General features: G+C 31.3%; 121 protein-coding genes and 1 other RNA gene (1 of these 122 running past the window's edge). 44 read left to right on the forward strand and 78 right to left on the reverse strand.

Features of this window, described 5'->3' with window-relative positions; genetic code table 11:
• Both GFJ94_RS03525 and GFJ94_RS03530 read right to left on the reverse strand, forming a co-directional pair.
• Positions 1–2,355 (reverse strand): DUF11 domain-containing protein (locus GFJ94_RS03525; RefSeq protein ID WP_153200212.1); only part of this gene is annotated, 2,355 nt, incomplete at its 3' end.
• Positions 2,356–2,365: 10 nt separating this feature from the next.
• A complete protein-coding gene (locus GFJ94_RS03530; protein ID WP_153200213.1) occupies positions 2,366–2,836 on the reverse strand; it encodes a hypothetical protein in 471 nt (156 codons plus the stop codon).
• A gap of 328 nt (positions 2,837–3,164) precedes the next feature.
• On the opposite strand from GFJ94_RS03530, the gene GFJ94_RS03535 reads away from it, so the two are divergent.
• The 5 genes from GFJ94_RS03535 to GFJ94_RS03555 all read left to right on the forward strand — a co-directional run bounded on the left by GFJ94_RS03535 (position 3,165) and on the right by GFJ94_RS03555 (position 7,863).
• Positions 3,165–3,668, forward strand: coding sequence for a histidine phosphatase family protein (locus tag GFJ94_RS03535; RefSeq protein WP_153200214.1), 504 nt, complete (start codon positions 3,165–3,167; stop codon positions 3,666–3,668).
• On the forward strand, positions 3,649–5,736 hold the full coding sequence (gene ppk1, locus GFJ94_RS03540; protein WP_153200215.1) for a polyphosphate kinase 1: 2,088 nt from the start codon (positions 3,649–3,651) through the stop codon (positions 5,734–5,736). Before GFJ94_RS03535 ends, ppk1 begins: the two co-directional genes overlap by 20 nt.
• Positions 5,737–5,746: 10 nt before the next feature.
• Positions 5,747–6,637: a Ppx/GppA phosphatase family protein gene (locus tag GFJ94_RS03545; protein WP_153200216.1), complete on the forward strand. Its 891-nt coding sequence runs from the start codon at positions 5,747–5,749 to the stop codon at positions 6,635–6,637.
• Between the two features lie 162 nt (positions 6,638–6,799).
• Positions 6,800–7,261: an IS200/IS605 family transposase gene (gene tnpA / locus GFJ94_RS03550; protein WP_153200217.1), complete on the forward strand. Its 462-nt coding sequence runs from the start codon at positions 6,800–6,802 to the stop codon at positions 7,259–7,261.
• 80 nt (positions 7,262–7,341) lie between these two features.
• Entirely contained in the window at positions 7,342–7,863 is a 522-nt protein-coding gene (locus tag GFJ94_RS03555; protein ID WP_153200218.1) for an STM3941 family protein, read from the forward strand.
• Between the two features lie 10 nt (positions 7,864–7,873).
• Here the strand turns inward: GFJ94_RS03555 and GFJ94_RS03560 are convergent, their stop codons facing one another.
• Both GFJ94_RS03560 and dnaX read right to left on the reverse strand, forming a co-directional pair.
• A complete protein-coding gene (locus GFJ94_RS03560) occupies positions 7,874–8,440 on the reverse strand; it encodes a DNA polymerase III subunit gamma/tau (RefSeq protein ID WP_238989432.1) in 567 nt (188 codons plus the stop codon).
• Positions 8,441–8,562: 122 nt separating this feature from the next.
• A complete protein-coding gene (gene dnaX / locus GFJ94_RS03565) occupies positions 8,563–9,636 on the reverse strand; it encodes a DNA polymerase III subunit gamma/tau (protein ID WP_111565815.1) in 1,074 nt (357 codons plus the stop codon).
• Positions 9,637–9,744: 108 nt separating this feature from the next.
• On the opposite strand from dnaX, the gene rnpB reads away from it, so the two are divergent.
• Positions 9,745–10,068, forward strand: an RNA gene (gene rnpB, locus GFJ94_RS03570) — RNase P RNA component class A.
• On the opposite strand, the gene GFJ94_RS03575 is transcribed toward rnpB, so the two are convergent.
• The 4 genes from GFJ94_RS03575 to GFJ94_RS03590 are packed head-to-tail and all read right to left on the reverse strand — an operon-like array spanning position 10,068 to position 12,901.
• Positions 10,068–10,757: a DUF4328 domain-containing protein gene (locus tag GFJ94_RS03575; protein WP_153200219.1), complete on the reverse strand. Its 690-nt coding sequence runs from the start codon at positions 10,755–10,757 to the stop codon at positions 10,068–10,070. The genes rnpB and GFJ94_RS03575 overlap by 1 nt on opposite strands.
• Positions 10,758–10,768: 11 nt before the next feature.
• Positions 10,769–11,347 (reverse strand): 16S rRNA (guanine(966)-N(2))-methyltransferase RsmD, encoded by a 579-nt coding sequence (gene rsmD / locus GFJ94_RS03580; RefSeq protein WP_153200220.1) that lies wholly within the window; start codon positions 11,345–11,347, stop codon positions 10,769–10,771.
• Positions 11,344–12,156, reverse strand: coding sequence for a DUF3822 family protein (locus tag GFJ94_RS03585; protein ID WP_153200221.1), 813 nt, complete (start codon positions 12,154–12,156; stop codon positions 11,344–11,346). The genes rsmD and GFJ94_RS03585 overlap by 4 nt, the downstream gene beginning before the upstream one ends.
• Entirely contained in the window at positions 12,140–12,901 is a 762-nt protein-coding gene (locus tag GFJ94_RS03590; protein WP_153200222.1) for a hypothetical protein, read from the reverse strand. Before GFJ94_RS03590 ends, GFJ94_RS03585 begins: the two co-directional genes overlap by 17 nt.
• Before the next feature lie 122 nt (positions 12,902–13,023).
• On the opposite strand from GFJ94_RS03590, the gene GFJ94_RS03595 reads away from it, so the two are divergent.
• Both GFJ94_RS03595 and kdsB read left to right on the forward strand, forming a co-directional pair.
• Positions 13,024–14,448, forward strand: a complete 1,425-nt coding sequence (locus tag GFJ94_RS03595) for an ATP-dependent RecD-like DNA helicase (RefSeq protein ID WP_153200223.1) — start codon at positions 13,024–13,026, stop codon at positions 14,446–14,448.
• A 27-nt stretch (positions 14,449–14,475) separates the two neighbouring features.
• The gene (kdsB, locus tag GFJ94_RS03600) at positions 14,476–15,204 is read left to right on the forward strand and encodes a 3-deoxy-manno-octulosonate cytidylyltransferase (protein WP_153200224.1); all 729 of its coding nucleotides are present in this window, start codon (positions 14,476–14,478) and stop codon (positions 15,202–15,204) included.
• On the opposite strand, the gene GFJ94_RS03605 is transcribed toward kdsB, so the two are convergent.
• Together GFJ94_RS03605 and GFJ94_RS03610 are read right to left on the reverse strand one after the other, a co-directional pair.
• The gene (locus tag GFJ94_RS03605) at positions 15,201–15,905 is read right to left on the reverse strand and encodes a potassium channel family protein (protein WP_153200225.1); all 705 of its coding nucleotides are present in this window, start codon (positions 15,903–15,905) and stop codon (positions 15,201–15,203) included. The genes kdsB and GFJ94_RS03605 overlap by 4 nt on opposite strands.
• Positions 15,905–16,567, reverse strand: a complete 663-nt coding sequence (locus GFJ94_RS03610; RefSeq protein WP_153200226.1) for a spermidine synthase — start codon at positions 16,565–16,567, stop codon at positions 15,905–15,907. The genes GFJ94_RS03605 and GFJ94_RS03610 overlap by 1 nt, the downstream gene beginning before the upstream one ends.
• A gap of 55 nt (positions 16,568–16,622) precedes the next feature.
• Here GFJ94_RS03610 and GFJ94_RS03615 point away from each other — a divergent pair, with 55 nt between their 5' ends.
• Positions 16,623–17,180: a 1-acyl-sn-glycerol-3-phosphate acyltransferase gene (locus tag GFJ94_RS03615; RefSeq protein WP_153200227.1), complete on the forward strand. Its 558-nt coding sequence runs from the start codon at positions 16,623–16,625 to the stop codon at positions 17,178–17,180.
• A gap of 104 nt (positions 17,181–17,284) precedes the next feature.
• The gene (locus GFJ94_RS03620) at positions 17,285–18,322 is read left to right on the forward strand and encodes a hypothetical protein (protein WP_153200228.1); all 1,038 of its coding nucleotides are present in this window, start codon (positions 17,285–17,287) and stop codon (positions 18,320–18,322) included.
• A gap of 49 nt (positions 18,323–18,371) precedes the next feature.
• Here the strand turns inward: GFJ94_RS03620 and GFJ94_RS03625 are convergent, their stop codons facing one another.
• Positions 18,372–18,833 carry a helix-turn-helix transcriptional regulator gene (locus GFJ94_RS03625; RefSeq protein ID WP_153200229.1) on the reverse strand — a complete coding sequence of 154 codons (462 nt, stop codon included), beginning with the start codon at positions 18,831–18,833 and terminating at the stop codon, positions 18,372–18,374.
• 232 nt (positions 18,834–19,065) lie between these two features.
• Here GFJ94_RS03625 and GFJ94_RS03630 point away from each other — a divergent pair, with 232 nt between their 5' ends.
• The 3 genes from GFJ94_RS03630 to GFJ94_RS03640 are packed head-to-tail and all read left to right on the forward strand — an operon-like array spanning position 19,066 to position 21,372.
• Positions 19,066–20,289, forward strand: coding sequence for a M14 metallopeptidase family protein (locus GFJ94_RS03630; RefSeq protein ID WP_370513789.1), 1,224 nt, complete (start codon positions 19,066–19,068; stop codon positions 20,287–20,289).
• 48 nt (positions 20,290–20,337) lie between these two features.
• Positions 20,338–20,817 (forward strand): Lrp/AsnC family transcriptional regulator, encoded by a 480-nt coding sequence (locus GFJ94_RS03635; RefSeq protein WP_026726210.1) that lies wholly within the window; start codon positions 20,338–20,340, stop codon positions 20,815–20,817.
• A 45-nt stretch (positions 20,818–20,862) separates the two neighbouring features.
• Positions 20,863–21,372, forward strand: coding sequence for a DinB family protein (locus GFJ94_RS03640; protein WP_153200230.1), 510 nt, complete (start codon positions 20,863–20,865; stop codon positions 21,370–21,372).
• A gap of 37 nt (positions 21,373–21,409) precedes the next feature.
• Here the strand turns inward: GFJ94_RS03640 and GFJ94_RS03645 are convergent, their stop codons facing one another.
• The 4 genes from GFJ94_RS03645 to aroB all read right to left on the reverse strand — a co-directional run bounded on the left by GFJ94_RS03645 (position 21,410) and on the right by aroB (position 25,627).
• Positions 21,410–21,790, reverse strand: coding sequence for a DNA primase (locus tag GFJ94_RS03645; protein ID WP_153200231.1), 381 nt, complete (start codon positions 21,788–21,790; stop codon positions 21,410–21,412).
• A gap of 87 nt (positions 21,791–21,877) precedes the next feature.
• Positions 21,878–22,852, reverse strand: coding sequence for a deoxyhypusine synthase family protein (locus GFJ94_RS03650; RefSeq protein ID WP_153200232.1), 975 nt, complete (start codon positions 22,850–22,852; stop codon positions 21,878–21,880).
• Between the two features lie 6 nt (positions 22,853–22,858).
• Positions 22,859–24,268, reverse strand: a complete 1,410-nt coding sequence (locus GFJ94_RS03655) for an arginine decarboxylase (protein ID WP_153200233.1) — start codon at positions 24,266–24,268, stop codon at positions 22,859–22,861.
• Between the two features lie 291 nt (positions 24,269–24,559).
• Entirely contained in the window at positions 24,560–25,627 is a 1,068-nt protein-coding gene (gene aroB / locus GFJ94_RS03660) for a 3-dehydroquinate synthase (protein WP_153200234.1), read from the reverse strand.
• Between the two features lie 95 nt (positions 25,628–25,722).
• Between aroB and GFJ94_RS03665 the strand changes: the two genes are divergently transcribed.
• The gene (locus GFJ94_RS03665) at positions 25,723–26,889 is read left to right on the forward strand and encodes a proline dehydrogenase family protein (protein WP_153200235.1); all 1,167 of its coding nucleotides are present in this window, start codon (positions 25,723–25,725) and stop codon (positions 26,887–26,889) included.
• A 193-nt stretch (positions 26,890–27,082) separates the two neighbouring features.
• On the opposite strand, the gene GFJ94_RS03670 is transcribed toward GFJ94_RS03665, so the two are convergent.
• The 6 genes from GFJ94_RS03670 to GFJ94_RS03695 all read right to left on the reverse strand — a co-directional run bounded on the left by GFJ94_RS03670 (position 27,083) and on the right by GFJ94_RS03695 (position 32,683).
• The gene (locus tag GFJ94_RS03670) at positions 27,083–27,646 is read right to left on the reverse strand and encodes a YceI family protein (RefSeq protein WP_153200236.1); all 564 of its coding nucleotides are present in this window, start codon (positions 27,644–27,646) and stop codon (positions 27,083–27,085) included.
• A gap of 32 nt (positions 27,647–27,678) precedes the next feature.
• Positions 27,679–28,311, reverse strand: a complete 633-nt coding sequence (locus GFJ94_RS03675; protein ID WP_153200237.1) for an NAD(P)H-dependent oxidoreductase — start codon at positions 28,309–28,311, stop codon at positions 27,679–27,681.
• Positions 28,312–28,326: 15 nt separating this feature from the next.
• Positions 28,327–28,779, reverse strand: a complete 453-nt coding sequence (locus GFJ94_RS03680; protein ID WP_153200238.1) for a MarR family winged helix-turn-helix transcriptional regulator — start codon at positions 28,777–28,779, stop codon at positions 28,327–28,329.
• 387 nt (positions 28,780–29,166) lie between these two features.
• On the reverse strand, positions 29,167–30,258 hold the full coding sequence (locus tag GFJ94_RS03685; protein ID WP_153200239.1) for an endonuclease: 1,092 nt from the start codon (positions 30,256–30,258) through the stop codon (positions 29,167–29,169).
• A gap of 3 nt (positions 30,259–30,261) precedes the next feature.
• On the reverse strand, positions 30,262–31,479 hold the full coding sequence (locus GFJ94_RS03690; protein ID WP_153200240.1) for an RsmB/NOP family class I SAM-dependent RNA methyltransferase: 1,218 nt from the start codon (positions 31,477–31,479) through the stop codon (positions 30,262–30,264).
• 73 nt (positions 31,480–31,552) lie between these two features.
• Positions 31,553–32,683 carry a hypothetical protein gene (locus GFJ94_RS03695; RefSeq protein WP_153200241.1) on the reverse strand — a complete coding sequence of 377 codons (1,131 nt, stop codon included), beginning with the start codon at positions 32,681–32,683 and terminating at the stop codon, positions 31,553–31,555.
• Between the two features lie 156 nt (positions 32,684–32,839).
• Between GFJ94_RS03695 and GFJ94_RS03700 the strand changes: the two genes are divergently transcribed.
• Positions 32,840–33,862 carry an oxidoreductase gene (locus GFJ94_RS03700; protein ID WP_153200242.1) on the forward strand — a complete coding sequence of 341 codons (1,023 nt, stop codon included), beginning with the start codon at positions 32,840–32,842 and terminating at the stop codon, positions 33,860–33,862.
• A gap of 40 nt (positions 33,863–33,902) precedes the next feature.
• Here the strand turns inward: GFJ94_RS03700 and GFJ94_RS03705 are convergent, their stop codons facing one another.
• Both GFJ94_RS03705 and GFJ94_RS03710 read right to left on the reverse strand, forming a co-directional pair.
• The gene (locus GFJ94_RS03705; RefSeq protein ID WP_153200243.1) at positions 33,903–34,403 is read right to left on the reverse strand and encodes a hypothetical protein; all 501 of its coding nucleotides are present in this window, start codon (positions 34,401–34,403) and stop codon (positions 33,903–33,905) included.
• A 63-nt stretch (positions 34,404–34,466) separates the two neighbouring features.
• On the reverse strand, positions 34,467–35,270 hold the full coding sequence (locus GFJ94_RS03710; RefSeq protein WP_153200244.1) for a hypothetical protein: 804 nt from the start codon (positions 35,268–35,270) through the stop codon (positions 34,467–34,469).
• A gap of 122 nt (positions 35,271–35,392) precedes the next feature.
• On the opposite strand from GFJ94_RS03710, the gene aroC reads away from it, so the two are divergent.
• Positions 35,393–36,454: a chorismate synthase gene (gene aroC / locus GFJ94_RS03715; RefSeq protein ID WP_153200245.1), complete on the forward strand. Its 1,062-nt coding sequence runs from the start codon at positions 35,393–35,395 to the stop codon at positions 36,452–36,454.
• Between the two features lie 17 nt (positions 36,455–36,471).
• Here the strand turns inward: aroC and GFJ94_RS12605 are convergent, their stop codons facing one another.
• The 3 genes from GFJ94_RS12605 to GFJ94_RS03730 form a co-directional block, all read right to left on the reverse strand.
• Entirely contained in the window at positions 36,472–36,615 is a 144-nt protein-coding gene (locus GFJ94_RS12605; protein ID WP_153200246.1) for a hypothetical protein, read from the reverse strand.
• A 73-nt stretch (positions 36,616–36,688) separates the two neighbouring features.
• Positions 36,689–37,111 carry a thiol-disulfide oxidoreductase DCC family protein gene (locus GFJ94_RS03725; protein WP_153200247.1) on the reverse strand — a complete coding sequence of 141 codons (423 nt, stop codon included), beginning with the start codon at positions 37,109–37,111 and terminating at the stop codon, positions 36,689–36,691.
• A 16-nt stretch (positions 37,112–37,127) separates the two neighbouring features.
• The gene (locus tag GFJ94_RS03730) at positions 37,128–39,296 is read right to left on the reverse strand and encodes a DNA mismatch repair protein MutS (protein WP_153200248.1); all 2,169 of its coding nucleotides are present in this window, start codon (positions 39,294–39,296) and stop codon (positions 37,128–37,130) included.
• 83 nt (positions 39,297–39,379) lie between these two features.
• Between GFJ94_RS03730 and ung the strand changes: the two genes are divergently transcribed.
• A complete protein-coding gene (gene ung / locus GFJ94_RS03735) occupies positions 39,380–40,045 on the forward strand; it encodes a uracil-DNA glycosylase (RefSeq protein WP_153200249.1) in 666 nt (221 codons plus the stop codon).
• Positions 40,046–40,082: 37 nt separating this feature from the next.
• Here the strand turns inward: ung and GFJ94_RS03740 are convergent, their stop codons facing one another.
• From GFJ94_RS03740 to GFJ94_RS03780, 9 genes are all read right to left on the reverse strand, one after another.
• Positions 40,083–40,616 (reverse strand): hypothetical protein, encoded by a 534-nt coding sequence (locus GFJ94_RS03740; RefSeq protein WP_153200250.1) that lies wholly within the window; start codon positions 40,614–40,616, stop codon positions 40,083–40,085.
• Between the two features lie 12 nt (positions 40,617–40,628).
• A complete protein-coding gene (locus GFJ94_RS03745) occupies positions 40,629–41,222 on the reverse strand; it encodes a hypothetical protein (protein WP_153200251.1) in 594 nt (197 codons plus the stop codon).
• 37 nt (positions 41,223–41,259) lie between these two features.
• A complete protein-coding gene (locus GFJ94_RS03750) occupies positions 41,260–42,189 on the reverse strand; it encodes a transglutaminase domain-containing protein (RefSeq protein ID WP_153200252.1) in 930 nt (309 codons plus the stop codon).
• A gap of 27 nt (positions 42,190–42,216) precedes the next feature.
• Entirely contained in the window at positions 42,217–43,062 is an 846-nt protein-coding gene (locus GFJ94_RS03755; protein WP_153200253.1) for a substrate-binding domain-containing protein, read from the reverse strand.
• A gap of 55 nt (positions 43,063–43,117) precedes the next feature.
• The gene (locus GFJ94_RS03760; protein WP_153200254.1) at positions 43,118–43,615 is read right to left on the reverse strand and encodes a hypothetical protein; all 498 of its coding nucleotides are present in this window, start codon (positions 43,613–43,615) and stop codon (positions 43,118–43,120) included.
• A 1-nt stretch (position 43,616) separates the two neighbouring features.
• Entirely contained in the window at positions 43,617–44,171 is a 555-nt protein-coding gene (locus GFJ94_RS03765) for a GNAT family N-acetyltransferase (protein ID WP_153200255.1), read from the reverse strand.
• Between the two features lie 91 nt (positions 44,172–44,262).
• The gene (locus GFJ94_RS03770; protein WP_153200256.1) at positions 44,263–45,129 is read right to left on the reverse strand and encodes a nucleoside phosphorylase; all 867 of its coding nucleotides are present in this window, start codon (positions 45,127–45,129) and stop codon (positions 44,263–44,265) included.
• A gap of 65 nt (positions 45,130–45,194) precedes the next feature.
• A complete protein-coding gene (locus tag GFJ94_RS03775) occupies positions 45,195–45,527 on the reverse strand; it encodes a translation initiation factor (RefSeq protein WP_153200257.1) in 333 nt (110 codons plus the stop codon).
• A gap of 118 nt (positions 45,528–45,645) precedes the next feature.
• Positions 45,646–46,599, reverse strand: a complete 954-nt coding sequence (locus GFJ94_RS03780) for an isopenicillin N synthase family oxygenase (RefSeq protein ID WP_153200258.1) — start codon at positions 46,597–46,599, stop codon at positions 45,646–45,648.
• A 260-nt stretch (positions 46,600–46,859) separates the two neighbouring features.
• On the opposite strand from GFJ94_RS03780, the gene GFJ94_RS03785 reads away from it, so the two are divergent.
• Positions 46,860–48,836, forward strand: coding sequence for a thiamine pyrophosphate-dependent enzyme (locus tag GFJ94_RS03785; RefSeq protein ID WP_153200259.1), 1,977 nt, complete (start codon positions 46,860–46,862; stop codon positions 48,834–48,836).
• A gap of 54 nt (positions 48,837–48,890) precedes the next feature.
• Here the strand turns inward: GFJ94_RS03785 and GFJ94_RS03790 are convergent, their stop codons facing one another.
• Complete coding sequence (locus GFJ94_RS03790; RefSeq protein ID WP_153200260.1) at positions 48,891–49,814, reverse strand: LysR family transcriptional regulator; 924 nt, start codon at positions 49,812–49,814, stop codon at positions 48,891–48,893.
• 171 nt (positions 49,815–49,985) lie between these two features.
• Between GFJ94_RS03790 and GFJ94_RS12705 the strand changes: the two genes are divergently transcribed.
• The 6 genes from GFJ94_RS12705 (at position 49,986) to GFJ94_RS03815 (ending at position 53,863) form a co-directional block, all read left to right on the forward strand.
• Positions 49,986–50,114, forward strand: coding sequence for a hypothetical protein (locus GFJ94_RS12705; protein WP_255471467.1), 129 nt, complete (start codon positions 49,986–49,988; stop codon positions 50,112–50,114).
• Complete coding sequence (locus GFJ94_RS03795; RefSeq protein ID WP_203228643.1) at positions 50,092–50,370, forward strand: hypothetical protein; 279 nt, start codon at positions 50,092–50,094, stop codon at positions 50,368–50,370. The genes GFJ94_RS12705 and GFJ94_RS03795 overlap by 23 nt, the downstream gene beginning before the upstream one ends.
• Entirely contained in the window at positions 50,360–51,214 is an 855-nt protein-coding gene (locus GFJ94_RS03800; protein WP_153200262.1) for a DUF6671 family protein, read from the forward strand. Before GFJ94_RS03795 ends, GFJ94_RS03800 begins: the two co-directional genes overlap by 11 nt.
• 5 nt (positions 51,215–51,219) lie before the next feature.
• The gene (locus GFJ94_RS03805; RefSeq protein WP_153200263.1) at positions 51,220–52,194 is read left to right on the forward strand and encodes an L-threonylcarbamoyladenylate synthase; all 975 of its coding nucleotides are present in this window, start codon (positions 51,220–51,222) and stop codon (positions 52,192–52,194) included.
• Between the two features lie 9 nt (positions 52,195–52,203).
• The gene (locus tag GFJ94_RS03810) at positions 52,204–53,166 is read left to right on the forward strand and encodes a sodium-dependent bicarbonate transport family permease (protein ID WP_153200264.1); all 963 of its coding nucleotides are present in this window, start codon (positions 52,204–52,206) and stop codon (positions 53,164–53,166) included.
• A gap of 79 nt (positions 53,167–53,245) precedes the next feature.
• Positions 53,246–53,863 (forward strand): matrixin family metalloprotease, encoded by a 618-nt coding sequence (locus GFJ94_RS03815; protein ID WP_153200265.1) that lies wholly within the window; start codon positions 53,246–53,248, stop codon positions 53,861–53,863.
• On the opposite strand, the gene GFJ94_RS03820 is transcribed toward GFJ94_RS03815, so the two are convergent.
• The 9 genes from GFJ94_RS03820 to GFJ94_RS03860 all read right to left on the reverse strand — a co-directional run bounded on the left by GFJ94_RS03820 (position 53,860) and on the right by GFJ94_RS03860 (position 63,743).
• On the reverse strand, positions 53,860–54,606 hold the full coding sequence (locus GFJ94_RS03820; protein ID WP_305069012.1) for an Asp/Glu racemase: 747 nt from the start codon (positions 54,604–54,606) through the stop codon (positions 53,860–53,862). The two genes, GFJ94_RS03815 and GFJ94_RS03820, sit on opposite strands and share 4 nt — an antisense overlap.
• A gap of 77 nt (positions 54,607–54,683) precedes the next feature.
• Positions 54,684–55,613: a fumarylacetoacetate hydrolase family protein gene (locus GFJ94_RS03825; protein ID WP_153200266.1), complete on the reverse strand. Its 930-nt coding sequence runs from the start codon at positions 55,611–55,613 to the stop codon at positions 54,684–54,686.
• Between the two features lie 58 nt (positions 55,614–55,671).
• Positions 55,672–56,781, reverse strand: coding sequence for a cupin domain-containing protein (locus GFJ94_RS03830; RefSeq protein WP_153200267.1), 1,110 nt, complete (start codon positions 56,779–56,781; stop codon positions 55,672–55,674).
• Between the two features lie 38 nt (positions 56,782–56,819).
• Positions 56,820–57,800: a carbon-nitrogen hydrolase family protein gene (locus tag GFJ94_RS03835; RefSeq protein ID WP_153200268.1), complete on the reverse strand. Its 981-nt coding sequence runs from the start codon at positions 57,798–57,800 to the stop codon at positions 56,820–56,822.
• A 35-nt stretch (positions 57,801–57,835) separates the two neighbouring features.
• Positions 57,836–58,258, reverse strand: coding sequence for a thioesterase family protein (locus tag GFJ94_RS03840; protein WP_153200269.1), 423 nt, complete (start codon positions 58,256–58,258; stop codon positions 57,836–57,838).
• A gap of 38 nt (positions 58,259–58,296) precedes the next feature.
• On the reverse strand, positions 58,297–59,886 hold the full coding sequence (locus GFJ94_RS03845; protein ID WP_153200270.1) for an AMP-binding protein: 1,590 nt from the start codon (positions 59,884–59,886) through the stop codon (positions 58,297–58,299).
• On the reverse strand, positions 59,883–60,785 hold the full coding sequence (locus GFJ94_RS03850; protein ID WP_153200271.1) for an alpha/beta fold hydrolase: 903 nt from the start codon (positions 60,783–60,785) through the stop codon (positions 59,883–59,885). The genes GFJ94_RS03845 and GFJ94_RS03850 overlap by 4 nt, the downstream gene beginning before the upstream one ends.
• 2 nt (positions 60,786–60,787) lie before the next feature.
• Positions 60,788–63,082 carry a bifunctional salicylyl-CoA 5-hydroxylase/oxidoreductase gene (locus GFJ94_RS03855; protein WP_153200272.1) on the reverse strand — a complete coding sequence of 765 codons (2,295 nt, stop codon included), beginning with the start codon at positions 63,080–63,082 and terminating at the stop codon, positions 60,788–60,790.
• Between the two features lie 55 nt (positions 63,083–63,137).
• On the reverse strand, positions 63,138–63,743 hold the full coding sequence (locus tag GFJ94_RS03860; RefSeq protein WP_153200273.1) for a flavin reductase family protein: 606 nt from the start codon (positions 63,741–63,743) through the stop codon (positions 63,138–63,140).
• A 137-nt stretch (positions 63,744–63,880) separates the two neighbouring features.
• On the opposite strand from GFJ94_RS03860, the gene acs reads away from it, so the two are divergent.
• Positions 63,881–65,788 carry an acetate--CoA ligase gene (acs, locus tag GFJ94_RS03865; RefSeq protein ID WP_153200274.1) on the forward strand — a complete coding sequence of 636 codons (1,908 nt, stop codon included), beginning with the start codon at positions 63,881–63,883 and terminating at the stop codon, positions 65,786–65,788.
• A 258-nt stretch (positions 65,789–66,046) separates the two neighbouring features.
• Here the strand turns inward: acs and GFJ94_RS03870 are convergent, their stop codons facing one another.
• The 3 genes from GFJ94_RS03870 to GFJ94_RS03880 form a co-directional block, all read right to left on the reverse strand.
• Positions 66,047–66,706, reverse strand: a complete 660-nt coding sequence (locus GFJ94_RS03870; RefSeq protein ID WP_153200275.1) for a hypothetical protein — start codon at positions 66,704–66,706, stop codon at positions 66,047–66,049.
• A gap of 96 nt (positions 66,707–66,802) precedes the next feature.
• Positions 66,803–67,411: a PolC-type DNA polymerase III gene (locus GFJ94_RS03875; RefSeq protein ID WP_153200276.1), complete on the reverse strand. Its 609-nt coding sequence runs from the start codon at positions 67,409–67,411 to the stop codon at positions 66,803–66,805.
• Between the two features lie 3 nt (positions 67,412–67,414).
• A complete protein-coding gene (locus GFJ94_RS03880; protein WP_153200277.1) occupies positions 67,415–69,334 on the reverse strand; it encodes a DUF294 nucleotidyltransferase-like domain-containing protein in 1,920 nt (639 codons plus the stop codon).
• Between the two features lie 193 nt (positions 69,335–69,527).
• Between GFJ94_RS03880 and GFJ94_RS03885 the strand changes: the two genes are divergently transcribed.
• The 5 genes from GFJ94_RS03885 to GFJ94_RS03905 all read left to right on the forward strand — a co-directional run bounded on the left by GFJ94_RS03885 (position 69,528) and on the right by GFJ94_RS03905 (position 72,613).
• Complete coding sequence (locus GFJ94_RS03885) at positions 69,528–69,896, forward strand: hypothetical protein (RefSeq protein ID WP_153200278.1); 369 nt, start codon at positions 69,528–69,530, stop codon at positions 69,894–69,896.
• Between the two features lie 117 nt (positions 69,897–70,013).
• Positions 70,014–70,622: a YqaA family protein gene (locus GFJ94_RS03890; RefSeq protein ID WP_153200279.1), complete on the forward strand. Its 609-nt coding sequence runs from the start codon at positions 70,014–70,016 to the stop codon at positions 70,620–70,622.
• Positions 70,619–70,897 (forward strand): DUF3817 domain-containing protein, encoded by a 279-nt coding sequence (locus GFJ94_RS03895; protein ID WP_153200280.1) that lies wholly within the window; start codon positions 70,619–70,621, stop codon positions 70,895–70,897. Before GFJ94_RS03890 ends, GFJ94_RS03895 begins: the two co-directional genes overlap by 4 nt.
• Positions 70,897–72,141 carry a mechanosensitive ion channel family protein gene (locus GFJ94_RS03900; protein ID WP_153200281.1) on the forward strand — a complete coding sequence of 415 codons (1,245 nt, stop codon included), beginning with the start codon at positions 70,897–70,899 and terminating at the stop codon, positions 72,139–72,141. The genes GFJ94_RS03895 and GFJ94_RS03900 overlap by 1 nt, the downstream gene beginning before the upstream one ends.
• A gap of 85 nt (positions 72,142–72,226) precedes the next feature.
• On the forward strand, positions 72,227–72,613 hold the full coding sequence (locus GFJ94_RS03905) for a glyoxalase (RefSeq protein WP_153200282.1): 387 nt from the start codon (positions 72,227–72,229) through the stop codon (positions 72,611–72,613).
• Between the two features lie 74 nt (positions 72,614–72,687).
• On the opposite strand, the gene GFJ94_RS03910 is transcribed toward GFJ94_RS03905, so the two are convergent.
• A complete protein-coding gene (locus tag GFJ94_RS03910) occupies positions 72,688–73,356 on the reverse strand; it encodes a DUF2461 domain-containing protein (protein ID WP_153200283.1) in 669 nt (222 codons plus the stop codon).
• 117 nt (positions 73,357–73,473) lie between these two features.
• Positions 73,474–73,863: an acyl-CoA thioesterase gene (locus tag GFJ94_RS03915; protein ID WP_133606912.1), complete on the reverse strand. Its 390-nt coding sequence runs from the start codon at positions 73,861–73,863 to the stop codon at positions 73,474–73,476.
• A gap of 100 nt (positions 73,864–73,963) precedes the next feature.
• Here GFJ94_RS03915 and GFJ94_RS03920 point away from each other — a divergent pair, with 100 nt between their 5' ends.
• Positions 73,964–74,908: a hypothetical protein gene (locus GFJ94_RS03920; RefSeq protein WP_153200284.1), complete on the forward strand. Its 945-nt coding sequence runs from the start codon at positions 73,964–73,966 to the stop codon at positions 74,906–74,908.
• Positions 74,909–74,921: 13 nt separating this feature from the next.
• Here GFJ94_RS03920 and hisIE read toward each other — a convergent pair whose 3' ends face one another.
• From hisIE to fabG, 20 genes are all read right to left on the reverse strand, one after another.
• Positions 74,922–75,521, reverse strand: a complete 600-nt coding sequence (gene hisIE / locus GFJ94_RS03925; RefSeq protein ID WP_153200285.1) for a bifunctional phosphoribosyl-AMP cyclohydrolase/phosphoribosyl-ATP diphosphatase HisIE — start codon at positions 75,519–75,521, stop codon at positions 74,922–74,924.
• Between the two features lie 72 nt (positions 75,522–75,593).
• Positions 75,594–76,349 carry an imidazole glycerol phosphate synthase subunit HisF gene (hisF, locus tag GFJ94_RS03930; protein WP_153200286.1) on the reverse strand — a complete coding sequence of 252 codons (756 nt, stop codon included), beginning with the start codon at positions 76,347–76,349 and terminating at the stop codon, positions 75,594–75,596.
• A gap of 3 nt (positions 76,350–76,352) precedes the next feature.
• Positions 76,353–77,078: a 1-(5-phosphoribosyl)-5-[(5-phosphoribosylamino)methylideneamino]imidazole-4-carboxamide isomerase gene (gene hisA, locus GFJ94_RS03935; protein ID WP_153200287.1), complete on the reverse strand. Its 726-nt coding sequence runs from the start codon at positions 77,076–77,078 to the stop codon at positions 76,353–76,355.
• 36 nt (positions 77,079–77,114) lie between these two features.
• Positions 77,115–77,696 (reverse strand): imidazole glycerol phosphate synthase subunit HisH, encoded by a 582-nt coding sequence (gene hisH / locus GFJ94_RS03940; RefSeq protein WP_153200288.1) that lies wholly within the window; start codon positions 77,694–77,696, stop codon positions 77,115–77,117.
• 78 nt (positions 77,697–77,774) lie between these two features.
• Positions 77,775–78,911, reverse strand: a complete 1,137-nt coding sequence (hisB, locus tag GFJ94_RS03945) for a bifunctional histidinol-phosphatase/imidazoleglycerol-phosphate dehydratase HisB (RefSeq protein WP_153200289.1) — start codon at positions 78,909–78,911, stop codon at positions 77,775–77,777.
• The gene (gene hisC / locus GFJ94_RS03950; protein WP_153200290.1) at positions 78,904–79,944 is read right to left on the reverse strand and encodes a histidinol-phosphate transaminase; all 1,041 of its coding nucleotides are present in this window, start codon (positions 79,942–79,944) and stop codon (positions 78,904–78,906) included. The genes hisB and hisC overlap by 8 nt, the downstream gene beginning before the upstream one ends.
• 52 nt (positions 79,945–79,996) lie before the next feature.
• Complete coding sequence (gene hisD / locus GFJ94_RS03955; RefSeq protein ID WP_153200291.1) at positions 79,997–81,277, reverse strand: histidinol dehydrogenase; 1,281 nt, start codon at positions 81,275–81,277, stop codon at positions 79,997–79,999.
• A gap of 35 nt (positions 81,278–81,312) precedes the next feature.
• The gene (hisG, locus tag GFJ94_RS03960; protein ID WP_153200292.1) at positions 81,313–82,170 is read right to left on the reverse strand and encodes an ATP phosphoribosyltransferase; all 858 of its coding nucleotides are present in this window, start codon (positions 82,168–82,170) and stop codon (positions 81,313–81,315) included.
• Between the two features lie 256 nt (positions 82,171–82,426).
• A complete protein-coding gene (locus GFJ94_RS03965) occupies positions 82,427–82,927 on the reverse strand; it encodes a hypothetical protein (RefSeq protein ID WP_153200293.1) in 501 nt (166 codons plus the stop codon).
• Between the two features lie 11 nt (positions 82,928–82,938).
• Positions 82,939–84,051: an efflux RND transporter periplasmic adaptor subunit gene (locus tag GFJ94_RS03970; RefSeq protein WP_153200294.1), complete on the reverse strand. Its 1,113-nt coding sequence runs from the start codon at positions 84,049–84,051 to the stop codon at positions 82,939–82,941.
• 7 nt (positions 84,052–84,058) lie between these two features.
• Entirely contained in the window at positions 84,059–88,396 is a 4,338-nt protein-coding gene (locus tag GFJ94_RS03975) for a CusA/CzcA family heavy metal efflux RND transporter (protein ID WP_153200295.1), read from the reverse strand.
• A gap of 93 nt (positions 88,397–88,489) precedes the next feature.
• Positions 88,490–88,864, reverse strand: a complete 375-nt coding sequence (locus GFJ94_RS03980; protein WP_153200296.1) for a hypothetical protein — start codon at positions 88,862–88,864, stop codon at positions 88,490–88,492.
• A gap of 96 nt (positions 88,865–88,960) precedes the next feature.
• Positions 88,961–90,346: a HAMP domain-containing sensor histidine kinase gene (locus tag GFJ94_RS03985; RefSeq protein WP_153200297.1), complete on the reverse strand. Its 1,386-nt coding sequence runs from the start codon at positions 90,344–90,346 to the stop codon at positions 88,961–88,963.
• Positions 90,339–91,001: a response regulator transcription factor gene (locus tag GFJ94_RS03990; RefSeq protein WP_153200298.1), complete on the reverse strand. Its 663-nt coding sequence runs from the start codon at positions 90,999–91,001 to the stop codon at positions 90,339–90,341. Before GFJ94_RS03990 ends, GFJ94_RS03985 begins: the two co-directional genes overlap by 8 nt.
• A gap of 9 nt (positions 91,002–91,010) precedes the next feature.
• The gene (locus GFJ94_RS03995; RefSeq protein ID WP_153200299.1) at positions 91,011–92,450 is read right to left on the reverse strand and encodes a DUF3570 domain-containing protein; all 1,440 of its coding nucleotides are present in this window, start codon (positions 92,448–92,450) and stop codon (positions 91,011–91,013) included.
• 12 nt (positions 92,451–92,462) lie between these two features.
• Entirely contained in the window at positions 92,463–92,672 is a 210-nt protein-coding gene (locus tag GFJ94_RS04000; RefSeq protein WP_153200300.1) for a DUF4266 domain-containing protein, read from the reverse strand.
• On the reverse strand, positions 92,673–93,656 hold the full coding sequence (locus GFJ94_RS04005; protein ID WP_153200301.1) for an FAD:protein FMN transferase: 984 nt from the start codon (positions 93,654–93,656) through the stop codon (positions 92,673–92,675).
• Complete coding sequence (locus GFJ94_RS04010; protein ID WP_153200302.1) at positions 93,653–94,090, reverse strand: thioredoxin family protein; 438 nt, start codon at positions 94,088–94,090, stop codon at positions 93,653–93,655. The genes GFJ94_RS04005 and GFJ94_RS04010 overlap by 4 nt, the downstream gene beginning before the upstream one ends.
• Before the next feature lie 80 nt (positions 94,091–94,170).
• Positions 94,171–96,198 carry a hypothetical protein gene (locus tag GFJ94_RS04015; RefSeq protein ID WP_153200303.1) on the reverse strand — a complete coding sequence of 676 codons (2,028 nt, stop codon included), beginning with the start codon at positions 96,196–96,198 and terminating at the stop codon, positions 94,171–94,173.
• A gap of 72 nt (positions 96,199–96,270) precedes the next feature.
• A complete protein-coding gene (gene fabG / locus GFJ94_RS04020) occupies positions 96,271–97,017 on the reverse strand; it encodes a 3-oxoacyl-[acyl-carrier-protein] reductase (RefSeq protein WP_153200304.1) in 747 nt (248 codons plus the stop codon).
• A 130-nt stretch (positions 97,018–97,147) separates the two neighbouring features.
• Here fabG and GFJ94_RS04025 point away from each other — a divergent pair, with 130 nt between their 5' ends.
• From GFJ94_RS04025 to GFJ94_RS04070, 10 genes are all read left to right on the forward strand, one after another.
• The gene (locus GFJ94_RS04025; RefSeq protein WP_153200305.1) at positions 97,148–97,696 is read left to right on the forward strand and encodes an RNA polymerase sigma factor; all 549 of its coding nucleotides are present in this window, start codon (positions 97,148–97,150) and stop codon (positions 97,694–97,696) included.
• Between the two features lie 41 nt (positions 97,697–97,737).
• Positions 97,738–98,007, forward strand: coding sequence for a hypothetical protein (locus GFJ94_RS04030; RefSeq protein WP_153200306.1), 270 nt, complete (start codon positions 97,738–97,740; stop codon positions 98,005–98,007).
• Positions 98,008–98,014: 7 nt separating this feature from the next.
• Complete coding sequence (locus tag GFJ94_RS04035; RefSeq protein ID WP_153200307.1) at positions 98,015–98,482, forward strand: periplasmic heavy metal sensor; 468 nt, start codon at positions 98,015–98,017, stop codon at positions 98,480–98,482.
• A 251-nt stretch (positions 98,483–98,733) separates the two neighbouring features.
• Positions 98,734–99,003 (forward strand): EF-hand domain-containing protein, encoded by a 270-nt coding sequence (locus GFJ94_RS04040; RefSeq protein WP_153200308.1) that lies wholly within the window; start codon positions 98,734–98,736, stop codon positions 99,001–99,003.
• Positions 99,004–99,112: 109 nt separating this feature from the next.
• The gene (locus GFJ94_RS04045; protein WP_153200309.1) at positions 99,113–100,027 is read left to right on the forward strand and encodes a YHYH protein; all 915 of its coding nucleotides are present in this window, start codon (positions 99,113–99,115) and stop codon (positions 100,025–100,027) included.
• A gap of 301 nt (positions 100,028–100,328) precedes the next feature.
• On the forward strand, positions 100,329–102,635 hold the full coding sequence (locus GFJ94_RS04050) for a CotH kinase family protein (RefSeq protein ID WP_153200310.1): 2,307 nt from the start codon (positions 100,329–100,331) through the stop codon (positions 102,633–102,635).
• 5 nt (positions 102,636–102,640) lie between these two features.
• The gene (locus GFJ94_RS04055; protein ID WP_153200311.1) at positions 102,641–103,027 is read left to right on the forward strand and encodes a hypothetical protein; all 387 of its coding nucleotides are present in this window, start codon (positions 102,641–102,643) and stop codon (positions 103,025–103,027) included.
• Positions 103,028–103,033: 6 nt separating this feature from the next.
• The gene (locus GFJ94_RS04060) at positions 103,034–103,783 is read left to right on the forward strand and encodes a polyphosphate polymerase domain-containing protein (protein WP_153200312.1); all 750 of its coding nucleotides are present in this window, start codon (positions 103,034–103,036) and stop codon (positions 103,781–103,783) included.
• Positions 103,783–104,424, forward strand: coding sequence for a DUF4956 domain-containing protein (locus GFJ94_RS04065; protein ID WP_153200313.1), 642 nt, complete (start codon positions 103,783–103,785; stop codon positions 104,422–104,424). Before GFJ94_RS04060 ends, GFJ94_RS04065 begins: the two co-directional genes overlap by 1 nt.
• Positions 104,414–105,160: a DUF2490 domain-containing protein gene (locus tag GFJ94_RS04070; protein WP_153200314.1), complete on the forward strand. Its 747-nt coding sequence runs from the start codon at positions 104,414–104,416 to the stop codon at positions 105,158–105,160. The genes GFJ94_RS04065 and GFJ94_RS04070 overlap by 11 nt, the downstream gene beginning before the upstream one ends.
• Before the next feature lie 48 nt (positions 105,161–105,208).
• Here the strand turns inward: GFJ94_RS04070 and sucD are convergent, their stop codons facing one another.
• The 8 genes from sucD to GFJ94_RS04110 form a co-directional block, all read right to left on the reverse strand.
• A complete protein-coding gene (gene sucD, locus GFJ94_RS04075) occupies positions 105,209–106,081 on the reverse strand; it encodes a succinate--CoA ligase subunit alpha (RefSeq protein ID WP_153200315.1) in 873 nt (290 codons plus the stop codon).
• Positions 106,082–106,165: 84 nt separating this feature from the next.
• Positions 106,166–106,528 carry a nuclear transport factor 2 family protein gene (locus GFJ94_RS04080; RefSeq protein ID WP_153200316.1) on the reverse strand — a complete coding sequence of 121 codons (363 nt, stop codon included), beginning with the start codon at positions 106,526–106,528 and terminating at the stop codon, positions 106,166–106,168.
• Positions 106,518–107,459 (reverse strand): UDP-3-O-(3-hydroxymyristoyl)glucosamine N-acyltransferase, encoded by a 942-nt coding sequence (locus tag GFJ94_RS04085; RefSeq protein WP_153200317.1) that lies wholly within the window; start codon positions 107,457–107,459, stop codon positions 106,518–106,520. Before GFJ94_RS04085 ends, GFJ94_RS04080 begins: the two co-directional genes overlap by 11 nt.
• An 88-nt stretch (positions 107,460–107,547) precedes the next feature.
• Positions 107,548–108,114 carry an elongation factor P gene (gene efp / locus GFJ94_RS04090; protein ID WP_026725820.1) on the reverse strand — a complete coding sequence of 189 codons (567 nt, stop codon included), beginning with the start codon at positions 108,112–108,114 and terminating at the stop codon, positions 107,548–107,550.
• A gap of 47 nt (positions 108,115–108,161) precedes the next feature.
• Positions 108,162–108,947 (reverse strand): acyl-ACP--UDP-N-acetylglucosamine O-acyltransferase, encoded by a 786-nt coding sequence (lpxA, locus tag GFJ94_RS04095; RefSeq protein WP_153200318.1) that lies wholly within the window; start codon positions 108,945–108,947, stop codon positions 108,162–108,164.
• 86 nt (positions 108,948–109,033) lie between these two features.
• A complete protein-coding gene (locus tag GFJ94_RS04100; protein ID WP_153200319.1) occupies positions 109,034–110,422 on the reverse strand; it encodes a bifunctional UDP-3-O-[3-hydroxymyristoyl] N-acetylglucosamine deacetylase/3-hydroxyacyl-ACP dehydratase in 1,389 nt (462 codons plus the stop codon).
• Between the two features lie 21 nt (positions 110,423–110,443).
• Positions 110,444–111,457 carry a UDP-3-O-(3-hydroxymyristoyl)glucosamine N-acyltransferase gene (lpxD, locus tag GFJ94_RS04105; RefSeq protein WP_153200320.1) on the reverse strand — a complete coding sequence of 338 codons (1,014 nt, stop codon included), beginning with the start codon at positions 111,455–111,457 and terminating at the stop codon, positions 110,444–110,446.
• A gap of 122 nt (positions 111,458–111,579) precedes the next feature.
• Complete coding sequence (locus GFJ94_RS04110) at positions 111,580–112,815, reverse strand: HD domain-containing protein (protein ID WP_162523786.1); 1,236 nt, start codon at positions 112,813–112,815, stop codon at positions 111,580–111,582.
• A gap of 133 nt (positions 112,816–112,948) precedes the next feature.
• Between GFJ94_RS04110 and GFJ94_RS04115 the strand changes: the two genes are divergently transcribed.
• The 3 genes from GFJ94_RS04115 to GFJ94_RS04125 form a co-directional block, all read left to right on the forward strand.
• Complete coding sequence (locus GFJ94_RS04115) at positions 112,949–114,502, forward strand: bifunctional response regulator/alkaline phosphatase family protein (protein ID WP_153200321.1); 1,554 nt, start codon at positions 112,949–112,951, stop codon at positions 114,500–114,502.
• Positions 114,503–114,543: 41 nt separating this feature from the next.
• Positions 114,544–114,957 carry a tRNA (adenosine(37)-N6)-threonylcarbamoyltransferase complex ATPase subunit type 1 TsaE gene (gene tsaE / locus GFJ94_RS04120; protein WP_153200322.1) on the forward strand — a complete coding sequence of 138 codons (414 nt, stop codon included), beginning with the start codon at positions 114,544–114,546 and terminating at the stop codon, positions 114,955–114,957.
• A 78-nt stretch (positions 114,958–115,035) separates the two neighbouring features.
• A protein-coding gene (locus GFJ94_RS04125) for an alanine dehydrogenase (RefSeq protein WP_153200323.1) crosses the window boundary here: on the forward strand, positions 115,036–115,343 show its beginning. It continues 889 nt past the right edge of the window; only the first 308 of its 1,197 coding nucleotides appear in the window; its start codon is at positions 115,036–115,038; its stop codon lies beyond the right edge, outside the window.

A 115,343-nucleotide genomic window follows, 5' to 3' on the forward strand; every position in this document is an offset into this window, starting at 1 on the left:
AGTCACATTCGAACAAACATCCGAAGCTACAGCACCACCATTGGAAGCTAACCAAGCGTTAAGTTGAGCGGTATTTCCAGCACCATCACATTGCACTTCTAAATTTGCAGCTTGAGTGGTGATTGTTGGATCAGTATCGTCAATGATAGTAATGGTTTGTATAATTGTTTGAGTGCTACATGCTGTATTTATTGTAAATGTTCTTGTTACAACTTGAGGACAATTGCCATTTGTAGTATCAACATAAGATATGTTATAATTTAATTGATTGTTTGATACGTTACCACCTGCATTAATAAAATCTTGAAGGCTAATATTAACAGGTGTTTCACTATATACTAAAGGATTAAGTGTCGAGGTATTACATCCATTTAAATTAACAGATTGAGGAGATGTAATTGTTGGATTTTCTACAATAATAATTTGTAAAGTATAATAACAACCATTAGCATTTGGTGGTACGGCATAGTAATCGAAACTTCCAAGTGCATTTGGAAATGGATTTGAACTTGTATATTCAATTGTATTTACATTTACAGGATAACTATTATAAAATTGTGTTCCGATAGGATAATTTGATGCAATTGAATTGAATGGAACTTGAGATATTGGACTACAATAATTAAAAACCAGTTCTGTATTCGTGTTTTGACAGTTTTGATTAATAAAGTTTGTTGCATCAATTGTAGTTGTAATTGGATCTAAAATTGGGTCTCCTAAACATAATCCACTGCTAACGTATCCTTGAATAAATGGTTTATTAATAATTTGAATACCGCTTACAGCACCAACACCGTTTATAAAACCATATAATGATGCAGAAGGAACACAATTTGGATTCTTTAAAAGAAAACAGTCTTCGGTAATCCTAACTTTATATATTAGCTCTCCTAAAATGGTTGTTGGAGTGCTAGGAACAGGAAGTGTCCCAATATCCCAAATCAAACTCCCAGAAGGACCATCAGTTGGGTTAAAATAGAGATTGTTTGGAGTAGGTAATGGACTAAAATTTATTATGCCCGATTGACTTCCATTCACAAATGTTGTTGAGTAAGGTAATTGAATTTTAATTTGTGCATTATTTATGTTTTCAGTACCTTCATTTAAAATTTTTATTGAGTATTCAATTTCTTGCCCGGGTGTTACTGTAGTTGTGCTAGTTGCAGGTAGTCCATTTATTGTAACTAAAGACATAACACCTTCTGGATCTGGAATATATGCATCAACAGCCATAGCAGCCATAAAAATAACATAAGTGTCTTGCGTTGAGCCATATCTTAGTGTGGTAGATGTTTGATTATTTGCTATTACTGTATTTCCTGGATTAGGAATATTAAACATTGAAATATCTAATCCAGTATTGTTGACAAGATTGGGACTTCTTGTATTACCACCGGTTTGGATTGAGGAATTGAAAAAATTAGTTGTTGAGTTGTCTGAATGATTTAAGGCTTGCCAATTATTATCACTTGATCTAAGTATATTGAAATAATCTCCACTAATATTTCTATCTCCTTCACCAGCCATTAAACCGATTTTAATATTTACTTGACCAGTTTGAACAGCATTAAATCCAGAAATTGGTAATTGATGACTTACCGTAGTATTTCCCTGCACATAAGCATGACCATCAAAAATGGTAATATCTCGCCACTTCATTTTAGAGTTTTCATAAACAACAATAATTCCCCATCCTCCATAATAACCTGTTCCACCACCATTTCCTTCTACAAGAGCAATGTCTGCAACAGTATATTGTCCTAAACCATTGGTTTTTACGTATTCTGTAATTTCTGCAAATGCAGAATACATAAAACCATCATTGTTCTGTGGATAATAAATATCATTAGTTCCTGCCGTAATTTCAGTATATGTTCCTGCTGATGGACCTTTTAACTGGACTTTTCTTTTATTAAACGTTTTGGTAACAGTATTTTTGGTAACGTTAAAAGTATCTGGGCTATTTGCTCCATCTGATGCTCTTCCTGTCCAATATAAACCTGCAAAAACAATTTTTGAACATTCTGGAATAGCTCCATTTTCTGTAGAAAAAGTCAAATTTGCGCTTGAAGAGTTAAATGTGTTTGAATCATTATCTACATCAACATATATCATATTATTATTACTGTTCAATTCATTTATATCATAACTATTAAGAGTTAAATTTGTGTTTCCTATAATAGTAAAATCCCCTTTAATATTATAAATACTAGTTGATGGACTTACAATTGCTTCTCTGGGAGTAAAATTTACTCTAACCTGAGAATGTATTGTAAAACTTAGTGAAAGTAGAATTATTAAAATTAAAGTCTTTCCACTAAAATTAACATCTTTTGAGTAATTTTTTGTATTCATAACTTGAAATTTATTGTGGAATACTTATTACGTAGGTTATAATTATATTCTGATTAATAAGATTTATAAAAGAAGGATTTTCTAAAAAATCTGTTTCTATTATAATGTGAATTACTTCTAAATTAGTTAAAGTATTTAATTGATTTAAATCTATTGGATTTGGAATGCTTTGAATTCTTAAAATGCAATATTTTAAATTTTGTAACTGTGTGGTATCAACTAAACTTAACTGATTTAAATTATTGTATCTAATATCTATTATTTCAGTATTAGCATACCTGATTCTGGATAAAGAATTTGAATCAACTAAAAATATATTTTTAGAATTTATAATCGACTCAATCTTATTTTTAATGTTTTGATTAGATTGAATACTTATATTTTGATAGTTGTGAACAACTTGTGCATTAAGTTTAAATACGAAGAGAAAAAAAAAGCATAAAAAATGTATTTTATACTTGAGTATTGTAAAACTTTCCATAATAATAATTTTAAAAATTAATAATTACAGTAAGTTGTTTTAAAGGGATATTTAGGGGAGTAAAAAAAACAAATCTTTTTTTAAATAATTTAATTTAACTTTTTTATCACATATCTATTACTTTTATTAAGTAATTAAAGTTCATATTTGGGTAACTTTTGTAGAAGTTTATTGATGCTAATTTACTCAAAAACTTATAGTTAGCTATAGTTAGGCTTGTATTTTCGATAAAGTGTTAAAAAAAATCTATTAACTAACTTAAAATTGGCAAAAGCTTTAACTTATAATTCAAAAAAATTGAGTAATTTAATTTTCTAAACTAATAACTATGAAAAATTTAATACTTATTAGACATTCTAAATCTAGTTGGGATGCTCCAGTTCAAGATATTGATAGATCTATCTCTCAACGAGGTGTTCGTGATGCGCATTTAATCGCTTCTAAAACACCAAAAATTTTACCTCCTTCTTACATTGTTTGGTGCAGTAAAGCAAAACGAACACAAGAAACGGCTTTTATTTTTTCACAATACTTGTCTGTTCCTCTAGAAACGATTTGTTTTTCAGAGGATTTGTACACTTTTGATGCTAAGAGTTTAGAAAAAAACATAAAAAAATGTGAAAATTCATATGATAGCCTAATTCTTTTCGGACATAATGAAGCTATTACAAAATTTGTTAATAAATTTGGTGACCTTTATATAGATAATGTGCCAACATCTGGAGTAGTTGCTTTGCAATTCGATACCGATGATTGGAGTAACATATCTAAAGGACAAACTAAAGCAACATTATTTCCAAGCCAGTTTAAAAATGAACAATCCTACAAATAACTATACCGATAGAGAAAAAAGTTGGTTAACCTTTAACGCAAGAGTACTTCAAGAAGCTAATGATGAGAACGTACCTTTATTAGATAGATTTCGTTTTCTTGGAATTTTCTCCAACAATTTAGATGAATTTTTCAGAGTTCGTTACGCAGCCATTCGCCGTATGAGCCTAGAAACTAATGAAACAGAAAAAATTCTAGGTGTTCCAGCAGAACAATTACTTAAAGAAATTACCGATATCGTTATTGAACAACAATCGGAAAGTTTGCGCATATTAAGCGAAATCGAAAAAAAGCTAGAAAATGAGAATATCTATATTATTAACGAAAAGCAAGTAACTAAAGAGCAAGAAACGTTCATACACGATTATTTTATTCAAAAAGTAAGTCCGGCTGTAGTTACCATCATGTTAAATGACTTAGAAGAATTTCCGCTTTTAAAAGACACTTCAGGTTATTTAGCAATTAAGTTAACAATGCGTTCTGCTGATGCATCAAATAAAGAAATTAGATATGCAGTTATCGAAATTCCTCATACTATAAATCGATTTGTTGTTTTGCCTACAAACACAGAAAAACAGTATATTATTTTATTAGATGATGTCATTCGACTTAACTTAGAAAGTATTTTTAACATATTCGATTGTGATGATATTTCAGCTCATATGATTAAAATTACACGTGATGCTCAGTTAGAATTCGATAGTGATTTGAGTAAAAGTTTAATGGAAAAAATTTCTAATTCGGTTAAAGAACGAAGAGTTGGAGAACCCGTTCGTTTTGTTTATGATCAAGCCATTGGAAAGGATACTTTAGAATTTTTCCTAAAAGGAATGAACATTTTAAGTTCTGACAGTATTATTCCTGGTGGAAGATATCACAATCGTAGAGATTATATGAACTTTCCAAATTTAGGTCGATATGATTTATTATACAGAGAAAATTTACCATTACCTGTTCCTGGATTATCGTTGGAAGGAAGTATTTTAGAGCGAATTAAAAAGAAAGATTATTTGCTTTACGCACCCTATCAGTCTTTTTCTTATATTATAAAATTTTTGCGTGAAGCCGCTTTAGATCCAAAAGTAGCTTCCATAAAAATAACCTTGTATCGTTTGGCAAAGAATTCTCAAATTGTAAGTTCTTTAATAAACGCTGCTAAAAACGGAAAAAAAGTAACCGTTCAAATCGAATTGCAAGCGCGTTTTGATGAAGAAAGTAATATTTCGTATTCCGAACAAATGCAAACCGAAGGAATCGAATTGATTTTTGGTGTTAAAGGTTTAAAAGTTCACAGTAAAATTTGTGTTATTGAACGCATTGAAGATGGAAGAGTTAAGCGTTACGGATTAGTTTCAACAGGTAACTTCAATGAAAATTCAGCAAAAGTGTATACCGATGTTACGCTTTTTACAAGTAATGTTGAAATTTTAAAAGACGCTGCAAAGATTTTCGATTTCTTTGATGTGAATTATCGAGTGCATCGATACAAACATTTTATAGTTTCGCCTCATTATACACGAACTCGTTTTAACAAGTTAATCGATAGAGAAATTATAAATTCTCTTTCAGGAAAAGAAGCCTATATTAAATTGAAAATGAACAGTATATCCGATTTTAAAATGACGGATAAATTGTATGAAGCTAGTAAAGCTGGAGTAAAAGTTCAATTGATCATAAGAGGAATTTGCTGTTTGATTCCCTGTGTAAAAGGATTAAGCGAAAATATTGAAGCGATTAGTATCGTAGATAATTATTTAGAGCATTCCCGAATTTATATTTTCGGAAACTCTGGCGACCCTGAAGTTTTTATTTCATCAGCCGATTTTATGACCCGAAATTTAGATGCAAGGGTAGAAGTAACCTGTCCTATTTACGATCTTGAAATAAAAAAAGAACTAATTGAAACATTCGAAATAGGTTGGAAAGCCAATGTAAAAGCTCGAATTCATTCAGCCGATTTACTAAATCAGTACAGAAAACGAGGCGATGAAAAACCGTTCAGAGCCCAACAAGAAATGTACAATTATTACCAAAACAAACTAGATGTAATTGCTGAAGAGTTGCAATAATAAAAGATAGATGATTACAATAAAAAAATATGCGGCTATCGATATCGGTTCCAATGCCATGAGGTTGTTGGTAACTAATATCGTAGAGCAAGAAGGTTGCGCTCCTCAATTCAATAAAAGTTCCTTAGTTCGTGTTCCCATTCGTTTGGGGCAAGATGCGTTTACGGTTGGTGAAATTTCGTTAGAAAATATCGACCGAATGGTAGATGCCATGAAAGCTTTCAAATTATTAATGAAAGTTCACAAAGTAGAACAATACCGTGCTTGTGCCACTTCAGCTATGCGAGAAGCGTATAATGGAAAAGAAGTTGCCGAAATCATCAAGAAAAAAGCCGATATTAAAATTGATATTATTGATGGCAAAAAAGAAGCAGCTATTATTGCGGCTTCCGATTTAAAACAATTTATAACTTCTGATAAAGCGTATTTATATGTAGATGTTGGTGGTGGAAGCACTGAATTTTCTCTGTTTTTTGAAGGAAAAATTATTGCTGCTAAATCGTTTAAAAACGGAACCGTTCGTTTGTTAAATGAAATGGTAAACGATATCGTTTGGCAAGAAATGGAAAAATGGATTAAAGCCAACGTAGAACCTTTCGAAAATATTACACTAATTGGTTCTGGTGGAAACATCAATAAATTATTTAAATTATCGGAGAAAAACCAAGACAAACCGCTGTCTTATATGTATGTGCAATCCCAATATCAAAAGTTGAACAGCATGACATACGAACAACGTATTGCCGATTTAGGTTTAAACCCAGACCGCGCCGATGTAATTATTCCAGCAACACGTATTTATCTAAACGCCATGAAATGGAGCGGAGCAAGAAATATTTATGTACCAAAAATTGGATTATCCGATGGTATCGTGAAAGCGATGTATTATGGGAAGATATAATTAGTCCCATCGGGACGACATATCGGTAGAAAAAAATATAGAAATCAATACAAGTCCCGTAGGGACGCCATCTCGGTAGAAAAAATAATAATTGGTTAACCGAGTCCCGTAGGGACGACATATTGGTAGATTTTGGACAACAATCGAAAATAATATTGATTTATGGCAAACACATACACACAAATTCACATCCAATTTGTTTTTGCGGTAAAATATCGAAACGGATTAATTCATTTATCATTCAAAGATGAACTATACCAATATATCACAGGAATTATCAAAGCAAATAATCATAAATTATTAGCAATTAACGGAATGTCAGACCATATTCATATTCTAATCGGAATGCGTCCAACACAATCCATTTCCGAATTAATGCAAATCATTAAAGCCAATTCCTCCAAATGGGTTAACGAAAAAAAGTTTTTGAAGGTAAAATTTGAATGGCAAGAAGGTTACGGAGCATTTTCGTATTCCAAATCACATGTTCAAAATGTAATCAATTATATTCAGAATCAAGAAGAACGTCATAAAACGAAATCATTTCAAGAAGAATATTTAGAATTTTTAGAAGCTTTTGAAGTGGAGTATGATGAACGTTATATTTTTAAAGAACCTATTTAATGTCATCCCTACGGGATTTTGAGCATGTGTCAGTGGTTTCGTTACCAATATTTCATCCCTAACGGGATTTATAAAATCTTATGATAAAGAAAATTAAATTTAGAAAAGTAAAAATATTATTAGGAGCTTTTATTACTCTATTATTGTTCTTAAGTTCATTTTATTTCTTATTAAAACCTGAATTTTTTATAAGAAATGTTTTTACTAAAGTGATAATTATTCAAATATTAGGTGTTATTGGAATGATATATTTTTTAGCTTTATTTTATTCCATATTAACTTTATTTTCAAGAAAGTATGCTATAATTATAACAGATGAATTTTTAATAGATAATTCAAAATATGAATCTTTTGGTAAAGTAGAATGGAATACTATTTTAAGAATTGAAAAATTTAAGAGAAAAAGTATTCAAATCTTTGTAGATGAAAATTTTATTAAAAATCGAAAAATGAATATACTTGAAAACTTTCTTGTTCTTATGCACAATTGGAATTATAAGAGAAGTATAATAATTTCAAATGCATTACTTGATTGTAGTATAGAACAACTTTATGAAGAGATTATTTTAGCTCATGAAAAACATAAAGAAAACTATAAGTAATTAAGATAATCTAAACATCCAAATCAAACGTCTTTCTCAACAATTCAATAGTAGGATTAATTTGTTTTAAACGTTCAAATTTTTCTTGTGGTGTAAAGGCATATTTGTTTTCAACGGTTTCATTTACAATTACTTCAATACTAATGTCGTGGTTGTGTAATTTACCACGTAAATAACCCATTAATTCATGACAACCTGATAAAAATTCCTCTTTCGTACTTTGATTTGGAAGTTCTAAAGTAATGGTGGTTCCGTCTAAGGTTGGATCGTTCATTTGCATGTAAGTAGCTAATAAACGTTTTCCGCTATCTGTCATCTTTTGAGCAAATTTATTCCATTGCAATAACATATCGGTTTCGTTAAAAACTTCCGAAGGTAATTCTTCTCTATGTTTTTGAAAGGTTTGTTGCTGCGCTTCTAACTCTTTTTTCGCTTTAATACTAGCTAATGAAAGTGCCGAAACTTTTGTTCCTGTCGGATTTAAATTTGTTAAAACGGGTTTAGGAATTTCTGGAACAATTGGAGCAATTACTTCATTTTGAACTTGAGGAATTTCTGCAACTTCAGGTTCTTTCACAACTGTTTCAGCAACTACAACAGGTTTTGATTCCTCAGTTGGAATTTGCGCTTTAATAGTTGGAACTTCAGTAATAGAGTAGGAGTTGTTCTTGTAATAAGTAGCCGGAATGATATATTTAGCTACTTTTTTTTTTCTCCATCAAAAGTGATAGAGGCTAATTGCATCAAACAAAGTTCAACTAAAAGTCGCTGATTTTGGCTGACTTTAAATTTCAAATCGCATTCGTTTGCCAATTCAATTCCTTTTATCAAGAAATCGTGCATGGCTTTGTGTGATTGAGCTGCATATAATGCTTGGGCTTGTTCGCCTGCTTCCAATAAAGGTAAAGTGGCAGGGTTTTTACAAACTAATAAATCTCTAAAATGTGAAGCCAATCCTGCAATAAAATGATGTCCATCAAAACCTTTTGCTAAAATATCATTGTAAGCAACTAATAAATCTGGAATTTTATTTTCTAAAATTAAATCGGTGATTCTGATGTAATATTCAAAATCTAATACGTTTAAATTTTCGGTAACCGCTTGTCTGGTAAGGTTTTTTCCACAATATGAAACTACTCTGTCAAAAATAGACAAAGCATCACGCATAGCACCATCTGCTTTTTGAGCAATAATATGCAAAGCATCATCTTCGTAAGCAACGCCTTGTTCTTTAGCAATTTCGGCTAAATGTTCTTTCGCATCTTTAACCGTAATTCTTTTGAAATCAAATATTTGACAACGCGATAAAATTGTTGGAATAATTTTATGTTTTTCGGTCGTAGCTAAAATAAAAATAGCATGTTTAGGTGGTTCTTCTAATGTTTTTAGGAAAGCATTAAAAGCCGCTTGCGAAAGCATGTGCACCTCGTCAATAATATAAACCTTATATTTTCCGGTTTGTGGAGGTATTCTCACTTGGTCGATAATACTTCGGATATCATCTACACCATTGTTAGAAGCCGCATCTAATTCAAATACATTAAACGAAAAATCTTCATACGGGTCATCATAACCTTCTTGATTGATTTTTCGAGCTAGAATTCTAGCACAAGTTGTTTTGCCCACACCACGAGGTCCAGTAAATAATAAGGCTTGTGCTAAGTGATTGGTTTCAATGGCATTTAATAAAGTATTCGTAATAGCTTGTTGCCCCACAACATCTTTAAATGTTTGCGGACGATATTTACGAGCCGATACGATAAATTGTTCCATAAATTCTATTGAATCACAAATGTAAGTAAAAGTTTAAAAGTTTAAAACTTTATGTGTTTAAAAGTTGGGATTAATTCGTGTTATTTGATTCCTAATTGATACATTTGCACCGCAGACCGCCTTATCGTCCGTGTTTATTCATGGGAGGAAAGTCCGGACACCAAAGAGTAGCATAGCGGGTAACGCCCGTCCGTTGAAAGGCGAGGACAAGTGCAACAGAAAGTATGTACAGGTAAAGCTGTAGTGAAACCAGGTAAACTCTATGCGGTGAAATGTCAAGTATATCAGCAGTTTCTGAGTAATCAGAATAAGGGCGACTCGTTCGATGTTGAAGGGTAGACAGCTTGAGTTACGTAGTAATGCGTAATCTAGATAAATGATAAGGCTCCGATTTATCGGAGACAGAATCCGGCTTATAGGTCTGCTTTTTTTTATTCTTCAATTAATGTAATAGGTTCACTTGAAACAATTGTACTTTTTGATTTTTCTATTTCAAATATTTCATTTTCTACAATACTATAATCTCTAATTATTTTTATAATTACTAAACAAAGTGGAATAGTAAAGATTTCATTTATTAAGTTTATTGTAGTTGCATTTATAATTTCGTCTAAAGTTTCAGCTTTTAAATTTAATCTCATGCCAATTCTTTCTAGGAAAGAAGCAATTATCCATAATGTCCACCAAAGGCCAACAAAAGTTACATTTAATTTTTTAGTGTAATTTGGTTTAATTTTTAAGATATATTTTTCAGACTCTACATAAAGTTCTCTCATTATTTGATATGGTCTAAAAAAGTTTAGAATAGGAACAAACCATGCACCTGCTGCCCAACCTTCGGTATGTTCAAGATGTTTTACTACTTGGTGTAAATTGTAATAAGCTCTTCTAAACCAAAGGATAAAAAAAAAATAGCAAAACACATATGCACTAAACATTACTATTCCAACAATAGATTGTCTTGAATCATTTGCTTCAGCTTCTTCTATAGTAAAACCCTCTAAGGAATTTAGCATTGAATATTGCATTAAATCAGAAATAATAGCAATGATATTTAAAATAAATATTATTGAAAATATTATGATTAAATTTCTAGCTCTTAATTTATTATTCTTTAACATATTGCAAAATTTTATCCTTCGTCTTCTTCTTCAATATCTTCTTCTTCGTCGCTTTCAAATTCGTAAAAAGAAAATACCGAACCACCATAACTTTTTGAAAAAGAGAAATTTGTTAGGTGTTCTAGTTTAGTATGTTTAGAATGTTCTACAATCAACATACCTTCTTCGTCTAAAATTTCGTTTTCGAAAATAAGCTGAATGATTTTCTCAAAATTTTCCTGACCTAAATCATAAGGCGGATCAGCAAAGATGATATCATAACTTGCTTTACTTTTTTCTAAAAACTTGAAAACATCACTTTTAATAACACTGATATCTAAATCTAAATCGGTTGAAGTTTTTTTAATGAAATTTACACAACCCATATCGCCATCAACACTAGTTATAGGTCCTGCACCACGAGAAGCAAATTCGTAACTGATATTTCCAGTTCCAGCAAACAAGTCGAGTACTTTTAATCCATGAAAATTAAAATAGTTATTCAAAATATTAAATAACGATTCTTTACACATATCGGTTGTAGGGCGAACAGGTAAATTTTTAGGTGCAACTAATCTACGCCCTTTGTGTTTTCCGGAGATAATTCTCATGAATGGTATAATATAAAGTGATTTCTTAAAGTAGTAGGAGTTATGTCTAAAATGTTAGCTTTATTAGAAACATCTAATAAACTACAATTTCTAATGTATTGAAAAGCTATTTTAAAGCAAGCATCATCTTCAGAACAATTTCCTAATATTTGAACCAAAATAGTTTCAGGATTCAGTTGTATTTGCTCGCAAGTGAACAAAATATAGTAAATAAAATCTTCTGGTGTTTTGTATTGAAATGAGTTGAAAAGAATCAATTGTTGATTTTTAACTACAATTAGTTCAAAGTGTTCTCTTTGAACGTGAACAAAGACTTGCTTTTCTTCTTTATTTTTGGATGAATCGAGTAGTTGTTTTACCAAAATAGAATTCGCATTTTGGTATTCAAAAGTTTCATATTGATCTAATAAGAAGTTGTTGATATTAACGAAAGGTACGTGAATGTTATTCATTTCGTAGGGAAAAACAACATCGTAAGTAAAAAAATCGGTTTCAAAAACTTTGGTATTGTATTGCAGATAACTCGCTAAAAAATTAGCATCAAATAATGAAGTAGGTACAAATGCATTCAGATTATTATCATGTACAACCATGACTTCATCATATGATTTTGTAAGGATAGGATAATCAACAAAAGTACGCCACAATTGTTCTTCAACAACTTTGTTCTTTTCAAAAAGAATAGAGGTAGAGTTAAGAACTTTATTTAATATTAAATCAAAGACACAAAAAGAAAGTCCACTCAAGGAAACCTGAATGGACAACTTTTTATATGTTTTTTGAGTAATGTCGTTATTCGTTATTACCATATTTCTTTGGCCAGTTACCAGTAAGGGAAACCTCTTCTAATGAACCTAAAATAATTTGAGGACCATTAATTTCGTCAATAGATTCAACTTTGTTTTCTTGTTTTACCAATTCTTGATCTAAATCTTTTAATAAAGCGTTTTTGTCAATTGTAGCTTGGAAAACAGAAATATTCATATCGTTTCTTGGAACCACATTAGTTTTCATAACTACAGGAACTTCAACAGTACCAACTTTAACAACGTTTAATCTTTTATAACGATCAGAGTTTTTGAATAATGAATCTTTTACTTTAACAGCTCCTAATTTAGTAATAATTACTTCGTCTTTATAGAAACCTCCAACTCCGTCAGCACCAACAGTAATTCCGAAAGCAGCATTTTTTGCAGCATCGATAACAGAAGTATCTTTTCTAGAAACAATTTCAAATTGTCCGTTTTCAACAAATTTAATTAGCTCTTCAAATGTATCAGCATATTTTCCGTTAACCGATTTATAACCTGTTTGAAGTTTTTTAATATCAAGCATTGTTTTTACAGCTACTTCGTAACGAGCTTCTTTTTCTTGTTTAAATTCAATAGGCTTCATAACTGAAGCGTATATTAAATATCCTAAAAACAGAGAAAGACCCCAAAGTAAAACAGTGAATATTAATTTATTTCCAGGTGTAACAAATTTATCAATTAGTTTAACCAATGCAAAGATTAAAACAATCAATACGACTAAATAAATAGCAATTTCTAACATTTGAATAATTTATTTTTAGTTAAATAGGTACGCAAATCTACAATTTTTTTTTCTACACAAAAGAATTTCTTGTAAAAATCATCAGTATATTTGAAAAATTAATATTGGCCAAATCCATTTTTATGACTTATAAGCTGTTTTACAATTTATTACAAAATAATTTTCCGCATCAACCCACACAAAAACAGGATGTTTTTTTTCAGAAAATAGCTGATTTCATTTTGAATTCAACGTCTGATGATATTTTTGTTCTCAAAGGTTATGCCGGAACGGGTAAAACAACCATAATTTCTACGGTTATTAATAATTTGGGCGATGTTAATATGAAAGCAGTGTTGTTAGCTCCAACAGGAAGAGCAGCAAAAGTGATTAGTAATTATTCTGGAAAGCCAGCATTTACAATCCATAAGCGAATTTATTATCCTAAAAAAAATAAAACGGGAGGAGTGAGTTTTACTTTACAACAAAATAAATTTAAGAACACCCTTTTTATAGTAGACGAGTCTTCTATGATTTCAGATACCAATCAGGATTCTAAATTATATGAGAATGGTTCCTTGTTAGATGATTTGTTTTTTTATGTGGAAGCTGGGAAAAATTGTAAGTTACTTTTAATAGGTGATACCGCTCAGTTACCTCCAGTAAATATGACTGTTAGTCCAGCTTTGGATATTGATTCGCTTTCACTTCACTATCAAAAAAATGTACATCATATTGAATTAGATGAAGTAATGCGTCAGGCTGAACATTCTGGAATTTTGTATAATGCCACTGAATTACGTGAATTATTACATTCGCATTTTATCGATACGTTTCAATTTAAGCTAAAAGGATTTAAAGATATTGTGCGCTTGCAAGACGGTTATGATATACAAGATGCCATTCATCAAGCGTATGATAATTATAGTATTGAAGATACCGTTTTTATTTTGCGTTCGAATAAAAGAGCGAATCAATACAACCAACAAATTAGAGCTTCCATTTTATCCAAGGAAAGCGAAATTTCTACTGGAGATTATTTAATGGTAGTGAAAAATAATTATTTCTGGCTGAAGGAAGAGTCAGAAGCTGGTTTTATTGCTAATGGCGATATCATAGAAATTTTAGAAATCAGAAAAATTCAAGAGTTATACGGATTCAAATTCGCCACTGTAAAAGTTAGAATGGTTGATTATCCTAACCAAATTCCATTTGACACGGTTATTATGTTAGATACAATTATGAGCGAATCGCCTTCGTTAACGTATGAAGAATCAAATAAATTGTATCAAGAAGTGTTGTTGGATTATGAAGAAGAACGCCAACAATATAAAAAGCTTCAAAAAGTAAAAGAAAATTTGTATTTCAATGCACTTCAGGTGAAATTTTCGTATGCTATTACCTGTCATAAATCGCAAGGAGGCCAATGGAAAACCGTTTTTGTAGAACAACCTTATTTACCAGATGGAATCGATGTCGATTATGTACGTTGGTTATACACGGCCATCACTCGTGCTGAAGAAAAATTATATTTAATCGGATTTAAGGATGAGTTTTTCGAAAATTAATACTTTTGTAATTAAACAAAATCAAACATGAAAATAATAGCTGTAATTCCCGCTCGATATGCTTCCACACGTTTCCCTGCAAAATTAATGCAAGATTTGGGAGGTAAAACCGTAATTCTTCGTACTTATGAAGCAGCTATTTCGACCGATTTATTTGATGATGTTTTTGTAGTAACGGATTCTGATTTGATTTACAACGAAATTATTTCGAATGGAGGAAAAGCTATCATGTCAATTAAAGAACACGAAAGTGGAAGCGACAGAATTGCAGAAGCTGTTGAAAATATGGATGTTGACGTTGTAATTAACGTACAAGGCGACGAACCATTTATCAATAAAAAGCCTTTAGAAGAATTAATAGAAGTCTTTAAAAAAGACACCGAAAAGAAAGTCGATTTGGGTTCGTTAATGTTTCAAATTACTGATAAAGAGGAAATTATTAATCCGAATAACGTAAAAGTTATTACGGATCAACAAGGTTTTGCGTTATACTTTTCGCGTTCCGTTATTCCGTTTCCTAGGGAAGAAAATGTGGGTGTTCGTTATATGAAACACATCGGAATTTATGCTTTCAGAAAAGAAGCTTTGATGGATTTTTACCGTTTACCAATGCTATCTTTAGAAGCTTCCGAAAAATTAGAACAACTTCGCTACTTAGAATATGGAAAACGTATCAAAATGGTGGAAACTTCGCACGGGAGCATAGGAATTGATACACCAGAAGACTTAGAGAAGGCAAAAAAGTTACTATCTTAAATTTCTTCGTCGTCAAAATAACCTTTGCTTTTTACTTTTGTTGAGAAAAAATTCAAAAACAAGATAACAAAAGATAAAAAGAACATCGCTTGTAAGCTAACTAATACTTTACCAAAAGTTGTTACGGGATAATAGTCTCCGTAACCAATTGAATTTGAACTTATAATACTGAAATAAACAGAGTCAAACCAATGTTCAAAAGGTTTATTCATATTATCTCCAACAGTATACAAAACTGCAAATGAAACGACAATTTCAATATAATTGAAAAACAGTAATAACATAGAGCGCTTATAAGATCTAGGTCTTGAAAACAAGTCAGAAGCAAAGATTAATGTTGGAATGTATAAAACAGTTTCTAAAAGAACATAAATAAGGATATAAATGGCATAGGTTTCATATTGTAAACCATTTTTTAAAATCACAATTGGAAACAAAACTTTTGCCAATACGTAAATATCCATAACTAAATCTTCATATTCAAATCCTTTTTTGGAAGCTAAATATTTGATATAAATACCAGGAAATAATAACTGAGAACACGATAAAAACAAACGCACAATTTTTTCTATCCCATTATCGTCTTGATGGTCATTGTTCCAAATGGATCGTATATTCAAAATTCGTTTTTGAATTGGGTTGAATTTGGGTACGTAATTACGATTTACTTTTCCAACTAATAATTTCTTTAAAAAGTTCATTAGGCTAATTTTTTAATGGTAAATAATTCGTTATGCACTTCAATTTTTGGATATAGTCGAACCGAATAATTGTTATCAAATTTACTTTTGTAGGTAGCATTTCTTCTTCTATCTTGATAATCTAAAACCATGGTATTAAATAAAATAAATCCATTTACATTAAGTAAAAAATTAATACGATTGATAAAGAAATCTTCAAATAAAAAATTCGGCATTGTGGTATCTTGAAAGATATCAATTATGATTAAATCGTATTTTTCTTTGGTTTTTAAAACAAATTCAAAAGCATCGCCAATCACAATTGAAACGTTATCATAATTTTCTAGTCCAAAATATTTCTTTGCTAATTCAACTACAGCTGCATCAATTTCAACGCCTGTAATTTTACCTTGAAATTTTATGTCTTTTTTAAGTGTTTCGATTACACTTCCACCAGCAACACCAAGTACTAAAACTGATTGAAAGCCTTTAATTCGCTCATATCCTATGTATTTCAATCCTTTTTTTAATACGCGCTGCAAACTTCCAAAAGAATAATTGGTATTCTCCGAATCTAAAACTAAATACCCATTATTCCAGGTAACTTCCAGATATTTACTATAAACCGATTTCTTTTGATGAATTTTTACGGGTAATAAAAAACTCAATAAGCGCTTAATCATGTAATTTTGTTTGTAATCGTAAATATAATTTTATTTTTGTCTCAAAATCTATCCCATGAAACAAATTATATACAAATTTATTTTCTACAAAATTTTTGGCTGGAAAGTAGTTGGATCAATAGCTCCAATTGTAAAAAAATGTGTAATAATTGCTGTTCCACACACGAGTTGGTGGGATTTTTTCCTTGGGATTTTTTCACGAGGTATTCTAAATATCGAAATTAATTATGTGGCTAAAAAAGAATTATTCGTGTTTCCGTTTAATTATTTTTTCACTTGGACAGGAGGAACACCTTTAAATCGTCAAAAAAACGAGAATAAAGTGGATACCATTGCCAAAATATTTCAAGAAAAAGAAGTATTCAGATTAGCAATAGCTCCTGAGGGAACTCGAAAAAAAGTTACCGAATGGAAAACGGGGTTTTATTACATGGCTTTAAAAGCAAATGTACCAATTGTTCCAGTAGCTTTTGATTACGGGAGAAAAGAAGTAGTATATCACGAACCTTTTTATCTAACCGGAAATATCGAAGCAGATATTAAATTTTTAGAATCGTATTATAAAGGAGTCATTGGAAAAGTTCCAGAATTGAGTTATGTTCCAAAGGAATAATCTGTTTAAAGTGTTTATAATTAAGAAGATAAAATAAATTTTACTCAAAATAAAACCAAGAAGAATAGTTTTTCGTAGATAGAAGAAATCAAAACTTTTAACAAATGAAAAAACTATTTTTACCTCTAGCTTTAGTAGCCGTTATATTTACTTCTTGTAATGACGACGATTCTTCAATGGTTACTCCAGAACCAGAACCAATTGACCAAACTCCAACTCCGCCTCAGGAATTAAAACTGATAACTACTAGTAATACTTCGGGACAAATTTCATTTACCGATTTATTAGCAACAACACCTACAGCAAAAAGTTTTACTATAAGTTCAACAGATGCAGATGGTGTTTATTATGATACATTTAAAGATCAAGTAGTTTTAGCTTCAAGAACTAATAATAGAGTAGAAGCTTACAATAGATTAAGAAATGCCATCATTTCTTCTGCTACAACATTAGATTTATCTTTTTCTTCTTCAGCTGATTTTACAAATGCTCGTGAAATTGCAGTTTCAGAAGATAAAGTGGTGGTAGCTCAAGATCAAAATGCTGGTAATGGAAATATCAGCAAATTTTATGTATACCAAAGAAATACAACTGGATTTACACTTTTAAATACATACACTGTAGATATCAAACTTTGGGGAATCCATTTAGATGGAACTACCATGTATGCTATTGCTGATAATACTAGCGATTTAGTTGTATATAATAATTTCTTTTCTAATGCTACTGGAGCAATTACAGCTTCAAAAAGAGTGACTATTGAAGGCTTAGTTAGAACACACGGAATTACTTATTCTCCGCAAGATAATGTAATGGTTTTATCTGATGTAGGATTAGCTTCAAGCGCAACCGACGGTGGTTTAGTGGTTATTAATAACTTTACTTCTGTACTAAACATGACGAATAATTTGGGAACAATTGCTATGAACAATCAAATTAGAGTGTACGGACCTAATTCTATGTTAGGAAACCCTGTCGATGTTGCTTATGACCACGTAACAAATGCAATTTATGTAGCAGAACGCTTGAATTCAGGCGGTTTAGTTTTAAAATTTGCTTTCCCAACAATGTCAGCAGATGCAACACCTCAAATGAGTAGAGCAGAAGCAGGAGTAACAGCAGTTTATTTACACCGAAGATAAAGGTTAGTTATTTAATTATTTAAGAACTCTGGAGAAATTCAGAGTTTTTTTATGGTTTATAGTTTTTGAAAGTCCCGTTTTTAAAAAACACTACAATGTGCTCTATTTCTTCAGGAGAATTATTTTCTGTTTTAATCGATTCTACAGGATTACTTTCTGAAAGAGTAGAAGTTGTTCCTTTTTCTGTAGTCGAAAATAAATCAGGTTCAGAAATTGAAGAATCAGGTTTCAATAATGATGGATTATTTTTTTCAGAATCGATTAAAGGAATTAAACTATTTTCTGATTTCGGAAAATTTCCTTTTCCATTTAAAATCCAATACAAATCTACTTCAGGAAAAACCTCAATTACTTTGATAATAAAATCCAAGCTAGGTTTATTTCTACCCGAGAGTAGGTGAGACAAACTAGAACGTTGCACATTGATTTTATCCGCAAATGCAGAAGCCGATAAATTGTAATAATCGAGTATGATTTCTAACCGTTTAATAAAATCATCAATGTTTACCATTGTAAATAGTTGTTTTTGTTCAACACGTTACAAATGTAAACAATCTAGATGGAATACACAAGTTTACAGATGTAAATAGCAGTGTGTTTATTAAATTTAAACTTCATTTAAACACACTTAACTTATTGATTAACAAGTAATAAAACATTAAAAAACTAATCTGTTTAATATTGTGAATTAATACATTAGAAGTTAATGTAAGTAGTAATTAAACGGTTTACAAAAGTAAATTATGTCGTATATTTATATGTTTACAAATGTAAAAAATAAGTTGTTTACATTTGTAAATCAAAAGAAAGCCATGGATTATTTACAATTAGCAACTCAATATTTAGAATCAAAACTCAAAGGAAAGTATATCTATTTAGATTCTATTTTGCCGTTATTAGAATCTTTAAATTCAGATTTTGAAATTACTCAAATTGGAAAATCAGTTCAAGAACGAGCAATTTATCAAGTTAAAATTGGAACAGGAAGAATCAAAATTTTAATGTGGTCGCAAATGCATGGAAACGAATCTACGACTACAAAAGGGTTGTTTGATTTTTTTAATTTTTTACAATCGGATAACAAAATTGCAAAAAGAATCAAATCAGAATATACTTTGCTATGTATTCCTATGTTAAATCCTGATGGAGCTTTCTTTTATACTAGAGAAAATGCTAACAAAGTAGATTTAAACAGAGATGCTTTTAACGCTTCTCAACCTGAAATGCAGGTTTTAAGGAAGGTTTATACTGATTTCCAGCCTGATTATTGTTATAATTTACACGACCAAAGAACTCTTTTTGGTACAGAAGGCTTTAATTTACCTGCAACTATTTCTTTTTTATCGCCAGCTTACAATGCAGAGCGAGAATATAATGATGTTCGTTTAAAAGCAATTCATATAATAAACAAGATGTATAAAGCGTTACAACTTTATATACCAAATCAAATAGGGCGTTTTGATGATAGTTATAATGTTAATTGTACGGGTGACTATTTCACCACTCAAAATACACCAACTATTTTATTTGAAGCCGGACATTATGCAAATGATTACGATAGAGATAAAGTTCGTAAATATATTTTTATTGCATTTTTAAGTTCATTTAATGTGAGTTACGAAAACGTTATAGTTGATAACAATTTGATTAATTATTTGAATATTTCTCAAAATAACGAATGTTTTTATGACTTTATTTATAAAAATGTCAAAATTATTGATAATAATGAAGAAAAAATAATTAACTTTGCTGCTCAATATAATGAAGAAATTCAAGATGGAAAATTAAAATTTATTGCAATTATCACTAAAATTGATGATTTACAGGATTTTAAAGGGCATCAAGAATATAATTGTAATAATGGTTTGTTTTCATCAAATGGGATGAATTTTCCTGTTTTAGGAGAAAAAGCTAATTTTTATATTAATAATTTAACAGAGTTTCTGAACGGTGTTGTAATTAATTAGTATTATATTTGAATAAAAATTAAAAAATTAACAATTATTATAAGACTTATGAGTAAGTTTCGTTTAGATGAAGTAGATCATCAAATTTTGGACATGTTGATTGATAACACGAGAGTTCCTTTTACAGATATTGCAAAAAAATTATTAATTTCTGCAGGAACGGTGCATGTTAGGGTGAAAAAAATGGAAGATGCAGGAATCATTCAAGGTTCTTCGTTGACATTAGATTATGAAAAATTAGGTTATTCTTTCATTGCTTATGTTGGAGTTTTCTTGCACAACACGTCTCAAACTAAATTCGTTTTAGAGCGTATCAATCAGATTCCATTCGTAACAGTTGCTCATGTAACTACAGGAAAATTCAATATTTTCTGTAAAATTAGAGCTAAAGACACTAAACACGCTAAAGAAGTTATCTTCATGATTGATGATATAGAAGGTGTTTACAGAACTGAAACCATGATTTCTTTAGAAGAAAGCATCAACGATAAAAAACGTTTAATGCATACGATTTTTAAAGAATTGTAAAATACGAAGCCTCTTAATGAGGCTTTTTTTATATCTTTTATTGTTATGAAAAATTTACAACCAAACGAATTTGCTCCATATTACGAGAATTATATCAAATTAGTTCCAGAACAAGATATAGTTAAAGGTTTAGTACAACAAAAAGAAGAAATACTACATTTCTTTAACTCGATTCCAGTTTTTAAACATGAATATCGTTATGCAGAAGGGAAGTGGACAGTAAAAGATATTATCCTGCACTTAATTGATGCTGAACGAATATTTGCTTACCGCGCTTTGCGAATTGCAAGAAATGACAAAACAGCTTTGCATGGTTTTGAAGAGAATGACTATGTTATCACTGCTAATGCCAATAATAGAGAATACGAAAGTTTGTTAGCGGAATATGAAAGTGTTCGAAATGCTACAATAAGTCTATTTGAAACTTTTTCTAGTGAAGATTTACTAAGTTTAGGAACAGCTTCAAATGGCAGTGTATCTGTTAGAGCTATTGGATACATAGCGCTAGGTCATGAATTGCATCACAAGAATGTAATTTTAGAACGTTATTTATAAAAAAAGGGATTCAAATTTTGAATCCCTTTTTTATGTATTAATCTTCGTCGTCCTCGTCGTCTGAATCTTCATCAGAATCTACAATATCGTCTGAATCATTTGAAATGTCATCGTCGTCGTCATCTTCTTCAATATCTAAATCTTTAAGACTTCCGATTTTTTCATCTGGTACAACTACCACATCATCTTCAATAATGTCGTCTTCGTCATAGTTTTCAATTCGGTCAGATAGTTTTGTACTAACTTTTACTAAAAAAATAGTGTCTTCAGTTCGTACTTCAACTGCCTCAATTGTTTCATTCTTAGCGTTTTTAAAACGAATAATATCCGAATCATCATATCCGTCAGGAAATTTCTCAACTAGTAAGGTTAAGATTTCATTTGTTAATTTTGCGTAATCAACAATAACTCTTTTCATTGGGTAGGTTTTAATCTTGTATTTTGGTCAAATGTACTATCCTAAAACTATATTTTCAAACAATTTGAACTATTTTTTTAAAAAAAATTACCAGCCTAAAATGTAAGCAAACATTAATGGAGCAACTATCGTAGCGTCAGACTCTACGATGAATTTGGGTGTATGAATATCTAATTTACCCCAAGTAATTTTTTCGTTTGGAACTGCTCCAGAGTACGAACCATAACTTGTTGTTGAGTCAGAAATTTGACAGAAATAGCTCCAAAACGGCACATCATGCATTTCCATATCTTGATATAACATTGGAACAACACAAATTGGGAAATCTCCTGCAATTCCTCCTCCAATTTGGAAGAAACCAATTCCTTTTCCTGCACAATTTTTTGGATACCAATCGGCTAACCACATCATGTATTCAATTCCGCTTTTCATTGTAGTAGCTTTGAATTCACCTTTAATACAGTAAGAAGAGAAAATGTTACCCATTGTACTATCTTCCCATCCTGGAACTACAATTGGTAAATTCTTTTCAGCTGCGGCAACCATCCAAGAATCAGCAGGATCAATTTCATAATATTGTTTTAATACGCCTGAATTAATCATTTGGTACATAAATTCATGTGGAAAATAACGTTCTCCTTTAGAATCTGCATTGTTCCAAATATCAAATAAATGCGATTGTAATCTTCTAAATGCTTCTTCTTCCGGAATACAAGTATCTGTTACACGGTTGTAATGGTTTTCTAATAAATCCCATTCTTCTTGTGGAGATAAATCTCTGTAATTTGGAACTCTTTTGTATGAATTATGAGCTACCAAGTTCATGATATCCTCTTCTAAATTAGCTCCAGTACAAGAAATGATATGTACTTTATCTTGACGAATCATTTCGGCTAATGATTTTCCTAATTCAGCTGTACTCATGGCACCTGCTAAAGTAATCATCATTTTTCCGTTGTCTAATAAATGTTCTTCATACCCTTTTGCTGCATCTACTAAAGCGGCAGAGTTAAAGTGAAGATAATGTTTTTCTATAAACTGACTAACTGGTCCTTTGCTCATTATTTCTTATTTTATTGTTCTTTTCTTGTAACCTAAAATTTCTAAAACGTCTTCTGCTTTTTGTTGTTCCGAAAAAACTTCGGTAGCAATAATTCCGTTTTTATCTTTATCAATTAAAATGTGTTTTGGTTGTGGTAAAATACAGTGACTTAACCCGCCAAAACCACCAATTGTTTCTTGATACGCTCCTGTGTTAAAGAATCCGATATATAAAGGTTTTTCTTTGTTGTATTTTGGTAAATAAACCGCATTCATGTGTTGCTCTGAATTGTAATAATCGTCGCCATCACAAGTCAATCCGCCTAATAACACCCGTTCGTAAGTATCATTCCATCGGTTTACGGCTATCATTACAAAGCGTTTATTGATTGCCCAAGTATCTGGAAGTGTTGTAATGAAAGAAGAATCAATCATGTTCCAGTTTTCACGGTCATTTTGTTTCTTTTGGTATAAAACTTGGTACAACGCACCGCCAGCCTCCCCAACAGTAAACGAACCAAACTCTGTAAAAATATGGGGAACAGGAACTTCGGCTTCGTCACAAGCAATTTTGATTTGATTTAAGATTTCGTCGACCATATATTGGTAATCATAATCAAATGCTAACGAATTTTTAATAGGGAAACCGCCTCCTATATTCAAACTGTCTAAAGTTGGACATTCTTTTTTCAAAGCAATGTACACTTTCATACATTTTAATAATTCGTTCCAATAATACGCAGTATCACGAATACCAGCATTAATAAAAAAGTGAAGCATTTTTAACTCAACTTTCTTATTTTCAGATATTTGCTTACGGTAAAATGGAACAATATCTTTATATCCAATTCCTAAACGAGAAGTATAGAACTCAAATTTTGGTTCTTCTTCCGCAGCAATACGAATTCCGATTTTAAATTTACCGTCAATTTGTTCTTGTAATAAATCTAATTCTTCAAAATTATCAATTACAGGAATGGTATTTTTATGTCCGTTGTTGATTAATCGTGCAATATTAGTTACATATTGATCACGTTTAAAACCATTACAAACTACAAATGTATTTTTATTGATTTTGCCTTCTTCCATTAAAGTTTCTACAATATTAATGTCGAAAGCAGATGAAGTTTCAATGTGAATATTGTTTTTTAAAGCTTCATTTAAAATAAACTCAAAATGAGAACTTTTTGTACAATAGCAATAATAATATTTAGCATCATAATCGTGTTTTTCCATGGCATTTCTAAACCACATTTTCGCACGATTAATATTTTGTGAAATTTTAGGCAAATAAGTAAACTTAAGAGGAGTACCGTATTCTTCAACTAATTTCATTAAATCGATACCATGAAATTGTAAAGTGTCTTTATTTAAAGTAAATTCTTCTTGAGGAAAGTAAAAAGTTTGATTGATTAAGTCGTAATATCTTGTGTTCATTTTGAAAATTTGGATTAAATTAAAAAAGTTACAAATTGATTTTTAATCACAATTTTCAAACCCTAATATTGGCAAAGCGAATTAGTAATTTTTCACTAAAAGCCTTTGATATTTCAAACAAATCAATAATATGAAAACTAAAAATAGAAAAAAAGAATCGCTCAATTATAGAGATGTCAGCATTTCTATTATCGAGTGTTCTGTTGAAATTAGATTGTTTTTTGTTTTCTTTCATTAGGGCAAAGTTAAAAAATAAAATGGCTAAAAAATAAAGAAAAAATAAAAAAATAATTACACGGAATAATCTTCAAAAGCTTTGTAAATCAATTCGTTATCTGATTCTTGATTGATTTTAATTTTCCCAATTCCGTCAAGTAATGCAAATTGCACTTTTCCAAACTCATTTTTCTTGTCAAAAATCAGCAGTTCAATTATTTTTTTGATATCAATTTGTGAGAATTCAATTCGTTCAAAAATATCATTGATGATGTATTTGATTTCTTGATATTCTTCGTTTGTCAATAATTCTTTTTCTCTGGAAATAAAGCTTTCTAATATCATTCCAACCGCTATAGCTTCGCCATGAAGTAAACTTGTTTTGTTGTCATTTTCTAAGAAATAACTTTCGATTGCATGACCTAAAGTATGACCAAAATTTAATGATTTTCTAATTCCATTCTCGGTTAAATCTTCACAAACAATAGTGTTTTTTATTTGAATAGATTGATGAATTAATTCGTTTAAATTATCTGTATTTAAGCTTTTTAAGTCTTTAAATTTATCCCAATATTTTTTATCAAAAATCAATCCGTGTTTTAACATTTCAGCCAAGCCAGAACGCATTTCGTTTTGAGGTAACGTACTTAAAAATTGCGTATCAACAATCACAGCTTTAGGTTCTCGAATGATTCCAATTTGATTTTTTAAATTTCCTAAATCGACACCATTTTTTCCTCCAATTGAAGCATCAACCATGGAAAGTAAAGATGTTGGAATATTAATAAAATCTATTCCTCTTTTAAAAGTACAAGCGACAAATCCGCCTAAATCAGAAATTACGCCACCACCTAAATTAATTAGAATGCTTTTTCTATCGCCACCTAAATCCGACAAGGCTCCCCAAACTTCTGTGCAAGTAGCAATATTTTTATGAATTTCGCCAACCTCTAATTCGATGATTTCAATTTCAATTTCAGTTGCCAAATTGTTTAATAAATGTGGTAAACAATACTTAGAAGTATTTTCGTCAACTAAAATAAAAATCTTAGAATAATGAGATGGTTTTAGCATTTCTACCAAAGTTTCATATCCTTTAGAATCAAAGTAAACACTATAATTGTTGGCTGTAATTGTTTGCATGTAAAAAGCTTGAATTTTATTGCAAAATAAGGCATTTTTTATTTAAAATTCGTAAAAACTGATGTATATTTGTGTCGCTTTTTATCAAAAATATCATGAATATAATATTTGACAATACACAAGTTGCTTTTTCTTTAAAAAGTGATACCGAATTAGAAAGAGCTTATTTTCTTTTCAAACTAATTGCAAGTCAGCCACTTGTTAAAATAGGTACTGCCGTTACAAATTTCGCTCTTAAAGCCCATTTACCTGTTGAAGGATTGATTCGTTCAACCGTTTTTGATCATTTTTGTGGTGGAGTTAATGAAGTAGATTGTCTAAAAGTGGTAGATAATATGTTTACCAAAGGAGTTTCTTCGGTTTTGGATTATTCTGTTGAAGGAAAAGAAGAAGAAGCACAATTTGATGCTGCTTTAGAAATGACTTTAAAAACAATTGAATTTGCAAGAGAACGTGAAGCTATTCCTTTTGCTGTTTTTAAACCAACAGGTTTCGGTCGTTTAGATTTATATGAAAAAGTAGGAGAGAAGGCAGTTTTAACAGAAGCGGAACAACAAGAATGGAATCGTGTAATTGCTCGTTTTGATTTGGCTTGTAAAACTGCACATGAAAAAGATGTTTTATTATTAATTGACGCAGAGGAAAGTTGGATGCAAGATGCTGCAGATGCTATGGTTGCTGATATGATGTGCAAATACAACAAACAAAAAGCTATTGTTTTCAATACGTTACAAATGTACCGTTGGGACAGATTAGATTACTTGAAAAGTTTACACGAACAAGCAAAATCGGAAGGTTTCTACATTGGAATGAAATTAGTTCGTGGCGCTTATATGGAAAAAGAAAATGATAGAGCTGCTGAACGTGGATTGAAATCGCCAATTTGTGTTTCTAAAGAAGCTACAGATATTAATTATGATGCAGCAGTTTTATACATGATTGAAAATATTGATAAAATGGCAATTTTTGCAGGAACTCACAATGAAGAAAGTTCATATAAGTTAATGCAATTAATGGCTGAAAAAGGAATTGATAAAAATGATAAACGTATCTTTTTCGGTCAATTATTAGGAATGAGTGATAACATCAGTTTTAATTTGGCTGAAAATGGATATAATGTTGCTAAATATTTACCTTTTGGTCCAGTAAGAGATGTGATGCCTTATTTAATTAGAAGAGCAGAAGAAAATACTTCAGTTGCTGGACAAACCAGTAGAGAGTTAACATTAATTAAGAAAGAGAAGGAAAGAAGAAAGTTATAAAAAAAAATAATTCTATATTTTTTTAAGATTAGACTTTTGATATTAATATAAACTGTGTAAGTTAATAATGATTTTAAGAATCGTTTTAACTTACACAGTTTTAGGTTGTGATTTATGTATGAAATAGAAAGTTTTAAATTACATATTTAGGATTATTACGTAATAAGTATTATTGTTATTTAAGCTTTCCAAATTAAAATACTAACTTAACAGTTAATTCGAAATCGTCATAAATAGTTTTATCTCCTAAGTCTGAGAAGAAACTTCCTGAACCATATTTTATATCGTATTTAGTTCTATCCACTTTTAATGTAGTTGAAGCAGTATTCCCATCAACGGTTAATTCAAATTTGATTGGGTTAGTGATTCCTTTGATAGTTAAATCAGCAGTTACAGCATAAACTCCATTGCTTTTTTCTCCAATAGTTTTGAATACTAAAGTAGCTGTTGGGAATTTTTCAACTCCAAAGAAATCATCTGATTTTAAGTGCCCATCTAAATTAGCTTTTCCTTTTCCTTCTAAATCAGTAGTATTGATGGTTGTCATATCAACAGTAAAGTTTCCGTTTACTACTTTTTTCCCTTTAAATACTATAGCACCTTCTTTTAAAGCAATTGTACCTTCGTGTGCACCAGTTACTTTTTTACCTACCCAGTTGATTTTACTTTTAGATACATCCACTTTTTTTGATTGTGCATTAGCTGCAAATGATACGAAAGCTACTAGAGCTAAAGCAATTGATTTGAAATTTTTCATGTTTAAAATTGTTTTAAATGTTAATTAATTTATTAAATAATAGTAAATAATTCTTGTTTTGGTTTTCTCACTTTTGCATAGTGTTGTGTTGCATCTTCTTCATGGCGGTATCCAACAGCTGCTACTAACGAAGCGTTTAATCCTAATGCATTGAAACCTAAAATTTCATTGTATTTTTCTGGTTCAAATCCTTCCATCGGCGTAACATCGATTTTTAATTCAGCAGCAGCATTCATTAAGTTAGCTAAAGCTAAATAGGTTTGTTTTGATGTCCAAACTGATTTTTGGTCTACTGGTAAAGAAACAATTTTCGATTTCATAAAATCTGAATATCCTTTTAAATCGTCAACTGACAAACCTCTTGTAATTGCAATGTTTTGTACATATTCATCAATGTGATTTTCTTGTACATCTACAATGTTAGCGAATACCAATAGGTGAGAAGCATCTACAATTTGCGATTGTCCCCAAGAAGCCGGTTGTAACTTGGTTCTAACTTCTGGATTTTCGATGATGAATACTTTGTATAACTGTAAACCATAAGAAGAAGAACTCAATTGGATTGCTTCTTTTAATGTTTCAAAATCAGCAGCAGATATTTTTTTTGCTGCATCAAATTTTTTGGTGGCATAGCGCCATTTTTGGTTTTCTATAAAATGACTCATAATAATTTTTGGGTTTTAATTTCTAAATTTTTCAAGCAATTCGTTTAATAATTCTAATTCTGCAACGGTCAAATTTTGAGAAAAAGATTTCTCGTGAGCTTCCACCATTGGATCTAATTGTAATAAAAGTTCCAAACCTTTCTCGGTAATGGTAATTTCCATTTTACGACGATTGATAGGGCAAACTTCTCTAAGCACTAATTCTTTTAATAACAATTTGTCTACTAAACGTGTGGTGTTACTGGTTTTCGCAATCATGCGTTCTTGTATCATACACATATTAGCAGGCTTTCCTTTCTGACCTCTTAAGATGCGCAAGACATTAAATTGTTCAGGTGAAAGGTCAAATGGTTTTAATATCTCATTAAACTTTTCCGATATGACATTTTGAGTATACATCACGTTAAGTAATGTTTTCTTTTCCATTGCCATTGGAGTATTCGGTTTTATGATTTCTTCTATTCTCATTTGCTGTTGTAAAATTTGTATGCACAAATGTAGTAATAATTTTATTTGTATGTACAAATGTTTAATAAATTTTTGTTAAAGTTTTAAAATTATATTATTTAATTGCAATATTTTAAAAAAAAAGTTAAAAAACTTAGATTAAATACTAGGTAAAGTAGTTTTTAAATATTGAAATTGAGTAAATATGAGATGTTTGTATGTATAATGAATTTAACATATCTTTATAATAAATAAAGAAGATTTTTATATCAATATTATATAATGTGATGGTTTTTAGCTTAAAAGTAAGATATATTATTATGTGTTTAGTATTTAATTGTTATAGAGCTAAATACAAAAAATCCACTAAAGAGCGGATTTTTTGTATTAAATTTATTTAAGGTTTTTTTAATTTACAATAACTTTCTTAGTTGCTACTCCATTTTCAGAAGCCATTTGAACTAAATAAAACCCACTTGATAAATTATTTACTTTGTAAGAATTATCAACTCGTGTAGGGTTTTTAATTTCTTGAATAATTTGTCCGTTGATGTTGTATAAAACAATCGATTTTAATTCGGTTTCAGATGAAATTGTAATTTCGTTATTGATTGCTGGATTTGGATAAATTGAAATTGAATTTTCTAAAACAAAACTTTCTGTTGAAAGTGTAGCACATTGTGTTGGGTATATTTGGCAAACATAATCAGGATTGTCAATAAATGGATTTCTGTTATTTTGTCTTGCATAGATAGCATTATTTCTATCAATTTCTCTCTGACTAACAGGGTCATTTAAATGCCATGTAATTAGAATATTTAAAAAAGTATTATTAAAAACTTGATTAGAAGTACCATTAAACATGACATAAGACCAACCAGCTACTTGATCTTCATATCTTGTTGCAAAATAGAAAAACATTCTAGCAATATCACCTTTGAACTCATTTATAGGTTCAAATACAACACTAGAATATCCAGCAGAATAACCAGAATTTAAATTATTCCCTTTTTTTGAACCATTTGTATAGGTGTTAGAAGCTACATTTACTCTACCAAAAGGATCATTTCCTCTTTGTCCATTTATATATTTATCAGATGGAACAACAAAATGGGCATCTGAATACATTGGTGTAGCTGAACTAAATACAGATTGAGGAATAATATGTTCTCTATTGTACTTTTGACATTCTGATGTTCCTCCAGAACCATCATCTTGGTTTGTACCATAAGTAAAAGCGCATTCTGGTCCAGTAGGATTTTCAGTGTACATATCTAACATGGTTCCATCATTTTCGTAATACGAATCAATATCAGAAGTTGTATAGGTTACATATAAACCAGCATAACCTTGATCAGTATGACCATTTATAATGTTAAATAACTGTGTTTTTAAAGTGTAACCACTTCCAGTTGCAGTACTATAATATCCTACAGGAATTTGTGTAAATCCAATAACTGAACACAATAAAAATGCTAATAAGGTAAAGTTCTTTTTCATAAACTATTTGTTTTTTCTTTCTAATAATGCCATGTAAAATCCGTCGAAACCGCTTTCACTTGCTAATACTTTTTGGTCTTTAACAAAAGTAAACTCTTTTCCAATTTCGGTACTTAAGAAATGCTTAATTTGTTCTTGATTTTCAGATGGTAACACCGAACAAGTTGCATACACTAATTTTCCGCCTGGTTTTACAATTTTTGAGTAATTTTCTAATACTTCTGCCTGAACTTTACGAATGTTATCAATAAATTCAGGTTGTAATTTCCATTTGCTATCCGGGTTTCTTTTTAAAACTCCTAATCCACTACAAGGCGCATCGATTAAAACTCTATCCGCTTTTTCGTGTAATTTTTTTATAGTTTTAGTACTTTCAATTACTCTAGGTTCAATATTGAAAGCGCCATTTCTTTTAGCTCTAATTTTTAATTGCTTTAATTTACTTTCATATAAATCCATAGCAATTAATTGTCCTTTGTTTTCCATTAAAGAAGCCAAATGCAAGGTTTTACCACCAGCACCAGCACAAGTATCCACAACTCGCATTCCTGGCTGAACATCTAAGAAATAGGCCACTAATTGAGAAGAAGCATCTTGTACTTCAAACAAACCGTCTTTAAAAGCGTCTGTTAAAAATACATTAGCTCTTTCGGTTAAAATTAAAGCGTCTGGATACTCTTTATGAAACTCGGTTTCAATATTCAAGTCCATTAAAATGGCTCTTAATTTTTCTTTAGTGGTTTTTAGACGATTTACTCTTAAAATAACCTTTGCTTGTTTATTTTGAGCAGCAATTTCTTTTGACCAAGTTTCTTCACCCAATTCCTTAACACCTAATTCATCCATCCAATCTGGAATAGATTCTTTGAATTTTCTAGTTTTTGTTAATTCGTCAAATTTTCCTTTGATTCTTCTTACAGGAGTTTCTTCAAAATATTTCCAATCGGGTAGGGTGTAACCTCTTAATACAGCCCAAACTGCAAAAATTCTCCAAACATTGTCTCTTTCAAATGGTTCTTTTACTTCTGCAATTTCAACATATAAACGTTTCCATCTTACAATTTCATAAATGGTTTCTGCAACGAATTTTCTATCGCTACTTCCCCAACGCTTGTCTTTTTTAAGTGCTCTAGCAACCACTTTATCAGCGTATTCACCTTCGTTAAAAATCGCCATAAGCGAATCGATTGTTGTGAATACTAAATTTCTGTGTAATCTCATTTTTTATTTTAAATCAGCCTGCAAAGATACGAATAAAAATAAAAAAAGCTGCCAAATTTGACAGCTTTAATATTTATCCTCTTCCACCAGCTCTTGAACCCGAACCTCTAGAGTTTGAATCGCCTCTAGGAGCGCTACTTCTAGATTGAGAGTTTCCTCTTGACATATTTCCTCTTGCTTCAGAATTAGCCCTATTTACATTAGTATTTACAGTTGTATTTCTTTCTCTAGATGAATTGTTTCTGTTCTCAGTATATTGTCTATTTCCGTTTGAACGTGAACCTTCGTTTCTTGTTCTAGTTTCAGTAGCTACTCTTGTTCCTGAGTTACCTCTTAAACCTTCAGACCTTGTTCTTGAGGGAGTTGGAGTAGCTCTTGTTTCTCTATTTCCACGTGTTTCATTAGTAGCAGTTCTAGTGTTGTTTCTGTTTATTTCACTTCTGTTTCTTGGTGTCGTGATATTTCTTCTTGAATCTAATTCATGTCGGTTTGAATATCCTGAGTTTCTATGTGCGAATGAACGATTTGGATGCAATCTTTCGTAACCATTTCCTCTTCTTCCATAATAGTTGTTATAAACTGAAGCACATCTTCTGTGTGAAACATAATGATAACTATGACCAAAATTGATATGAACATGAATGTGATTTCTGTATCTAAAAATTGGGAATGGATTCCAATAGCTATAATAACTAGGATAATAACCCCAATACCAAGATGAATAATACGGACGATAGTTTCCTACCCAAAATGTATTATAAACTATAGGAGTATGAACATAAACTGGTTCGTAAATATAATTCGTACCATACATGTAAACGTCACCAACAACCTGAACTTGAACACGGTTATTACTATCGCGATCTACTTCAATGGTAGCTACATCTTGAAAAACATCTTTTTCTAAAACCGCTTGCACTACAACTAAGTGTACATTTCCTTCAACTGTTTCAATAACTCTTAAATAATCAACATAATTGTCGTTATTCAAATCTAAGTTTGAAATTTGTGTTTTTGGATCGTTCAATCTTCTTTCAAAATCTTCCAAGTCTTTTGCATCACCAAAAACAGTTGCAACCGCTCTTAAATCTAAGTTGTCGCTGATATCCGAATTTTTTGCTGTAACCGTAGTTTTTTCTTGAGCAAAAAGTGAACCTATCGTCAATGAAGCCAGTAAGCTCAGATGTATCAATTTAGTTTTCATAATATTTTCGTTTAAGGGTTCTTATTTTTATATTTCATAATTCAATTACTATGCCAAAGTTTTTCATAACGATTCAAGATGTTGATAATCAATGATTTATAAAATATATTTTTGCTTTGAAACATTTCCATTATATTTGAAAATAAAACCAATCCAATGAAGACAATAATTGCATTTCTGTTTTTTTTAAGTATTTCATCAGTTGCTCAAAGCGGAAAATTTAAATCGGAAGTTATTCTCGAAACTAAATTAAGTTGCAGAGCCATTTTTGTTGACGATGAAAAATTGTGGATGGGAATGGATAAAGGTCGTTACGGATTTTACGATAAGAAAAAAGATACCACAATTTTAAAAGATATACAATCGGTTGACCGAACTACCGAATTTAGAAGCATTGCAGGAACTAAAGAAGCTATTTTTATTTTAGCTGTTGGGAATCCAGCTATGTTGATTCGTATTGATAAAAAAACGTTGGAAGAAACTGTTGTTTATAAAGAGGAACACGAAAAAGTGTTTTATGATAGTATGCAATTTGTGGATGAACTAAACGGATTTGCCATGGGTGATCCAATTAAAAATTGTTTAGCATTTATAAAAACTAATGATGGAGGCAAAACTTGGCAAAAAATAAATTGTGATGTTTTACCAAAAATTTCAGAAGGTGAAGCCGCTTTTGCAACTAGTAATACGAATTTAACTATAAAAGGAAAATCGATTTTTATGGTTTCGGGTGGAAAGAAATCTCGTGTTTTTGTTTCTAAAGATTTTGGTGCAACTTGGAAAGTATATGAAACACCTATTGTTCAAGGTGAGGAAATGACCGGAATTTTTACTGCGGACTTTTACAATGAAAAAATCGGAATTATTGCAGGTGGAAATTACATGAAACAAGACCAAAATTGGGCCAACAAAGCCATTACTAAAAATGGTGGAAAAACTTGGAAATTAATTGCCGAAAATGAAGCTTTTGGTTACGCTTCGTGTGTGCAATTTGTACCAAATAGCAAAGGAAAACAGTTGATTTCTGTTGGTGGAACTGGAATGTTTTATTCGGCTGATTTTGGTAAAAGTTGGACAAAATTCTCTGATGATAAAGATTTTTTTACTTTTAGATTTGAATCAGAAAAAGTGTTTTATGCAACCGGAAGAAATAAGTTGGTTCGATTTGAAATACAATAACTCCAATTTTAAAACAAATAGATTTATTTTATTTAGTCTTTTAAAATTTATACCTAACACCTAATCCTAAATCAGGTCCAAAATTATTTTCTCTAAACTGGTTATCACTGTTATTATTTAAATAAATTTCTGGTCTAAAATCTAAAGATAATTGTAGAGGAATCTCTTTTAAATTATATTCAATTCCAATATCACCTGTAGCTAATATGAATACACCGCTATCACTCACACCATTTTTGTTATAGCTCCAACTTCCTGCACCAGCACCAGCTCCAGCATACCAGTTAAATCCACCTTCAATATTCCAAACCCATTGATACAAACCAACTAATTTAATGGCGTCAACGTACTTACTGTTTCTCCAACCTAAGTCAAATTCTAAACGATTATTATCATCTAAACCTCTTTGATACGAAATTTCTCCTCCAAAGCCATCATTGTCACCAATACGTAATCCTAGTGCATTTTTAGAAATGTCTTGTGCTTGTGAACTAAATGCTAAACTTAGTAGCATAATAGCTGATAAAATAACTTTTTTCATATAAATCTATTTTTTCAAATATTACTACTGTTGAACAAAATTCATGCCAAAAGCTCATATTTATCAGTTTATAAGATATGTGTCTAAAAATTCTTCCTGTGTTTGAGAATCAGAAGTAGGAATTCCAAGTTCACCAGCAATAAAGCTATTTAGATTGTATGAAGTAACTGTATTAGCATACACAACACCAATTCCGTCAGCTAAATATTGTGTTGAAACTAATACATCTTGAGCCGTTAAAGCAGTAATTGTTTGTGGCGATCCTAAAACTGTAATTACGGTTGTTATACTAACATTCAATTTAATTTTAGTTGATTTTACATTTGAATAAGTTATTCCATTAGATGTATAGGATGCAAGGGTTTCACCTCCATAAGATTGTAAAGAATAATTAATTGTAAGTGGATAACCATTGATTGTTTCGTTTAAGGTTCCAGTTTTAGGCGAAGAATTTAACGCCTGATTATTTGAAACATTTTTATTAAAAATTACGAAATCATTCAATGTTAAATCTAAATCAATTGGTAATGTTTCGCCTGCGGAAATAGCTAACTCTCCAGTTAATAATAAAATCCCATTAGATTCTCTTACAGCATTATTTCTGAGTGAAGTGGAATAAAATCCTGTAGCAACATCATCTCTAGTTTTAAAAACTTTATAAGTATTACTACTAATTGTTGTTTCAGAATCTATAAATAAGGAATCTCTACTGCTTCCAGCTTGCCCTTCTACATCATATGTCCAATAACTCCCAACAGTTAATGGAGTAGAAAAATTGTTTGTATTTTCCGAATCTGAATCATCATTAGAACAAGAAAACATAATAAAAATAAATAGTAAACCAAAAACTAATTGTACTTTTTTCATAAAAACCGATTTTAATTATGCTAATATATAAAAACTCTTTAATTGATTTTTAGTTTTTTACAATTTGAAAGAAATTAGTTGCCTAAAAATGCTAAATTTGTAAATCTTAAAAAAATAAAACTATGGCAGGAAATACGTTTGGTAAATTATTGAAATTAACCACTTTTGGTGAATCTCACGGAGAAGCTTTGGGAGGAATAATTGATGGTTGTCCGGCAGGAATTCAATTAGATTTTGCTTTTATTCAAGAAGAAATGCAACGTAGAAAACCGGGTCAATCAAGTATAGTTACCCAAAGAAAAGAAGAAGATGAAGTTCAATTTTTATCTGGAATCTTTAAAGGGAAAACTACAGGAACTCCCATAGGATTTATAATTCCCAATACGAATCAAAAATCGGATGATTATTCGCACATTAAAGATTCATACCGACCAAGCCATGCCGATTATGTATATGAAAAAAAATATGGTATTCGAGATTATCGTGGTGGAGGCAGAAGTTCGGCACGGGAAACAGCAAGTAGAGTAGTAGGTGGTGCGATTGCAAAGCAAATTATTCCTGAAATCAAAATAAACGCTTTTGTTTCTTCTGTTGGAGAAATTTTTATTGATAAACCTTATCAAGATTTAGATTTATCAAAGATTGAAAGTAATGCGGTTCGTTGTCCTGATACAGCTTCTGCTGAACGAATGGAAAACTATATCAAAGAAATCAAGAAACAAGGAGATACTGTTGGTGGAACAATTACTTGTGTAATTCATAATGTACCAATAGGTTTAGGCGAACCAGTTTTTGATAAATTACATGCAGAACTTGGAAAAGCAATGCTTTCTATCAATGCAGTAAAAGGATTTGAATTTGGTAGCGGATTTTGTGGTGCAAAAATGAAAGGTAGCGAGCATAACGATTCATATAATCCAGATGGAACTACAAAAAGTAATCTTTCAGGTGGAATTCAAGGTGGAATTTCAAACGGAATGGATATTTATTTTAGAGTTGCTTTCAAACCAGTGGCGACATTAATTCAAAAACAAGAAGTTTTAACCAATCAAGGCAAAATTATAGACCAACAAGGAAAAGGACGTCATGATCCATGTGTTGTTCCAAGAGCCGTTCCCATTGTTGAGGCAATGGCTGCTTTAGTAATTGCAGATTATTATTTACAGAACAAAATATATTCATAAAGAAAAACGACCAGCAATTACTGGTCGTTTTTTTTCTTTTTATCACTATTCATCATTAACATAATTGCGCCAATCAAGCCAAAGCATACAAGTGCAAAAACGATAATCATAATGAATGTACCATTGCCATGCGAATAAAGGGGTAATAATAAATTTGCCATAGTTACAAAAGTTAGAATTTAAACAAAGATATAATTTAACAATAGTTTATAACCTGATAATTATCATATAAACTTATTCTAAGAACTTAGCTTTTAATTCGGGTGTAGGAATCATACAAGCTTCTTTTTTACCATACCATTTGTATCTGTTTTTTGCTACATAATCATAAACAAAGTCTCTTAAACCCGTTGGCAATATTGTAAAAACAGTTGCCAGAGTAAAAATTCCACTTAATCCTTTAGCAATATGTAAAGCTGCTGTTGATTTGTAATAGTATGAAATTCCAGGTTCATACAAAACAATACTATCGGTATGAATAGGATTAATTCCTATATGCTTTAAAATTTTTTGTCCTAATTCCGATTGAAGTGACACAAATCTAAAAACATCTTTTTTATCATGTTGAATCACATATTGAACTGATGAATCGCATAAATTACATACACCATCAAACAATATGATTTTTTTATCTTGTGGTAAATCTTGTATTTCCATAATTTGCTTGTAAATTCTATGCAGGTTGCACGTATTCTAATTGCTCTAAACTTACTTTTGAAGTAAAAATTCCGTAATTCACTGTTGCTTTTGTTTTTTCGATTACATCAATGGTTCCAATCGCTTTTCCATCTATCATGCGAACTCTGTCGCCCACTTTTAGCGTAACTTTTGGTTTGTTTTCTTCTTCAATTTTGGCTTTAATTTTCTTCTCTTTCTTAACCACACGAATTTCCTCCACAATCACCTTAACTTCTTCTTCTACTTTTTTCTGGATGACTTCTTTAACTTTCTTTTCTTTTACCGAAAGTTTTTTTCGTTTCGAATTTTCGATTTCAACCATTTTCAAAAACTCACCAATTAGCGTTTTTTTGTCTTTATTGTTGAAGTAACTTTCCGAAATATCATCAATTTTTTGCCCAATGTAAATCAAACGCTGATTCGCATCGTACAATTCTTGATAACGTTCTAATTTATCCTGAATTTTGGCATTGATGGTTTCCATTTTCTTACTTTCTTCACGCGCTTTAGTTTCTTCTTCTTTTAAATTTAAAGAGGTTTTTTCCAATTTAGAGCGTTCTTTCTGAAGTGTTGCAATTGTTTTATCAAATCGTACTTTTCCACCTTCAATTTTCTTTTTGGCACGGTTTATCAATCCAAATGGAATGCCATTTTTTTGTGCTACTTCAAATGTAAACGAACTTCCTGCTTGACCCAAAATCAATTTGTACATAGGTTCTAATGATTTCTCATCAAACATCATGTTGGCATTGGAAGCGAAAGGTAATTCGTTTGCTAATATTTTTAAATTGCTGTAATGCGTTGTAATAATTCCGAATGCTTCACGAGCATAAAATTCTTCTAAGAATGTTTCTGCCAAAGCACCTCCTAATTCAGGGTCGGAACCTGTTCCAAACTCATCAATTAAAAATAATGTTTTTTCGTTACATTTCTTTAAAAAATAGTTCATGTTTTTTAATCGGTAGCTGTAGGTACTTAAATGATTTTCAATAGATTGATTATCGCCAATATCTGTTAAAATTCTATCAAAAAGAAAGGTTTCACTTCGTTCATGAACCGGAATTAGCATACCACTTTGCAACATCAATTGCAGTAATCCAACAGTTTTTAATGAAATTGTTTTTCCACCAGCATTAGGTCCAGAAATCACAATAATGCGACTTTCGTTATGTAATTCGATAGTTTGTGGATAGGTAACGGCTTTCTTTTCTTTATTGTTTAAATACAAAATAGGATGAAAGGCTTCTCTAAAAAACAATCGCTTTTCTTCGATAATATTCGGAAGGATTCCATTGATTTTATAGGCGTATTTGGCTTTAGCTGCAATGACATCAATATCACTCAAAAAGTCTTGATAAGCCGCAATCGTTTCAGTAAACGGACGAATTTCATTGGTTAAACGTTTCAAAATTCGCATGATTTCTTCCCGTTCTTCAAACTCTAGATTGTTTAATTCACGCGAATAACGTTGAGCTGCTTCGGGTTCGATATAAGCGATACTTCCTGTTTTGGAATTCCCTAAAATAGAACCTTTTACTTTTCTTCGATACATGGCTAAAACCGCTAAAACTCTACGATTTTCAACAACCGTTTCTTTAATATCATCTAAGTAACCTAGCGAATTATATTGGCTCAAAGCCATGCCAAAACTTTGGTTAATTTTACCTCTAACCATATTTATATTGCGACGAATCTCAATCAAATCAGGAGAAGCGTTGTCTTTGATGATTCCGAATTTATCTACCACTTCATCTATGCGTTGCAAAATCAGTTTTACAATGTCAATTTGGGAAGCTTTTTGATACAGATTTGGATAATAGTCTTCAAATTTCTTTAAAAACTGAATCAAAGTAATTGCGGTTTCCGATAGATTCGAAATCTTTTTAAAACTTCCAACTTCTAAGAAACTATCTTCAATGGCTAAGAATTTTAGTTCGTAGTTAATGTTTTCAAATCCGTGATTCGGTATGGCATTATTGTTAGAAAACGAAGACAAATATTCAGAAGTTTGCTTTAAATTAATAAGCAATTCTTCTTTATTTTTAAACGGAGTTATAGCCATTGCTTTTGCTTCACCAATATCAGTGTTGCAGCGGCTGGCAATCGTTTCTAAAACGGTATTAAATTCTAAATCTTGTAGCGTTTTTTGGGTAATTGAAATCATTTCTCTTTTTCTGTTAGGTCAAAGTTACAAAGTAATAAATCCATATTGCAACAGAAATTTATATTTTTGGTAAAAATTATAAAATGTTTATCAAAAATCAGACTTGGCAAGGCTTATTAGCAACTGAATTTCAGAAGCCGTATTTTGTTGAATTAATGCAACAAGTAGAGCAAGAATATTCTTCAACGACTTGTTTTCCACCAAAAGAATTGATTTTTTCAGCCTTTGAGCAATTTGATTTTCAAGATACGAAAGTGGTGATTATTGGACAAGATCCTTATCATGGAACAGGTGAGGCGAATGGTTTGTGTTTTTCGGTAAATGATGGTGTGACAATTCCTCCATCATTAAAAAATATTTATACGGAAATTAATTCAGAATACGATAGAATTCTTTTTCCAACATCAGGAAATTTAGAACGTTGGGCAAAGCAAGGCGTTTTATTATTAAATGCAGGTTTAACCGTTAGGAAAGACGAAGCCAACAGCCACAAACACTTAAAATGGAACGTTTTTACTGATGCTGTAATTGATTTGATTAACGAACAATCTGAAAATGTGGTTTTTTTACTTTGGGGAAGTTTCGCTCAGAAAAAAGGAAAACTAATCGACAGAAAAAAACATTTGGTTTTAGAAAGTGGACATCCATCACCTTTAAGTGCCAACAGAGGCATGTGGTTTGGAAACAATCATTTTAAATTCACAAATGCCTATTTACGCGAAAAAGGGAAGAGTGAGATTGAGTGGTAGATTTTTTTTAAATCTTTATCAAGAGTTAATGACAATATTAATTAATAGTAAATTCTAAAACGTTTCCAACAGCACCAATAGTTGATGTTTTGATAGCAATACTAACTGCATTTTGAGAGTTTGTTGACACTAGTCTTGGCTCAACTTCAATTCTATATTCACCTGGATCTAATATGAAATCTGTGTCATATTCGTAATGCGCATCTAAAGAATTTAACTCTTGTATTGCTGAAATATAATTTCCATAAACATTATCTCCCTCATTTTCTGAAATGTTTTCTGGAAAAACGTAAGTCCAAGTACCTGATTCATTAAGTTTTTGTAATGAAAAATTAAAGAAAAAATAACGCGATTCAGTTGTTAAATATAAGTCTAAAGGATTTACATTTCCAACATTTAGAATTCTATCAAAATTACAAGAAACAGATAATATATTACTAGAAGTTTCAACTTCAATTAGGTTATTAACAGTTACAGATTTTGTAGCAAAAAATTCATCATCATTTTCAGTACAACTAGAAAATAAAATAGAAATAATTAATGCAAAACTGAAGTAAATAATTTTTTTCATAATTCTTTGTTTTTAGAAACGATACCCTAAATTTAATCCTAAACGAGAAATAGTAGACGGACTATTATTATTAAATAAGTTTTTACCAATTCCAACTGTTAAATCAAGAACAAAACATTCTTTAAAATATAATTTATATCCAATTGAAGCACCTAATGCTAAATCATTATAATCATTTTTTGTTACTAAAATATAATCAATACCTCCTGTATTTAATGTAGTTAGTTCTTTAAATTGTCCTCCATTAATGTTTGCAAACGTTTCGATATAGTATAAGTTTGATGCACTTTTTGACATTGCATATCGAACATAAGGAATTATTTGATATTCAATCATGGTTCGAGTATCATCATTAATAAAATTATCAACTTTACTGGCTTTATTAAAAGTTAAACCAGAAATTCCGATAGAAAAATTGTTATTCAAAAATCGTTCGTATGAAATTCCTAATCTTCCATTACCAATGAAATTCAAAACGTCTATTTTAATTTCATTTTTTTTTGCAAAAATTGGAGAAGAAATACTATCAGATGTAGTCTGTTTATTTTTTTGTGCAAATACACTAAGTGATAAAAAGACAATTAATAAACAAAATATTTTTTTCATAAATTACTTATATATTTATGTAAATATATAAAAATAATTAATTAAAAGTTAAGGCACCCAAAATTTCTTCGCTCATAAATCGTCCGCCAGGATAAGTTGCTGTGTAGTCTAAATTGAGCCAAATCTGATCTCTTTCATCAATGTGATAATGAATTTGTTGGTTTTGGCATTCTTGCTTAAAAAGTTCTTCTTTTATAAGATAAATGGCTGTTTCTAAATCTTTTTTTGTACCAATTAGCATCTCCGGATATAAATGACCACCTGTATGAATAATTCTGGGGGTTCCTCCAATTGCTTTGATACAAGCCGACATCAATATCGCATGGTCATCACAATCACCAGAAAAGTGTTGTAAACTTTCAGAGGCGCTAGCAATATATTCGGTTCCTTTTGGATCGTTAACATAATTCCATCGGTTTCTTATTTCTTTAAAAACGGCAAAACATTGAATCATTCTTCTTTTTTCGCCCGATTCTTTATATTCTTTAAAATGTTTTGTTGTTGCCGAAAGAGCAAAATTTCGAACCTTTGGATTAGAAAAATCTACTGCATCAATAATTTTTGATTTGTTAGGAAACGGAAGTAATTTGGCAATAATTAAATCTTGAGGATTTGGATTTTCGCTCATAGCATACATCATAAAGCGATAGTCGTCAAAAACACGTTTAAAGCCATAGTTTCCAAAAACGGTTCCATATAATAATGCTAATAAATAAATGAAAATTATAAGAATGATAATTGTTTTTACTATACGAAGTAGCAATTGTATGCCAATAATTATAAAAATACCGATTAGAATTCTATCAAAGTGTATTGGCCATTCAAAATCAATTAGGTTTTGATGTGCAATTAAAAATAGAGGAATAGCAATTAAAATATTTAAAATAAAAATGACAGCATTATCCCATGGCTTTGGTAAAGAAAGCTTTTCTTTTAGTTCAGCGATAGTTGGGATTTTAATTGTCATTTCGTTTAAAACGATAAAAATACGGAATTATTTAAGTATCGATTCTTTTGGCAATTTTTTATCGATAATTTGAAGCTTCAAAAGTTGTTCCATTATTTTATCTAATGTTGGAGCACTCATTTGCTTTTGAGACCAACGCGTTAATTTCAGCCATTCTTGAATCGCTTCTACTTTTTGATTGTATTTTGAAGCTAAAGTTCTGTCAATACTTGGAATTAGCTTAAACTCTTCAGTTGTAGTATTAATAATGTCTAAAATTTGTTCGATAACTTCTGGATGGTTTTCCAAAACTTCATTGCGAACCGCAATCACAAAACAAGGCCAAGGAGTAGGGCAATCGGCTATTCTTCTGAAAATTCCTTTATCAACCAAAGGTTGTGTCATAAAACGTTCCCACATAAAATAATCAGATTTTCCTGAAGTAAGACTTTCAACAGCACCATCAATGGTATTTACGATTTCAAATTGTAAGTTTTCGGTATTCCAATTCTGGTTTTGTGCATTCACAATACTCATCAAATGTGAACCGGAGCCCATGCGAGAAATCGCTACTTTTTTATGTTCTAAATCGGAAAGAGTTTTATAATTTGAATTAGCCGCAACGTGAATTCCCCAAATCAAAGGACTTTGTACATAAACTTGCACAATCTTACTCGGATTTCCAACGGCGATATCTTTGATGATTCCTTCGGTAAGAATTACGGCAATATCGGTTTCGCCATCGCGCAACATTTGACACATTTTACCTGTTCCTTCTGGAACATCTGTCCATTGTAAATCGATTCCAACGGCTTCAAATTCGCCATCTTCAATGCACATGTGCCAAGGTAAGTTAAAATGCTCTGGAACGCCTACTATTTTGATTGTTTTCATAGTTATTAATCTAAAAAATCGAAATAATTTAAAAATCTAAAAAATGGATGAAAATTTATTCAGACAATTTTGAAATACATTGCTCTGTAATTTTCCAAATTTCTTCAAAGGTATTATTTTGATTGCTTTCTTTTATCCATTTTTTCAAAAAAGCTTTGTGATATTCCACTTTAAAATCACTTACTTGATTAGGAGTTATTTCGATTTCTTCCATAATATCCTGCTTAATTTTATCATAGAAAGAATCTGAGGTAGTAGCATCAACTGGAATTTGATTAATTTTCAAATAACAATGTGCTTCAGGAATGTAATTGATATTATTTTTTGAGAGTAAATCGCCTAATTTTGGTGTATTTACTTCGTCCATTTTAAAAATTCCAATGTACAACTTTACATTTTCAATCTCATTTTTATCCGCAAAATCCTTTAAGAAAGCGTGTTTAGAACTGCAAGTTCCTTTGTTTTCAGAAAGTACTAAAGAAAAATCGTGCCTATTAGCATTTCTGCCATAGGGAAGGTTTTTTACTTTATTTATTAATTCTTCAAAATTCATTTTAACGTTCTAAATTCTGATTTCTAAATTCTAAATTTTCTATCTGCCACCATTTCCAAGTTACTCCATTTTCATCAGGATAATCCTCGATAAAATTGAAACCTACTTTTTGCAAAACATGATTAGAAGCACCGTTTTCAGCATGTGTGTAAGCATTCATTTCTTGGATTTTCATTTGATTGAAACCATGTTCTAACCAAGCAATTGAAGCTTCCGTAGCGAAACCTTTGTTCCAAAATTTTTCATTTAAACGATAACCGTAATCATAGAAATTGGTATTTCCGTTTTCAACATGGTCGTTTACAAATTTAATCCCTGTCCAACCGATTAGTTCATTCGTGTCTTTAGTAATAGCTACAAAACGCCCGATTCCATTATTGATGTATTGTTGTCTAACCATATCAATGTAAGCATGAACTTCATCAATATGAACAACTGGTTTTTGCCATAGATATTTATGAACATTAGGATTGCAATCCATTTCAAATAACGAATTTGCATCTTCATGACGCATTTCTCTTAGAATTAATCGGGGTGTTTCTAGTATTAAGTTCATTTTATAATTTCATCATTCAATATTCGTTATTCGATATTCAACGTTTAAACTTGGAATAGCCAATTTTGAACAACGAATATTGAAGTTTTGGTTATTCTGACAACTTATTTAAAGTGTATTCAATTAATTCATCTACAGCTTTATATGGGTCTTCACTGAAAGTTCCAGTTGCGCGGTTGGCGATGATAGCATTTAATGATAAACAATTGTGACCTAATAGTTTTCCTAAACCATAAATAGCTCCAGTTTCCATTTCTAAATTAGTCATTCGAGTTCCGTTAAAATTGAAACTATCCATTTTAGAATTTAATTCAGGATCTTGAATTCCTAAACGCACTATACGACCTTGTGGCCCATAAAAACCACCAGCTGTTCCGGTGAATCCTTTGAAAATTTTATCGCTTTCTAATTTTTGCTCTAAAGTTTTACTTCCTGCAATTACGTATGGACGACCTTTTCTCATGTCCCAATTCGTTTGTTTGATAAAAGCTTCTTCCATTTCGGTTTCTGAAATATCGTCAATTAAATAGGAGCGAAGCATGTTATCCAAACCTAAGCCATATTGACTCATTACAAAACTATCACATGGAATATCAGCTTGTAACGAACCTGAAGTTCCGATACGAACAATGTTCAATGAAGTTAATTCTTTTTTAACCGTTCTGGTTTCTAAATCAACGTTTACCAAAGCGTCTAATTCATTCATTACGATGTCGATGTTGTCTGGACCAATTCCAGTTGACATAACCGTAATTCTTTTGCCTTTATAAGTTCCAGTTTGGGTTTTAAATTCACGTTTTTGAGTAGTAAACTCAATAGAATCAAAGTGTTTTGTGATTTTTTCAACACGGTTTTGATCCCCAACGAAGATAATATCGTTAGCGATTTGTCCAGGTTTTAAATTAATGTGATATACACTTCCGTCTGGATTTAATATTAATTCTGATGCTGCTATCATTTATTTTTTAGTTTAAAGTTTCAGGTTTCAGGTTCTTAACTTTGAACTTGAAACTTGAAACAAATTTATCCGCCTACGCGTTTTGTTTTGAATCCTTTGTCTTGTAGAATTTTCATGATTTTATCACGATAATCACCTTGTATGATGATTTCGCCGTCTTTAAAAGTACCACCAACCGCTAATTTGCTTTTGATTTCCTTCGCTAAGATTTTAAAATCTTCATCTTCGCCTTCATATCCTGAAATTATCGTGGTTGGTTTCCCTTTACGTTTCTCATATTTGCAAATCATCGGTTCTTTTTGAACGAATAATTCATGAGGAGTTTCCTCGATAGCTTCTGGTTCGTTAGAAACTTCGTGGTTAGGGAATAGTTTTTTTAATTGTTCGCTTAAATCCATTTTTAATAAGTTAACAAGTTCTACAATAACAAAGTTACTTTGTTTTATGTTAGATTTTATAAAAAACAAAAAAGACATCAAGAAAACTTAATGCCTTTTCTATCTATTATAAAATTATTTATTTCTTAATCAATCCTAATTCTACCAAACGCTCATGCAAGAACTCACCAGCGGTGATATCTTCGTATAATTTGGGATTGTTTTCATCGATACATTCTGGTAAGCAATTTAAACTCATATCGCTTACTGGGTGCATGAAGAAAGGAATTGAATAACGAGAAGAACCCCACAATTCTCTTGGTGGATTTACCACTTGGTGAATCGTTGATTTCAACTTGTTGTTGGTATGTCTTGATAACATATCACCTACGTTAATCATCAATTCGTCTGGTTGTGCCATAGCATCAATCCATTCTCCGTTGTGATTTTGTACTTGTAATCCTTTTCCTTGAGCTCCCATTAATAAGGTAATCAAGTTAATGTCACCATGTGCTGCTGCACGAACGGCACCATCTTGAGGCTCGTCAGTAATTGGTGGGTAGTGGATTGGACGTAAAATACTATTTCCATCTTTGATGTATTTGTCAAAGTAGAATTCGTCTAAACCAATGTAAAGTGCTAACGCTCTTAACACATAAACACCTGTTTTTTCTAACATTTGGTAGGCTTCTTTACCTACTTCATTGAATTTAGGTAATTCCGTTACTTCCACGTTATCTGGATATTCGCCAGCGTACTTTGAGCCTTCGCTAACATATTGTCCAAAATGCCAAAACTCTTTTAAATCTCCAGCAGAGCGACCTTTAGCATGTTCTTTACCGAAAGAAACATAACCACGTTGTCCGCCAATACCTGGGATTTCGTATTTTGCTTTGGTTTCTAAAGGAAGTGTAAAGAAGTTTCTCACTTCTGAATACAATCCTTCAACTAATTTGTCATCTAAAAAATGACCTTTTAATGCTACGAATCCGATTTCTTCGTAGGCTTTTCCGATTTCATTTACAAATTTTTGTTTACGTGCCGGATCATCCGACAGGAAATCACGTAAGTCAACACTAGGAATTTGTTGCATACTTAAGCTTTGTTGTTAATAAATCAAATGGGCTTTAACCCAAGTAAATACAAAGGTAATTATTTATTTTAATTGTGAAAGTGGAAAGTTGTTAACAATTGGTGATGGGTGATATGGTGATTGGGAAATTGAGAGTTGACTTTTAATTTGAACTTGACCTTGTTCTTGACCTTGAAATTTGATTCATCTTTTTTTATAACAATTTGATTTCAAAATGTTATTTTTATTACTTTTGAGCAAAATTTAATTGTTCCATCATTATGAACTTTGAAAGAAAAGAGTTATCGAATTCGCAACTGCTTGATTTATACAAGAAAATCTTAAAACCGCGTTTGATTGAAGAGAAAATGTTGATTCTAATCCGACAAGGAAAAGTTTCGAAATGGTTTTCTGGAATTGGACAAGAAGCTATTTCTGTTGGGATAACTTCGGTTTTGGATAAAGATGAATATATTTTACCCATGCACCGTAATTTAGGTGTTTTTACTACTCGTGATATTCCATTGCACCGTTTATTTTCGCAATGGCAAGGAAAGAAAAACGGATTTACAAAAGGACGTGATAGAAGTTTCCACTTTGGAACCCAAGAATATAAAATTATTGGAATGATTTCGCATTTAGGTCCTCAATTAGGGATTGCTGACGGAATCGCATTAGCCAATAAACTAAGAAAAAACGGAAAAGTAACCGCTGTATTTACAGGTGAAGGTGCTACTTCGGAAGGAGATTTTCACGAAGCGTTGAATATTGCTGCGGTTTGGGAATTACCGGTTTTATTCGTGATTGAAAATAATGGTTACGGATTATCAACACCAACAAACGAACAATACCGTTGTGAGAATTTAGCTGATAAAGGTGTAGGTTACGGAATGGAAAGCCACATTGTAGATGGAAATAACTTATTAGAAGTTGTGCATTTGATTTCGGAATTAAAAGCTTCTATGATTGAAAATCCGCGTCCAGTGTTGTTAGAGTTCAAAACGTTTAGAATGCGTGGGCATGAAGAAGCTAGTGGTACAAAATACGTTCCGCAAGAATTGATGGACATGTGGGCGGTGAAAGATCCAGTGGAGAATTATAGAAATTACTTAAAAGCTACAGCGGTTTTATCAGACGAAGATGATGACGCTATTAGAGCTGAAATTAAGAAAGAAATCGATAGAGATTGGGCAAAAGTTCAAGAAGAACCAGAAATTGTAGCTTCTTTGGAAGAGGAATTAGGTGATGTTTATAAACCTTACGAATTTGAAGCATTCAATCCTTCTTCAGAAGTAGAAAATATCCGTGTGATTGATGCTATTTCTAATGGTTTACGTCAGTCGATGGAACGCCATGAGAATTTAGTTATCATGGGACAAGATATCGCCGAATATGGCGGAGCTTTCAAAATTACAGACGGATTCGTAGCTCAATTTGGAAAAGAAAGAGTTAGAAATACACCAATCTGTGAAAGTGCTGTAGTTTCAGCGGCTAACGGATTATCAATAAATGGATATAAAGCGGTAATGGAAATGCAATTTGCAGATTTCGTTTCTACAGGTTTTAACCCAATCGTAAACTTATTAGCTAAGCAACATTACAGATGGTTAGAAAAGTCAGATGTAGTGGTGCGTATGCCTTGTGGTGGAGGAACGCAAGCGGGACCTTTCCATTCACAAACTAACGAAGCTTGGTTTACTAAAACTCCGGGATTGAAAGTGGTGTATCCAGCATTTCCTTATGATGCCAAAGGTTTATTAAATACCGCTATTAACGATCCAAATCCCGTATTATTCTTCGAGCATAAGCAATTGTATAGAAGTGTGTATCAAGATGTGCCAAAAGATTACTACACCTTACCATTCGGAAAAGCGTCATTGATTAAAGAAGGAAATGATGTAACCATTATTTCGTTTGGAGCTGGAGTTCATTGGGCTTTAGAAACTTTAGCTAAAAATCAAGAAATTAAAGCAGATTTATTGGATTTAAGAACTTTACAACCAATGGATTGGGAGACAATTTACATTTCTGTTAAAAAAACAAATAAAGTAATCATTTTACAAGAAGATACTTTATTTGGTGGTGTGGCTAGTGATATTTCAGCAATGATTATGGAAAACTGTTTTGAATATTTAGATGCTCCAGTTAGAAGAGTTGGAAGTTTAGAATCACCTATTCCATTTATGAAATCATTAGAAGATCAATATTTACCTAAAGTTAGATTTGAAAAAGAATTAAAAGAGCTATTGGCTTATTAATTTGAACAATAAATATTATAAAAAAAAGACACTTTCGGGTGTCTTTTTTTAATTTTACATCGTCTCATACCAGCTAAATTTGGAGTGGATTATCGCTTCTTTTTCCTTTTTTAAATAATCCAAATAGGCTAGGGCGGCTGGGTTGTGGTTTTTACCTTTTACCCAAATCAAACTCCAGTCGGTTTTTATGGGTAATCCTTTTAAGGGGATAATTTGTAAGTCCTTGTTTTGTATCTCTTTACGAATACCAATTAAGGGCATAATTGAATAACCTAATCCTGCTAAAATAGCTTGTTTTATTGCTTCGTTTGAAGTTAATTCCATTCGTTTATTAATCTTAAAATCTTGTTGTACAATGAAACGTTCCATGGTTTGGCGTGTTCCAGAACCACTTTCTCTAAATAGCAAAGGACGATTTTCAAGTATATCTTCGATTTTCTTTTTCTTGGTAAAATCTTCTTCCATATTCCCAACTAAAAACAACTTGTTTTGCATCAAATCTATTTTTTCTACTTTCATTTTATCGGGAAGTATCGAAACCAAAGCAAAATCTACTTCATTGTTTTGCATACTTTTAACTACTTTATTTTTATTGGTTACATCCATTTCTAATTCTACTCCAGGATGCATTTTTAAAAAATCAGCTAAGAAGTAAGGCATTACATATTTACCTGTTGATACAACCGAGATTTTTATTTTCCCAAAAAGCTGTCCTTTATAAGCCAAGGTTTTATAATCGATAGTATTGACTTGTTGTAATATTTGTTCGGCTGCTTCTGCAATTTCTTTACCAAAATCGGTTACATAAATTTTTCTACCCACAACTTCAGTTAAAGGAATTTCAAATTGATCCTGAAAATTTTTCAATTGAATTGATACCGCTGGCTGGGTCAAATGCAACTCTTCTGAAGCCTTAGTAACACTCTGATTTTGTACAACTTTTAAGAATATTCGTAATTGATTTAAAGTATAGTTCATAAAAATATTTTATATAATGTATTACAAAGATAAATAAAAATATATGAATTATAATTCTAAAATTTGCATCTGAAATTAAATCATAAGGTAAAAATCCTAACGATGAAAAAAATAATAATACAAATAGTTTTGATACTCTGTGTAGCAATTGAAGCACTATTAATTTTTAAAATGATGGCATCACCTGAGATTATCTACCAAGAACTTTATGCTGGATTAGCCATTTTAGTACTGCTAACCATAATTCGTTTAATACATAATTTAACAGACATTACTTATGGAAACCTTGAAGAAAATTAATTTGATTAATGGTGAATTTAATTCGTTTGAAGCGCGTGAAATCTTAATGGATATGTGCAATAAAAACATCAATTTTAATAAGGTTCAAAATTTTAGCTCACAAATTCGTTTTGGAGAAGATGATGAAAAAGCTATCCATCGAATTGATCAATTAAGAGAAAGTGTAGCTCATATTTCTGAAATTTTAGAAGAGGCGAAAGCACATAATAGAAAACTTAAAATAAAATCGTTCATCGAAATCGATTATGAAGACTAAACCTGATTTTTTTTCTGGTCGACGTTTGCTTATCGTAACGAAACATCAAAAGGAAGAAGTTTTAGCTCCTTTATTAGAAGAAGCTCTCGGAGTAACATGTTTTGTTTCGAATAACTTTGATACGGATAGTTTAGGTACATTTTCGGGAGAAGTTGTTCGAAAAGATGATGCTTTAACAACGCTCAGAAATAAATGTTGGGAAGGTATGAAATCAGAAGGTTTTGATTTGGCAATAGCAACCGAAGGTTCATTTGGAAATCATCCTACTGTGTTTTTTGCACCTGCTAATGACGAATTAATCATGCTGGTAGACCAAAAACATAATCTCGAAATTGTTGAACGAGTATTGAGTATGGATACCAATTTTGATAGTTCTGAAATTCATACAAAGGAAGAATTAAAAGCATTTTTAGATAAAGTTCAATTTCCTTCGCATGCTGTTATTTTGAAGAATGCTATTGAAAATTGGACTAAAATTTACAAAGGAATTACTGATTATGATTCGGTTGAAAAGATATATAATGAAATAGTTGTTTCGAGTAATTCGTGTTTTATAGAAACGGATATGCGTGCTATGTTCAATCCAACTCGTATTAAAATTATAAAGGAAGTTAGTTTAAAGTTAATTAAAAAAGTGCACTCGGTTTGCCCCAAATGCCTTTTCCCCGGCTTTGGCGTGGTTGGTGCCGAATCCGGTTTATTATGTAGTAGTTGCTCTATGCCGACTCGTTCTACATCAGCTCATATTTACCAGTGCCAACATTGCTATTATGAATCTAAAGTTTTCTATCCTAATGGAAAGCAAACAGAAGATCCCATGTATTGCGATTTTTGTAACCCCTAAAAGAAATGATAAGTAAAGACATAAATTTAGCTGCTCAGCATCTTAACGATAATGGTATTATAGGTTTTCCAACCGAAACCGTTTATGGATTGGCAGGAAATGCTTTTAACACAGAAGCCATTCACAATATATTTGAAGTTAAAAAACGCCCTACTTTTAATCCCTTAATTGTTCATATTAAAGGAATTGAAGATTTAAAACAAGTTGCTACAGAAATTCCACCAATAGCTTATGAATTAGCTAATGCTTTTTGGCCTGGACCATTAACTTTAATTTTAAAAAAACAACATTACATTCCGGATTTGGTTACTGCTAATCAAGATACGGTAGCGGTTCGGGTTCCGAATCATCCTGTAGCTTTAGAACTTCTTAATGCTATTGATTTTCCTTTGGTTGCTCCAAGTGCGAATCCTTTTACGAGTATAAGTCCAACAAGCGCTGAACATGTTGAAAATTACTTTGGAAATCAAATCAATATGGTTTTGGAAGGCGGCGAATGTTCGGCAGGAATAGAATCAACGATTATTGGATTTGAAAATAATAGAGTAGTAGTGTATCGCTTGGGAGCATTAGCATTGGAAGAAATTGAAAAAGTATCTGGAAGTGTGACACTGTTAAACAAAAAAGATAAAAAACCAATCGCACCCGGAATGTTAATGAAACATTACGCTCCAAAAACCGATTTTATTCTAACTCGAAATGTTCATGAAGAATTGGATTGGTATACGGGTAAGAAGATTGGATTGCTTCTTTTTAATTCATATTTACCTGATTTTGATTCGAATTCTCAAATCGTTTTATCAGGGGAAAGTGATTTAAAAATGGCGGCTAGTAAATTATATAGTGCGATGCATCAATTGGATAAAATGAATTTGGATTTAATTATTGCAGAGCGTTTACCTGAATATGGTTTAGGAGTTTCTATCAACGATAGATTAGAACGCGCTTCAAAAAAAATAAACACACAATTAACATCATAACTAAACAAAATGGATTTCAGCTTATTATTTGAAAATTTAACTAACCCATCTTTACTTTATTTTATCTTAGGAATTATTGCAGTATTGTTAAAAAGTGATTTAGAAATTCCTAACAATTCTTCTAAGTTCATTTCTTTATACTTGCTTTTTGCTATCGGATTTAAAGGAGGTCAAGAATTGTCACATGAAACAATTAACAGTGAAATTATTTGGTCGATGTTATTCGGGATTTCGATTGCGATATTAATTCCGTTGTACACTTTTTTCATTTTAAAACGTAAATTAAATGTGTTTGATGCCGGAGCCATTGCTGCTGCTTACGGTTCGATTAGTGCGGTAACTTTTGTAACAGCGGTTTCATATTTGGAATCCCATCAATTAGAGTTGCATGGCTATATGGTAGCTATTATGGCTATAATGGAATCGCCTGCCATTATTGTAGGATTAGTATTAATTTCGATTTTTAATAAAGAAAAAAGTCAAAAAATCAATAAAACTGAAATTTTACGCCATTCCTTTACGAATGGAAGTGTATTGTTGATTTTGGGAAGTTTGGTTATCGGTTATTTAACAAGTGCTAAAGATGCACAAGGAATTCAGCCTTTTACGAACGATTTATTTAAAGGATTTTTAGCTATTTTCTTATTGGATATGGGAATTACGAGTGGTAAAAAATTAAAATCTTTCTTTGCTCATGGTTGGTTTCCCTTTGCTTTTGCTTTATTGATTCCGTTAGTAAATGGTAGTGTTTTTGCTTGGTTGAGTGGTTTTGTAACAGATGATGTTTCCAATCGCTTCATTTTTGCAATACTTGCCGCGAGTGCTTCTTACATTGCTGTTCCTGCGGCTATGAAAATAACAGTTCCAAAAGCCAATCCTGGGTTGTTTTTACCCATGGCATTAGCAATAACATTTCCTGTAAATATTACGATTGGAATGCCAATCTACTTTTATATAGTTCAGTATTTTTAGAGTTAATTTTTTATGTTAATCTTTAACCCTTGGAATACTAAATTTCAGGGGTTTTCGTTTTAAAGTAATATTTTATTTTATGCGAATAGTTCTCTTTTTAATTGTCTTGTTTTTATTTTCTTGCCAATCTAACAAAACCCAAAAGTTAACCGTTGGCATTCAACCTTATGGCATATTTCCAGAAGATAAAACTGACACTATCGCTAAGACAATTGCCGATTTTTATAAGATTAAAACGGTTATTCTTCCTGCTAAAGAATTATATAAAGAAGCTTTTACAGAAGTGAAATCACCACGTTATCGTGCAGATAAAATGATTAATTTACAGAAAAAGAATAAAGTAGATTCGTTAGATTTTGTTTTAGGATTAACCACTAAAGATATTTCGGTTACCAAAAAAGACAAGTGGGGAAAAATAAAAACCCCAACCTACAAATATGCGGATTGGGGAATTATGGGTTTGGCCTATTGCCCTGGAAATAGTTGTATTGTTTCAACTTTTCGAATTAAGCATCCCAATTCAAAAACACATTTTACACGTTTTAAAAAAGTTGCGGTTCATGAATTTGGACATAATTTAGGATTACCCCATTGTCCTGATATAACTTGCGTTATGACTGATGCTGTGGAAAGCGTGAAAACTATTGATAATGCGAAATTGGCGTTGTGTGGGAAATGTAAAGCGCAATTTAATTAATACTTCCCACTCAATAATTCGCCTCCAATAGCTGATTTGGCTTCGATTCCTAATTTTTTCATCATTTCATAGGTCGTACAAACGGCAGCTGAAGTCACAGGAATTCCACATTCCGCTTGAATTAAATCAATCGCTTCTAATGATGGCATTTGCACACAAGCCGAAGCAACTAATACATCCACATCAGTTAAATCCAATTGTTTGTAAATTTCTAATAAATTCATTGGATTTTGAGCCGCAACTTCTAAATTGTCTGGAATTTCTAAAGCAATACTTTGTTTCACTTTAATACCTTGATTTTCGATATAATCGACCACCATATCCGTTAACGGTCGCATATAAGGTGTAATAATTGAAATTTGTTTCGCACCTAAAACCTTTAATCCGTTAATCAAAGCACCAGCCGAAGTTACAATAGGAGTAGGGAAGTCATTCGCCACCGTTTCTTGATGTAAATTTACTTCCGAAACGCAATGATAACCGCGTCCCATACTCATAATTGCTACTAAACATGCATAACCCATTACATCTACGTGAGCGTCAGAAAGTTCTTGTGCGCATTTTAAACTCATCGCATCCATAGCTTCCAATTCTTCTTTGGTTACTTTTTTCATACGCATTCTGCTGCTGTGAAAAGTGAAACGTTCTGGTAAAATGGTTTCACGAGAACGGAAAATTGCTGGTATTTCGGTTTCCATCGTTACGTTTGAGGATGGAACTATTTGGCCTATTCTAAATTTCATGTTTAAAAGTTTAAGGTTAAAAAGTTTAAAAGTTGCTCAAAAACTGAACACTTAAAACTGTTTACTGAACACTAAATCTATAATTCTTTAATTGTATTTACTATTGTACCAATTCCTTCAACTGTAGCTTCCACCACATCTCCATCGTACATCCATTCTTGTGGGTCGCGACCTGCGCCAACGCCTGCTGGAGTTCCTGTTGCGATGATGTCGCCAGCTTCTATAGTGAAAACGGTACTTAAATCTTCAATTAAGTCGTTGATATTGAAAAGCATGAATTTGGTATTCGAATTTTGTTTTTCAACTCCGTTTACTTTTAATGATAAATTCAAGTTGTGTGGATTTTCGATTTCGTCTTTTGTTACGATAACGGGTCCCATTGGAGCAAAAGTATCTTGTCCTTTAGAAACAATCCATTGTCCTTCTCTTCGACAATCACGAGCAGAAATGTCGTTGATAACAGTATATCCAAAAACATAATCTAATGCTTCAGATTTTGACACGTATTTGCCTTTCTTTGAGATAATTACAGCTAATTCACATTCCCAATCTAATTGCAAAGTCAACTTGGTATTTTTGATAATTTCAGTATTTGTAGCAGTAACCGTTGTTGGTGGTTTTGAGAAGATAATAGGTTTTGTTGGAAGCTTTCCAGTTGTGTCTAAAGTACGAGCGCTTTCTGCTACGTGTTCTGTATAATTCAACCCAATTCCAATGATGTTTTTTCTTGGTTTTTCGATGGGAGCCAAAATCGTTACTTCGTCCATTTCATAAGCGATTTCTTCGAAGAAATTCTCAGGTGTTTCCGCAATCATTTCTGAGATTTCTGGAATAATTTCAAATCCCATATCAATTAATTCCAACATATCATTAGGTAACGGAAAATTGGAAACATCCCCAAAATCCTGCATATCGATGACTTGGTTGTTATGAATGAAGCCTAAACGTGGCTCATTGTTGACACGTTGCATTGCAACGTCTGTACATTTGTAAGTAAGTAGTTTCATATTTTATTATTTGTTATAAAATGCTTAAACGTTGAGACAAGGCAATGCCTTGTCTGTACTATATCGATTGATGTCCGTTGTTTTCTGTTAATTCTCTTCCTTGAAATAATCCTAATTTCTCAATCACTGGTAAATCGTTGAAATTGAATAAGCAAGCATCTTCAGTTTCAGATAAGTTATGATGCTCATGCCAAGCCCAACTTGGAACACAAAAAATATCTCGTTCTTTCCAATCGAAACGTTCTCCATTAATAATTGAATAACCTTTTCCTTTGGCGCATTGGTAAACAAAAGAACCTGTATGTTTATGTGCTTTTCCTTTGAAGCCTGCTGGTAATAATTGCATCGCTGCTCCCATAGTTTGCATTACGTGTCCGCCAGTTAATGGATTCGAATATTGCATAAAAATGCCATCAAACGGATTAACTTCATTGACTTTTTGTGCTTCTAATAAGGCTGGATAAACGTTTTTCCAAGAATATTTGAATAGTGGAGAATACGGTTTATCCCAAGTTTTATCTGCTGGAATCAATCCTGCACAACCATAAGTAATAGGCGAGAAGTTTAATGGTTTTACCAATTCTTGCTTGCCATCATAAACCGCATAATCATTCGCTTCCAAAGCATTCACTAACGGAATATCCAAACCGTCTTGCCAAATACAGGTTTTTCCACCTTCTTCCACACCATGCTCATGCCAAGTGGAATTTGGGGTAATCACAAAATCATTCACTTCTAGCATGATTTTATTGCCATCTACCACCGTATAACCTTTTTCACCTTCCATAATAAAACGTAGGGCAGAAGCACGATGACGATGAGCCGAAGTAAATTCGCCAGGTCGGGTTACTTGAATTCCAGTGTATAACCAACCCACAGCAGCCGAAACATCTTTGCGTTTGTCGTTTACTAAATAAACCACGCGTCTTCCAGCTTGTTCTGGTGTTACTAATTCGGATGATTTTAGTACTAATTCACGTAAATCGTCATATTTCCATAACATAGGAACCGAAGAAGAACGTGGTTCCCAAGGTTCAATATCATTAGCGACTGTCCATAAGGCACCAGCGCCAAGGGTTTCTAATTCTTTATAATAGGCTTTTAGTTCATCGGAATCTTGAACTCTTGCTCTTCCGTATTGGTCGTCTGAAAAATTATTTGTTTCCATAGTAAGTTGTCTTAATACTTAATTCTCTAGTCTTAATACTATTTTTTATTAAACTCTTCGTGATTATCAATAAACGTGATTTTTCGAGTCGGAGCTGTGTTTACACGTAAATCGAAAATATCAAATCGGTTGTAATGACCTAAAATATCGTGCATTTGTTTGGGTTGGATGCATTTTGCTAAATCAATTTCAGCATACACCATTCCTTCTTCGTCGATTAGTGGTTGTCCTATGACAGCGCCATTTGGACCTATAAATCCAGAGAAAGCCGAACTTTTTCTATCTAACAATTCATCAACATTAGGAACATCAGCACGTAAAGTATCTTTGATTTCTTGCGAAATAGTCGAACAAGAAACAATCGTAAATAATTTCCCTTCAAACGAATGCGCTGCGGCACGAATTTTAATCGCCTCCGCCATATCGTAATCAGGTGGCGCTACAGGAAGTGAAATGTAATTCGCAATATGAATCAATTCGCCTTGAGAAAGTAGCGTAAAACGCGCTAATGTATTTGTGTTTTCGCCACAAGCTAAGGTTCCGATGGGACCAATTTCTGTATTGTACACTTTTAAGGATGAACCATCACCGGAAGACCAGGTTAGTTTTTCCGCCCATGTTGGGACTAACTTTCTGTGTTTTCCAACGATAACGCCTTTGTTGTCGATGATTAAATTGGTATTGTAAATTTCGCCATAGCTTTTCCCTCGTTCGTTGATACCCATCACAATGTGAATATCATTGTCTTTGGCAGCTAAGCAAAGTTTCTTGATTTCTGGACCTGCTACGTCAACCGAATTTTTATACAATTCTTCATACCATTTACTGCCTTGAACAGGAGTCATAATCCAATTCCAATAAGGATATCCAGCGATAAAAACTTCTGGAAAAGCGATTAATTTTGCTCCGTTATTACTAGCTTCTTTAATGAAAGAAATGGCTTTGTCTACTGTTTTTTCTACATTAAGAAATACAGGAGAAGTTTGAACGGTTGCGGCTTTGAATTTTTTGAATTCCATAGTTTATTTTGTTACACAGAGTTTCACTAAGTTTTTTATGAATTTAAATATATTTTGATTTTCTCTTTCATTTCATCACTAAATGGTTCTGCTTTGATGTCGTTTCTTTCTATATTGAAGGCTACGTTTACCAATGTTACTTCGCCTTCTAAAACGGTAATTTCTGATTCATTTACAAATTGAAAACCGCAGAGTATGGATGAGTTTTTTAATTCTTTTACCCAAAGTTTTTTGGTAAAGATTTCTCCCAATCTTGCTGCATTTTTGAATTGAATTTTTAAATCAACCGTCGGAATCCCATTAGTTTCGTGCATTTTTGAAAAAGGACGATCTAAGGCTTCTTCAAACCAATCTTCTACTAGACAATTTAGCATTTCTAAAAATCTTGGATAGAAGACAATTCCAGCATAATCAACATGTTGGAAACGTACTTTTTCTTGTTTTGTGAATTGACTCATTATATATGTCTTGATACTTAATTCTTAAATCTTAATACTTATTTCAACTTAAATCGTTGTATTTTTCCAGTTTCCGTTTTTGGTAAACATTCCACGAAATTAATTACTCTTGGATATTTATACGGGGCAGCTACTTCTTTGAACCATTGTTGAATACGGTTCTTCATTACATCTGATGCTTTAGTGATATCATGTAACACAATATGCGCACAAACTAACATTCCTCGTTCTTCATCGGGTAAGCCAACCACGGCACATTCCAAAATATCTTCGTGCGTTAAAAGTACGGATTCTACTTCAATTGCCGCAATATTATAGCCAGAAGAAATAATCATATCATCGCCACGTGCCACAAAATGAAAATACCCTTCTTCATCTTGACGAAAAATATCGCCTGTGATGTTCCAACCGTTTTCTACGTATTCTCTTTGTTTTTCTTCTCGGTTTAGGTATTTGCATCCTGTAATTCCTCTTACTGCTAATCTTCCGGCCTCGTTTCTTGGTAATTCGTTACCTTGTTTGTCTATGATCTTGGCTTCGTAACCTGTAATCGCTTTGCCAGTTGAGCCGGGTTTCATGTTTTCTTCATTAGATGAAATAAAAATATGCAACATCTCGGTAGCACCGATTCCGTCAAATATTTTTAAGCCTGTTGCGTCAAACCAATCTTGCCAAACTTTAAACGGTAACGTTTCACCAGCAGAAACACATTTTCTTAAACTAGAAATATCGTACTCCTGAACTTTTGTTGTTATGATGCGCCAAGCAGTAGGAGCAGTGAAGCAAATCGTAATTTTAAAATCTTGAATCGCTTTCAATAACAAATCCGGACTTGGTTTTTCGATAAGAAATGTTGAAGCTCCAAAATACATTGGAAACAAAACCAATCCGCCTAAACCAAAAGTAAATCCTAATGGCGGACTTCCTGTAAAAATATCATTTGGAGTAGGTTTTAGTGAATATTGAGGAAACGCTTCACAAATATTCAATAAATCACGATGATAATGGGCTGTCATTTTGGGTAAACCAGTAGTTCCAGAAGTGAAACCAATCAATGCTACCGAATCCGATTTTGAATGATAATTGTCGAAAGTTTTGGGTTTAGAAGCCATTAATTCTTCTAATTGTGAATTTCCATAAAAACACGTTTGTTTTAGGAAATTTGACTTAACCAAATGGATTTCTTCTTCCAATTCCTTATCGCACAACACATGCGAAATTTCAGCACAATCGATAATTGTAGTCAATTCTTTAGAACGAAGCAATGGCATGGTTGCCACAACAATTCCTCCCGTTTTTAAAATCGCAAACCAACACGCTACCATCATTGGATTATTTGCTGAACGAATCAAAACGCGATTACCAGATTGTAATCCTAAATCATCTACCAAAACATGTGCAATTTGATTCACTTTTTCAAATAAATCTTGATACGTCCAAGTTTCCTCAAACGTGCGAATACAAATGTTATTTCCACGACCTTCTCGAATATGGCTATCTAACAATCTTTCTACACAATTCAGTATTTCAGGTTGTTGGAATTGTGGTAAATCCAAAAAAGTATATTCTGGTTGTAATTCCAGAGTAGGTAAGCTATTGTGAGCGAAATTATCTTCGTAATTTTTCATTTCTTTAAAAATTCTTGAATTGAATTTAAATAAATTTCTTTAGAATCAAGCCATCCATAATGGGCGCATTTATCTAAAATAATTAAATCTGAATTTGGAAAAGTAGCGTTTATTTCTTTGGCAGTTTCAGTTGAAATTATGTCGTTTTTGCCTTGAATGACGAGAACTGGATTTTTGAATTTTTTAAATTCTTTACTACAATCAAACTTGATTTTTTGTAAATTTTCAAATACTAAACTATTAATTTCAAAATTAATTTGAGTTAATCGTTTTGCTATAATTGACGCATTGGTTTTATCGTAAACATAAGCATTAGCAATAATATTTGCTCTTGCTTCTAACAACTCTTTAGTTCTATCACCTGAATTAAATTTTTCTTGAATTAGAGCTAAACTATCATTTTCAGATTTTGTGAGGTTGTTATTCATTCTTTCAGAAACATATTCTAAAAACTTCAGGTTGACACCTCCAGAAGAAGATAAAATTAGTTTATCAATAGCTTCTGGATGTTTAAAGGCGTAATAAGTTCCCAAAATTCCTCCAAACGAATGTCCAAAAATTGTCCATTTTTGAATTTTTAGATGTTTTCTTAAAATTTCAATATCATCAACCATTAAATCCATAGTTATTGTTTCAGAATTCACATTATGAAGAGTTGATTTTCCTGTTCCTCTTTGATCATATATAATGGTTTGGTAACCAAATTTTGAAATTTCTTCTGCAATGAAAGCAAAACCATCAGAATTCATTCCAGGTCCACCATTTATAATCAGTATGGGTTTTCCTTTTCCAAAGGATTTGTAATGCAATTTTGTATCACCACTTATAATAGTTTCTTCAGTTTGCCCAAAACTTAGAATACTAATAAATATAAAAGTAAGAATAATTATTTTTTTCATAATTACTTCTTGTTACTTTTAGGTTTCAACGCTTTTTTCATGCCTTCCACTTGTTTTCTTTCCGAAGCTTTTAGTGGATATAAATGTGAAACGCCCATTTTATATGGATTTGGGATATCATTCGCTTGAAATTGTTCGTAAGCTTGTGCGTTTCTAACGAAATTAGCATCTAACAATAATGGTCGTCCCAAAGCGACTAAATCGGCTCTTCCGTTTAATAGAATCGTATTGATTTGATCAATATCTTGAATATATCCAGCAGTTATAGTTTGAATATGAACGGTATTTCGAACAGCATCTGAAAAAGGAGTTTGCCACATTCTTCCCGTTAGTGGTTTTTGACCTGCGACAGTATTTCCTGTTGAAACATTGATTATGTCAGCTCCAGCAGATTTGAAAGCAGTTGCGATAGTGATAACTTCTTGTTCCGAAATTCCGTTTTCTGCCCAATCAGTAGCTGAAATACGAACTGAAATTGGCTTATCCGTTGGAAATACTTCTCGAATTGCTTTAAATACTTCCAAAGGATATTTCAAACGATTTTCGATGTTTCCACCAAATTCATCGGTACGAATGTTTGTTAATGGCGATAAGAAAGAGGCCAATAAAAAGCCATGATGCGCTTGTAATTCAATCATATCAAACCCAGCTTCGTCTGCGTTTTTAGCTGCTTGAACAAATTGTGCTTTGATTTCTTCCATATCTTCCAAAGTCATTTCTTTTGGAATGGCGAAATTTTCATTAAATGGAATAGGGGAAGCAGAAATTAAATCCCAAGGTGTTTCCATTGGTCCATTGCCTTCCCAAGGTTTTTTAGTAGCACCTTTTCTTCCGGAATGCCCTAATTGAATTCCGATTTTTGTATCGGTATTATTATGAATGAAATCGGTAATTTTTTTCCATTGATTCAGTTGCTCTGTATTGTAAATTCCGGCACAACCTTCAGTAATTCTTCCGGTTTCGGAAATGGCAGTCATTTCGGTAATGATTAATCCCACGCCACCAGTAGCTCTACTTCCGTAATGCACCAAATGCCAATCCGAAACCAATCCGTCTGTAGCGGAATATTGTCCCATTGGCGCCATAACGATGCGATTTTGGAGTTCTAAGTTTCTTAATTTGAATTTTGAAAAAGCTGCTGATTGATTTTTGATATTGACATTGTAATTGTCATTGAATTCTTCTAAAACTTTATCCGTAAACGAATTATCTCTTAAACGTAAATTTTCATACGTCACTTTTTTAGAACGTGTCATGCATCCAAAAGCAAATTGTTGGAAGAAATGTTGCATATGACGATCCATATTTTCGAACCAATCTAAAGAAACGATTGCTGCATACTGAATCATTTCTACCGTATTTCTTCTGGTTTTATCATATTGCTCAAAAGCGGCTTGAACGTTATTTGGATTAGCAATTACGGCATCCGATAATCCGATGGCACAATCCATAGCTAATTTTGTTCCTGAACCAATAGAGTAGTGGGCTGTAGCTTTGGCATCTCCAAGTAAAACAATATTGTTGTGATACCATTTTTCATTCGTTACATGAGGAAATTTACGCCAATGTGATTTATTTGAAATCAAAGGATGTCCGTCTAATTCTTCTTTGAAGATTCCAGCGATTTTTATCATAGTATCTTCTTCGTTAGTCACTTCAAAACCGTGTTTTTGCCACGTTTCATCGCTACATTCAAAAATCCACGTACTCATGCCTTCTTCATATTGATAGGAGTGCGCAACAATGGTTCCGTGAGGTGTACTTCTAAAGAAATAAGTGAAGGCATCTAAAGGTTTTGTCGAACCTAACCAAACAAATCGGTTTTTCTTTAATTCGATTTTAGTTCCAAATTCATTCTGATGTTTTGTTCGTATGGCACTTGCAATTCCGTCAGAAGCTAATATAATATCCGAATCCGCAAATCGAGATAAATCATCTACATTTTGTTCGAAATGCAGATTTACGCCTTCTTCAACACATCTTTGTTGTAATAATTGTAAAAGCGTTTTTCTAGAACAACCACAAAAGCCATTTCCAGCAATATTAACAGATTCGCCATTACGAGCAACGATAATATCGTCCCAATAGGCAAATTTGCTTCGAATTAGTTCATAGGATTGCATATCGCGTTTTAGGAATTCACCTAAGGTTTCGTCTGAAAAAACCACACCAAAACCAAAACTATCATCGGGTTTATTGCGTTCATAAATATCGATTTGGCAATGTGGCATTGCTTTTTTAGTTAATATCGAAAAGTAAAGTCCGCCTGGACCACCACCTATAACTGTTATTTTCATTTTGTTGCTCGCAAAGGCGCAAAGACACTAAGATATTGTCTTTACTATGTTAATTTTATTGTCTTTTAATTGAGAAAATTTTTCCTAATTTACTATAATTAGAACCTGCTAAACGTGCCACAGGTTTGTATGTATCTGAGTTAATTCTATGATTTTCCATTAGAATAGAATCATCAATATGAATCGTGATGATTTTTCCAATAATAATACAAGCACCACCATTTTGATGATTTTCGATGAAATAATGATGCACCATTTCACATTCAAAATGAACTAAGCTTTCTTTTACTCGTTTTGGCTTAATATAAAGGGAATCAATAGGAGTAACGCCAGCTAATTCGAATTCATCTATATCTGAAGCCACACTTTGAGAAGAAGTGTTCATTTGTTCTACTACTTCCTCTGTAACTAAATTGACAACGAATTGTTTGTTGTCTAATATATTATTTAAGGTGTCTTTGTTTTTATTTCCAGTTCTAACGGTTGAAAACATAACATGAGGAGGATCTTCGCTCACAACATTAAAGAAAGAAAAAGGTGCAAGGTTATTGATTCCATTAGCATCAATTGTTGAAATCCAACCAATAGGTCTTGGAATAACAGTTCCTGTTAATAGCTTATATAAAGCGGAAGATTCAGTATTTTGTATGTCGAATTGCATGGTTTTGTGTTGTTTCTACAAATTAAATAAAAAATATGAGTATAAACTATAACGTTTTAGTAAAAAATAGATTAATTGTTTAAAAAGTAGCATTAATTTAATCGAGAAGTTTTAATTTTATAAATTAAAATTAAACAATGAGTTATTATAAAATACACGATTTAGAAAACTACTTCAAAATGTATAAGAAATCAGTAAGAGAGCCAAGAAAATTTTGGGATCGTATTGCTGATGAAAACTTTACTTGGTACCAAAAATGGGATAAAGTATTTGAAGTAGATATGCAAGAAGCCAACTTTAAATGGTTCTTGAATGCTAAAGTAAACATTACTAAAAACTGTATAGACAGACATTTAGCAAAGAGAGGCGATAAAACCGCTATCATTTTTGAACCAAACGATCCAAGCGAAGCAGCACAACATATTTCTTACAACGAATTATACGTTCGTGTATCTAAAATGGCTAATGTTTTGCGCGATCAAGGCATCAAAAAAGGCGATAGAGTTTGTATTTATTTGCCAATGATTCCCGAATTAGCCGTAGCTGTTTTGGCTTGTGCTCGAATTGGAGCTATACATTCAGTTGTTTTCGCTGGTTTTTCATCTTCAGCGGTTGCAAGTCGTATTAATGATAGCGAGTGTAAAATGGTGATTACATCTGACGGAAGTTATAGAGGTAATAAATCAATCGATTTAAAAGGAATTGTTGACGAAGCTTTAGACAAATGCCCTTGTGTAGAAACTGTTTTGGTGGTGAATAGAACCAATACAGCAGTAACCATGAAAGAAGGAAGAGATTTATGGTTACAACCGTTATTAGATGCCGCTTTAGGAAATAATGTAGCTGAAATTATGGATGCAGAAGATCCGTTATTTATACTATATACTTCTGGTTCAACTGGAAAACCTAAAGGAATGGTACATTCAACTGCTGGTTATATGGTTTACACAGCTTACACTTTTAAAAACGTTTTCAATTACGAAGAAAATGATGTGTATTGGTGTACAGCAGATATCGGTTGGATTACAGGACATTCATATATTTTATATGGACCTCTTTTAAATGGCGCTACGACTGTAATTTTTGAAGGAGTTCCATCTTATCCAGATTTTAGTCGTTTTTGGGAAGTAATTGAAAAACACAAAATCACACAATTTTATACCGCACCAACAGCTATTCGTGCCTTGGCAAAAGAAAGTTTAGATTTTGTTCAAAAATTCCCATTAAGTTCATTAAAAGTAATTGGTTCTGTTGGTGAGCCTATTAATGAAGAAGCTTGGCACTGGTATAACGACCACGTAGGAGGAAAGCGTTGCCCATTAGTAGATACTTGGTGGCAAACCGAAACGGGAGGAATTATGATTTCGCCAATTCCGTTTGTAACACCAACAAAACCAACTTATGCGTCGTTACCGTTACCAGGAATTCAACCTGTTTTAATGGATGAGTTACGTAATGAAATTGAAGGGAATCAAGTAACAGGAGCTTTGTGTATTAAATTCCCTTGGCCGTCAATGGCAAGAACCATTTGGGGTGATCATCAACGTTATAAAGAAACCTATTTTACTGCATTCCCAGGTAAATATTTCACTGGTGATGGTGCTTTGCGAGATGAAGTTGGTTATTACAGAATTACCGGTAGAGTAGACGATGTTATTATTGTTTCGGGACATAATTTAGGAACTGCTCCAATAGAGGATGCAATTAATGAACACCCAGCTGTTGCAGAGAGTGCAATTGTTGGCTTCCCACATGAAGTTAAAGGAAATGCCTTATATGGCTATGTGATTCTTAAAGAAACTGGGGAGTCTAGAAATCAAGATAATTTGAGAAAAGAAATTAATCAGTTAATATCTGATCAAATAGGACCAATTGCGAAATTAGATAAAATTCAGTTCGTAAGTGGTTTACCTAAAACACGTTCAGGTAAAATCATGCGTAGAATATTAAGAAAAATTGCTGAAGGAGACTTCTCTAATTTTGGAGATATTTCCACTTTGTTGAATCCTGAAATAGTGGAAGAAATTAAGAACGGCAAGCTTTAGTTTTTTAGTTTTATTAAGTTTATACTTTTCCAAATAGTAATATTTTTATAAAATAATATTTGACTTTTATTAAACTTGTAAAGAACTGATTATAATTATTGTTTAATTCAATAAAAATATTATTTATAAATCTCATTTTTAGTTTTTAACAATATTATAATATAGATTAAATGCTTTTATTTAAACTAGATAAAAAAATGAGCTTTATTAAAATAAAGCTCATTTTTTTATAAAACTTATATAATATTTTATTCTTTATTAATTTTTGTAAACTAATATGCTAGATATTCTATCATTAAAATCACCAAGATAAGCAACATCTTTAGTGTAAGTTTTGCTTCTACCTTTAAAATTTGCTTCAGTATAAACAGTTACCGAATAACCTCTTGGTATTTTTATTGATGTAATTTGATCATTTCCTACTCCTAAATCTCTAAAATTATGATAACCTGGGCTTAATTCACTATTTACTCCAGTAAAGTTTTTATCTCTATATACAGTTACAATATACGAATTGCTGTTGTATCTATTTGAATAATTGTTACTATTATTATTATTATTATTATTATTATACTTATGATTGTACTTATGATTGTACCCATAAGATGATTCCTGATGAGATTGACAGTCAAAATTAATACTATTTTTAACAATAGATTTTACTCGTCCATCAGAAATTCTAACTGATAAACACTCATCTTTTTGTGAATTATACCAGTTTTGATAACTATCGTTTCCAGATTTTGATGTAGCAATGAAGCTAAATCCTCTACTTTGCATTTCACTATCAAGATAAGCACCTTTCATTTCAATTAAATCTTCCATACCACGTGGGGTATTGTAATTTTGACTAAAACTTGGGATATAAAAAAGTAATCCTAAAATTAGATAAGCCGAGATTGATTTTAAATTTTTCATGAGTTGTTTGTTTTTAATTAAATAAATTTAAGATACAAATTTAATAAAATTTCTAATTTAAAAAATATTTTTTGTAATTTTTTTCAATCAAAAACGTTACAAATTAAGTTTTCTTAATAATTTTAAAAAGAGTAAGCCAGTTATAAAAGCATCACCACTTGCAGTATGTCGGTCTGATTTTTTGATTTTATAAATATCACACAATTCATCTAAAGAAGAATGATGTTCAAAAGGTAAATATTTTAGTTTCTGATACATTACATCAGTATCCATTACTTCATTTTTGAGAGTACCAACATCTAAACGGTCTAAAGCTTGATTAATCATTTCAATGTCAAAAGCAACGTGATGTCCCACTAAAGTTGCATCTTTAATAAAATCTAAAAATCGAATAACAGCTTCAGCTTCAACAATTTTTTCTTCTTTTCCTTCTCTTAAAATTCCATGAATTGGAACAGATTCTGGTTTAAAGATTTCATGATGTAAAAAAACTTCCATAAAATCACCAACTAAAATTTGGTCGTTTTGAATTGCAACCGCTCCAATGGATAAAATTCGATCTGATTTATAGTCTAAACCTGTTGTTTCACAATCAAAAACTACGTAACGTTTCTCTTTACTTTGATTTTCGTCAAAATAACTAAGATAAGTTTCCCAAAATTTAGGATAATCTTTTACTATTTTCTTGAACCAATTAAAAGCCATATTTTAAGTAAAATAAGTTAATTGAAAGCGGTTTTTAATTATTTCTTGAATATCGTTTATAGGTTGGAAATCATTTTTAAGTTTTACTTTATCTAACTTAGATAACTCATTTAAATTCAAATATCTACCATCTGATTCATTTTTCAAACCTTCTTCGGTTCTAAACTTCAATAATTCGGCAAAAGCATCTGCGCAAGCTTCATACACTGGAGCATTTTGAGGTTCTAAATCGGCTAGTTTAGCATATCTTGAAATTGTATTGGCAACATTTTTAATTCCTTTACTTAGCGATAAAATTCGAGCAGCATCAATCAATGGCATTAAAGCTCTTCCCTTTAAATCGAAAGTATCTTTATGCTCACCATCACTTTCCACTAAGAACTGACGGAAAAACCCTAATGGTGGTGGATTTTTCAAAGCATCAGCACCTAAATACGCAAAAAACAATTGATTATCATTAGTCTCTTCATAAATCGTATTACTAATGTCATCTACTAAATCTTCATTTCCATAAGCAAAATCATAATCAAAGAAAATTGTACACATTAGAATTCCTTTTTCACCAGGAGCGGTAACCCATCCTTTAAATTGGTGTTTCCAATCGGTAACAGATTTACACCAAAGAGGGTTGCTAGCAATCATTTCGGCAGGGCAATATTCGTAACCCACTTTGTTCAAAGTTTTGGTTACTTTTTCTGCTAATTCTAAGAAATATTTTTTGACAGTATCGTATTGTTCTTCAGGAACATCTTCAAAAACAATGGCATTATCTTGATCCGTTAACAAAAGCTGCTCTTTTCTACCTTGACTTCCCATATTCATCCAAGCAAACTGGGCTGGAGGAGGAGTTCCTGTTTTTTCTATCGCTAGCTCAATAGCTCTTTTTGTAATGGCTAAATTAATTTCACCTACAATAGAAGTAATATGGTTAATCGGTACATTTTTATCTAGAGAATGTTGAACTAAATCGGTTAATTTTTCTCTAACTTCTTTTAAATCAGCTGGTTTTAGCGCACGTTTTGATTGTTTTAAAAGCACACCTGGATTGTTAGCCTGAGCTACTACAATGTCATGTTCAGTAATAATTCCAGTAATTTCAGAGTCATTTGTACCGTCTTGGGTTACACATAAATGTGAAACATTGTGTTTCAACATCATAATTTGTGCTTCGGCAATAGAAAGATTATCAGCCACTGTAATTACAGGTGCTGACATAATTTTATCAATCGTAACATTAATTGAGTAAAGTCCAGTTGCGATTTTAGAACACAAATCTTTATCGGTTACAATTCCGATTGGTTTACGATTTTCATGAATAATCATACTACCAATTTTACTGCTTGCCATTGTTTGAGCAACAAATTTCACAATATCATTAGGAGAAGCAGTTACTGGATTTGCCGTATATTTTATAGGTTGATAGTATTGAATTTCAGCATTTTGGTCATTATAAATAACATTTTCTGAAATCAATTTCCCTTTGTGTGTTTTATCGTAAGGGTTCCTTGTGTTGGAAGCAAAACTTTCTAATAAAAAACTCAAGACATCAGGATTAGACGCTACATAAGGTTTGAAAACTTCAATGGGTATTGCATAGATTATACTTTCTTCACGAGCTTTAGCAGTCATTAAATAATTATTCTTGGCAAAAATCGGACGTAAACCTAAAATATCGCCTTCGTCACATTTATCAATTAAAACATCATCCGCATCAGATGTTACCGACAAACCAATTGCTCCAGAGGCTACTACATAAAAAAAGGAATGCGTAGCATCGTTAATTTTAAATAAAGTTTGATTTTTTTCCAAGTAAATCACTTGACATGTTTTAGCAATCTCTAACAAGTTCAGATATGACAAACTTGAAAAGGGCGGATAATGCTTTAAAAAATCGGTGATGCGTTCTGCAATAGGGTTTTTCATAAACATTCTTAATTTATTAAACGAAGATACGAAGTTTGATTGGCTTATAGAAGTAATTGTTTAAATTTTCTATTTTACATAATGTATATTATAAGTCATTTAAATATATTAATTTTTATGTTAAAATACTAATCAAAACGTTTGTGTAAAACTATCAGAAAGTTTAGATTTGCATTCTATATTATTACGAATCATGGAAAACAAACAAGCCCTTAAATTAATCGAAAAGATTCAGAAAGAATTATTTAAAGATAATTTTGAAATTTCTGAAATTGTTACCGATTTAAAAAAACTTAGAGAAATTACTTTAGAATTAAATAATCCGGTTGTGACTAAAGCATTACGTTTAGCCTACGAACATTTAGAAAATAACAATGGATTTTTTATTGGTATTCCAGATGATGAACCAATTGACAGTAAAGATACTGAATTAGAAGTAAAAATTTCAGATGAAAATAATGTAGAAAGTTTTAATTATTTCCTATCATTGTTAACTGATTTAGAAAAGAAAAATAATGTATTGGACTTAAAAGAATATAACAAAGCTTTTTTAGCTTACTAGGTTCTAAATTCTATTTTACATAATACAAATCGGTAAATAAATTTACCGATTTTTTTGTTTTTCTTAACGCTATTATATTAGTAAACCAACTAATTTTGTTTAAAATATAAATTCCCAATGTCTAAAGTAAAAAAATCGAAAGTAAAACTACTACATCAATACTATAAATATACTGGTTTCTATTCTTTCATATGGCAAGGTGTTAAAGGAGCTATATTGCCAACAGCTGTTATTGTTGCTATTCTTTTCTATGTTAATTATAAAGTAATTAATTTGAATGAAGGCTTAGTATATATTACTCAAAACTTCAGCGATTTATTTATTTTTAGTGTATTCCTTGCTTCTGAAAGCGTTTTAGGATTAATTCCACCCGATATTTTTATTGCTTGGACAAAAAACACCGAATCACCACTACTCTATCTATCTATTTTAGCTTTTTTATCATATTTAGGCGGTGTAATTGCTTATTTTATGGGAATGGCAATTGTTGCAATTCCTTCAATTAATAAGTATTTGTATGGAAAAATGTCGAAACACATTATTAATATGCAAAAATGGGGCGGATTTTTAATCGCAGTTGGCGCTTTATTACCTTTACCTTTTGCAATTGCTTGTTTGGCTGCAGGTATGATAAACTATTCGAGAAAACATTTCTTTTTGTTTGCCTTGTTGCGTTTCTTCCGATTCATAATTTACGGATTTGTAATTTACTCTGCACTATCATGATAAAATCATTTAGATCAATCGCATTATTAGAAGGACTTTCATTAATCGGTTTATTATTTTTTGCTATGCCAATGAAATATATTGGTGGAGATGATATTTATGTAAAAAACATTGGAATGGCTCATGGAATTCTTTTTATTTTGTACATTGCTTTTGCTTTTTTAATCAAAAATGAACAAAAATGGAATTTTAAAACATTCGCAATTGTTTGTTTAGCTTCAATAATTCCATTTGGAACGTTTTATATTGAGAAAAAACACCTTCAAAATACATAATGAAAATCTTTAATTGGGCATACGATATTTTTAAAAGTTTCGATTTTAGCGATGCGCTTTCTTCTTATTTGAATTTGGCTATCAATATTGTTGTTCTTATAGTTGTTGCTTATATTTTAGACTATCTTTTCAAAAAGCTCTTCATTATTTTCTTGGCAATTGTAGCTGCTAGAACAAAATCGTCTTTTGATGATTTTCTTGTGGCTAATAAAACGGCCAAATATTTAGCACATTTAGTTCCTTTACTTTTTATTTACAAAACTGTTCCTGTTATTTTAAAAAGTTTTACCTATTGGGAATATATTTTTGAAAAAGGAATTAAAATTTATATTATTATCTTATCGCTTTGGATTACCCGAAGTATTTTCAATTCGCTTAGAGATTATTTAAAACAAAAGCCGCGTTTTAGCGACAAACCTATTGATAGCTACATTCAAGTAATTATGATTGTTTTATGGATTTTCGGAATTACTTCCTTTGTATTGATAATGTTTGATACCAATGTAAAAACATTAGTAACTACTTTCGGAGCCATTTCAGCCTTAATTTTCCTTATTTTTAAAGATACTATTCTGGGTTTTGTAGCTAGTATTTCGGTTTCTGTAAATGATATGGTTCGTATTGGCGATTGGATTACAATGGATAAATTTGGTGCTGATGGTGATGTTATCGAAATCAATTTAGCAACGGTAAAAGTTCGAAATTTTGACAATACAACCACCACCATTCCTACATACAGCTTAATATCGGATAGTTTTAAAAACTGGCGTGGTATGTTAGATTCTAATGGAAGAAGAATTAAACGTCATATTTTAATTAAAGCCAATTCGGTTCGTTTTATCCAAACAGATGAGTTGGAAAATTTTAAGAAAATACAATACTTAACAGCTTATATTGAACACCGCCAAGCTGATATTGATAAATACAATACCAACAACAGAATCAATAAATGTGTTATTGTAAACGGAAGAAATTTGACAAATTTAGGTTTATTCCGAAAATATATAAATCAATACATCTTATCACATCCAGGAATTAACAAAGACATGCATTTGATGGTTCGACATTTACAACCAACAGAAAAAGGCATTCCTTTAGAAATCTACTGTTTTTCAAAAGATAAAACTTGGTTAAATTATGAGCACATTATGGCTGATATTTTTGACCATTTAATTGCTTCTTTACCCTATTTTGATTTAGAAGTGTTTGAATTTATAAGTACTCCAAACAAACAAAGTAATTAACAACTGATTCTTAATAACTTAAAATAACCTTCAAGAAATTGGAGGTTATTTTTTTTAACTTTAAACAACTATAAAGAAAAACATCATGAAAACTAAAGACGAAGCTATTTTAGAAATTAGAGGTGAATCTATCGGAACCATTTTTGAAAATTCGAGCTCTGAAGAAAAGTTTCAAAACCAAACTCTTCGCCCAATTTTAAAGTTTCAGAATGATTTATTTATCGAAGTTTTTAGAAATTATGCTATCAAACAAAAAAACGCCTTTTTCTCATTAACACCCGAAAAGAAATTGGTTTATATTGAAAATGCCATTCAGCGTGATATCAAGTTTAGAAATTCATTAAAAGGCATTATCATTGGAATGTTTACGATTTCCGAATATAAAGAATACATTCAAAATTCATCTAACTTAAATAAACGCATGATGAATTTACTAATTGAACGTTTAAAAAGCCATATTCAAATTATTTAATTTGGCAATAAGACAATAAGTCAATGTGCCAATGAAAAGAATAAAATTGACACATCGGCACATTGAAAAACTGACTAATTATACAAAGACTCTCCATTCAAATCCGTACTCAAAACATCGCTCATATAATCGAAGAATGGTCGCATGGCTTGAAAAGTAGCTAAAACTTCTTCTTGAAAATTAGGAGCCAACACTTCTTTGTCCGAAAAGTTTCGAGTCAATAAATATTGTTTTTTACGAATCAAATCAATCGCTGGATGCGTTTTATCGAAACCTTTTGGAGCAGTTTTTAACTCCTCACCTTTCAATTCTCCAAAGAATTTCTTGAATGTTTCATCAGCTATGATAGTCCTGATTTCTTCATCATCCATTTCAAATTCTTTACGAATGCGATTCAAATCGACAGCATTTGGTTCCCAAAAACCGCCACCTACAAAACTTCCTCCAGGTTCAATGTGTAAATAGTAACCGCCACGAAGCATGGGTTTTGTTCGGGTGAACCCAACGCTAAAATGATTTTTATAAGGTGCTTTGTCTTTAGAAAAACGCACATCGCGATAAATTCTAAAAATTTGAATACGTTCAATACTATCAATCTTTCCCAATTGCTCACCAACCGTTGTAAAAAACGATTTGGCTAACTTTTGTTCGATTTCAAAGGCTTTTTTATTCGCCGCAAACCAATCTCGGTCGTTGTTTTCATTTAGTTGCGTTAAGAATTCTAAGGTTGATTTATTTATCATAGTTATATAGCAATTTTGTCATTCTGAACTTGTTTAACTTCGTTGAATCTCCGATTTCAGAATTTTTTAATGATTGATTAGAAGCCGAAACGAGTTCAGCTTGACAACACGAGATAATTATTTTTTCAATCGATCTTCAATAAATTCGATTTGGGTTTTGCCATGTGGTTTTGGTTTTCCATCTTCACCTAAGTTTACCATCGTAATGTTATCAATCGTGATTATTTTTTCACGGGTCATCATATTACGAACTTCACATTTCAATACTAACGACGATTTCCCAAAATGCGCCACATCTAAACCAATCTCAACAATATCGCCTTGTTTGGCGGCACTCATGAAATTAATTTCACTCATAAACTTGGTTACCACTTTCGGATTTTCCAATTGTACAATCGAATACAAAGCAGCTTCTTCGTCTATCCAAGCCAATAATTTACCACCGAATAAAGTTCCGTTGGCATTCAAATCTTCGGGTTTTACCCATTTTCTGGTATGAAATCGCATCTTGAATTTTTATTTTAAAGGTAAGAATTTTTGGAGAAATTTGGATATATTTGAGGAAAATTACTTCATACATAATTACAATTAAAACCATATTAAATTAATGAAAAAGCTATTCATTTTTTTCTTCATTTTATTTAATAGCATTTTAAATGCTCAAAATGATATTCTAGAGAAAGTAATTATTGAATTTAATTATTTCAAATATCCAGATACAGAATACCAAATTGACTTTAAAAATAATGAAGTAAAGTGTATTATGAAATATAAAATATCTGATAATTCATATCATATAATTTCAGATAAAACTTATAAATTTAATAACGAGCAATTCATTAAGTTTAAAGGCGAAATAAATTTAAACATTCCAGATTCAATTATTCATAAATCTGAACAAGCTATGGATGGAGGCGGATTTTCTATTAATTTTTTTAATAAAAATGGAACTACTTCTAAACTAATCACAAGAAATATTAATCTACAATCAAAAAAATATCATTCAGAATTAAAATTAATCGATAGTTTTTTTGAATTTATCTATTCCGTTGTTAAGGATAATGAAGGATTGAAAATTTTGGACAAATCATATCGACCTTATTTTTCTGGTTTACCAATCAGAAAAATTTCAGAAAATCCATTAGAATATAAAATATGGGGAGGAATAAGTGGAAATGCAACTTGGAAAAATGAATTAATTCCATTTTTAGAGAATTTACCAAAAGAAACTTGCGTAATTATTGATTGCGATAATCAGCTAAGTTATGCTTGGCAAGAAGATATTTTAAAACTCTATATTTTAAAAAATTCAAATATTCAATTTGCTAATATGGATTGGTTAAAATATACTCGTGAAAATCTTATTGAGCTCAAAGAAAAACTAATAAAAAATGAAAAAAATGAAATAGAATTGGTGAAATTAAAAAATACTAAAACTTATAATATGTATATAAATAATAAATCTGAAATTGAAAAATGGTTGAAATTACCAAAAAAATCAATTATAAAGACAACAGAACAATGTCGAAAAATATGTGAAAATTATAATTGATTTTTGTTTTTGATTACTTCTCCCTTCCTTTCAAAACTTCCACTACATCTTGCAACTGAAAACCTTTCGCTTGCAATAAAATTAAGTAGTGAAACAATAAATCGGCACTTTCTGATAGGAATAAATCGTCATTGTTGTCTTTGGCTTCAATGACTACTTCAACTGCTTCCTCGCCTACTTTTTGAGCAATTTTGTTAATGCCTTTTGCAAATAATGAGGCTACATAACTCTTTTCAGCATCGGCATTTTCTTTGCGTTTTGTAATAGTATTTTCTAATTTTGATAAAAACCCAAATTCTTGATTATTAGTTTCTTGCCAACATGTATCTAAACCTGTGTGACAAGTTGGACCAGCGGGTTTTACTTTTACTAAAAGCGTATCATTATCGCAATCTTCTTTAATTGAAACTAGTTCTAAGAAGTTGCCACTCTCCTCGCCTTTTGTCCATAATCGGTTTTTAGTTCGACTGAAGAAAGTTACTTTATTGGTAGCCAAAGTTTGGTCAAGAGCTTCTTGATTCATATAGCCTAACATTAAAACATTTTTAGTTTCGCTGTCTTGGATAATGGCTGGGATAAGGTTGTCTGGTGTTTTGTTGAAATTGATATTCATAGTTTTATTTTTAAACATATAAGTCATATAAGTTGATTCGTTAAATTGAGTTGGTCTTTAAGTTCATAAAAGTTACACTCTAATTGCAATATTTTGATTCTTTAAAAACTGTTTTAATTCTGGAATTTCGATTTCTTGATAGTGAAAAACACTAGCTGCTAATGCGGCATCAGCTTTTCCGGTGATAAATGTTTCCGCGAAATGTTCCATTGTTCCCGCACCACCAGAAGCTATAATGGGAATGTTTACGATTTCGGATAATTTAGCTAAAGCTTCATTTGCAAAACCGTTTTTGGTTCCGTCATTGTTCATCGAGGTGAATAGAATTTCTCCAGCGCCACGTTGCTCTACTTCTTTTGCCCAATCGAATAAATTTAATTCCGTAGGTACTTTTCCGCCAACTAAATGTACTATCCAATCTCCATCAATTTGTTTGGCATCTATGGCAACCACCACGCACTGACTTCCATATTTTGCAGCAATTTCATTAATCAAATTTGGATTTTTAACAGCTGAGGAATTAATCGAAATTTTATCTGCTCCATTGCGAAGTAGTACATCTACATCTGCTACAGTTGAAATACCACCACCAACCGTAAACGGAATATTAATCGTAGCAGCAACCTTTCGAACCAGATCGATTAATGTTGCGCGACGTTCTTCTGTGGCTGAAATATCTAAGAAAACTAGTTCGTCAGCACCTGTTTCTGCATATTTCTTTGCCAATTCCACCGGATCACCGGCATCTTTTAAATCCACAAAATTAACACCTTTAACGGTTCGACCGTTTTTTATGTCTAAGCAGGGAATGATTCTTTTTGTTAGCATTTTTTAGTTGTTTAAAATGTAATTTTCCAATTGCTTTAAGCTGATTCTGTTTTCGTAAATAGCCTTTCCAATTATAGTTCCTTCACAACCTAATTCAGCTAACTTAGGAAGCTCATCAAAAGTGGAAATTCCTCCAGAAGCAATCAGTTTTAAATCTTTAGTTTGTTCTAAAATTCTTTGGTATAATTCAAAACTTGGGCCTTCTAGCATACCGTCTTTTGAAATATCTGTACAAATCACATATTGAATACCTTCTTGTTGATAGTTTTGAATAAACGGAATAACTTCTTCTTTAGATTCTTCTAACCACCCTGAAATCGCTACTTTTTCATTCATAGCATCAGCCCCTAAAATGATTTTATCTGTTCCGTATTGCTGAATCCAACTTTTGAAAACCTCTGGTTGTTTGATGGCAATACTTCCACCCGTGATTTGACGGGCACCACTTTCAAAAGCAATTTTTAAATCGTCATCCGATTTTAAACCACCGCCAAAGTCGATTTTTAGATTGGTTTTTGAAGCTATTTGTTCTAATACTTTATAATTTACAATTCGACTTGATTTGGCTCCGTCTAAATCAACCAAATGCAAATACTGAATTCCGTGTGCTTCAAATGATTTGGCCACTTCTAACGGATTTTCGTTGTATATTTTCTTCGTATCGTAATCGCCTTTGGAAAGTCGGACGCATTTTCCGTCGATGATATCTATTGCTGGAATTATTCTCATATAAAGTTGAATTTCAAGAGCAATTTTAAGCTCCAATTATAAGTTTAAAAAGTTTTTCAAAATTTGTTCTCCAAAGATTCCACTCTTTTCTGGGTGAAATTGTACTCCGAAGAAATTATTGCGTTGTAATGCTGTGCTGTATTCTTGTTCATAATTCGTGGTAGCAATTGTATTTTCAGATAAAGACGCATAATAACTGTGCACCAAATACATGAATTCATTTTCTTTGATTCCAGCAAATAATGGCGATTTCAGATTGTAAATCGTATTCCAGCCCATTTGAGGGACTTTTACCTCGTTTGAGAATTTCACCACATTGACATCAAAAATTCCTAATCCATTCGTATTACCTTCTTCCGTATATTTACACATCAATTGCATACCCAAACAAATTCCTAAAACCGGTTGTTTTAAGGTTGGAATTAATACATCTAAACCACTTTCTTGTAACATTTTCATGGCACTACTCGCCTCACCTACACCAGGAAAAATAACTTTATCAGCCGATTTTATGGTGTTCCAATCATTCGTAACATTTCCTTCAAAACCAAGTCGTTCTATAGCGAATAAAACACTTTGTACATTTCCGGCTCCGTAATCTATAATAGCTATTTTCATTTTTTTATTTTTTGCCACGGATTAAAGGATTTTCAGGATTTTGTAATCCGTGTTAATCTATTTAATCTGTGGCTTATTTTACAACATTCCTTTAGTTGAGGGTAATATCATTTTTTCTGCATCGCGTTTTACAGCAGCTTTTATGGCTTTTGCGAAGGCTTTAAAAATCGCTTCAATTTTGTGGTGTTCGTTTGTTCCTTCTGCTTTGATGTTTAAATTCGCTTTCGCACCATCTGTGAACGATTTGAAGAAGTGAAAAAACATTTCCGTTGGCATTTGACCAATCATTTCACGTTTAAATTCGGCTTCCCAAACTAACCAGTTTCTTCCCCCAAAATCAATCGCTACTTGCGCTAAACAATCGTCCATTGGTAAACAAAATCCGTAACGTTCGATACCTAATTTGTTACCTAACGCTTTTGCAAAAACTTCTCCTAAAGCTATAGCGGTATCCTCAATAGTGTGGTGTTCGTCTACTTCTAAATCGCCAATTACAGCAATTTCTAAATCCATTTGTCCGTGACGAGCTAATTGGTCTAACATATGGTCAAAAAAAGGAATTCCGGTATTGATTTTACTTTTTCCTGTTCCATCTAAATTAAGTGTTATACCAATTTCTGTTTCGTTTGTTTTTCGGTAAATTGAAGCAGTTCTGTTTTTTAATTTTAGAAACTCATAAATCTGTTGCCAATCGTTTGTTTCGAAAGCAATGGTAGGTTGTAATTCTTCTTGTTTAACCGAGATTTCTGTAGTTCCTAAATTAGTATTGTCGTTGATAAAAATTGCTTTTGAACCTAAATTTTTAGCCAATTCCACATCAGTTAATCGATCACCAATCACAAATGAATTTTCTAAATCATAATCCTCAGAAAAATAAGCAGTTAATAATCCAGTTCCAGGTTTACGAGTGTTCGCATTTTCATGAGGAAAAGTTCTGTCTAAGAAAACCTTATCAAAAAAAACACCTTCGTTTTCATAGGTTTTCATGATAAAATTATGAACTGGCCAAAAGGTTTCTTCAGGAAATTTATCTGTTCCTAAACCATCTTGGTTGGTAATCATTACCAATTCATAATCTAATTCTTTCGCAATTTTACTCAAGAACGAAAGACATTTTGGGTAGAAAATCATTTTATCAAAACCATCAATTTGTTCGTCGATAGTTTCTTTTATAATTGTTCCATCGCGGTCGATGAATAATACTTTTTTAGCCATTATTGATAGATTTAAATAATTCAATTACTCGTTCGTTTTCTTCTTTATTTCCTATTGTAATTCTCAAACAATTTTCGCATAAAGGTTGATTACTTCTGTTGCGAACTACTACTCCATTTTCTAAAAATTGTTGGTATCTAAAGTTCGCATCATCTACTTTTACTAAAATAAAATTCGCATCAGAAGGAAATATTTTTTCTATAAATTTAGTTGATTTTAAAGCAACAATCAATTTTTCTTTTTCAACTAAAATTTTTCTTACTTGTGCTTTTAATGTGCTTTGCAATAATTTTTTTTCAGCAGTTTCTTGTGAAAGAATATTTACATTATATGGTGGCTTTATTTTGTTTAGCACTGCAATGATAGGCTTTGAAGCGTACAAAATTCCAATTCGTAAACCAGCCATTGCATACGCTTTTGATAAAGTTTGTGTAATGATTAAATTTGGAAAATCGTTCAATTCGTTTAACCAACTTTTGTGTTCCGAAAAATCTATGTAGGCTTCATCTAAAACAACTAAACCATTAAAATTATTTAGAATTCTAATGATAGATTCGTCTGAAAATGAATTTCCTGTTGGATTATTGGGCGAACACAAAAAGATGATTTTTGTATTGGCGTCAACTGCATTCAAAATTGCATCTACATTCGGCTGAAATTCGTCATTAAGTATTACTTCGCGGTTTTCGATAGCATTGATATTAGCCAAAACGCCATACATTCCGTATGTTGGAGGTAATGTGATGATATTATCTCGATTTGACTCACAGAAGGCTCTGAAAATCAAATCTAAAACTTCATCACTACCGTTTCCTAACAAAATATTTTCACTATAAATTTCTTTTTTAGCTGCAATTATCGCTTTTAAATCTTTTTGTTGTGGATCAGGATAACGATTTATACCATTTGTAAATGGATTTTCATTTGCATCTAAATATATCATTTGTCTTGTAAACTGTTCAAATTCATCGCGTGCAGAAGAATATGGGTTCAGTTTTTTGACGTTTTCTCGGATTAATGAATCAATATTCATATTTTTTTTATCTTTTATTATGTGATTTCTCCCTTTGGTCGAAATGACAATTTTAATTATTTTTTAGTCTTAATGTAACTGCGTTTTTATGTGCTTGTAAACCTTCTGCTTCTGCCATAGTTTCTATTGCTTTTCCGATGTTTTGAATACCTGTTTCTGATATTTTTTGAAAGGTCATAGCTTTTAGAAAACTATCTAAGTTTACACCACTATAACTTTTAGAATAACCGTTTGTAGGTAAAGTGTGATTGGTTCCTGAAGCGTAATCTCCTGCACTTTCTGGAGTGAAATTTCCAATGAAAATCGAACCCGCATTTTGAATTCCGTCCACAAAATAATCTTCGTTTTTTGAACAAACGATGAAATGTTCTGGACCGTATTCGTTTATTAACGATAAAGCTGTTTTTTCGTTTTCAACGAAGATTAATTTGGAATTATTAATAGCTACTTGAGCAATTTCTTGTCTTGGAAGTTCTTTCAATTGCTTATAGACTTCTTCTTCTACATCGTTTAAAACATTTTTATTGGTGGTAACCAAAATCACTTGGCTGTCTTTTCCATGTTCAGCTTGACTTAATAAATCGGAAGCTACGAAGCTTGGAATAGCGGTTTCATCAGCATAAACTAACAACTCACTTGGTCCTGCTGGCATATCAATCGCTACTCCATTTTGAGAAGCAAATTGTTTGGCAATAGTTACAAATTGATTTCCAGGCCCGAAAATTTTATACACTTGTGGAATGGTTTCTGTTCCGAAAGTCATTCCGGCAATTGCTTGAATTCCGCCTACTTTATAGATTTTAGTTACACCACATAAATCAGCAGCATACAAAATTGCAGCATTTATTTTTCCGTTTTTATCAGAAGGCGTACACATAATAATTTCTTTACAACCTGCTAATTTTGAAGGAACAGCCAACATTAAAACCGTTGAAAACAAAGGAGCCGTTCCGCCTGGAATGTATAAACCAACTTTTTGAATTGGACGTTTTTCTTGCCAACATGTAACTCCGATAGTAGTTTCAACTACAATTTTATCCGTTTTTTGGGCTGAATGAAATTGTTCAATATTTGATTTTGCTAATTGAATGGCTTCTTTTAACTCATTTGAAACTTCTTTTTTAGCGATTTCAATTTCTTCTGGAGTTACTTGAATATTTTCTAAATTTACACCATCAAAGAAAGACGCATATTTTGCAATGGCTTTGTCTCCTTTTTGTTGCACCTCTTTGAAAATTTGCTTCACTGTTTCTTCTACATCTGTGAAGGTTTGCGTTGGTCTTTTGCAAATTTCTGACCAAGTTTCGGGTTGTGGGTTGAATATTTTTTTCATGATTCTTTATTCTAATTTCTTTATTCTATTTTCTTCTATAAAACCATTTTTTCAATTGGGCAAACTAAAATTCCTTCTGCTCCGGCTTCTTTTAATTGGTCAATGACTTCCCAAAATTTATCTTCATCAATTACGGAGTGAACACTACTCCAACCTTCTTCTGCTAAAGGCATAACGGTTGGACTTTTTAAAACAGGAAGAATTGTACTGATTTCAGAAATTTTGTCATTGGGTACATTCATCAAAATATATTTTGATTTTCTGGAACGTAAAACGGATTGGATTCTAAATTGAAGTTTCGAAACTAATTGCTTTGCTTCTTCTGAAATTTGTGGAGAAACCGCTAAAACGGCTTCGCTTTTTAAGATTACTTCTACTTCTTTTAAGCCGTTTTTAAATAAAGTGCTTCCGCTGGAAACGATGTCTACAATGGCATCAGACAATCCGATATTTGGGGCAATTTCAACTGAACCTGAGATTTGGTGAATATCAACGGAAATTCCTTTCGAAGAAAAGTAATCCACAACCGTTTTTGGATAGGAAGTGGCAACTCTTAATCCGTTTAAATCTTGAATTGAAGTATAATTAAAACCTTTTGGAACAGCAACAGAAACTTTACATTTGGAAAAACCTAATTTTTCTGCAATTTGAATATTTTGACCTTTTTCAACCAAAAGATTATCTCCTACAATCGCAATATCAACTACGCCATCAATCAAATATTGAGGAATATCGGAATTACGTAAATAATACACTTCTAAAGGAAAATTGGAAGCGGTAACTTTGAGTTGGTCGTTTCCATTGTACACTGAAATTCCACAATCTTTTAAGATTTGAATACTTTCATCGTGAAGGCGACCTGATTTTTGAATAGCAATTTTTAATGTGTTCATTTTTTTGTTTTTTATTTAAAAAAAGTACACCAAGGGATTTTAAAAAATGCTTAACAACAAAAAACCCGCTTGATGTACTCAAACGGGTTTCTGATTTATATGGATTAATTACATAACATCATTACTTCGCTTGAGCGGAGGTATGATGATGATGATGTAATTGATTTAAAAACATAATTTCTGTTATTATTTAACACCGCAAATATAACAACTAATTTTTCGAATAAACAAAAGTTTTTGAAAATTTATTTTTTGTTTAATGATCATCGTTGTCTAATTCTTGCTCTCTATTTTCTATTGAAGCTTTGCTATTATTAGCATTTTCTCTGATTTCAGTATGACGAATTTCACCTCCAGAAGTGCCAACATTTTTAGACAAAACGGCTGAACCAATGGCTAAAATTATAACAACATAAGAAACAATTGAAGCTTTTCCGTGTTTTTTAATGTTAGCAACTAATCCTAAAATAGAAAGAATTCCTAATACATAAAGTACTTTCATAAAGGTTTCAGCGATTTCTTCATGTTCGTGAATGATTTCGTGTGAAGTGCCTAATTCTTCAACAATTTCTTCTGCTCCTTCTCCTGTCATCATGGTTGCTTTTGCCATAATCATACAAAAAATGAACATTACATAAGCCGTATTAACCAAAATGGTGTGCTTTTTAAAAATCCCAAAGGCTAAAATTCCTATGCCAAAAAATAATCCAATGATTGGAAAATGATTAAAAACCATGTGCAAATGTGCTTGATTCATAATCTCTATTTTTAATTAGTTAATTCGAATACTCCTTTTGTTAGTAATTTTGTTTGAGCGTTAATAGTATCATCAAGCATAATTTCAATGAATTTTTCTGATTTTTCACCTACCGTAACAGCAACTTTTTTGAATTTATAATCTGATGTTTTACTGTTTAAAACCAATACATAATGTTTGTCATTTTCTGTAATGATTGCATCAGATGGAACTCCAAATCCTTTTTTAGCAGCTGTAATTATGTTAGCCTCTACAAACATTCCAGATAACAATTTTCCTTTTATATCAAGTGATAAAGTGCCAAAAACCGAAATCGTTCTATTTTTACTTTCTATCGATTTTCCGACTAATTGTACGTTAGAACTGAATTGTTCTTTACTTGCTTCGGGTACTTTAAAAGTGATTTTTTGACCTTGTTTTACATGTAAAATGTCTTTTTCAAAAATGCTTAAATTCAGGTGTAAATAATTGGTGTCTACAATTTCTAAAATAACATCTGATGGTGACATAAACATGCCAACATTTGCATTCATTACTGTTACATCACCAGAAATTGGTGCAGAAATTGTAATTTGTGAAGTAAATTTTCCACGCTCAACATTAGCTGGATTGATGTTTAACAACACTAATTTTTCGCCTAAGCCTTGATACATTCCTTTTGCTTGGCGGTAATCGCTTTCTGCTTTTAGATAGTTTTTTTGTGAAGTGATTTTTTCATTGTACAACGTTTTCTGGCGCTCAAATTCTGATTTCAAATAGTTAATTTGCTCGGCAACTTCTACATAATCCTTTTGTAAATCCAAATAATCGGTGTTTTCTAAGGTAATCAAAGCTTGTCCTTTTGCAACTTTATCACCAACTAATAATTTGGTAGCTTTAACATAACCGCCTAAAAATGTGGTTACTTTAGCTCGATATTGTGGTGGAACATCAATTTTTCCAGATGATTTGACTGTAACTTCGAAATCTTGTTCCATTGGTGAACCTATTTCCATTTTTGACGATTGAAATTGGGCTTCAGTCACCGAAATCAATCCGTCATCAACTACTTTTTCTTCTGCAATTTCTTGTTTGCATGAAAATAAAAGTGATGCTATTGTTGCTATGTAAAATAGTTTTTTCATTTGTAAATTATTGTATGTTAATATATTGTAAGTCTAATTGTGTTTTGTTGTATTGGTTTAGGGCATCTAAATAATCAACTTGAATAGTGGTTGCATTTTCTAAACTTTGTATGAATTGAAAAAAATCAATTTCACCATGTTTGTAACTCATGTTAGCTACTTTAATAATCTCTTGAGAAACTTTTTTTCCGTATTGATTATAGTAATCGATGGCTTGGTTGTATTGTTCTAATTCACTGTTTTTCTGGTTGATATGTGCATCAATTTTAATTAACTCATGTTGTTTTTGTTGTTCCCAAGCTTGTGTTTCTAATTTGGCAACTTTAGATTTAGCAACATTCCCATTAAACAATATTGGAACAGCAACACCTACTTGAAATCCATATAAAGATTGCGAAATTCCGCTATTTCTTCCTTTAAAATATTCCACGTTTAAATCGGGTAACCAATTCTGTTTTTGGAGTTGTTCATTAGATTTATATTTATTTGTAACAATTTCTAAATAAGAACTATACAATTCTTTACTTGAAGTGTTTAACGCATTATTGATAGGTTTAATCTCATTCGTTTTTACTTTAATTTTTTCCTCCGCTTGTACTAAAGCTTGCAATAATTCTAATTGCGCTTTTTTCTCTTTATCTAATTGCGAAAGTTTGGTTCTAATTTGTCTAAATTTAGCTTCTGCGGTTATTTTTTCCAAGTAATTGGTTTCTCCTAATTCAAATCTTCGGTCGCTTGCTTTAGAGAAATTTTGGTACAAACTATCTAAATATTTATATAATTTTTCCTGATGTTGCACATATACAATTTGATGATATACTTTTGAAACTTCTAATTTGAGTTTGTTTTTTTGCAATTCGAAAGAAGCCTTTTGACTTTCTAATTCGGCTTTATATACCTTTTTTTGAGCACCATAAACTGTTGGAAAAGCAAATGATTGCTGCACTCCAAATACTTTTAAGGGTTCGTTATTTAGCGCTAAATTATTTTGGTCATAGCTATAATATACATTCGTTTTATCAAAAGAATAAGCAGTTTTTACGTTTGCATTTGCTTTATCAATTTGCAATTGTCCAGCTTTTACTAATTTATTGTTTTGTAATGCTTTAGCCATAATTGAATCTAATTCCGCATTATTTTCTTGAGCAAAACCAAAACTTGTACCCAATAAAAATATCAAAATATAAGTTCCGTTTAGGTGTTTTTTGAATTTTGGTTTTTTGAATTCTTTCTCATCAAAAACTTTGAATAAAATAGGTAAAACAATCATGGTTAAAAGTGTTGCGGTGAACAATCCACCAATAACTACGGTAGCTAATGGGCGTTGTACCTCAGCTCCTGCCGATGATGAAATTGCCATTGGCAAAAACCCTAAAGCAGCTGCAGCGGCAGTTAATAAAACTGGGCGAAGTCTATCGGTGGTTCCTTTTAAAATTAGTTCGTTCATATCTTTCATACCACTGTGTTTCAATTCTTTAAAATGTTCAATTAGTACGATTCCGTTTAGCACTGCAATTCCGAATAATGCAATAAATCCAACACCTGCCGAAATACTAAATGGTAAATCTCGTATCCATAAATACAACACGCCACCAACTGCCGATAAAGGAATTGCTGAATACACCGTTAAAGCTTCTTTAATAGATCCAAAAGCAAAATGCAACAAAATAAATATTAAAAATAAGGCAATTGGCACGGCAATTAACAATCGGGCTTTTGCACTTTGTAAGTTTTCAAATTGTCCGCCATAGTTAACGCGATAGCCAGTTGGCAAATCAATTTCAGTATCAATAATTTGCTTAACATCATCCACAACACTCTGTAAATCGCGGTTTCTTACGTTGATTCCTACAATAATTCTTCGATTGGTATTGTCTCTTGAAATTTTAGCTGGACCTTCTGTATACTCGATAACAGCTAATTCTCTTAATGGAATTTGCTCGCCATTTGGAGTGGAAACATATAGATTTCGCAAGTCTTCAATATCGGTTCTGTTGGTTTTATCTAATCGAATGACCATATCAAAACGTTTTTCGCCTTCAAAAACGTTTCCAACGGTTTTTCCAGCGAATCCTAAAGCAATCATTTCGTTTAAATCGGCAATATTTAAGCCATAACGAGCAATTTTACTTCGGTCGTATTGGACGAACATTTGAGGCAAACCTTCCGTTTTTTCGATGATAATATCCGATGCACCTTCCACATTTTTAATTGCTTTTTCGATTTCGTGTGCTTTTTTGGCTAAAATATCTAAATCTTCACCAAAAATTTTAATGGCAACATCGGAACGAGAACCTGAAATTAATTCGTTGAAACGCATTTCAATAGGTTGTGTAAATTCGATTTCCATGTTTGGAATTTTCTCTTCTAAAGCCGCTTTTATTTTATCTGCTAATTCATCTTTGGAATCGGCAGAAACCCATTCTGATTTTGGTTTTAATTTTACGATAATATCACTTTCTTCCATACTCATTGGATCGGTTGGCACTTCCGCAGCACCAATTCTACTGACTACTTGAGAAACTTCTGGGAAATTTTTAAGAATTATTTTTTCAATTTTAGTCGTAGTTTCAATGGTCTTAGAGAGTGATGTTCCTGTTTTTAAAACGGGTTGAATTACAAAATCACCTTCGTCTAATGTTGGAATAAATTCTCCTCCCATAGTTGCAAACAATCCAATAGCTAAAAACAATAAACCAACAGCTCCATAAAGTACTTTTTTAGTATTGCCTAAAGCCCAAGTAATCACAGGTAAATACCAAGAATTCAATTTATTAATTAAACGATTTGAAATTGATTTTGGGTTTTCTTCTTGCGGTTTTAAAAACAATGAAGCCGCAACAGGAACGTAAGTAAAACAGAATAACATCGCACCAACTAAAGCAAAACTAAATGTCATTGCCATAGGTTTGAACATTTTTCCTTCTACACCTGATAAAGAAAGAATTGGAATAAATACTATAAGAATGATTAACTGCCCAAAAATAGCCGAATTCATCATTTTAGATGCACTTTTATAGGTAATTTGGTCAATTTCTAACTGACACTCTTCTTTGGCTAAACCGACTAAATGTCTGGATTTATGAGCAATTTGAAAAGCAATGAATTCAACGATAATTACGGCTCCGTCGATTATAATTCCGAAATCTATCGCCCCTAAACTCATTAAATTGGCATCAATTCCAAAAATATTCATAAAGGATATTGCAAATAATAAACAAAGTGGAATAACGGAAGCCACAACTAATCCTGAACGCCAATTTCCTAACAATAAAACCACAACAAAAATTACGATTAAACAACCTAAAATCAAGTTTTCAGCAACAGTAAACGTAGTTTTTCCTACTAATTCACTTCGTTCTAAAAATCCATTGATGTAAACGCCTTCTGGTAGTGTTTTTTCAATTTCAGTAACTCTATGTTTTACATCTTCAATTACTTGTTTTGAATTGCCTCCTTTTAGCATCATTACTTGACCTAAAACCTTCTCACCTTCTCCATTTCCAGTAATCGCACCAAAACGATTGGCATGACCAAATTGTACTTTAGCGATATCTTTAATATAAATTGGCAAACCAGAATCGTTTTTAACGACAATGTTTTCAATATCTTGAGCGGAATTTACTTTTCCTTCGCCACGAATGAAATAGCTTTGATTAGTTTTTTCAATATACGAACCACCAGCAATGCTATTGTTTTTTTCTAAAGCTGTAAAAACATCAGTTGTAGAAATGTTCATTGCCTTTAAACTTGCTGGATTGATAGCTATTTCATATTGTTTTAAATAGCCACCCCAAGTATTGATTTCAACTACTCCTTTGATTCCTGATAATTGTCTTTTTACGACCCAATCTTGAATGGTTCGCAAATCGGTAACCGAATATTGATTTTTGAATTCGGGTTTTACTTCTAAAGTATATTGATAGATTTCGCCTAAACCAGTGGTAATTGGTCCCATTTCTGGTGTTCCAAAGCCTTCTGGAATTTTTTCTGTCGCGGTTTTAATTTTTTCCGCGATTAATTGTCTGGGTAAATACGTTCCGATTTCTTCTTCAAAAACAATGGTTACCACAGATAATCCGAATTTTGAAATGGAACGTATTTCGGTTACACCAGGCAAATTCGCCATTTCAATTTCTACGGGATAGGTAATATATTGTTCGATATCTTGAGTAGAAAGATTGCGAGATGTTGTAATTACTTGTACCTGATTATTAGTAACATCAGGCACAGCTCCAATTGAAATTTGGAAAACTGAAAACAAACCAAATCCAACAACACCAATTGTAAATAAAAGAATTATGAGTTTATTTTTTAGACTGAAGGCTATAATTTTTTCTAACATTTTAGTAAATTTTAATATATGAAATGATATTTATCTTTTTAGAATAAACATGATTGAATCATCATAAATGAATCAATTATTAAAACAAAAATATTAGAATAATTTAGGAGGCAACCAAATTGAAGCAACCAAATTGGATTTAAAAGATTTATTATAAAAGAATTTCTTTTGAGTAGAAATTATAGATTTTACAACTTGAATTTGATAGGTAATTATAGAAAATGCAAATAATGTGCTTGACGAATTATCCAATGTTTTAAAGGGTAAATCTTCGTGATCTTGATTGTTATCGGCATTTTTAGAATAATGCGAAACAATATAATCAATAAATGAAATTGAATTTGTAGTTAATTCATTTTTATGTTCGTTGAAATGTTCTATTAAATTTGGAACTTTTAAAAATTGCCCGACTGATGTGTTTGCACACATAAATATCGAAATAAGAAAATAAGCAATTAATTTGTTCATTTTACACAATTTGAGCATCTTATAAAGATACTAAAAACTACAATACAAATGTAAAGAATATAAATAGGAAAAAACTTAAGAACTACTTAAGTTTGGCTAAAGGAAACTTAAAACAAAAGTGGTGCTTTGGTGTAATTTGCTTTCTACTGAGATTTCAAATTTTAGTAAATCACAAAGTCTTTTTACAATCGAAAGTCCTAAACCTGTGCCTTTAACTTCAGATTGATTTGTTACATCAGAGCGATAAAATGAATTGAATATTTTAGCTATATCAGTTGGAGCAATTCCAATTCCATTATTTGAAATTTTAAAGTTAATTTGATTGCCTTCATTGATTAAAATTATGGTTACAACCTCGTTATTATTTGAATATTTTAAAGCGTTTGAAATCAAGTTACTTATTATAATTGAAACCAAATAACTATCTGATTGAACATAAAAATCTTCTGAAAAATTTGTAATTACTTTGAGTTTTTTATGCTCTATTTTTTGAGAAAAACGCGTTAAATTATCTAAAATTATTGCGTTCAAATAAATGGTTTCGTTTTTAATATTTTGCTTTTGGTTTTCAAATCTTGCCAAAAGTAATAATTGATCTACCATATGATTCAAACGATCAACTTCTGATATACAAAAATTAATTTTTTCCTCATATTCTTCTTGGTTTCTTGGTTTTCTAATTAAAACTTCCATTGTCCCTTTCATTACAGCTAACGGCGTTCGTAATTCGTGTGAAGCATCAGAAGTAAATTGCTTTTCTCGCTCAATTGCATTTTCCACTCTATCTAAGAGATTGTTGATGTTTTGCGATAAAACATACAATTCGTCTTTGTTTACAGGAAGCGGAATACGTGTTTTTAAGTTGTCTTTTGTAATTTGACTTGAAGTATCAATAATTGTACTCACAGGTTTAATGCTTTTTCCTGCAAAAAATCTTGCTATTAAAAATAGTAGAAATAAAATTAAAGGATATGTAATTAATAAGATTTTTTTAAGAATTTTAACAATCTCAAAATCTTCTAAAGACATAGCAACAACCAAATAGCCAACAACTTTTTCTTTATTTATAATTGGAGTTTGAATTTGCCGAACCGGAATTCCGTTTAATTTAGTATCGGTAAATTTATCATTTTTAGTACTATCTAATAACGAAATATCTGTATTTTTTAAATTTGGAGATTTGTCTATGAGTTGCTTATTTGTGTCATAAAACTCCACAAAAACAGGATTTACACTGATAGAATTGTGTTCGCGTGCTCTCCATTGATCTACCTGAATTAAATAGGTGTCGTTAGAATCGGTAGAAACATCGTCTAAATGTTTGTGTAATTCTTCGTGAATTTCTTCATTAACGTGTTGGTTTACACTATATTTTACAATATTAAAAATAGAAAGAAAAACAATTGCAATAAGTATTGAACTGCTCAAGATATAGTTGAAAGCAATTCTGTTTTTAAATGAAAATGAAAAAAAATTAGTCATTTGCTATATATCCAACTCCGCGGATTGTTTTTATCAAATCTTGGTCTTTTGTGAGATTTAACTTTTTTCGAATTGCATTCATAAAAACATCAATAACACCTGTATCGTATTCAAAATGAATGTCCCAAACATCTTCAATGATTTTATTTCTTGTACAAACGGTTCCTTTATTTTTTATTAAATATTCTAATAGTTCAAATTCGCGTTGTGTTAGAGAAATTTCGCTATTATCAACAAAAACCTGAAATTTCGATTTATCTAATGTAATATTTCCCAAAGTTAGTATTTTGGCATCATCTTTTGTTCTAAAATGAATTTTAATACGCTCTAAAAGTTCTTCAAACGAAAATGGTTTTTTGATATAATCATTTGCACCAGCTTTTAAGCCTTCGATGGTTTCTTGAACCGTGTCTTTAGCCGTTAAAAAAATAATAGGCAAATTTGTTTTTTCATTTCGAATGTTTTTGCATACTTCAATTCCTTGCATTTTTGGCAACATCCAATCTAACAAGATTAAATCAACAGGCAATTCTATAGCTTTTTTTAAACCTTCTACACCATCAAAGGCTGTTGATATGGTATAATTTTCTTCTTCTAAACCTTGCTTTAGAAAATCTACTATACCTTTTTCGTCTTCAACAATTAGAATGTGCATAATAACAAATTATTGTTGAACAAATTTAATTCCGAAAGTAATAATGTTAGCATTTAAACCGTCATTTCTATCGTAATGATTAAATCGTAAATCCATATTTTTTAATCCAAATTTCCAAATTTTTGCATTAGTAAAAATATCGGTATAGTTTATGCCAAAACCATATTGATGTGCATCAAAAGTAGACAAATCGTAATCTGATGTATAGAATTTTTCAGTTGATAAGTGTGTTTCAAATGGAGCAAAATATTTTGATTTTTCTTGCGTATAATATCTGTAAGAAGGAAAAACGGTGAACTTTTCAGATAATTTAAAAGGTAATTCTATACTTGCTGTATTTGAAGTAATTCCCCAATCATCCCAATAGTATCTAAAATATGTTCTTACTGTTAATCGTTCATTCAAATAATAATTTAAACGCGCTCCAACAGGAATTTTAAAACGAGTATTTGGTAAACGCTCAATATCATCTGCTAATTGATAAACGCCTTCATTTTGAGTAGTTTCATAAACTGGAATATATTGAGCTTGTCCTATGTAGTAATTTGCTTTATCTGCAAAATATACTCTGTGATAAGGTGTTGATAACATTCCTTCTTGGTGTAGGATATCAAAAAATAATGAGAATTGCATTTTCTTAGTTGCTACTTGTGAAAAAACAAAAGAAGCAGCATATGAATTTCTATTAGTGGAGTTCCAAGTTGTAAAATCAGATGGTAAATAAGCTGTTGAAGCATTTCCATTTTGATCTAAAATTGTTACTCCGCTAAAAAAACCATTATTTTGAAACGTATTGCCATATTTTGCATATTCATGTAATTCAGTTGCATAAATTGGTCGCCATTGATCCAAATATACATTTCCTTTTACCGAAATTTCAGAATTCTTGTTATTAAATAATTTGCTTATTCCTCCACCAAAACCAATAGATGTGTAATCATATTCATTTGAAAAAGCAACATCTGCATTCCAAATAAAATTACGGTCATCACTACTATGGCTATAATTTACAACTACAGCCGTTAAAGCATCTTGAGCAGAAGCTCCAGATGATGCTTGCCAAGGTGTTCCATAAGGACCGTCGAATGGTGCTCTTCTGTCATCGTCATCATCATCGTCTCCACCAGAAGCACCAGAAGAATTAAAAGGATTAATGTTACTTGAAGATGCAGAAGTATATGCTGAAATTCCTAAATCTACAGTTAATACATCATCATCATTAAGAGGAATAGCAACAACTATATTAGATGCTAAATCTGTTAATTTTTCTGAACCCATACCTCCAGAAACAGAAGAATGTACTCCATCTTGTTTATAGTAACTCGCTAAAAAATCTACTTCGATAGATTCCAAAACACGTTTTTTGTAAGTTACATCAGTAGAATCTTTCTCTTGAGAAAAACCTATTGTAGTTGTAAAAAACAAAATTATTAAGCTTATTTTTTTCATAAAATTAATTTCCTAATTACAACCACAACCTCCACCTGTTTTTCCTCCATTTGCTCCAGAAGCAGCTTCTCTATATACTTGAAATGTAGTTTCATAGCGTTCAGAACTTCTCGCTGAAAGTTTCATTTCAGGATCGTTGATATATTGTTTGTCGTATTCTTTTACGGTGTTGCATGAAATAGCTGAAAAAACAACTATTAATACTAAAATTATTTTTTTCATTTACTGATATTTTTTAATGTCTATATTTTTTGAAACGTGAATTTTACCTTTATCATCAACAATAATGCAACCTATTCCGTTTAATTGATTGATTAAATCTAAACCTACTTCTACTCCTAAAACAAAAATTCCGGTGGCTAAAGCATCTGCTAATTCGGTTTGTTTTGCAAAAACGGAAACACTAACAATTCCGCTTGCAGGATAACCCGTTCTTGGATCGATAATATGTGAATATCGTTTTCCGTTGAACGTAACAAACTTTTCATAACTTCCTGAGGTTTCGACTGCACTATCATCTAATGGAAATGTAGCAAACACTTTGTTTTTATTCATTGGGTTAATAATTCCAACAGTCCAAGATTCACCATTAGGCTGTTTTCCCCAAGTATTGATGTCGCCAGAAACGTTGACTATTCCACTTTTACAATCTTTTTCTTGCAATAAAACTTTGATTTTATCTGCAATATATCCTTGACCAATTCCACCAAGTCCCAATTTCATTCCTTTGTCCTTAAGGAAAATTGTAGTGTCTTTTGGATTTAGAATGATGTTTTGATAACCCACTCTTTCGACTGATTTTTTAATAGCTTCTGGACTTGGCATTGTTGTCATACTTCCATCAAATTTCCAAATTTTATCCATAGAAGCATAGCTAATATCAAATGCTCCAGAAGTTAATTTTGAAATTTTTGTTGCTCTTTCAACCAAATCATACACTTCTTTATCCACTTTAACTGGTGTAATTCCAGCATTTTGATTCACTTTTGAAATTTGAGTCGTTGGAATCCAATCCGAAATTAGATTTTCAATTCGTTTTACTTCGTTCAAAGCCAAATCAGTGTATTGATTTCCCTGAATTGAATCTGTAGCAACAATCGTAATTTCAAACGGACTTCCTAACAAATTTTGTTTTTTCTTGAAAATTTGTTGCCCGAATGAATTACTTATTGATAAAGTGAATAAAAAAATTATTATTGATTTCATTTTTTCTCTAAAGCGTGAATCATTTTAATGTATTCTTCAGGAGAAACGTTCTTGAACCCCATTTTCCCTAATACTTTCCCGTTTTTATCCAAAACAACAACCAATGGAAAACTGCCTTCAAGATTATATTTTTCGGCTAATTTTCTGTTATGTTCTGTTTGTTCTTTTGGTAATTCGTTAGCTTTTTTTCTTGGAAAATTAGCTTTTACTAAAACCCATTGTTCTTTTGCTTCGTTTTTAAATGCTTCTGATTGCCAAATATTTTTATCTAATTTGATACAAGGCGCACACCAATCTGAGCCAGAAAAAACAATAATTACATTTTTATCTTGTTCAGAAGCCATTTTTTTTGCTTCTTCAAAATTGGTTTGCCAGTCTTGAGAAATAGCAAAATTTGTTATTGCTAAAGCAAAAAATAGAAATAATTTTTTCATTTGAATTTAATTTACATCAAATGTAACGAGAAATAAGGTTGATTGGTATTTTAGTTATTATAAATTAAGCCAAAATTAAGTTACAGTAAACCATTGTATTTTCTTATGAACCATTCTGTAGCCAAAGTTATTATTGCTAAAATTAATAACCAAATCCAATCGATAAGTGGTGATTTTTTAATGCTTTCTTTTTGGGTTGGAATATAATTTTCGTTTTCAAGTAACGATTTGATTAGATTTTCTATTTGATTTGGATAAAAAACGGTTCCATCAGTATTTGAAGCCAATTGCTCTAATCGCGATTTATCTGGATTTACGAATTGTTTTTCAATTTCAAAATCCAAGACTTCAAAACTTCCCGAAAAACTTGTATTTGATTGCTTTTCTGTTACTTTAAAAGAATAATTTCCTGCTTCTAAACCATCTAAATTTACTTTATAGGAATTGGTAGCTTTTAGTAAATCGTATTTTTTAGACGCTTTTGTTTTAGAATTTACAACTTTAATTGTTAGTTGTGCTTTATCGTCAAATTCGTAGTTTTTATTGAAATATCCAGCTGTAATTTCAATGCTTTCGCCCGAATTATAAAAACTTTCATAAGTAACATTTAAATTCTTTTTTGAAGCATTTGTTACTAAAAACTGAATGATTTTATCGGTAAACAAATCAAAATCTTCAAAAGATTTTTTGTTTAAATTGTTTTCTAAACGCCATTTCCAGATGTTTTCACCTAATAAATAAGCGTTTCTTTTACTACCATTTTCAGTAAAAGTCAATAACGGATTTTGCAATTGCACATTTCGAATTCGTGCCGAAAGTAGCGTATTTACATTGCTTTTTGCAACAATAGTTCCAAATTTATGTTCTAAAGGTGGAAAATTTTCAAAACCAATATTGGTTTGCGAAAACAAATTAAAATTTGAATCAAAAGTTGCCAAATAATCTTCCTTTTGCGCCGACATTTTAAATAATAAATCGTTTTGAACTTGATTTAAAAAGTTAAAATCAGTTGCAGTTCCAGTGATAATAAATGTATTGATTTGGGCAACTTTATTTTGCTCAAAAATAGCTTTAAAAGAAGTAATTGGTTGATATAAAATCAAAATATTATAATTCTGTAATGACTTTACTTCCTCAGGTTTTAGGATTGAAACTTTACGTTGCTGATTGGTTTCAATACTTCGTTTTAAAGCTCCTAAATCTGGATGATTTATTGCAGAAATTAAAGCAATTTCACTACGTTGGTCAATTACTTCAACTGCAAAATTTTTGGTATTGTTAACCGTATTTTTCTCTTTTATGTTAGAAGAAATCACCGCTTTATATTTGGCAATTCCAACCTTGTCTGCATTTAATAAAACAGAAATAGACTGTGCTCTTTTATCTTTCGAAAAACTAACGGTTTGTTTATGAATCGTTTGATTTCCATTCTGAATAGCAAAAGTGGTTGAAATTGTTTGATTTCCATTGTATTGCAAAAATACTTCAACTGGAAATTTATTTTTTAAAAAAGCGTATTTGTTAACGTTGATCTGATTGATTTTTAAATCAAAAACAGTTGTCGTATCTCCTAAAATAACAGGCAAAACACTTGTGTTTTCTTGAAAACTAAATACATAATCATTCCCCATGGTTTGATTTCCATCGGTAAACAAAACCACTGGATAATTGGTGTTTCTATATAATTGCTTTAAGTTTTTGGCAACACCATCAATATGCGATTGATTTCCTTTAAAATCTAATTGTTCTAATGATTGAAATTCGTCATCAAATGAAAACAATTGCACATCATATTTCTCATTAATAGCCTTATTGTCAGCTATTTTTTGATATAATTCTGACGCTTCATTTTTTGCATTTAATTCGGAAATTGATTTAGAATTGTCAATAACAATTGGCAAAGGAGTTTTCTTGGTTTCTGTAATTTTTCGACTGATAATGGGATTAATCAATAATAGAAAGATAGAAAACAGACTAACAAAACGCAAAAAAGCCAAAAACCAGTACAATTTTGACTGATTTTTGACTTTATACAAATAGTGATAAAACGACAATCCAGCAGCAATTAGTACTGATATGATAAGAAGTAAAATTGTGATTGTTGTCATTTTAATTAGTGATTAGTGAATAGTAATTAGTGAATAGCCATCTAATTACTATTCACTAATCACTAATTACTCTTAAGTAAGCATTCCCCCATCAACATTAATAACTTGTCCAGTTACATAAGCACTCATGTCAGAAGCTAAGAACACACACACATTTGCAATATCTTCAGGAGTTCCACCTCTTTTTAACGGAATAGATTCTCTCCAACCTTTAACCGTATCTTCGTTTAATTTTGCTGTCATTTCAGTTTCAATAAAACCTGGAGCAATAGCGTTAGAACGAATGTTTCTAGAACCTAATTCTAATGCGATAGATTTAGTAAAACCAATCATACCTGCTTTTGAAGCCGCATAATTAGCTTGGCCAGCATTACCTTTTACTCCTACTACACTACTCATATTAATGATAGAACCTTTACGGTTTTTCAGCATAATTTTCTGTACTGCTTTAGTCATGTTAAATACTGACTTTAAGTTGATTTCAATAACCGCATCAAAATCTTCCTCACTCATTCTCATTAACAAGTTGTCTTTTGTAACACCTGCATTATTAATTAAGATATCAATAGTACCAAAATCGGTAATAACATCATCAATTAATTTTTGAGCTTCGTTAAAATCAGCAGCGTTTGATTTATAACCTTTAGCTTTAACACCTAAAGCATTTAATTCGTTTTCTAAAGCTGTCGCTGATTCTACAGACGAACTGTATGTAAATGCAACATTAGCACCTTGCTGAGCAAAAACTTCAGCAATACCTTTACCAATACCTCTACTGGCACCTGTTATAATAGCAACTTTACCTTCTAATAGTTTCATAATAAATTTATATACGTTTGGTTTGTTTCAATTAAAGTTCAAATATAGGAATATTTTAATCTTTTAAAAAAAGTAAGTTTTAGATTAAACCTTTTTTATTAGTTTTGGTCTAAAGTACAATGCATAATTAATGACGCAAATAAAACGTAATTTTAATTCGGTTTACAACGAGTACCATCTTTTGGTATATAACGTTGCGCTTAATTATGCACAAAACATTGAAGATGCTGAAGAAATTTCGCAAGATGTCTTTTTAAAAGTAAACGAATCGTTATCTGATTTTAAAGAAAATTCCTCTATTAAAACATGGTTATACCGAATTACAATTAATCAATCTTTAGATTTTATTAAAAAGAAAAACAGTAAAAAGAGATTTTTTATCTTTGGGAAAAAGAGTCAGAATGAGTTTGAATTAACAAATGTTTCTAATTTTGAACATCCCGGAATACTCCTAGAACAACAAGAAGATGCAAAAGTTTTATTTTTAGTGATTAATACTTTGCCAGAAAATCAAAAAACAGCATTTATTCTTTCAAAAGTTGATGGATTGAGTAATCCTGAAGTTTCAGAAATTATGGAAATAAGTATCTCTGCAGTTGAATCTTTAATTTTTAGAGCAAAAAAAGAGTTAAAAGAAAAATTATCAAATAAATTTGAAGAATACCGCAAGAATAAATAAAAACTTTCGTCTAAAATAATAGAAGTAAAAACTCAATTACAATGGAAAAAGATAAATGGATTGAAAATGTATTGAATAGTACAGATGGAATTACTAAAGTAAGCCCAAACGATCAGTTATTTTCTAAAATTCAATCGAGAATAAACGATCAAAAGCCTGTTGAAACTTATGTTAAATGGTTAGTGGCTGCATCAGTTGTAGTGCTTATTTCTTTAAATACTACTTATTTAATTCAAAAAAGTAATACAAGCAAACAGAATAACAACAACATCAGCTCATTAGTTGATACTGTTAATAATCAATTATATTAAAAATAAGATGACAAAAAGTAAATTATTAACTTTTGCAGTTATAGCCTTGTTTCTTATAAACATTATAACGCTATCGTTTTTGTTTTTTAAAGGACCCAGACCAGATGGTAGGCCAAAACATAGCCCTAGTGAAATTGTAATTGATATACTAGATTTTGATGAACAACAAATTATAGAATATAAAAAGTTAATTGATAAACATAGTAGTCAAATTAATGACTTAGATCAAAAAATTAATGAAACTAAAAATAGATTATACTTAGAATTAGCGTCTAAAGAAAATGATTCTAAAAAAGACTCTATTTTAACTATTTTAAATAAATATACTTCAGAAGTAGAACAAGTTCATTTTGATCATTTTTTAGAAATAAAAAAACTTTGTAAACCTGAACAATTAGATAATTACAATAAATTAATATTAGATTTATCAAGCATTTTTGCTCCTCCTCTTATAAATCACAAAAATGATAAATAAGTTTATTAGTTTCTCATATAATACAATTTTAAATTAGATTTTATTATTTTAAAAGAGGTTTGTTTTTATACTGAAACGAACCTCTTTTTTATTCTAGTACAATTTTTTTCAAGCTATTTAATTGACTTTACGAACTTATTATCAATGTTTTATTGTGAATGAAAAACTAAAGTTACTTAAAATATTAATTTTCTGTACAAGAAATAAAAATTATCGTCGTCTAATATTATATAACTCAAAAACAATATAGTATGAAACAAATTGCTTTATTATTCGGTTTGTTTATTATCTCATTTAGTTCTTGTGCGCAAGAAAAAAGAGAAGAACGAAAAGTGCCAACAGTAGATGAATTGTTTACGCAAATGGATAGTAATAAGGATGCTAAATTATCCAAAAAAGAAGTAAAAGGTCCACTAAAAGACGACTTCTCTAAAATTGATACTAATAAAGACGGTTTCATAACTAAAGAAGAACTAAAAAAAGCGCCAAAACCAGAAAGAAAAGGGCCGCCTAAAAGGTAAATACTTTACTCTTTTGATATTTGAATAAAAAAAATGCTTTTGAGCAAGAGTTAAATTAAAATATCGTCTAGCTAATTGAATTGGCTGACATCAAAACACTTAATAATAAATGAAAACGAAATCAATTTTTTTTAACCTACTTTTTATAGGAACAGTTTTTGTTGGATGTAAATCTCAAAAAGAACTAAATACTAATCAAGACATAAAAGCTATAGATTTTACTAAAGCTTACACTATTAATAATTCAGATTTTGGAACAAAGACTTCTATGACTATTTCAAATGAAAAAAGAATTTTAAAAACCAATAGTTTACCTAATCATAAAACAGGTTCGTTTCCAAATGAAGGAAATCCAAATACAATCTCAGAACAAAAACTTACTTATACTTTTCCATTAAACCCTGTTCTAACTGGGCATGCTAAATGGGCAAGAGAATTTGGTGTTGCTGTAAATGGAATTAAATTTGAACCAGAAACCGCAGAACGTTTTGAATGTGAAACAGGAGAAACTTATAGGATAGAAGCAAAACAAGACGAATTCAATTTAGGTTTAGACTTTAATAATGCTCATGTGCAGCCAACTGGTGCTTATCATTATCATGGAATTCCTTTAGAGTTAATTGTTCAGCTAGATAATGGAGAAGATTTAATTTTAATAGGATATGCAAATGATGGGTTTCCAATTTATTATTCAAAATCAGAAAACTATAAACCAAGTTTTAGATTGTCTAAAAATCCAAGAACAGGTGAATTTTGCACCTATTCTAATCCTAAACAATCAACTACCAAAAATATAGAAAACACTGATCCAAATGGAATATTTGTTTCTGATTGGGAATATATAGAAGGTTCAGGAGATTTAGATGAATGTAACGGAACAATGTTAAATGGTAATTATGTTTATTTTGCAACAATGAGTTACCCTTATATTGGTAGATGTTTAAAAGGTGCGTTTTCAGAAAAAAGGCCAAATGGACCACCACCTGGAATGCGAAATAACAAAAATGATAAACCAAGAAAATAAAAAATATTTATTTACTCCAGAATTAAATTAAAATATCTTCAGGAAAAGATGTAAAAACACATAAAGTAATTATTAGCAAGTAGGTTTTAGTAGATTTTATTGCTATAGAGGTTTGTTTCAATTGAAACAAACCTCTTTTCTATTCTAATACAATTTATTTAAAACTACTTAATTTACTTTAACAACTGAATATCAGCTATTTAATTAAAATGTAAAGATAAAATTACTATAATATTAATTATTTAGCGCAAGAATTAAATTAAAGTTTCGTCTAAACTATATAAGACTTAAAATTATTAAAATGAAAAAAATTACACTATTCATGTTCTTTTGCTCTTGCTTATCGTTTGGGCAAACTTTTTATGATTTAAACACAATACAAACTATCGAAATTACTTTTGCTCAAAGCAACTGGGATGCTTTGCTAGATGCTGCAGAAGCTTCTGATGCTTATATTGAAGCACAGTCTGTTTCTATAAACGGTGTTGTTTATAATTCTGTTGGTGCAAAATATAAAGGAAATAGTTCATATAATGCTAGTCAAGTAAAAAATCCTTGGCATTTGGAATTAGATACCTACGTAGATCAAAACCATGAAGGCTACACAGATATTAAACTAAATAATGTAATATTTGATCCTACTTTTGTTAGGGAAACTTTAGGTTATAAAATTTTAGGAAACTATATGGATGTTCCATTGGCTAATTATGCTAAAGTATATGTAAATGGTACTTATATAGGTTTATATACAAATGTTGAATCTATTTCTAAAAAATTTGTTTATAATCGTTTTGGTTCAAAAACAAATGCGTTTTTTGATTGTAGTCCACCAGCAGGTGCAGGACCAACCACTACAAATTTACCTAATTTAGCCTATTTAGGAACTAGTAGTACAAGTTACGAAACTGCATATGATATGAAATCTGACACAGGTTGGGATGATTTAATTACCTTAACAAATGTATTATCTACAACCACTTCTACTAATACAGCAAATATTGAAGCCGTTTTAGATATTGATAGAACGATGTGGTTTTTGGCTTTTCATAATTTATTTGTTAATCTTGATAGTTATATAGGTCAATTTAAACAAAATTATTATTTATATAAATCTAATAATGGGCAGTTTAATCCAGTAATTTGGGATTTAAATATGAATTTTGGAGTTTTCGGAAGTACTGGCTCAAGTACTGGTGGACCAGGTGGTGGACCAGGTGGTGGAACTTTAACAACTACTCAAAAAAAACAATTATCACACACAACACACCTTACAGAAACTGCTTGGCCATTAGTAAATAAATTATTAGCTATACCAACATATAAAAAAAGATATTTAGCACATTATAAAACTATGTTAGCAGAAGTAGTTGCAACAAATGGTTCAGAATATTTTTTAACAGATGCACAAGCAATGCAAACTTTAATTAGTACTGCTGTTTCAACGGATGTAAATAAATTTAGTTATCAAACTACTTCAAACTTTACAAATAATCTTAACTCTACAGATGTTACAGTTACTATGAATACTGCACCTGGTATCAATGGATTAATGTCTGCAAGATATTCGTATTTGACAGCTTTATCAGATTTTACAGCTACACAACCTGGAATTTCTAATCTTACTTTATCAAATACAGCACCAGCAATTGGAACATCTGTAAACGTTACTGCAACTGTTTCTAATACAAATTATGTGTATTTAGGGTATAGAACAGAAAAAAATGAAATTTTTACAAAAGTTCAAATGTATGATGATGGTGCACATAATGATGGTGCTTCTGGAGATGGCGTTTATGGCGCAAGTATGCCTATAACAACTATTTCTACTCAATATTATTTTTATGCAGAAAACACTAATGTTGGAATATTTTCTCCAGCTAGAGCTGAACATGAGTTTTATACAGTTACAGGTACATACCCAACTATTACTCCTGGTGATTTAGTTATTAATGAGTTAATGGCTCAAAATACAAGTACGGTTACAGATCCACATGGAGATTATAGCGATTGGTTTGAGTTATATAATAATTCATCAACTACATTAAGTTTAGATTATTTATATGCTAGTGATGATACAACAAACCCTACAAAATGGCAATTTCCTTTAGGACTTACTATTGCACCAAACAGTTATTTAATTGTTTGGGCTGATCAAGATTTAACTCAAGATGGAATTCATGCTGACTTTAAATTTTCTGCGGCTGGAGAAAGTTGCGTACTTTCTTATTCTGATGGAACAGTTGTAGACACTGTAGATTTTGGAGCTCAAACTGCAAATATGGGTTATGCAAGAAATCCAAATGGAACTGGAAACTTTGTAATTCAAGCCCCTACTTTTAATGCTAATAATGAATCATTATCTATTTCAAGTGAAGTATTCAATCAATCATTAAAAACATACCCTAACCCTACTTCTGGAAATTTAACTATTGAAAACAGTCAATTTAATATTGAAAAAGTGGAAGTTTATAATTTACAAGGTCAACTTTTATATTCTAATAAATATGAAAATTCTAATTTATTGAATTTAGATTTTTCAGGTTACTCAAACGGAATGTACTTAGTAGTTATCAATTCAAATACTAACATAAAAATCATTAAACACTAATTAAAATGAAACATAAATTATTAATTATTATTGCAATTACATCTTTATTCTTTTCATGTTCTAAAGATGAAGGCTATGGCGGATTAGCTACAATTACCGGAAAAGTATACGGAAAAGATTATAACTCAAACGGAGTATTAGTTAGTGAAAATTACCTAGGTGGAGCAAAAGTTTATATTGGTGTTCATGGAAGCTCAACTCCATTTGATGATATAGATACTTCATATGATGGAACTTTTAGATTTGAATATTTACAAAAAGGAACTTATGATATTTGGGTTTTTGGTGATTGTGATTCTTGTAGTTGGGATCAAACCTATGTTTTGCAAACTGTAGAAATTTCTTCAAAAAATTCTTCTGTTACAATGGAAGATTTAATAATTACATTTTAATAAAAGATGTTTAAAAATTTTAAAAGCAATTTAAATTCAATTAGTCCAGTTTCTTTAAGAGAACTAGATTCTGTTTCATTACTTAACAGAGTTGATAGTAAGTATACTTTAACAGAAGAAGGTTTAAATAATATTCTTCCCTGTTTAGTAGACAACTATAACGTGCTTGAAATAGACGGAATGAGAGTTTTTACCTATGAAAATAATTATTTTGACACCCCAAATCTATTATTTTTTAGAGATCATCATAATGGATATGCTAAAAGAATTAAAGTAAGGAGCAGAAGATATGTAGAGTCTAATCTTTGTTTTTTTGAAATTAAGAAAAAAGAGAAAGTATCTAGAACAAACAAATTTAGAGAGCGTTTGCCTAATATTATTTCTGAAATTAATGCAGATAGAAAAGAAGTAATTCAAAGCTTCATTCGTAAAGAGATATCTGATATTAAGTTAATTTTAAAAAACAATTTTAGTAGAATTACATTAGTTAATAAAAACTTTACAGAACGTGTTACAATCGATTTAAACCTACATTTTCAAGATGGTGATCATGAAATTAAATTAGATAATGTAGCTATTGTAGAAGTTAAACAATCTAAAACATCTATTGCATCTCCAATAACTACTTACTTTAAAGAGAATACAATTAGACAACAAAGTATAAGTAAGTATATATATGGTGTAGTGTCCTTAATGCCCGAAATTAAAAAAAATAATTTTTTACCCATAATCAAAAGAATAAATAATTTAACCTAATGGAAAACGAAGAACTAGTAACATCAGCATTTAGTATAAGTGATTTTTCTAATAGAGCTTTAGTAGACTTTATTGCAATTATTATATTAGTAGGATTCATTTATTATCCAAAACATAAAAACAAAGACTTCATTTTTAACTTCGTTTTATTCAACGTTGTTAATTTCATGATTTGTAGTTTGCTTGGAGCAGTAAAAATTAAAATTGGGTTTGCTTTTGGTCTATTTGCAATGTTTTCAATTATAAGATATAGAACTATTGCAATTTCAATTAAAGATATGGGTTACTTCTTTGGCTGTGTAGCACTTGGAATGATCAATTCGTTAGCTTCTGTTGAAGATGGTTTTACTCTATTAATTATATGTAACGCTGTAATTCTATTATTAACATTCTTACTTGAACGTTTAGATTTTCTTAAAAACGAAAATTCAAAATTAATTGTTTATGATAATGTAGAGTTAATAAAACCAGACAATAAGCTATTATTATTAGATGATTTAAAATTTAGAACTGGTTTAAATATTCATAAAGTAGAAGTGCTTACAATAGATTATTTAAAAGATGTTGCTCAAATTAAAGCTTATTATTTTTCTAAAGAAAGTTTAAATTTAGTACCAAATTCAACTGATAATGATGATTAATAAGAAAATTATTGGCTTTTTTTTAATTTTCTTTACTTCTATAATTTATAGTCAAAGTTATACTGACACGCAAGGAAGGTTTATTTCTTCGGTAGATTATAAAATTACTAAAAAATTAAAAATTTCAGGTGAATATAGATATTCATTACAGAATGATTTTGCAGAGTTTAGATCAAGTGCAGGAGAAATTGGTTTAAAATACGATTTTACAAAACGATTAAATGTTTTAGGCGGTTATAGATTCACAACTTCTTTTGAAGAAGACAACCATCGTTTTTTTGTTGGAATTAAATACAATAAAAAATGGAACGACTTTAAAGCGGCTATAACATCAAAATATCAATTTTCTACTAATAGTTTTGATTCGGACTTTATGCAGTATTATAAAGAACCCGTTCATATGCTTAGAGAAGAAATAAGTTTAGATTATGATATTCCAAATACGAAAGCTTCAGTATTTATTGCTTCTGAAATATTTTTGAAAATGGACAGTCAGCCTTATTTAAAATGGAATAGAATGCGTTATTCTATTGGTGGAGAATACAGATTGAAGTATGGTACTACAGTAGGGCTTTCAGGTTTTTATGACGATAAAGTGAATCCGCAAAAAAATGATAGAATTGTACTTGTTACAAAACTAAATGTTTCTATTGATGGTTTTCTTAAAAAGTTAAAAAAGAATAAGAAGAAAGCGTTGAAAAAGGAAAATGAGCAAAATGAAGAAATTGAAGAATAAAAAAAAGCGAAACATTTGTTTCGCTTTTTTTTATCTGATAGTTTAAGATTAACCTAAAACTTCTTTAACTTTCTTTCCTATTTCAGCTGGAGAATCAACGACATGAATTCCGTTTTCTCTCATGATGCGTTTTTTAGCTTCAGCTGTATCATCAGCACCACCAACAATTGCACCTGCATGTCCCATTGTTCTTCCTTTTGGAGCTGTTTCACCTGCGATAAATCCAACAACTGGTTTGCGGTTACCGTCAGCTTTCACCCATTTAGCAGCATCTGCTTCTAATTGACCTCCAATTTCACCAATCATGATGATGATTTCAGTTTCTGGATCGTTCATTAATAATTCTACTGCTTCTTTAGTCGTTGTTCCAATGATTGGGTCACCACCAATTCCGATAGCTGTAGTAATTCCTAAGCCTTGTTTTACTACTTGGTCAGCAGCTTCGTAAGTTAAAGTACCTGATTTAGACACGATACCAACTGTTCCTTTTTTGAAAACGAAACCTGGCATAATACCAACTTTAGCTTCTTCTGGGGTAATTACACCTGGACAGTTAGGACCAACTAATCTACAATCTCTTCCTTTAATATAATCATACGCTTTAATCATGTCCGCAACTGGAATACCTTCTGTAATACAAATGATTACTTTGATTCCAGCTTCAGCAGCTTCCATAATTGCATCAGCAGCAAATGCTGGTGGAACAAAAATAATTGAAGTATCAGCTCCAGCTTTTTCAACAGCATCTTTAACTGTGTTAAAAACCGGTCTGTCTAAATGAGTTGAACCACCTTTTCCTGGAGTAACACCACCTACAACATTTGTTCCGTACTCGATCATTTGAGAAGCGTGGAAAGTTCCTTCGCTACCTGTAAATCCTTGTACAATTATTTTTGAATTTTTATTTACTAAAACGCTCATGATATATGAATTAAATTGTGTTTAAATTTGTGATGCAAAAGTAAGTTTTTTACCAAATAATCACGTAATTTTTATGGTATTTTTTTAATTAGGTTTGCTAATTAGATATCCATCAATGATTTTTCCTTCTTGAAATGTCCAAATTGCCACAACTTTAGCAATTAACATAATTTCTTTAGGATTTTCAATTGTAGTAACTTTATGGTTATACTTAACAACTATTTGATTGTTTTCTTCTATAAGGTGAGAAATCTCAAAATAAGACATATCATAGTTCGTTTTTAAAACCTCACTTAGATTTAAAATAAAATTTTTATTTAAAATAGAATTTCCAGAAGAACTATCCCATTCTAACTTAAAATCATCATTAATTAAAGATTCTAAAAAAAATTTATCTCTAATTCCGTCTTCTTTATACAAAAATTCAATTTTCTCTCTATTTGTCATTTTGTTTTAATTTTTCAATGATTTCTGGAATACGTTTAACATTTGCTAGTTGCTTTAATTTTTCACGAGATTCTTCAATTGGTGTACCAAAGTAAGTTTTTCCACCTTCAATTGATTTCGTAACTCCTGTTTGACCCATTACTACGGCTTTTGTTCCAATAGTAATACCACTTGTAGTACCAACTTGACCCCAAAGCGTTACTTCGTCTTCAATAACAACACAACCAGCAATTCCTGTTTGTGAAGCAATCAAACATTTTTTTCCAATCACAGTATCGTGTCCCACATGTACTTGATTGTCAATTTTAGTTCCAGCTCCGATAGTCGTATCGCCAGTAACTCCTTTGTCAATCGTACATAGTGCACCGATTCCAACATTATCTTCAATTACTACTCGCCCACCTGATAACAATTGGTCAAAACCTTCTGGACGTTTTTTATAGTAAAAAGCATCAGCTCCTAAAATGGTTCCTGCGTGAATCATTACGTTATCACCAATAACGGTGTTATCGTAAATCGTAACATTAGCATGAATTAAGCAATTTTTACCAATTTGAACGTTATGTCCAATGTAACAATTTGGCTGAATAACTGTTCCTTCTCCAATTTTAGCTGAATCAGAAATTGCAGCATTCGAAGCTTGAAATGGTCTGAAATGTTTGGTAAGTTTATTAAAATCTCTAAAAGGATCATCTGAAATCAACAACGCTTTTCCTTCTGGACATTCCACTTCTTTGTTGATTAAAACAATAGTGGCTGCTGATTGAAGTGCTTTGTCATAATATTTTGGATGATCTACGAATACAATATCACCAGGTTCCACAACATGAATTTCATTCATACCGTAAACTGGAAAATCGGCATCACCCACAAAATTACAATTGATAATTTGGGCAATATCTTTTAGAAGATAAACTTTTGGAAATTTCATTTAATAGTGATTTGTGTTAAGCTACAGTTTACAGTCGCAGTTTTTCAGTTTTTATTGGAATCTTCCAACTGAGGCTGTAAACTGAAAACTATTCTTTAACTCTTTCCATGTAGTTTCCTGTTGCTGTATCAATTTTGATTTTATCACCTTCATTGATAAACAACGGAACATTTACAGTAGCTCCTGTTTCAACAGTTGCTGGTTTTGTAGCATTTGTAGCTGTATTTCCTTTTACACCTGGTTCTGCATAGGTAACTTCTAAAACGATAGAAGCTGGCATATCAACTGATAAAGGCGCTTCAGTTTCAGCATTAATCTGAATCATTACATTTGTTCCTTCTTTTAATAAATCTGGAGCATCTAATACTTTTTTGTCTAAGGTAATTTGTTCAAATGATTCGTTGTTCATGAAGTGAAATTGATCTCCTTCAGCATATAAATATTGGAATGTATGTGTTTCAACACGTACTTCATCAATTTTGTGTCCAGCAGAAAATGTGTTATCTAATACTTTTCCGTTTGTTAACGATTTTAATTTTGTTCTCACGAAAGCTGGTCCTTTACCTGGTTTTACATGAAGAAATTCGATAATTTTATAAATATCGTTATTGTATTTGATACATAATCCGTTTCTAATATCTGATGTACTTGCCATTTTGTTTTTATTTGATGTTTATTGATTTATTCTTTTTCTTAATTTAATTACATTGAACTGGTATAACCTTTCATGATTCCACGAGAAGAATTTCTGATGAAGTCTAAAATTTCATCTCTTTCTGTCGTAGCTTCCATTTCAGCTTCAATGATGCTTACAGCTTGAGAAGTGTTATAGTTTTTTTGATATAAAATTCTGTAGATATCTTGAATTTCTCTGATTTTATCTGTTGAAAATCCTCTTCTTCTTAATCCTACTGAGTTGATTCCTACATACGATAGAGGCTCTTTTGCTGCTTTTGTAAAAGGTGGAACATCTTTTCTTACCAATGAACCGCCAGAAATCATAGCATGATCTCCAATTGAAATAAATTGATGCACTGCGGCTAAACCTCCAATAATGGCAAAATTACCCACTGTTACATGACCAGCTAATGCCACACCATTAACAATAATGGCATTATCACCAATATGACAATCGTGTGCAATATGTGCTGTTGCCATAATTAAACAATTTTTTCCGATAACAGTCTGTCCAGAAGCAATTGTACCTCTATTAATAGTTACACATTCTCTAATAGTAGTATTATCTCCAATAACCGCTAAAGAATCTTCACCACCAAATTTTAAATCCTGTGGAACAGCAGAAATTACTGCGCCAGGAAAAATATTACAATTTTTACCAATGCGAGCGCCTTCCATAATGGTAACATTTGAACCAATCCAAGTTCCTTCACCTATTTCAACATTGTTATGAATGGTAGTAAAAGGATCTATTACTACGTTTCTTGCTATTTTAGCACCTGGGTGCACATAAGCTAATGGTTGATTCATATTTATTTAGTTATAAGTAATTAATAAATAGTGATTAGTTTTAAATAATTTAACTAATACTAACATTCTAATTACTTCTGTTTTTACTATTTTACTTTAACAATTTGTGCCATTAATTCGGCTTCTGAAACTAATTTTCCGTTTGCATATGCATAGGCCTGCATGTGACAAATTCCTCTTCTAATTGGTGAAATTAAATCACATTTAAAGAATAAGGTATCACCTGGTAACACTTTATTTTTGAACTTAACATTGTCAATTTTCATGAAATACGTTAAGTAATTTTCTGGATCTGGAACAGTGCTTAAAATTAAAATACCACCTGTTTGAGCCATAGCTTCAATTTGTAAAACTCCGGGCATTACAGGTGCCCCAGGAAAATGTCCAACAAAGAAATCTTCATTCATTGTAACATTTTTTAAACCTACCACATGAGTGTCTGATAATTCTAAAATTTTATCAACTAATAAAAATGGTGGACGGTGTGGTAATAAATTCATTATTCCATGAATATCTAGTACTGGCTCCTTATTAATATCATATTGTGGCACGTTATTACGCTCTTCCAACTTAATAATTTTAGCCATTTTCTTTGCAAATTGTGTATTAACAAAATGTCCTGGTTTATTTGCTATTACTTTTCCTTGAATTCGTGTTCCTATTAAAGATAAATCTCCTACAACATCCAGCAACTTGTGTCGAGCTGCTTCATTAGGAAAATGCAAAGTAAGGTTATCTAAAATTCCGTTAGGTTTTACAGAAATAGTTTCTTTATTGAATGCTTTCTTTAAATTTTCCATTGTTTCTGTAGAAATTTCTTTATCTACATAAACAATAGCATTATTTAAATCGCCTCCTTTAATTAATCCATTGTTTAACAACGCTTCTAATTCATGTAAGAAACTAAAAGTTCTACAATCAGCTATTTCAGATTTAAAATCTTTAATACCTTTCATATTGGCATTTTGAGTACCTAATACTTTCGTGCCAAAATCAACCATAGCTGTTACACAATATTCATCTGAAGGAATAACCGTTATTTCGCTACCGGTAGCTTCATCAAGATAAGAAATAACTTCTTTAACTACATATATTTTTCTAGCGGTTTCTTGTTCAAGTATTCCTGTTTTTTCAATAGCTTCTACAAAATATTTTGAAGAACCATCCATAATTGGTAATTCTGAAGCATTTAATTCTATAATAACATTATCCAAATCACAACCTACAAGCGCTGCTAAAACATGCTCTGGTGTTTGAATCATTACTCCTAATTTTTCTAAATTAGTTCCTCGTTGCGTATTTACAACATAATTTGCATCAGCTTCAATGATAGGTTGACCTTCTAAATCTACACGTACAAATGTAAATCCGTTGTTTACAGGAGCTGGTTTAAATGTCATTATTACTTCTTGACCTGTATGAAGCCCTACTCCTTTTAAAGAAATTTCGTTTGCGATGGTTTTTTGTTTAACCATGATTATAAATTATTTTTTGAATTATTGTTTTTTTAAATTTTCAAAATCAGCTACAATCTTTGGAAGATTTTTAAAATGAACAAATGACTTAGCAAAATCACCATAGTTAAAAGCAGGACTTCCTTGAACAACTTCTCCATCACCTAGACTTTTACCAATTCCAGATTGTGCTTGAATTTTAACACCATTACCAATGGTAATATGTCCAACTATTCCTACTTGACCACCTATTAGACAATTATTACCAATTTTTGTTGAACCAGCAATTCCTGTTTGGGCAGCAACAACAGTGTTTTCTCCTATTTCAACATTATGTGCAACTTGAATTTGATTATCTAATTTTACTCCTTTTTTAATAATTGTTGACCCCAAAGTTGCTCTATCAATGGTTGAACATGAACCTATTTCAACATTATCTTCAATAATAACATTACCAATTTGAGGTACTTTTACAAACGTTCCATCTTCTTGAGGTGCAAAACCAAATCCGTCAGAACCAATAATTGTTCCTGAATGAATGATACAATTATTTCCAATTTCTGTTTCAGAATAAATTCTAACGCCAGCAAAAAAGACACAATCGTCGCCAATAGTTACATTATCTCCAATAAAACTATTAGGATAAATTTTCACATTTTTCCCGATAACTACATTTTTACCTACATAACAAAAACTTCCTAAATATAAATCAGGACCATAGGTTACACCTTCTGAAATTACAGAGGGTTGTTCTATTCCAGATTTCATCAATTTGACTTGATTATAATATTCTAACAACTTCGAAAATGATTTATAAGCATCTTCAACTTTAATTAAAGTAGTTGTTATTTCTTGTTCAGGCTCAAAAGTATTGTTAACAATTGTTACGGTTGCTTGAGTCGAATAAATGTAATTGATATATTTTGGATTGGCCAAAAACGTCAAAGACCCTTCTGTTCCTTCTTCTATTTTAGACAATTTAAAAACTTCTGCATCTGGATTACCAACTACTTCACCTTCTAAAATACCTGCTATTTGCGCTGCTGTAAACTTCATTTTAAAATTTTATTACTATCCATACTAGATAGATTTTGGGGATATAAAAATACTCATTTTCATTTAATACAACGTATTGATTCCACTTCATCTTGGCAAAAATATGAAATTAAATTAAAAAGTTAAGATTCTAAGACCACTTTTGGAAAACATATGAAATATTTTGTTACTGGTTTCGATAATGCTTTTAAATGCAATTGATCTGAAGCTTCTACTACATCTTCAATTGTTTTATCTTTTTTCAAAATGCGAATTGGCTCACTTGATTTGCTATACGCTTGATTTTTCAACTTGCCTTTGAATACAAAATAATCCGCTTCTTTATCGGAAATTTTTGCAAGAGAAATATATTTATTTTTAATGTCTAACAGATTATCTTTGTTTGGTTTATCATCGGTCATTTGAATCTTTAGTAAATCACGATTTAATATCATTCTACATAAAGATTGCAACACAAAATCATCATGAAATTGCCAAGCTTTAATCGCACCTAAAACATCATAATCATCCAAATACGAAAACTTATCTAAGACACTTTTGTCAAAATCAGTCAAAGAAATTTTGTTTTGCAAGAAAAACTGTAACGATTCACTACAAGGTAAAACATTTCCTTTTTGAGTTAATTCTTTAGCACGTTTTAGAATTTTAGTCAAGATTAATTCCGCAACAACGCTCGTTTTGTGTAAATAGGCTTGCCAATACATCAATCTTCGGGCAACCAAAAACTTTTCTACTGAGTAAATTCCTTTTTCTTCGATAACTAAATAATCATCTTGCACGTTCATCATTTGGATTAAACGTTCGCTGTTGATATTTCCTTCTGCTACTCCACTGTAAAAGCTATCGCGTTTTAGATAATCCATTCGATCCATATCCAACTGACTTGAAATCAACTGTAACATGAATTTCCTATGATATTCCCCTTTAAAAACTTGAATAGCTAAAGCTAATTTTCCTTCAAATTCTTTATTCAATTGCTCCATGAACAACAACGATAATTCTTCGTGATGCACTTCTTCCACAATACTGTGTTCCATAGCGTGACTGTATGGACCGTGACCAATATCATGCAACAAAATAGCAATATACAACGCATTTTCTTCTTCTTCCGAAATTGCAACACCTTTAAATTGCAAGGTTTGAACCGCTTTTTGCATAATATGCATACAACCCAACGCATGATGAAAACGCGTATGATGCGCTCCAGGATAAACCAAATAAGACATTCCCATTTGGGAAATTCTTCGCAAACGTTGAAAATAAGGATGCTGAATTAAATCGTAAATTAAAGAATTAGGAATGGTAATAAAACCATAAATTGGATCGTTGAATATTTTGAGTTTGTTGGTTTGGCTCACAAGTATAAATTTTGAGTAACAAATGTAGCGATTTTTTACAAAAAGAATTGTTTAAAACTAATGGGAAATTTTATACTAAATTTAATACAATGGTCGTTTAATAAATACTAACTTGCACACAAATTAAGAAGAAATGAGCCAGATAAAAATCCTTTGGGTTGATGATGAAATTGATTTATTAAAACCACATATCCTTTTTTTAGAGAAGAAGAATTACAACGTAACCACTTGCAATAACGGACAAGATGCCATTGATTTGTTCGAAGAAAATAATTTTGATGTGGTATTTTTAGATGAAAACATGCCAGGTTTAAGTGGTTTAGAAACCTTATCTGAATTAAAAGAAAAGAAATCTTCGGTTCCGGTGATTATGATTACCAAAAGTGAAGAGGAATATATTATGGAAGAAGCCATCGGTTCTAAAATTGCCGATTATTTGATAAAACCTGTAAATCCGAATCAGATTTTATTGAGTTTGAAGAAGAATTTAGACCATTCGCGATTGATTTCGGAAAAAACAACTTTAGATTATCAAAAAGAATTCCGAAAAATTGCGATGGATATGGCGATGGTTCGTACCTATGAAGATTGGGTTGAATTGTATAAAAAACTATTATTTTGGGAGTTAGAGTTGGAAAATATTGAAGACCAAAGTATGGTGGAAATTTTGGAAAGTCAAAAAGCTGAAGCTAACATGCAATTTGGAAAATTCATCGAACGTAATTACGAAGATTGGTTCCAACCAAAAGCAGATAAACCAATACTTTCTCATGAAATTTTTGGTGAACTAGTTTCTCCAGAAATCCGTAAAAAAGATAAACCAATTTTATTCGTTGTTATTGATAACTTACGTTACGACCAATGGAAAGCGTTTGAAAGTGTTGTAAACAATCACTACAAATTAGAAAAAGAAGTGAGCTACTTCTCTATTCTACCAACGGCAACGCAATATGCTCGAAATGCAATATTTTCTGGATTGACACCATTGGATATGGAAAAGAAATTTCCACAATATTGGAAAAACGACCCTGATGAAGGTGGAAAAAATCTATACGAAGGCGAATTTTTAACGGAACAATTAAAACGTTTGGGATTAAACATCAAGCAAGAATATTATAAAATCACCAATTTTGCTTCGGGAAAAAAATTAGCTGATAATTTCAAATCACTGAAAAACAATGATTTGACAACAATTGTTTACAATTTCGTAGACATGTTATCGCACGCTAAAACCGAAATGGATGTAGTGAAAGAATTAGCTTCTAATGATAAGGCTTATCGTTCCTTAACGGCAAGTTGGTTTAAGAATTCTCCGCTTTTGGATATGATTCAACAAGCACAACAACTTGGTTTTAAACTAATTATAACAACTGACCACGGAACTATCAATTGTAAAAATCCGTCGAAAGTAATTGGCGATAAAAACACGAGTTTGAATCTTCGCTACAAAACCGGAAGAAGCTTAACCTACGAAGATAAAGACGTTTATGCTGTGAAAGATCCGAAAAAAATTGGATTGCCTGCACTAAACATGAGTAGCTCTTTTATTTTTGCGAAAAACGATTTATTTTTGGCATACGTTAATAACTACAATCATTATGTGAGTTATTACCGAAATACCTATCAACACGGAGGAATTTCATTAGAAGAAATGGTAATTCCGTTTTTAGTTTTAGAGCCGCGTTAGGAGTGTTTAGTTATAAGTGTTCAGTAAAGTTATAAATAAGTATGACGATAATTTTTTCATTAGACGAAATCACAAACGTTGCCAAGCAAATATTAGCCACGCCTTCCTTAAAAAAAGTCATTACGTTTCATGCTCAAATGGGTGCTGGAAAAACTACTTTAATTAAAGAATTGGTGAAAGAATTAGGTGTAAAAGATAATTCGAGTAGTCCAACCTTTTCTTTGGTAAATGAATACCGAACGTTTGAAGGCGAAATCGTATATCATTTCGATTTGTATCGATTAAATTCAGAAGAAGAAGGTTATGATATGGGATTAGACGAATATTTCTATTCTGACAATTGGTGCTTCATTGAATGGCCAGAAAAAACACCTAATTTAATTCCAATAGATCACGCCAGTATTTCAATAAAAGTAATGACAGACGGAAAAAGAGAATTAATATTAAAGAATTAAAATCTATTTTCTTTTTTCTTTATTCTATTTTCTCAAGTTTAAAATTATTCCTAAATTGGTACCACAAAATCAAAAGTAATGTCGATATACACTCCTTTTTCTGCTTCACAATTACTTCCACAAGAAGAAAAACTTGAAGTAGCGCGTCATAAAAGCGAATTATTCATAGGAATTCCAAAAGAAACCTCCTATCAAGAAAGAAGAATTTGCTTAACGCCTGATGCAGTTTCTTCATTAGTTTCGCATGGTCATCGTGTAATGTTAGAATCAGGAGCTGGAGAAACTTCAAGTTATGCCGACAAAGAATACAGCGACGCAGGTGCCGAGATTACGCAAGATACTAAAAAAGTTTTGGGTTGCCCCATGATTTTAAAAGTAGAACCACC

This window comes from Flavobacterium sp. LMO8 (genome assembly GCF_009495755.1).
In the GTDB taxonomy this organism is placed as follows: Bacteria; Bacteroidota; Bacteroidia; order Flavobacteriales; family Flavobacteriaceae; genus Flavobacterium.

Bases quoted from the DNA above. Each gene is read 5' to 3' on its own strand.
- GFJ94_RS03530 (WP_153200213.1), bottom strand. From the start codon at position 2,836: ATGGAAAGTTTTACAATACTCAAGTATAAAATACATTTTTTATGCTTT.
- GFJ94_RS03535 (WP_153200214.1), top strand. From the start codon at position 3,165: ATGAAAAATTTAATACTTATTAGACATTCTAAATCTAGTTGGGATGCT.
- ppk1 (WP_153200215.1), top strand. From the start codon at position 3,649: ATGAACAATCCTACAAATAACTATACCGATAGAGAAAAAAGTTGGTTA.
- GFJ94_RS03545 (WP_153200216.1), top strand. From the start codon at position 5,747: ATGATTACAATAAAAAAATATGCGGCTATCGATATCGGTTCCAATGCC.
- tnpA (WP_153200217.1), top strand. From the start codon at position 6,800: ATGGCAAACACATACACACAAATTCACATCCAATTTGTTTTTGCGGTA.
- GFJ94_RS03555 (WP_153200218.1), top strand. From the start codon at position 7,342: ATGATAAAGAAAATTAAATTTAGAAAAGTAAAAATATTATTAGGAGCT.
- dnaX (WP_111565815.1), bottom strand. From the start codon at position 9,636: ATGGAACAATTTATCGTATCGGCTCGTAAATATCGTCCGCAAACATTT.
- GFJ94_RS03575 (WP_153200219.1), bottom strand. From the start codon at position 10,757: ATGTTAAAGAATAATAAATTAAGAGCTAGAAATTTAATCATAATATTT.
- rsmD (WP_153200220.1), bottom strand. From the start codon at position 11,347: ATGAGAATTATCTCCGGAAAACACAAAGGGCGTAGATTAGTTGCACCT.
- GFJ94_RS03585 (WP_153200221.1), bottom strand. From the start codon at position 12,156: ATGGTAATAACGAATAACGACATTACTCAAAAAACATATAAAAAGTTG.
- GFJ94_RS03590 (WP_153200222.1), bottom strand. From the start codon at position 12,901: ATGTTAGAAATTGCTATTTATTTAGTCGTATTGATTGTTTTAATCTTT.
- GFJ94_RS03595 (WP_153200223.1), top strand. From the start codon at position 13,024: ATGACTTATAAGCTGTTTTACAATTTATTACAAAATAATTTTCCGCAT.
- kdsB (WP_153200224.1), top strand. From the start codon at position 14,476: ATGAAAATAATAGCTGTAATTCCCGCTCGATATGCTTCCACACGTTTC.
- GFJ94_RS03605 (WP_153200225.1), bottom strand. From the start codon at position 15,905: ATGAACTTTTTAAAGAAATTATTAGTTGGAAAAGTAAATCGTAATTAC.
- GFJ94_RS03610 (WP_153200226.1), bottom strand. From the start codon at position 16,567: ATGATTAAGCGCTTATTGAGTTTTTTATTACCCGTAAAAATTCATCAA.
- GFJ94_RS03615 (WP_153200227.1), top strand. From the start codon at position 16,623: ATGAAACAAATTATATACAAATTTATTTTCTACAAAATTTTTGGCTGG.
- GFJ94_RS03620 (WP_153200228.1), top strand. From the start codon at position 17,285: ATGAAAAAACTATTTTTACCTCTAGCTTTAGTAGCCGTTATATTTACT.
- GFJ94_RS03625 (WP_153200229.1), bottom strand. From the start codon at position 18,833: ATGGTAAACATTGATGATTTTATTAAACGGTTAGAAATCATACTCGAT.
- GFJ94_RS03630 (WP_370513789.1), top strand. From the start codon at position 19,066: ATGTCGTATATTTATATGTTTACAAATGTAAAAAATAAGTTGTTTACA.
- GFJ94_RS03635 (WP_026726210.1), top strand. From the start codon at position 20,338: ATGAGTAAGTTTCGTTTAGATGAAGTAGATCATCAAATTTTGGACATG.
- GFJ94_RS03640 (WP_153200230.1), top strand. From the start codon at position 20,863: ATGAAAAATTTACAACCAAACGAATTTGCTCCATATTACGAGAATTAT.
- GFJ94_RS03645 (WP_153200231.1), bottom strand. From the start codon at position 21,790: ATGAAAAGAGTTATTGTTGATTACGCAAAATTAACAAATGAAATCTTA.
- GFJ94_RS03650 (WP_153200232.1), bottom strand. From the start codon at position 22,852: ATGAGCAAAGGACCAGTTAGTCAGTTTATAGAAAAACATTATCTTCAC.
- GFJ94_RS03655 (WP_153200233.1), bottom strand. From the start codon at position 24,268: ATGAACACAAGATATTACGACTTAATCAATCAAACTTTTTACTTTCCT.
- aroB (WP_153200234.1), bottom strand. From the start codon at position 25,627: ATGCAAACAATTACAGCCAACAATTATAGTGTTTACTTTGATTCTAAA.
- GFJ94_RS03665 (WP_153200235.1), top strand. From the start codon at position 25,723: ATGAATATAATATTTGACAATACACAAGTTGCTTTTTCTTTAAAAAGT.
- GFJ94_RS03670 (WP_153200236.1), bottom strand. From the start codon at position 27,646: ATGAAAAATTTCAAATCAATTGCTTTAGCTCTAGTAGCTTTCGTATCA.
- GFJ94_RS03675 (WP_153200237.1), bottom strand. From the start codon at position 28,311: ATGAGTCATTTTATAGAAAACCAAAAATGGCGCTATGCCACCAAAAAA.
- GFJ94_RS03680 (WP_153200238.1), bottom strand. From the start codon at position 28,779: ATGAGAATAGAAGAAATCATAAAACCGAATACTCCAATGGCAATGGAA.
- GFJ94_RS03685 (WP_153200239.1), bottom strand. From the start codon at position 30,258: ATGAAAAAGAACTTTACCTTATTAGCATTTTTATTGTGTTCAGTTATT.
- GFJ94_RS03690 (WP_153200240.1), bottom strand. From the start codon at position 31,479: ATGAGATTACACAGAAATTTAGTATTCACAACAATCGATTCGCTTATG.
- GFJ94_RS03695 (WP_153200241.1), bottom strand. From the start codon at position 32,683: ATGAAAACTAAATTGATACATCTGAGCTTACTGGCTTCATTGACGATA.
- GFJ94_RS03700 (WP_153200242.1), top strand. From the start codon at position 32,840: ATGAAGACAATAATTGCATTTCTGTTTTTTTTAAGTATTTCATCAGTT.
- GFJ94_RS03705 (WP_153200243.1), bottom strand. From the start codon at position 34,403: ATGAAAAAAGTTATTTTATCAGCTATTATGCTACTAAGTTTAGCATTT.
- GFJ94_RS03710 (WP_153200244.1), bottom strand. From the start codon at position 35,270: ATGAAAAAAGTACAATTAGTTTTTGGTTTACTATTTATTTTTATTATG.
- aroC (WP_153200245.1), top strand. From the start codon at position 35,393: ATGGCAGGAAATACGTTTGGTAAATTATTGAAATTAACCACTTTTGGT.
- GFJ94_RS12605 (WP_153200246.1), bottom strand. From the start codon at position 36,615: ATGGCAAATTTATTATTACCCCTTTATTCGCATGGCAATGGTACATTC.
- GFJ94_RS03725 (WP_153200247.1), bottom strand. From the start codon at position 37,111: ATGGAAATACAAGATTTACCACAAGATAAAAAAATCATATTGTTTGAT.
- GFJ94_RS03730 (WP_153200248.1), bottom strand. From the start codon at position 39,296: ATGATTTCAATTACCCAAAAAACGCTACAAGATTTAGAATTTAATACC.
- ung (WP_153200249.1), top strand. From the start codon at position 39,380: ATGTTTATCAAAAATCAGACTTGGCAAGGCTTATTAGCAACTGAATTT.
- GFJ94_RS03740 (WP_153200250.1), bottom strand. From the start codon at position 40,616: ATGAAAAAAATTATTTACTTCAGTTTTGCATTAATTATTTCTATTTTA.
- GFJ94_RS03745 (WP_153200251.1), bottom strand. From the start codon at position 41,222: ATGAAAAAAATATTTTGTTTATTAATTGTCTTTTTATCACTTAGTGTA.
- GFJ94_RS03750 (WP_153200252.1), bottom strand. From the start codon at position 42,189: ATGACAATTAAAATCCCAACTATCGCTGAACTAAAAGAAAAGCTTTCT.
- GFJ94_RS03755 (WP_153200253.1), bottom strand. From the start codon at position 43,062: ATGAAAACAATCAAAATAGTAGGCGTTCCAGAGCATTTTAACTTACCT.
- GFJ94_RS03760 (WP_153200254.1), bottom strand. From the start codon at position 43,615: ATGAATTTTGAAGAATTAATAAATAAAGTAAAAAACCTTCCCTATGGC.
- GFJ94_RS03765 (WP_153200255.1), bottom strand. From the start codon at position 44,171: ATGAACTTAATACTAGAAACACCCCGATTAATTCTAAGAGAAATGCGT.
- GFJ94_RS03770 (WP_153200256.1), bottom strand. From the start codon at position 45,129: ATGATAGCAGCATCAGAATTAATATTAAATCCAGACGGAAGTGTATAT.
- GFJ94_RS03775 (WP_153200257.1), bottom strand. From the start codon at position 45,527: ATGGATTTAAGCGAACAATTAAAAAAACTATTCCCTAACCACGAAGTT.
- GFJ94_RS03780 (WP_153200258.1), bottom strand. From the start codon at position 46,599: ATGCAACAAATTCCTAGTGTTGACTTACGTGATTTCCTGTCGGATGAT.
- GFJ94_RS03785 (WP_153200259.1), top strand. From the start codon at position 46,860: ATGAACTTTGAAAGAAAAGAGTTATCGAATTCGCAACTGCTTGATTTA.
- GFJ94_RS03790 (WP_153200260.1), bottom strand. From the start codon at position 49,814: ATGAACTATACTTTAAATCAATTACGAATATTCTTAAAAGTTGTACAA.
- GFJ94_RS12705 (WP_255471467.1), top strand. From the start codon at position 49,986: ATGATGGCATCACCTGAGATTATCTACCAAGAACTTTATGCTGGATTA.
- GFJ94_RS03795 (WP_203228643.1), top strand. From the start codon at position 50,092: ATGGAAACCTTGAAGAAAATTAATTTGATTAATGGTGAATTTAATTCG.
- GFJ94_RS03800 (WP_153200262.1), top strand. From the start codon at position 50,360: ATGAAGACTAAACCTGATTTTTTTTCTGGTCGACGTTTGCTTATCGTA.
- GFJ94_RS03805 (WP_153200263.1), top strand. From the start codon at position 51,220: ATGATAAGTAAAGACATAAATTTAGCTGCTCAGCATCTTAACGATAAT.
- GFJ94_RS03810 (WP_153200264.1), top strand. From the start codon at position 52,204: ATGGATTTCAGCTTATTATTTGAAAATTTAACTAACCCATCTTTACTT.
- GFJ94_RS03815 (WP_153200265.1), top strand. From the start codon at position 53,246: ATGCGAATAGTTCTCTTTTTAATTGTCTTGTTTTTATTTTCTTGCCAA.
- GFJ94_RS03820 (WP_305069012.1), bottom strand. From the start codon at position 54,606: ATGAAATTTAGAATAGGCCAAATAGTTCCATCCTCAAACGTAACGATG.
- GFJ94_RS03825 (WP_153200266.1), bottom strand. From the start codon at position 55,613: ATGAAACTACTTACTTACAAATGTACAGACGTTGCAATGCAACGTGTC.
- GFJ94_RS03830 (WP_153200267.1), bottom strand. From the start codon at position 56,781: ATGGAAACAAATAATTTTTCAGACGACCAATACGGAAGAGCAAGAGTT.
- GFJ94_RS03835 (WP_153200268.1), bottom strand. From the start codon at position 57,800: ATGGAATTCAAAAAATTCAAAGCCGCAACCGTTCAAACTTCTCCTGTA.
- GFJ94_RS03840 (WP_153200269.1), bottom strand. From the start codon at position 58,258: ATGAGTCAATTCACAAAACAAGAAAAAGTACGTTTCCAACATGTTGAT.
- GFJ94_RS03845 (WP_153200270.1), bottom strand. From the start codon at position 59,886: ATGAAAAATTACGAAGATAATTTCGCTCACAATAGCTTACCTACTCTG.
- GFJ94_RS03850 (WP_153200271.1), bottom strand. From the start codon at position 60,785: ATGAAAAAAATAATTATTCTTACTTTTATATTTATTAGTATTCTAAGT.
- GFJ94_RS03855 (WP_153200272.1), bottom strand. From the start codon at position 63,082: ATGAAAATAACAGTTATAGGTGGTGGTCCAGGCGGACTTTACTTTTCG.
- GFJ94_RS03860 (WP_153200273.1), bottom strand. From the start codon at position 63,743: ATGCAATTCGACATACAAAATACTGAATCTTCCGCTTTATATAAGCTA.
- acs (WP_153200274.1), top strand. From the start codon at position 63,881: ATGAGTTATTATAAAATACACGATTTAGAAAACTACTTCAAAATGTAT.
- GFJ94_RS03870 (WP_153200275.1), bottom strand. From the start codon at position 66,706: ATGAAAAATTTAAAATCAATCTCGGCTTATCTAATTTTAGGATTACTT.
- GFJ94_RS03875 (WP_153200276.1), bottom strand. From the start codon at position 67,411: ATGGCTTTTAATTGGTTCAAGAAAATAGTAAAAGATTATCCTAAATTT.
- GFJ94_RS03880 (WP_153200277.1), bottom strand. From the start codon at position 69,334: ATGAAAAACCCTATTGCAGAACGCATCACCGATTTTTTAAAGCATTAT.
- GFJ94_RS03885 (WP_153200278.1), top strand. From the start codon at position 69,528: ATGGAAAACAAACAAGCCCTTAAATTAATCGAAAAGATTCAGAAAGAA.
- GFJ94_RS03890 (WP_153200279.1), top strand. From the start codon at position 70,014: ATGTCTAAAGTAAAAAAATCGAAAGTAAAACTACTACATCAATACTAT.
- GFJ94_RS03895 (WP_153200280.1), top strand. From the start codon at position 70,619: ATGATAAAATCATTTAGATCAATCGCATTATTAGAAGGACTTTCATTA.
- GFJ94_RS03900 (WP_153200281.1), top strand. From the start codon at position 70,897: ATGAAAATCTTTAATTGGGCATACGATATTTTTAAAAGTTTCGATTTT.
- GFJ94_RS03905 (WP_153200282.1), top strand. From the start codon at position 72,227: ATGAAAACTAAAGACGAAGCTATTTTAGAAATTAGAGGTGAATCTATC.
- GFJ94_RS03910 (WP_153200283.1), bottom strand. From the start codon at position 73,356: ATGATAAATAAATCAACCTTAGAATTCTTAACGCAACTAAATGAAAAC.
- GFJ94_RS03915 (WP_133606912.1), bottom strand. From the start codon at position 73,863: ATGCGATTTCATACCAGAAAATGGGTAAAACCCGAAGATTTGAATGCC.
- GFJ94_RS03920 (WP_153200284.1), top strand. From the start codon at position 73,964: ATGAAAAAGCTATTCATTTTTTTCTTCATTTTATTTAATAGCATTTTA.
- hisIE (WP_153200285.1), bottom strand. From the start codon at position 75,521: ATGAATATCAATTTCAACAAAACACCAGACAACCTTATCCCAGCCATT.
- hisF (WP_153200286.1), bottom strand. From the start codon at position 76,349: ATGCTAACAAAAAGAATCATTCCCTGCTTAGACATAAAAAACGGTCGA.
- hisA (WP_153200287.1), bottom strand. From the start codon at position 77,078: ATGAGAATAATTCCAGCAATAGATATCATCGACGGAAAATGCGTCCGA.
- hisH (WP_153200288.1), bottom strand. From the start codon at position 77,696: ATGAAAATAGCTATTATAGATTACGGAGCCGGAAATGTACAAAGTGTT.
- hisB (WP_153200289.1), bottom strand. From the start codon at position 78,911: ATGGCTAAAAAAGTATTATTCATCGACCGCGATGGAACAATTATAAAA.
- hisC (WP_153200290.1), bottom strand. From the start codon at position 79,944: ATGAATATTGATTCATTAATCCGAGAAAACGTCAAAAAACTGAACCCA.
- hisD (WP_153200291.1), bottom strand. From the start codon at position 81,277: ATGAAAAAAATATTCAACCCACAACCCGAAACTTGGTCAGAAATTTGC.
- hisG (WP_153200292.1), bottom strand. From the start codon at position 82,170: ATGAACACATTAAAAATTGCTATTCAAAAATCAGGTCGCCTTCACGAT.
- GFJ94_RS03965 (WP_153200293.1), bottom strand. From the start codon at position 82,927: ATGAATCAAGCACATTTGCACATGGTTTTTAATCATTTTCCAATCATT.
- GFJ94_RS03970 (WP_153200294.1), bottom strand. From the start codon at position 84,051: ATGAAAAAACTATTTTACATAGCAACAATAGCATCACTTTTATTTTCA.
- GFJ94_RS03975 (WP_153200295.1), bottom strand. From the start codon at position 88,396: ATGTTAGAAAAAATTATAGCCTTCAGTCTAAAAAATAAACTCATAATT.
- GFJ94_RS03980 (WP_153200296.1), bottom strand. From the start codon at position 88,864: ATGAACAAATTAATTGCTTATTTTCTTATTTCGATATTTATGTGTGCA.
- GFJ94_RS03985 (WP_153200297.1), bottom strand. From the start codon at position 90,346: ATGACTAATTTTTTTTCATTTTCATTTAAAAACAGAATTGCTTTCAAC.
- GFJ94_RS03990 (WP_153200298.1), bottom strand. From the start codon at position 91,001: ATGCACATTCTAATTGTTGAAGACGAAAAAGGTATAGTAGATTTTCTA.
- GFJ94_RS03995 (WP_153200299.1), bottom strand. From the start codon at position 92,450: ATGAAAAAAATAAGCTTAATAATTTTGTTTTTTACAACTACAATAGGT.
- GFJ94_RS04000 (WP_153200300.1), bottom strand. From the start codon at position 92,672: ATGAAAAAAATAATTTTAGTATTAATAGTTGTTTTTTCAGCTATTTCA.
- GFJ94_RS04005 (WP_153200301.1), bottom strand. From the start codon at position 93,656: ATGAAATCAATAATAATTTTTTTATTCACTTTATCAATAAGTAATTCA.
- GFJ94_RS04010 (WP_153200302.1), bottom strand. From the start codon at position 94,090: ATGAAAAAATTATTTCTATTTTTTGCTTTAGCAATAACAAATTTTGCT.
- GFJ94_RS04015 (WP_153200303.1), bottom strand. From the start codon at position 96,198: ATGACAACAATCACAATTTTACTTCTTATCATATCAGTACTAATTGCT.
- fabG (WP_153200304.1), bottom strand. From the start codon at position 97,017: ATGAAACTATTAGAAGGTAAAGTTGCTATTATAACAGGTGCCAGTAGA.
- GFJ94_RS04025 (WP_153200305.1), top strand. From the start codon at position 97,148: ATGACGCAAATAAAACGTAATTTTAATTCGGTTTACAACGAGTACCAT.
- GFJ94_RS04030 (WP_153200306.1), top strand. From the start codon at position 97,738: ATGGAAAAAGATAAATGGATTGAAAATGTATTGAATAGTACAGATGGA.
- GFJ94_RS04035 (WP_153200307.1), top strand. From the start codon at position 98,015: ATGACAAAAAGTAAATTATTAACTTTTGCAGTTATAGCCTTGTTTCTT.
- GFJ94_RS04040 (WP_153200308.1), top strand. From the start codon at position 98,734: ATGAAACAAATTGCTTTATTATTCGGTTTGTTTATTATCTCATTTAGT.
- GFJ94_RS04045 (WP_153200309.1), top strand. From the start codon at position 99,113: ATGAAAACGAAATCAATTTTTTTTAACCTACTTTTTATAGGAACAGTT.
- GFJ94_RS04050 (WP_153200310.1), top strand. From the start codon at position 100,329: ATGAAAAAAATTACACTATTCATGTTCTTTTGCTCTTGCTTATCGTTT.
- GFJ94_RS04055 (WP_153200311.1), top strand. From the start codon at position 102,641: ATGAAACATAAATTATTAATTATTATTGCAATTACATCTTTATTCTTT.
- GFJ94_RS04060 (WP_153200312.1), top strand. From the start codon at position 103,034: ATGTTTAAAAATTTTAAAAGCAATTTAAATTCAATTAGTCCAGTTTCT.
- GFJ94_RS04065 (WP_153200313.1), top strand. From the start codon at position 103,783: ATGGAAAACGAAGAACTAGTAACATCAGCATTTAGTATAAGTGATTTT.
- GFJ94_RS04070 (WP_153200314.1), top strand. From the start codon at position 104,414: ATGATGATTAATAAGAAAATTATTGGCTTTTTTTTAATTTTCTTTACT.
- sucD (WP_153200315.1), bottom strand. From the start codon at position 106,081: ATGAGCGTTTTAGTAAATAAAAATTCAAAAATAATTGTACAAGGATTT.
- GFJ94_RS04080 (WP_153200316.1), bottom strand. From the start codon at position 106,528: ATGACAAATAGAGAGAAAATTGAATTTTTGTATAAAGAAGACGGAATT.
- GFJ94_RS04085 (WP_153200317.1), bottom strand. From the start codon at position 107,459: ATGAAATTTCCAAAAGTTTATCTTCTAAAAGATATTGCCCAAATTATC.
- efp (WP_026725820.1), bottom strand. From the start codon at position 108,114: ATGGCAAGTACATCAGATATTAGAAACGGATTATGTATCAAATACAAT.
- lpxA (WP_153200318.1), bottom strand. From the start codon at position 108,947: ATGAATCAACCATTAGCTTATGTGCACCCAGGTGCTAAAATAGCAAGA.
- GFJ94_RS04100 (WP_153200319.1), bottom strand. From the start codon at position 110,422: ATGGTTAAACAAAAAACCATCGCAAACGAAATTTCTTTAAAAGGAGTA.
- lpxD (WP_153200320.1), bottom strand. From the start codon at position 111,457: ATGAAGTTTACAGCAGCGCAAATAGCAGGTATTTTAGAAGGTGAAGTA.
- GFJ94_RS04115 (WP_153200321.1), top strand. From the start codon at position 112,949: ATGAGCCAGATAAAAATCCTTTGGGTTGATGATGAAATTGATTTATTA.
- tsaE (WP_153200322.1), top strand. From the start codon at position 114,544: ATGACGATAATTTTTTCATTAGACGAAATCACAAACGTTGCCAAGCAA.